The following is a 112,220-nucleotide window of genomic DNA, read 5'->3' as shown; positions in this document are numbered from 1 at the left end:
CAGGCGCTGCTGGACCTCTTCGGCGGGCAGCCCACGCAGTGGCAGCAGATGGGCTTCGACCCAATGGGCCAGCCCGCTCTCGCTACCTTGCTGGTTTTCAGGCAGCAACAAAGAGATGGTTTCCGCCAGGTCGCCCACGGCCTGATAGCTTTCTTCGAACAACCAGCCCGGCAGCCCGGCCAATGCCGTTGCCAGCTCGCGCAGCACCCGGGTGGGCACCAACTGCCGTGGCCGGCCACCGGACAGAAAATAGACAGCCCAGGCGGCGTCCTCGGCGGGGGCTGCGGCAAAGTAGTCGCGCAACGCTTGCAGTTTGGCATTGCTGGAGGTGGTGGCATCCAGGCGCAGGTAGAGCTGGGCAAAGGCCTTCATGCCTCAGCTTCCATTGCTGGAGCGTCGTCCTCGTCACCGTACTCGGTAACGAACGCTCGGGCATCGAGGCCACGTTCGCTGAGGTAGCGTACCAGCACGTTGACCGAGCCGTGGGTGACCATAACCCGCTCGGCGCCGGTCTGTTCGATGGCCCATAGCAGCCCAGGCCAGTCTGCGTGGTCGGAGAGTACGAAACCGCGGTCTACGCCGCGCCGGCGTCGCGTGCCGCGCAGCAGCATCCAGCCACTGGCGAAGGCATCGCTGTAATCACCGAAGCGACGCATCCAACTGCTGCCGGCGGCAGAGGGGGGCGCCAACACGATGGCCTGGCGCATGAGCGGGTCATTACGGGGAATATCACCGGCATAAAGGGTTTGTGGCAGGTGTACACCGCCCTCTCGGTATACCTGGTTCAGCGGCTCTACTGCGCCATGTACCAGGATCGGCCCGATGCTCGGATCCAGGCCATGGAGGATTCGTTGAGCCTTGCCGAACGCATAGCAGAACAGCACGCTGGCCTTGCCCTGCTCGCGATTGGCCCGCCACCATTCATTCACCCCCGCTAATACCTGTGCCTGGCTGGGCCAGCGGTAGATGGGCAGGCCGAAGGTCGACTCGGTGATGAATGTGTGACAGCGCACCGGCTCGAACGGAGCACAGGTGCCATCCGGCTCGACTTTGTAGTCCCCGGAGGCAACCCAGACTTCGCCGTCATGTTCCAGGCGCACCTGTGCCGAGCCCAGTACGTGCCCGGCCGGGTGCAGGCTCAGGGTGACGCCGTGGTGGCGGATACGCTCGCCGTAGGGCAGGGCCAGTAGGTCGATATCCTGGCCCAGGCGGCTGCGCAGTATGCCGGCCCCTGGGGCTGCGGTCAGGTAATGAGTGTTGCCACGACGGGCATGATCGCCATGGCCGTGGGTGATGATGGCGCGCTCCACGGGCCGCCAAGGGTCGATGTAAAAATCACCGGGCGGGCAGTAAAGGCCTTCGGGGCGGGCGATGACGAGGTCCATGGCGATGCCTGGCAAGAGGGCTTACAGGCTCAGAGCATCAGCGGGGCGTGGAAGTTCGCGTGGTGTTGGCAGCCAGCCCTGCACGTCAGGGCTGGCTGCGGGCTATTCAGCGCAGGGCCATTTTCCAGGCCGCGCCTTTGGTCTGCGCCACGCTGATTTTTTCGGCGTAGGCGATGTTCTTGATGAAGCCGCCATGCACCAGCCGTGGGGAGGTATGGAAGTAGTCCCAGGTGGTGGTGCCGTCATGGCTCTGCAGGTCTTGACTGTCGTAAGGGATTTCGAGGGTGACTGGCGACGCGGTTGCTGGCGTCGAGAAATCGCCGTCGATCATGCTGTAGCCTGCCTTGTCGTTACCGGCCCACAGCTGAATGTCAATGGTGCTGCCCTCCGGTACGGCCAGCGATGCAGGCCAGGACACTTCGATCGTGAGGGTTTCTTTGCTCATGCTGAACATCCTTTTTTGATGGGTTGACCGCACTCGCTGTCTGAACGAGCGCGGCAAGAAAGGATGCTAAGCACCGAGGCTTGAGGGATACAGATGGAAACGCTGGGCCTATCGGCCTGGCACCAGGGTCAGCCGCTGGTTGCCATAGGCCCGGGCAAAATGCTGCGGCTGTATTGGCAGGCTCATGAACCGGCCCTTGAACCAGGCATCGAGCCCATCGCTGAAATGGGCACTGGCCGGGTTACCGGATTGTCCGGTGCTGGTCAGTACCTGTAGTGGTTCTGCCTGGCCAAAGTCGACGATCATGCGTGCCGAGGCCGGCAGGCGGGTGTCGAAATCGCTGCCCCACGCATAAGGCGTCAGGGCCAGGGTGCTGAAGTCACCGCCAGCCGCCTGTGGCGATCGGCTGAGCGCATCGCCCAGGCCGTGGTAAGCAGGGGCAGGCCAGCGATATTGGTGCAATTTGCCCCATTGCCAGGCGCGGCGGTCGGCACCCAGCTGGGCTGTACCTGCATCCACGGCAGCGGCCAGGCTGCGGGCCAGGATGGCCGGTTTGTCTTCCTTCTGCGCCGTGGTGCGATCATCCCAGAACGGGCTGTCTTCGCGGCCAAGCAGGTGGTCGGCCTGGGCCGAGTAGGACAGGCGCGCATTGCTGACGAACGCCTGCCAGGCAGTGCCGGATTGCGGGCCGAGGTCGTCGAGGAAGGTCTGGAGCGCCACTTCCTGTAGGAACAGCTCATACAGCGCGGCATCCGCTGATACCGGGCTCAGGCGACCATCGAACGCCTTGAGGCGGGCCAGCGCGTCGCGGGCCTTGTCGCGCTGGGCGGCTGGCAGAGCGTCGATCGCTTGCTTGAGCGGTTGGGCCATGCCAGGGGCGTCGAACATCTGCTTGAGCTTGTCGGCCAGCAGCGTCTGCTGGTCGTTTTGCAGGGCCATCAGGCTGCGGCTGTCGTGACGGCCATTGCCGGCCAGCTGGCCCAGGCGCTCGGCGCGTTCGGGGTAATACCAGGTGTTGGACAGCTGCATGCCGTAGCCGCGTGGCAAGCTGCGCTGGTTGGCATGGGCGATCCAGCCGGCCGGCGGGTCCTGGTCGTAGGGGTGCAGCATCGGGTCGGCGTAACCGTCCCAGTCGTAGCGACCCTCCCAGCCCGGAGATGGCAGCAGGCCCTGGCCCTCACGGCGGTTCGGGTAGCGGCCGCTGACTTGCCAGCCAATGTGCTCAGGTTCGGCAAACACGAAGTTGAGTGCGGCAGCCGCCACCTCGCGGGTGCTGTCAAACGCGCGTTCCACGGTTTGCGCTCGGGTCAGGTCGAACAGCGCATCCAGGCTGCGATCACCCTTGGGCTGCGGCAAGTTAAGGGCCAGCCCAAGGCTGGGGCTGCCGGTCTGGGCGAGCAGGGTACCGTGGCGGGTGTCGTACATCACTTCGCGCAGCGGGCGTTGGCCACGGACGAAGAAGGTTTCGCTGCGTGCGCGAGCGGGCAACCACTTGCCGTCGGCCAGGTAGCTGACCTGGCTGCCCTGATGGCGCAGCCGTTCCAGGTACAGGTCCTGGTTGTCGGCCATCACCGCGCTGCTGCTCCAGGCCAGCTTGCCGTTGTAGCCGGCCAGGACGATGGGCAGGCCCGGCAACGACAGGCCTGCAACCTGGTACTTGCCGGTGTGGATCTGCACCGGGCTCAGGGCCCAGGCTGCGCGGCTGTCGCTTGCCAACAGGCTTTTTCCGCTGCGGCTGCGTTGCGGGCCCAGGGCCAGGTTGGCCGAGCCCGGGCTGCCGAGCAGGTTCAGGTCGGCGAGCTTCTGGCTGGCGGCTGCCAGCGCAGCCAGGCCCGGTAGTTGGCTGCTCAGGTTCAGACCCTTCAGCTTGTCTGCCTCAGCTTCAGCCAGGGGTTCGTCTGGCGCGCCAGGCAGCAGCCAAGGCAGCTTATCGCTGCCGACCTTTTGCGCCAGGGTCAGGGCGCTGAGTTCTTCCTGCAGGTTCACCGACTGGCTGAAGGCATACAGGCTGAAGATCAGCGCCGAATCCTCGGGCTTCCAGTATTCCGGGCGGTAGCCGCTGCTGGCGAGGTTGGCCGGCAGTTTGTCGCGGTAGCGGAACAGGTAGGCATTGACCCCGCGGGCGTAGACTTCGAAGAAGCGCTTGAGCCGGGGCGAAGCATCGGCGTACAGCTGGGTGGCGTTGTGCTTGAGGTTGGCAGCGCGCATCAGGCGGTCGATGTCCAGCGCCTCGCTTCCGGCCAGTTCCGCCAGGCGGCCTTGGGCCAGCAGGCGCATGGCGAGCATTTGCCCGATACGGTCGCCGGCGTGGACGTAGCCGAGGCTGAACAGTGCATCATGGAAGCTGCTGCTTTCGATCAGCGGTGCGCCCATGGCGTTGCGGCGCACCGAAACATTCTGCGCCAGGCCTTTGAGCGGCTGCACGCCGGTGGTCGGTGGCACACTGTCCTGATAGCCGCCCATCTGGCAACCGGCAAGCCCGAGCATGCCGAGCAGCGTGGCAGCGGTGGCGAACCGTGGGCGGAAGGGAGGAAGGACGGGGGCGGCCATGACAAGGGCTCCTGCAAGGCGTGGCGGGGTTCGAATGGCGCTAAGGTAGTGAGCGCGCAGGCGCCGTGCAAGGTGCGGTGAAGCTTTATTTACCAGCGGTCGGTAGCTTCAAGCTGCATGAGGTGCGGGCCTGCATTTTCCTGCAACTTGAAGCTTGCCGCTTTAAGGCTTGATCAGGCCCCGTGGCACTTCTTGAATTTCTTTTCGCTGCCGCACGGGCACGGGTCGTTGCGGCCGACGTCCTTCAATGCATTGCGAACCGGCTCCTGATGGCCGTGATTGCAATGCGGGCCGTGCACATGGCCGTGGTCGTGATCGTGGTGATGATCGTGTCCGTGGTTGCAGTCGGGGCCATGAACATGGGGTTGTTGGGTCATTGCAGGGTTACTCCGGTAAGAAATCACCGGGGATTATCTCACCACTGCGCGATAAGTGCAGGTCCCGGTGGATGATCAGCCCGGTCTCGAGTTCGCCTTGCAAGCGGTAGTGCAGCGGCTGCTCGCTCTTGAGCAGTTTGGCCAACGGCTTGAGCTGGCGCCACAGATTGGTCCGCGCAGTGATCTTCAAGGTGCGCCGGGCATGCCCGCCGACACTGCGCCAGACACTGGCCTGATCCTCTACCAGCATCAGGTCGTTGAGCCAGACCGAATAAGCCAGGTTACGAATGAACAGGCGGCTGTCATTGGGGTTGTCGACACGCAGGTGCAAGACGAACTCCTGCTCCAGCAAGCGCGCCTTGACTGTTTCGACCCTGACCAGGTGCACCTGCGGGTCGCGCCAGTCATCGTCACCCCATATCGCGCAACCCGCCGGCAACGTCAGCAGAGCGCTGAGCAGGAACAGGCGGGCCAGGGCGATCACGCTCAGTTACCGACGTAGCCGGCGCAGCATTTCTTGAATTTCTGCCCGCTGTTGCAGGGGCAGGGGTCATTGCGGCCAGCCTTGAGCTCAACGGTCGGGTCGATGAAGTACCAGCGCCCGTCATGCTGCACGAAGGCGGAGCGCTCGCGGTGCTGGTGATCACCCTCCAGATCGTGCCAGCGCGCCGTGAACGTGACAAAGGCATGCTCAGGCTGGCCTCCGAGCACCTCGGCGTTCTCCACCTCCAGGCCAAGCCAGGTGCTCTGGGCGCTCCAGGCCGCAATCGCGTTGCGATCCAGACCCGTCTGCTGGGCTGGCAAGGTGGTGCCTACCAGGTAATCGATCAGGCCGAGCACGTAGGCGCTGTAGCGCGAGCGCATCAGTGCCTGGGCATCCGGTGCCGGGGTGCCGGCGTGGTAGTGCCCGCAGCAGGCGTCCAGCAGGTTACCGCTGCCACAGGGGCAAACCGAGACACTCATTGATCACCACCAGTACTTGCCGAAGTTTTCAGGGTTGGCCCAGAACCTGGCGTTGAGCCAGTCGGGGACCTGCTTGTAGTCATGTAGATCATAGGTGAACAGGCTCAAGACCTGCTCGTCGCGTCGGAATTTCTCGCTGGCCGACAGGGCCAGGGCAAAAAAATCGGTCTCCTGCCAGCCACAGGCGTGCAGGTCGGCCAGCACGGCGACACGGCTGGCGTTGAGGTTGCGGATGCCACCCAGCAGTTCCAGGCCAGCGCGTTTGGGCAGGTGCTCCAGGCAGTCCACCAGCAATGCCAGGTCGAAGCGTTGTGCGGCAACATGCGCTGCAAGCGCGCCTGGCTGGCACGTTTCAATCGTCACCTGCGGATGTGCCTGGGCAAACGCCTCAAGGGCAGGAAAACGCGTGCCTACCAGCAGCAGACGTTGCGGGGTGAAGCGCTCCAGCAGGGCCGCCAGGGCCTGCTGGGGTGTACGTTGGGAAAAACCGTCGGTCATTGCCAATCCTCGTTCAGGTCTTCCAAGACTAACGGGCTGTCGGCCGTGGGCAAAGCGCCGTATGACCGTGTCGTGGCTTATTGCTGGCAGGGATGAGAAGCGCGGTCTTTACTCCCATGGATCGGCCTTATGCCGATTCCCCCTAGGAGAAGCTACGAAATGAGCATAGTACGCACAGCGATACCCCTGGTACTGCTCACCAGTGTGTTGACTGGTTGTGCAGGTTTGCAAAAAACCGACTGGCCGAAGTGCGCTGCCGTCGGGGGTGTGGGCGGCGCTGCCCTGGGCGCCATCGAAAGCTCCAGCTGGGCTGGCTGGGGTGCGTTGCTGGGTGGTGGCCTGGCAGCTGGCTATTGCTGGGCCAACGGTGATGGAGACGAGGATGGTGATGGCGTGCCGGACAGCCGTGACAAGTGCCCAGGTACACCACGTGGTGTGCAGGTCGACGCCAATGGCTGCCCGCCAGAGCCGGCGCCCGTGGTCGAGGAAGTCGTGGTACAGAAGGAGGAAGTCATCGTCATCCGTGACGTGCACTTCGAGTTCGACTCTGCGCGCCTGACCCCAGCCGACAAGGAACGCCTGAACACCATTTCCACACGCCTGAAGCAGGAAGCGCCGAGCGCTCGTCTGAGCGTCACCGGCCACACCGACAGCGTGGGCTCCGACAGTTACAACCAGAACCTGTCCGAGCGCCGTGCCCACTCGGTGACCGATTACCTGGTCGAGAGTGGTGTGCCACGCGCCAGCTTCGTGTCGGTGGTCGGTGCCGGCGAAACCCAGCCTGTAGCGGACAACGCCACAGCCGATGGGCGTTCGATGAACCGTCGCACCGAGATCAAGATCGAGCGCTGACGGCGTGCGCCCGCGCCTTGAGAAGTGGCGCGGGCGCGTCTTTACTCCTGTAGGCCGGTTGCGGCCAACGACACAGGAGCATTCATCATGAGTGTCATGTCAAAGGCGGCGCTGCCGTTGCTGGTGGTTTCCAGTCTGCTGGCAGGCTGCGCCACCCACAGTGACGGCAGTGCGCCCCTCAATCAACGGACCTGGCCCATCTGCAGCCTGCTCGGTGGGCTGGCCGGCGGTGGCCTGGGCGCTATCGAAAGCTCGAGCTGGGCTGCAGGCGCTGGCGCCCTGGGTGCGATCGCCGGCGGCCTGATCTGTTACGCCCAGGATGGGGACGAAGATGAGGATGGCGTCTTCGATCGCCGTGACCGTTGCCCTGACACGCCTGCCGGCACGGCGGTCGACCACATGGGCTGCCCGCTGCCGCAGTATCCGCCCAGCCAACCTGCACCTGAGCCCCAGCCAGAGGTGATCTCCCTCGACGATCAGGGCCAGGTGATGTTCGCATTCGACTCTGCCGACTTGACGGTGGGCAGCCAGCAACGGCTGCAAAGCCTGTTGCCCAGGCTCAGCGAGTTGGGTGTATCGCGGATCAAGGTGGTTGGCCATACCGACAATGTCGGGTCTGACAGTTACAACCAGGCACTCTCTGAGCGGCGCGGGGCCAGCGTCGCACAGTATTTGATCAGCCAGGGCCTGGCACCGCAGAAGGTAACGAGCGAAGGGCGCGGGGCTAGCGAGCCGGTGGCAGAAAACGACACCGAACAAGGCCGTGCGCAAAACCGGCGGGTGGACCTGCACCTGAACTGAGCAGCGATGGGAGCGGCAGATGAAATTCATTCTGGGCGTGGGTAAAACCCTGACCATCGCTTTCTGGGGCGTGGTGCTGTTCAACCAGATGCTGCCACAGCCGCTGCCGTTCAATCTGTTGATCAATGCCGCAGGCATCGCCTTGCTGGGGCTGCACGTTCTGGAAGTGCTGTTCTTCAACGGCAGCTTGCGTGGGCGCAGCCACCGCTGGTTCGATCGTTTGCAGATACTGCTGACGGGCATTTTCCACGTGATGTCCATACCGCGGCAGGCAGAGCTGACGCGCCGTGGCTGACCACGGCGCTGCCTCGCTATGTCGGTAGCCGCGAACTGGCCACCGCCACCACCGCCAGCCCCAGCAGGAGGTTGGCCCCGACCATGCGCCGGATCCGGCCCAGTGCCGCAGCACCTGCGGCCCAGTCTTCGGCCTGCACGGCAGCCTTCAGCTCAGGCAGCAACAGCGCCTGGATACGCATGAACAGCGCGAACATGGCGATCCCGCCCCCCATCATCACCTGTACATACCGGGGGGCTGTCTCGAAACCGTTGAAGCGCATGTGCAACATGCCGATACCACTTATCGCCAGAATGGCTACCGCCAGCCAGACCCATCTGAAGAAACGTCGGAAAACTTCCACCCAGAGCCGAAGCCGGGCTGGCCCCTCAAGGGCTGCAACCGTTGCCGGGCGCAGCACCAGCCAGGCGAAGAACATGCCGCCGACCCACACAAGGGCGGCCAGGACATGCAGTGTGTAGGGGAGGGCAAAGGCAAGCATCCGGATCTCCATGCGGCACAATGGGCAATAGCGGGGTATGATAGCCGCCCCATGCGAAACACTGAAAATATATCCAGCCCTTCGGGCGCCTGCAGACCATGATCAGCAACGAACTCAAAGCCACCATCCAGGGCGCCTACTCGCGTTTTCTCGAAGCCAAGAGCCTCAAGCCGCGTTATGGCCAGCGCCTGATGATCGCCGAAGTGGCCAAGGTACTCGGCGACATCGCCTGCGACGACGAAGGCCGCCGCGCGGGCGAGCCTGCCGTGGTCGCGGTCGAGGCGGGTACCGGTACCGGCAAGACGGTCGCCTATAGCCTGGCCGCAATCCCGGCCGCCAAGGCGGCTGGCAAGCGCCTGGTGATCGCCACCGCGACCGTGGCCCTGCAGGAGCAGATCGTCTTCAAGGACCTGCCCGACCTCATGCGCAGCAGCGGCCTGAACTTCAGCTTCGCCCTGGCCAAGGGCCGCGGCCGCTACCTGTGCCTGTCCAAGCTCGACGTCCTGCTGCAGGAGGGCCATGCGCAATCGGCCACTGCCCAGCTGTTCGAGGAAGAGGGCTTTCACATCGAGGTCGACGAGCGCAGCCAGAAGCTGTTCAACAGCATGATCGAGAAGCTCGCCGGCAATCGTTGGGACGGCGACCGTGACAGCTGGCCCGAGGCCCTGGAAGACCAGGACTGGGCGCGGCTGACTACCGACCACAGCCAATGTACCGGCCGCCACTGCCCGAACTTCCAGCAGTGCGTGTTCTACAAGGCCCGCGAAGGCATGGGCAAGGTCGATGTGATCGTCACCAACCACGACATGGTCCTGGCCGACCTGGCCCTGGGTGGCGGCGCGGTGCTGCCTGACCCGCGTGACACGATGTACGTGTTCGACGAAGGCCACCACCTGCCCGACAAGGCCATCGGCCACTTCGCTCACTTTTCCCGTTTGCGCTCCACTGCCGACTGGCTGGAGCAGACCGCCAAGAACCTGACCAAGCTGTTGGCCCAGCACCCGTTGCCGGGCGATCTGGGCAAGCTGATCGAGCAGGTGCCGGAGCTGGCGCGGGAAATCCGCACCCAGCAACAGTTCATGTTCACCTTGTGCGAGCAAGTCGCCGACTTCCGTCCCAGCGAGGACGTGGAGGGGCGTGAGCGCCCGCGCTATCGCTTCGAAGGCGGCGTGGTACCCGAGCAGATCCGCGACGTCGGCATCGAGCTGAAAAAGGGCTTCGCCCGCCTCAACGACCTGTTCACTCGCCTGGCCGACCTGCTCAAGGAAGGCATGGACGGCGAGGTCAACATCGGTATCGCCAGCCATCAGGCCGAAGAGTGGTACCCCTTGTTCGGCAGCCTGGTCACCCGCGCCCAAGGCAACTGGGAGCTGTGGACCGCCTTCACTGCCGAGGACCCGCAAGACAGCCCGCCCATGGCCCGCTGGTTGACCCTGGCCGAAAGCGGCGCGCTGTTCGACATCGAGGTCAACGCCAGCCCCATTCTGGCAGCCGAAATGCTGCGGCGCAGCCTGTGGAGCGTGGCCCATGGCGCGCTGGTAACCTCGGCGACGCTGACCGCGCTGGGCAAGTTCGACCGTTTCCGCATGCGCTCGGGCCTGCCGCGCGATGCGATGACCTGCGTGGTGCCCAGCCCGTTCGTGCATGGCGATGCCGGCCTGCTGCGGGTGCCCGACCTCAAGGCCGACCCGCGCGATGCTGCGGCGCATACCGCTGCGATCATCCGCGAGCTGCCGAACATCGTCGAGGACGCCCGCGGTGCGCTGGTACTGTTCTCCTCGCGCAAACAGATGCAGGAAGTCTTCGACGGCCTGGACCGCGACTGGCGCAAGCTGGTGCTGATTCAGGGCAACCTGTCCAAGCAGGAAACCCTGAACAAGCACAAGGCGCGGGTCGATGATGGCCAGCACAGTGTGCTGTTCGGTCTGGCCAGCTTCGCCGAGGGCGTCGACCTGCCCGGTGCCTACTGCGAGCATGTGGTGATCGCCAAGATCCCCTTCGCCGTGCCTGACGATCCGGTCGAGGCGGCACTGGCCGAGTGGATCGAGGCCCGCGGTGGCAACCCCTTCATGGAAATTGCCGTACCCGATGCATCGTTGAAGCTGATTCAGGCCTGCGGTCGCCTGCTGCGTACCGAGCAGGACCGGGGCGTCATTACCTTGCTTGACCGGCGTCTGGTCACCCAACGCTACGGCAAGGCTATTCTCAATGCGCTGCCGCCCTTCCGGCGGGAGATTTCCTGAAGGCCGGAGCATGATGTGCCGGCCCGTTGTCCACCACTCTGTCGCGGGCCCATGAGGGCCTGGAAGGAGAGCCTGAGCCCTATGATCCGCCGCACCTTGCCTGCTGTTCTCACCCTGTTGTTCAGCGCCTCTGCAATGGCCGGGCAGCAGACGCTGTTCAGCTTCGTGCGCCCGGCTTCGGTCGTCAATGTGGCCACTGAGGGGGCCGGGATGCCGCAGTACAACGCAGAACAGACCGCAGAAGGCGAGGTGTTGCGGCGGGTGGTGTTCAACCCGGTCGAACGGCCGACCCTGCGGCTGAGCCCTCACAGTGGCGCATGGGATTGGTCGGCCGGGCAGTTTCTGACCTTGCGCCTGCAAAGTGCCATGGACTGGGCACTGACCGTCGATGTCACGGTGCTGGGCAGCGATGGCCGTACCCTGACCAGCCGTATCGACCTGCCTGCAGGGCCTGCGCAGACGGTCATGGTGCCGCTCAAGGCCAGTTCCCCCCTGAGCCAGGGCATGCGCGCCGGCCCACCGATGCCCTGGACCCATGAAGGGCAACGGTTGCTGCTGACCAGCAGCGCCGGTGAGGTCGATCTCAAGCAGGTGGTATCTGTCAGCTTGAGCATCCCCGGCCCCAAGGTTGCGCAGAACCTGCTGATCGAGAAGGTCGGTATTCAGGACGACGACCTTGCCTACCAGGCGGCCTACCACGCACTGATCGATGCTTATGGCCAGTCCACGCGCGGCCGCTGGCCCGAAAAGGTGGTCAGCGATGAACAACTGAAAGCTGCTGACAACCGCGAGCAGCAACAGCTCAAGGCCTGGCTGGCCGAGCATCACAAGCAACAGCTGGACAGCTACGGCGGCCTGCTTGCCGGGCCGGCGTTCGACGCCAAGGGTTTCTTCCGTACGGAAAAGCGTGACGGCCGCTGGCACCTGGTAACCCCCGAGGGCCATCCGTTCTACTCGTTGGGCGTCAATGCCGTGGCTGCCGATGGCGGGCGTACCTATGTCGCGGGCCGCGAAGGGATGTTCGGCGTGCTGCCGGGCGAAGGTGACGCGCTTGCCGCCTTTTATGGCGAGGGCAACAACGATGATGGCAATGCATCGTCGCAGGGGCGCAACTTCAAGAAGGGGCGTTGGTTCGACTTCTATGCAGCCAACATCCAGCGCGCCCATGGCAAACCTTGCCCGGCAGGGAGGAGGGGCAACCTGCCCCGCCCTGCCCGCCCCTTGCGCTGGATAGCGCTCGTTGGCAGGCGCATACGCTCGACCGGTTGCAGGCCTGGGGCTTCAACACCCTGGGCAACTGGAGCGACCCTGAACTTGGCCAGGCCAAACGCATGCCCTATACCCTGCCGCTGTCGATCGTCGGTGACTATGCCAGCATCAGCACAGGCATGGACTGGTGGGGGCGCATGCCCGACCCGTTCGATCCGCGTTTCGCCATGGCCACCGAGCGTGCCGTGGCCATCGCCGCCCGTGACCACCGGGATGATCCCTGGCTGATTGGGTACTTTGCCGATAACGAGCTGGCCTGGGCTGCGCCTGGCAATGACCCCAAGGCCCGTTACGGCCTTGCCTATGGCACCCTGCGTCTGACAACCGATGTGCCGGCCAAGCGTGCCTTCCTCAAGCAACTGCGCGACAAGTACCGTAACCAGCAGGGGCTGTCCAAGGCCTGGGGCATCGACCTGCAAGCCTGGGAATTGATGGAAGACCCAGGCTTCGAGGCGCCGCTGCCCAACCCCGAGCACCCTGAGATCGAACGCGATTACCAGCACTTCCAGCAGGTGTTCGCCGAAACCTATTTCAAGACCATCGCCGATTCGCTGAACTGGCATGCGCCCAACCACCTTTTGCTGGGCGGGCGCTTTGCCGTCAGCACACCCGAAGCGGTCAAGGCCTGCGCCGAGTTCTGCGATGTGCTGAGCTTCAACTTCTATACCCTCAAACCCGATGACGGCTACGACTTCGCCCAGCTGGCGGAGCTGGACAAGCCGGTGCTGGTGTCCGAATTCCAGTTCGGTTCCCGTGACCGTGGGCCTTTCTGGCCGGGGCCGGTGGAAGTGGCGCGTGAAGAGGATCGGGGCCCGGCCTACGGCAACTTCCTCAAGGCGGCACTGGCGCAGCCGATGATCGTCGGCGCTCACTGGTTCCAGTACCTCGACCAGCCTGCCAGCGGGCGTTTGCTCGATGGTGAAAACGGGCACCTAGGGCTGGTGGCGATCACCGATATGCCATATCCGGGTTTTGTCGAGGCGGTGCGCAAGCGTAACCGGCAGGCCGTTGGTCAGTTGAGCAGCCTGTTGCACGAAGGGAGCTCTACCACGGGCGCGCCAACCGACGAGGCGCCCTGAAAAGGGTGCTTTTCTGCGTGATCATCCAGCCTTGCCCAGTAGGCAAAACCGCCAACTACTGAAACAATGCCTCCCTTTTTCAGCAAGGTCGAACGGAGAACAGGCGGGTGCAGATCCAGGGTCACTATGAGCTGAAGTTCGAGGCAGTGCGCGAAGCGTTTGCGGCATTGTTCGATGATCCCCAGGAGCGCGGCGCGGCGCTGTGCATCCAGGTCGGTGGCGAGACTGTAATCGACCTTTGGGCGGGCAGCGCCGACAAAGATGGCCAGCAGGCCTGGCACAGCGATACCATCGCCAATCTGTTCTCCTGCACCAAGACCTTCACTGCCGTCACCGCACTGCAACTGGTCGGTGAGGGCAAGCTGGCGCTGGATGCTCCGGTGGCGCGCTACTGGCCCGAGTTTGCCCAGGCAGGCAAAGAGAGCGTCACCCTGCGCCAGCTGCTCAGCCACAGGGCGGGTTTGCCCGCCATCCGCGAGCTGCTGCCAGCAGAGGCCCTGTATGACTGGCAAACCATGGTCGATGCGCTGGCCGCCGAAACACCTTGGTGGGCGCCGGGTACCGCGCACGGCTATGCCGCCATCACCTACGGCTGGCTGATCGGCGAGCTGATCCGCCGCGCCGATGGCCGTGGCCCAGGGGAGTCGATCGTGGCGCGTACCGCGCGGCCGCTGGGGCTGGACTTCCATGTAGGCCTGGCGGACGAAGAATTCGATCGCGTGGCCCATATCGCACGCGGCAAGGGCAACGCCGGCGATGCTGCCGCCCAGCGCTTGCTGCAGGTGACCATGCGTGAGCCCGAGGCGTTGTCTACCCGTGCGTTCACCAACCCGCCGGCCATCCTCACCAGCACCAACAAGCCTGAGTGGCGCCGCATGCAGCAACCGGCGGCCAACGGTCACGGCAATGCCCGTAGCCTGGCGGGTTTCTATGCCGGCCTGCTCGACGGCAGCTTGCTCGAGTCCGAATTGCTCGATGAACTGACGCGTGAACACAGCATCGGCGAGGATCGTACCCTGCTGACCCAGACCCGTTTCGGCCTTGGCTGCATGCTGGACCAACCCACAGTGGCCAACGCCACCTTCGGCCTGGGTGCGCGGGCCTTTGGGCATCCCGGCGCAGGTGGTTCGGTCGGTTTTGCCGACCCCGAGCACGACGTTGCCTTCGGTTTCGTGGTCAATACCCTTGGCCCTTACGTGCTCATGGACCCAAGAGCCCAGCAACTGGTGCGTGTCCTTGGCACTTGCCTTTGATCGGGTAACGCGGGTATTGCGCAACCCCTTTGACTATCCTCAATGCCAACGCCTCAAGTGTGTGGGCAAAATTTCTTTCTATTTCATGGTGTATCGCTGATGTCTTCACATAAAACCTTAGCTCTCGCCCTGTGCCTGACCGCTATGACCGGCTGCGCCAGCCATTCTCAGGATGCCTCGAAGGGCGGCCTCAGCAGCTGGTGGCCATTCGGTACGGACGAGGTCGCCGAGCAGGAAGTGAAGCAGGCCGTCACCGAAAAAGTCGCCAAGGCCGATGCCAAGTCCGAGAGCGCCAGCCGCTGGTGGTGGCCCTTTGGCGGTGACGACAAGCAGGCCAAGGGCCCGGTTGTACCAAAAATCGACGAAAAGGCCACCCAGGCCTGGCTCGATCAGTACGAGCCAAAACTGCGTGAAGCGATCAAGGACAGCAAACTGGAGCTGGAGCGCCGTGAGAATGTGTTGGTTGTGACCATCCCGGCTGACAGCTCCTACAACCCGGACCGTCCGAACATGCTGTTGCCTATGAGCCTGGGCCCGATTACCCGTGTGGCCAAAGCCGTCGAAGGCGACCCCAAGACTGCCGTGCTGGTGCTGGGCCACGCCGACACCAGCGGCGCTGCTGCTACCAACCAGAAGCTCAGCCTGGAGCGCGCCGCTTCCGTGTCGGCGATCTTCCGTTTGAGCGGCTTGAAGCGTGACCGTCTTTCGCTCAAGGGCATGGGCTCTGAAATGCCGCGCGCGGCCAACGACAGCGTCGAAGGCCGGTCCCTTAACCGCCGCGTGGAGATGCTGTTGACCCCGCAGAACACCATGCTTGCCCTGATGGCCAAATATCAGCGGCCAGCGCCGGCACCGGCCTCGATGGTCGCTGTCCAGGACGCTAAGGCACCCGCTACCAAGGCAGCTGTTACCAAACCAGCCGCCAAGGCAGCGGCCAAACCTGCTGCCAAAAAGCCTGCAGCCAAAGCCAAGGCACCTGCTAAAACCACCGCCAAAAAGAAAGCCGCGCCGGCCAAGCCCGCTGCCAAGAAAGCTACGGCCGAGAAAAAAGTAGCCGCCAACAGCCCTGCGAAGACCAACTGATCGTCAAGGAAACGCAGCCATGACCCAATCCCTGGCCGATATGCGCCGCGACTACACCCGTGATGGCCTGGCAGAAGCCCAGGCGCCGGGCGAGCCGTTCGCTCTGTTCCATCAGTGGTTCGCCGATGCGGTAAAGACCGAGCAGGCACCGGTGGAGGCCAATGCCATGACCCTCGCCACGGTCGACGGTGATGGCCGTCCCCATTGCCGCGTTTTGCTGCTCAAGGGGCTCGACGACCGAGGGTTCACCTTCTTCACCAACTACGACAGCGCCAAGGGCCAGCAACTCCAGGCCAACCCCTACGCTGCCATGACCTTCTTCTGGCCGGCGCTGGAGCGTCAGGTGCGCATTGAGGGGCGTGTGGAAAAGGTTACGCCCCAAGAGTCGGATGACTATTACCAGGTCCGCCCGCTGGGGAGCCGCCTTGGGGCCTGGGCGTCACCGCAAAGCCGGGTGATTGCCAGCCGCGAGGCGCTCGAAGGGCTGGTGAAGGCCACTGAGGCCCGGTTCTCCGACACCCAGCCCCACTGCCCCGAGCATTGGGGAGGCTACCGCCTGCTGCCCGAGCGCATCGAGTTCTGGCAAGGGCGGGCGAGCCGGCTGCACGACCGGCTGAACTATCGGTGGGTCGATGGCCAGTGGCAGCGCGAGCGCCTGGCTCCGTGACGTTCATGGGGCTGCGCGGTAGCCCCATGTATGCTGTCACCACTTCAATGCAGTAAACCCTGACTATCCTCTGTCTAGATTTCCAGGCCCGGCTCGGAGACTGTACCGTAGCTGAACGGAAATAATTTTATGGCTTTGCTACCGTGACAGCCGTCGAGGTGCAGCGTCTAATGGACACCTGACTTATGGAGACTTTACCCATGCGTAAATCCGCTTTGCTGGTGGCGACCTTTACCACCATGTCGTTGTTGTTGGGCGGCTGTGCTTCGAGCCTGACCGGCGACAGCTACTCCCGTGATGAGGCCCGTCGCGTGCAGACCGTGCGCATGGGTACTATCGAGTCCCTGCGTCCGGTCAAGATCGAAGGCACCAAAACCCCTATCGGCGGCGGTGCAGGCGCGATTGTCGGTGGTGTTGCCGGCAGTGCCATTGGTGGTGGCCGTGGCAGTATCGTTGCAGCGGTAATCGGTGCCGTGGCCGGTGGCCTGGCGGGTTCCGCTGCCGAGGAAGGCATCACCCGCACCCAAGGTGTCGAAATCACCGTGCGTGAGGACGATGGCAGCATGCGCGCCTACGTTCAGGCCGTGCAGGAGAACGAAATCTTCCGCGTCGGTGAGCGTGTGCGCATCATGACTGTCGACGGTACCAGCCGCGTTACGCACTGACCGCGCCAAAACAAAACCCCGAACTGGCCAGGCCCGTTCGGGGTTTTTTATTTGCCTGCCCTGGCCCTGTCGCCGGCTTACAGCCCAAGCATATCCCGCGCCACGGCTTCGGCAATGCGAATGCCATCAACACCCGCCGAAAGAATGCCCCCGGCGTACCCGGCACCTTCACCTGCAGGGAACAACCCCTTCACGTTCAGGCTCTGGTAATCCTCGCCGCGGGTGATGCGCAGCGGCGAGGAGGTGCGTGTCTCGATGCCAGTCAGCACTGCATCATGCAGGTTGTAGCCTTTGATCTGTCGATCGAAGGCTGGCAGCGCCTCGCGGATTGCCTCGATGGCGAAATCCGGCAAACTAGGCGCCAGGTCACCCAAGGTCACGCCCGGCTTGTAAGACGGCTCGACGCTACCCAGCGCGGTGGAGGGTTTGCCGGCGACGAAGTCACCCACCAACTGTGCCGGTGCCTGATAGTTGCTACCGCCCATTACATAAGCGTGCGCCTCCAGGCGCTCCTGCAGCTCGATACCCGCCAGCGGGCCGCCCGGGTAATCGCGCTCAGGGTCGATACCGACCACGATGCCGGAGTTGGCGTTGCGCTCGTTACGCGAATACTGGCTCATGCCATTGGTGACGACGCGGCCTGGTTCGCTGGTGGCAGCGACCACGGTACCGCCGGGGCACATGCAGAAGCTGTATACGGAGCGGCCGTTCTTGGCGTGGTACACCAGCTTGTAGTCAGCGGCACCCAGTTTCGGGTGACCGGCATATTTGCCAAGGCGCGCCTTGTCGATCAGCGTTTGCGGGTGCTCGATACGGAAGCCCACCGAGAAGGGCTTGGCTTCCATGAACACGCCTTTGCCGTGCAGCATGCGGAAGGTGTCACGGGCGCTGTGGCCCAAGGCAAGCACCACGTGGCGCGACTGCAGCTGCTCGCCGCTCTCCAGCACCACGCCGCTCAGTTGGCCATCGTCGATCAGCAGGTCGGTGACTTTTTCCTGGAAGCGCACTTCACCGCCCAGGGCGATGATGTCCTGGCGCATCTGCTCGACCATGCCGGTCAGGCGGAAGGTACCGATGTGCGGCTTGTTGATGTAGAGGATCTCGTCCGGCGCACCGGCCTTGACGAACTCTTCCAGTACCTTGCGGCCATGGTGAAGCGGGTCCTTGATCTGGCTGTACAGCTTGCCGTCGGAGAAGGTCCCGGCACCGCCTTCGCCGAACTGCACGTTGGACTCGGGGTTGAGCACGCTCTTGCGCCACAGGCCCCAGGTGTCCTTGGTGCGCTGGCGCACTTCCTTGCCACGCTCCAGGATGATCGGCTTGAAGCCCATCTGAGCGAGCAGCAGGCCGGCGAAGATGCCGCACGGGCCGAAGCCGACCACGACCGGACGCTCCTGCAGGTCGGCAGGGGCGTGGCCAACGTACTTGTAGGTGACATCCGGCGCGACGCTGATATTGCGATCGTCAGCGAACTTGGCTAGTAGCTCCGCTTCGTTGCTGGCTTCAAGGTCGATGGTGTAGATGAACAGCAATTCGCTGTTCTTCTTGCGCGCATCGTAGCTGCGCTTGAACAGGTTGAAGCTGAGCAGTTGCTCATCGCGGATGCCCAGGCGCTGGACAATGGCTTCGCGCAGCGCTTCGTCGGGATGGTCCAGGGGCAGCTTCAGTTCGGTGATTCGTAGCATGGCAGGGTCCAGTATCCCGGCCATGGGCGGCCGGCGGCTTTACACAAACCGCCAAGTATAAGCTGTTCGCCGCCCTGACTGGCAGGATAAAAGTGCCCGGCGATCAGTTGTCGCGTGCACCGCCGTAGTAGCCGCAGCCCTGCAGGGTCTGGCCATCGATGCTCAGTTCGGCGCGCAGGTGGTGCACGGCACCGGTGGCAGTATCGACGCAACGCTGCGGGGCGACCCACAGTTCCACCTGCTGGCCGTTGGCTTCGCTGCTCAAGGTCAGGCCGCCGCCGGGCACTTCCTCTTCCAGGAAGGGCAGCGGCAATGGCTCCTTGCCAATGCGGTTGAGCACCATGCCTTTGCCACTGGCCTTGATGTCCCACTCAGGCTCATGGCCGCTGGCGCGCAGGGTCAGCTGCTTGAAGTTGGGATCTTCGCAGGCGCGGGTGGACGGGTCCAGGCGGTACAGGCGGCGCACCTCGAGCTGGCCGTCGCTGTTGGCCTGCTTGCTGCCGGTGAGGCGCCCGCGCACATCGGCGAACAGTTTGTCACCGGCGTCGTCTGCCAGGTTGGCGGCTTCCTGCAAAATGCCGGTGCCGGCCACATCCTTGATCACGAAGCGACGGGGTTCATTGCAGGGCTTGAACAGCAACTGGCCGCCCCCGGCGCTCAATTCGCCCTGCATGCGCACAGTGCCGATGTTCGGATCGCTTGGTGGGGCGGCCAGCATCTGGCAGCCGGCGAACAGGGGCAGCAGGGCGGTGAGTAGCAGGGAAGGGGTGAGGCGCATGGGACGGGGCTCCGGGATGCTTGCATGAAGTGCAGGCCACGGTACCCATGCCAGGCGCTGATCACAAGAGAAAGCGATTTGGGGCCGCTTTGCGGCCCATCGCCGGCAAGCCGGCTGCTACAGGAACAGCGCTGACCCTGTAGGCGCTGGCTTGCCGGCGATGGGCTGCGTAGCAGCCCTGATAAAGCTAACTGACTGGCCTGAACCCGAAGCCCTTTGCCAGTCAACCGCCCAGGTAGGCGTCACGCACTTTCGGGTCGGTCAGCAGCGCCTCCCCCGTGCCTTGCATTACAACCCGGCCATTCTCCAGCACATAGGCCCGATCGGCGACCTTCAACGCCTGGTTGGCGTTCTGTTCCACCAGGAACACCGTCACGCCATCGCGGCGCAACTGTTCGATGATGTCGAAGATCTGCTGGATGATGATAGGCGCCAGGCCCAACGAGGGCTCGTCGAGCAGCAGCAGCTTGGGCTTGCTCATCAGCGCCCTGCCGATGGCCAGCATCTGCTGCTCGCCGCCGGACATGGTGCCGCCGCGCTGGAGATAACGCTCTTTCAGCCTCGGGAACAGTTGCAGGACTTTGTCCAGTTGCTCCTGATAGTCGCCTTTGTCGGTGAAGAAGCCGCCCATGGCGAGGTTTTCCTCGACGGTCAGGCGGGCGAACACACGGCGGCCCTCCGGGACCACGGCGATGCTCTTGCGCATGATGTGCGAAGAAGGCTGGCCGACCAGCTCTTCACCCAGGTACTTGATGCTGCCGCTGTGCGCCTGCGGCGAGCCGCACAGGGTCATCAGCAAGGTTGACTTGCCCGCACCGTTGGCACCAATCAGGGTGACGATCTCACCCTGATTGATCTCGACGTTGACGCTGTGCAACGCCTGGATCTTGCCGTAGAAGGTGGAGACGTTCTCGAACTTCAGCATTTACGCTTCCCCCAGGTAGGCTTTGATCACGTCAGGGTTGTCGCGAATTTCCTCCGGTGTGCCGTTTGCCAGGGGCGTGCCCTGGTTGATGACGACGATATGGTCGGAAATGCTCATCACCAGCTTCATGTCGTGTTCGATCAGCAGCACGGTGACGTTGTGCGACTCACGCAGATAGGCGATCAACGCCTTGAGGTCCTCGGTTTCCTTGGGGTTCAGGCCCGCTGCCGGCTCGTCCAGCATGATGATCCGCGGCTGGGTCATCATGCAGCGGGCGATTTCCAGGCGGCGTTGCTGGCCGTAGGCGAGGGTGCCGGCGGTGCGGTTGGCGAACTCGGTCAGGTTGACCTTCTCCAGCCAGTACTGCGCGCGCTCCAAGGCCTCTTTCTCGCTGCGGCGGAAGCTTGGGGTCTTGAACAGGCCGGCGAAGAAGTTGGTGTTGAGGTGGCGGTGCTGGGCGATCAGCAGGTTTTCCAGCGCGGTCATCTCTTTGAACAGGCGCACGTTCTGGAAGGTCCGCACCACGCCCTTGCGGGCGATCTGGTGGCCGGCCAGGCCCTGGATCGGCTGGCCGTCGAGCAGGATGGTGCCGCCGCTGGGCTTGTAGAAGCCGGTGAGGCAGTTGAACACGGTGGTCTTGCCGGCGCCGTTCGGGCCGATCAGCGCCACTACCTGTTTTTCCTTGACGGTCAGGGCCACGCCGTTGACCGCCAACAAGCCGCCGAAGCGCATGCTCAGGCCGCTGACTTGCAGAATTTCGCGGCTCATCGACGCAGCTCCATGTGTGGACGTTGCATAGGCAGCAAGCCTTGCGGACGCCAGATCATCATCAACACCATCAGCGCACCGAACATCAACATCCGGTATTCGCTGAACTCACGCATCAGCTCAGGTAGCAGGATCATCACGATGGCCGCGAGGATCACGCCCAGTTGTGAGCCCATGCCGCCAAGCACGACGATGGCGAGGATGATCGCCGACTCGATGAAGGTGAACGACTCGGGTGTCACCAACCCTTGACGGGCGGCGAAGAAGCTGCCGGCGAAACCGGCGAAGCAGGCGCCCAGGGTGAATGCCGAGAGCTTGATCACAGTCGGGTTCAGGCCTAGCGCGCGGCAGGCGATCTCATCTTCACGCAGCGCCTCCCAGGCGCGCCCGATGGGCATGCGCAGCAGGCGATTGATGACGAACAGCGCCAGCAGTGCCAGCAACAGTGCCACCAGGTAGAGGAAGATGACCTTGTTGATCGAGTTGTACGGCAACCCGAAGTACTCGTGGAAGGTCTGCATCCCCTCGGCAGCACGCCGCTCGAAGGTGAGGCCGAAGAGCTCCGGTTTGGGGATGTTGCTGATGCCGTTGGGGCCGCCGGTCCAGTCGGTCAGGTTTCGCAGGAACAGGCGGATGATCTCGCCGAAGCCCAGGGTCACGATCGCCAGGTAGTCACCGCGCAGGCGCAGCACCGGGAAGCCGAGCAGGAAGCCGAAGGTCGCGGCCATCAGGCCGGCGATCGGCAAGCATACCCAGAAGCTCCAGCCCAGGTAGTGCGACAGCATCGCATAGCTGTAGGCGCCGACAGCGTAGAAGCCGACGTAACCCAGGTCCAGCAGGCCCGCCAGGCCGACCACGATGTTCAGGCCCAGGCCCAGCAACACGTAGATCAGGATCAGCGTGGCGATGTCGACGGCGCCGCGCGAGCCGAAGAACGGCCAGACCAGCGCCACCGCGATCAGCCCGATGATGATCCAGCGCTGTGTCTTGGGCAGGGTCAGGTAATTGCTTACCGCGGGCGAGATCAGCTTGCGATCCGAGCGGCGGCCCATCACCGAGCTCCACTGCCTGTCGAACAGCACGCGCAGGAACATCAGCACCGAGCATGCGGCGATGATGCCGATGGTGAACGAGCCCTGGCTGTGCACCACCAGGCTGATGCCATCGATGCTCAGTTTCAGGCCCAGCACCGGGAAGGCCACGGCCCACACCAGCAAGGCGCTGAAGAACGCTTGTTTGAGATTTCTGTTCATACTTTTTCAACCTCCGGGCGGCCGAGGATGCCGGTCGGCCGGAACAGCAGGACAAGAACCAACAAGCCGAATGCCACCACGTCCTTGTACTGGTCGCCGAAGATGTCAGCGCCAAAGGCTTCGGCCACGCCCAGCACCAGGCCACCGAGCATCGCGCCCGGAATGCTGCCGATGCCACCCAGTACCGCCGCCGTGAAGGCCTTCAGGCCCACCAGGAAACCGGCGTTGGGGTTGATCACGCCGTACTGCATGCTCAGCAGCACAGCCGCCACCGCCGCCAGCGCGGCACCGATGACGAAGGTCAGGGCGATGATGTTGTTGGTGTTGATGCCCAGCAGGTTGGCCATCTTGATGTCCTCGGCGCAGGCGCGGCAGGCGCGCCCCAGGCGAGAGCGGGAGATGAACAGGGTCAGCAGGGTCATGGCCACCAGGGTGACCACGAACACCAGGATCTGCATGTAGCTGATCAGGACTTCTTCAGCACCGCCTGGCCCGAAGGAGAAGCTCCCGGGGATCAGGTTAGGGATGGATTTGTCCTTGGAATCCTGCGACAGCAGCACGGTGTTCTGCAGGAAAATCGACATGCCGATGGCGGAAATCAGCGGGATCAGACGGTTGCTGTTGCGCAGGGGGCGGTAGGCAACCCGTTCGATGCTGTAGCCATAGGCGCTGGTGACGAAGATCGTCGCGACGAAGGCAACGGTCATCAGGATCGGCAGCGAATGGATACCCATCATGGCCAGCCCTGCGAGGGCGATGAAGGCCACATAGGAACCGATCATGTACACCTCGCCATGGGCGAAGTTGATCATGCCAATGATGCCGTACACCATCGTGTAACCGATGGCGATCAAGGCATAGGTGCTGCCGATGGTCAATCCATTAACCAGTTGTTGGAAGAAATGGTAGATCTCAGGCATTACAGCGCTCCTAAAAACCTGATTTGCATTTCGCTGGCGGGGGTAGGCCAGGAAACCGCGAGTGACGGTTTTAAGATTTTCAGGTGAACCGGCCCCCGGATCGCGGGAATCAGGTCCATGAACCTCGTAAAACAAAGCCCACTGCTCGCACAGTGGGCTTTTACGGTCAGCTATTCAGTCACGCAGTTACTGAGGGGAGACTTCGGTCTTCGGCTTGCCGAAGTGCCATTCGTAGACCACGAACTTGAAGTCTTTGAGGTCGCCTTTTTCGTCGTACGACAGCGTGCCGGTCGGGGTCTTGAACGAGCCGGCGTGGATGGCGGCTGCCACCTTGTCGGTGTCTTCGGACTTGGCAGCCTCGATGCCTTTGGCGATCAGCTCCACGGCGGAGTAGGCCGGGAACACGAACGGACCGCTCGGGTCCTTGCCGTCAGCCTTGATGGCATCGACGATGGCCTTGTTCTCAGGGTCGGCGTCGAACGACTTCGGCAGGGTGACCAGCAGGCCTTCGGAGGCGTTCTGGGCGATCTGCGAGATCGAGTCGTTGCCTACGCCTTCTGGCCCCATGAACTTGGCTTTCAGGCCTTTTTCCTGAGCCTGGCGCAGGATCAGGCCCAGCTCTGGGTGGTAGCCGCCGTAGTAGACGAAGTCGACGTTGTTCTGCTTGAGCTTCTGGATGATCGAGGAGAAGTCCTTGTCACCGGCGTTCAGGCCTTCGAAGACGGCAACCTTGGCGCCTTTGCCTTCCAGGGTCTGCTTGACGGCGGTGGCGATGCCTTCACCGTACTGCTGCTTGTCGTGCAGCACTGCAACGACCTTCGGCTTGACGTGGTCGGCGATGTAGTTGCCGGCCGCAGGGCCTTGGGCGCTGTCCAGGCCGATGGTGCGGAAGATCAGCTTGTAACCACGGGCGGTGATTTCCGGGCTGGTGGCGGCCGGGGTGATCATGATCACGCCTTCGTCTTCGTAGATGTCGGACGCTGGCTGGGTGGAGCTGGAGCACAGGTGGCCGATGACGAACTTGACGCCGTCGTTGACCACTTTGTTGGCGACTGCCACGGCCTGTTTAGGGTCGCACGCGTCGTCGTATTCCTTGGCTTCAAGCATTTTGCCATCGACGCCGCCCTTGGCGTTGATGTCCTTGATGGCCTGTTTTGCGCCGATGAACTGCATGTCGCCGTACTGGGTCACAGGACCGGTTTTCGGACCGGCGATGCCGATCTTGATGGTATCGGCGGCAAACGAATGGCTGGCTACCCCGGCCAGTACCATTGCGGCGAACAGCTTGGAAATCTTGATCATAGTGCTCCACTCATTCTGTTGTAATTCTTATAGTCCTGGCGGCCAGGGCTACAGACCGGGCGGGATTTGCGGTATGGCCACGCCACACTGCATGCCCACCTTCCCCCGGAACATGTCCCGGAACTGTACCGGTACAGTGTAGAGCGCTGCCCGAGCGCTTGAAAAGCGGGCGAAAAGCGCCTGTTTCGCGGGTTGTCGCATGATCGACACAAAGATACAGAAAGGCGCCATTACATCGCCTGCATCTTCGGCCCTACCCCACAAGTTCTGGGCCAATCGACCAAATTACATATTTGAAACCGGGTTTTTCTGCAAAAATGCCGGCCTTTTTTATTGGCCGATATTTGCGGTAAAAACCCATGACTGATCAAACAAGCACCCTCTATGCCAAATTGCTCGGCGAGACGGCAACTATCGAGTGGAAGGCATTGGAGCGTTTTTGGGCAAAGGGTGACCTGATTTGGGTCGACCCCAGCCTGGACCTGATAGCGGTTGCCGAAGTGATGGCGCAGAATCGCAGCGAGATGTTCGCCAAGTGGCGTGATGATGGCACCGTGGGCCCTGTCACGGCCGAACAGGCGCTCGACCTGCAAACCCGCGATCCAGAGATATGGGCGGTCGTGGTTTCGCCGTTCATCGTGATTCAGGTGAAGAGCGCCAAATCCGCCGGATGATTTTGGTGCGCGAAAATGCGCAGCCGCCCCATTCTGGTGCTCGATGGCGTTCAGGTGGGGTGGAGGTAGGTAACAATTCGGCGTGGCGGTAACAGTTTACGGGATGCGTAATGGGGCCGTGGTACGGCCCGGATAACTATCGGATTTGCCAGGAGTCGTTATGAGCACTGAACTGCCTTCGCTTGGATTCGCCGGGATTGGTCTGATGGGGCTGCCGATGTGTCGGCGCCTGCTGGCCGCAGGTTACCCGCTGACCGTCTGGAACCGCAGCCCGGAAAAGTGTGCCGAGCTGGTCGCGGCTGGCGCGCAGCTGGCTGCCGACCCTGCCGGGTTGTGCCGGGGCAGCGACATGGTGCTGCTGTGCCTGGCCGATACGGAGGTGGTACGCGAGGTGGTTTTCGGCGAGCAGGGTATCGCCCAGCGTGGGCGTAGCGGGCAACTGCTGGTCGACTTGTCCAGCCTTGAGCCGACCGCTACCCGCGAGATGGCTGCCGAACTGGCCGCCCTGTGTGGCATGGCGTGGCTGGATGCGCCCGTCTCCGGTGGCACGCCGGGCGCCGAGGCCGGCAGCCTGGCGATCATGGTCGGCGGCGAGGCTGCCGACCTGGAACGAGCGCGCCCGGTATTGCTTACCCTTGGCCAGCGGGTCACGCACATGGGCGGGGTGGGGGCGGGGCAGGTGACCAAGGCCTGCAATCAGATGATCGTGGCCTGCAATGCCTTGGTGGTTGCTGAAGTCGTGGCGTTGGCCGAGCAGTCAGGTGTGGACGCAACGCTCATCGCCCAAGCCCTGGCCGGTGGTTTTGCCGACTCCAGGCCGCTGCAGATCCTGGCACCGCAGATGGCCGAAAGCCGTTTCGAACCGGTGAAATGGCATGTGCGCACGCTGCTCAAGGACCTCGACGGTGCGGTCAAGTTCTCCCGCGAACAGGGCACGGCGACCCCCCTCAGTGGCCTCGCCGCGCAATTGATGCGCCTGCACGGTAGCCAGGGTTATCTGCAAAAAGATCCGGCGACCCTGGTAGAGCTGTATCGCAACAAGCGCTGAAGGCTTCTTCCTGGCGGTCGAGCCGCTCCAGGATCGGCCGCAGGTCCGCCAGCGGTACCGGCCGGCTGAGCAGGTAGCCCTGCAGGTAGTCGCAGCCGTTGGCGGCCAGAAACTCATGCTGCTCGACAGTTTCTACACCCTCGCTGACCACCTGAAGATGCAGGGTATGGGCCATTGCGATGATCGCCTGGACGATTTCACGGTCCTTCAGGCTGGCAGGCACGTCCTGAAGAAAGCTACGGTCGATCTTGAGGACGTCCAGAGGCAGGCGCTTGAGGTAAGCCAGTGACGAGTACCCTGTGCCGAAGTCATCGATCGAAAGGCTGACACCTTGGCCACGAATTCGCTTGAGCAGGCTGAGCGTGCGCTGGATGTCACCCATCAGGGCATTCTCGGTGACCTCAAGTTCCAGGTGTCGAGGTGCCAGGCCCGCTTGGAACAGTGCCATTTCCACTTCTTTGGGCAACCCGTCATGGCCCAGCGTCACCGCTGAGCAGTTGACCGTGAGCTTGAGGTCGGCGAAGCCATGGCGATGCAACTGCGCCAGGTCATCACAGGCGTGGCGCAACACCCACAGGTCCAGGTCGACGATCAGGCCGTTGGCTTCGGCAATGCCGATGAACCGGTCCGGGCTCAGCAGCCCATGCTGCGGATGCTGCCAGCGTACCAGGGCTTCAAGCTTGGCTACCTGGCCGCTACCCAAGTCATAGATGGGCTGGTAATGCACGCGCAGCCCACGTTCTTCAAGCAAGGCGATGCGCAGCTCTTCTTCCAGTTGCAGTTCAAGGGTGGCGCGGTTTTTCAGGCTGCTGTTGAAAAAATGCAGGCTGTTGCGCCCGCTGCCCTTGGATTGATAAAGGGCAAGGTCGGCGTGCTTGAGCAGCTCTTCAGCGGTGAGGCCGTCGTCGGGGTAAATACTGACGCCGATGCTGGTGGTCATGACCATGCGCCGCCCGCCCAGGTCGATGGGGTCCTTCATGCGCTGCATGATGCGCTGCGCCAGATGGCGAGCTTCGTCAGGCCCATTGAGGCTGGTAACCACGCAGAACTCGTCGCCGCCGAAGCGTGCCACCAGGTCGTGGCTGCGTGTGGCCGCTTTGATATGGCTGGCGATCACCTTGAGCAGTTGGTCACCGGCGTCATGGCCGAGGCTGTCGTTGATCCGTTTGAAATGGTCGATGTCGAGAAACATCACCGCCAGGCGGTGCACTTCGGGGTTCTGTTCGGCCAGGCGTTCGGCGAACACCTGGTTGAAGCCCCGACGGTTGACCAGGCTGGTCAGTGCATCGTAGTGCGCGGCTTGCTGCAAAGAAGCGCGGGCCTGGTCCAGTTGGCTGAGCAGCATGTTCACCCTGCGCAGGTCGTGTTCCTTGCTCTGCAGCTTTTTGTCGGCCAGGGCAGCGCTGATGCTGCTTGCGCTGATCAGCAGGGTGATGAAGGCAACGGTCAGGCCCAGTTGCAGGCTGTTGTCGGCGGACGGCAAGCGCAGGGCGGTGTCGGCAGGAATGACCAGCGTCATCGCGGCCATTGCGGTGAAATGGGTGGCAACGATGCCGCCGGCCATGAGCAGGCTCGCGCCATATTTCAGGGCTTGATGCACAGTGCCGCTGCCGTTGCGGAAGTAGCGGGCCATCAGCAGTGCGGCCAGGCTGGTCAGCAGGGCGATGGCCGTGCTGGCCAGCAACAGTTCGGTCTGGTAGTACTGCTTGGCCCCGGTCTGCAACGCCGCCATGCCGACAAAATGCATGAGGATGATACCCAGGCCGATCAGCATGGCGCTTTGCAGGTAATGCTGCGGCCCCATGCGCTCGCGATCGAGGCTGGTCATCGCCATCCAGGCCACACCCAGTGCAATCAGCAGCGAAAGGCCGCTCAGCGAGGCGTCGTAGTGCATTTCCAGCGGTGCCCTGAACGCCAGCATGCTGATGAAATGCATCGCCCAGATCCCTCCGGCCAGGCAGCAAGCACCCAGCATGCGCCATTGCCTCTGGGCAGACGGTTGTTCGCTGTGGGATTGGCGCTCGGCCATGTCCAGGGTGGCAAAGCAGGCAGCGCTGGCCACAGCGAAGGCGATCAGGATCAGTAGTGGTTCATGACGGCAGTCGATGACGATGCTACCGCTAGCCGGCACATCGGAGAACAGTTGCAGTCCCAGCCATTCCATTGCTTGCCCCATGGTCGAGTTCGCACTGGTCTCCAATCACCCCCAAGGAGACTATCCAGAAAGGAGTATAGGAACGGGTGTTTAAACCTTCCGGGGTAATGGCTCTTTGATTGCAACGATTTGGTTATTGGGGTGATAACGCGCGGGTATAAAGGAGAGGGGAGGTGCATGGGCACCTCCCCAATGGCTGCAATCCAGTCTTAGCCAGCCACCAGCACGCGGATCGCCTCCAGGCGCAGTGCGGCCTTTTCGAGCATTGCCAGGCCATCTTCGCGCTGCTTGCGCAGGGCGTCGATTTCGCTGTCGCGTACGCTTGGGTTGACGGCTTTCAGAGCGGTCAGGCGCGCCAGTTCTTCGTCGGCTTCGGCGGCCAAGCGGCGTTGCGCCTCTGCCACACGCTCGACGTGGGTCGGCATGATCTTGGCTTCACCGCCACTGATGCGCTTGGCCAGCACGTCACGCTGGGCCTGTACGAACTTGTTGGCGCTGGCCCGAGGCACGCTTTCGAGCTGCTCGTTGAGCGTTTCGAAGGCCACGCGCGAGGCCAGGTCGTTGCCGTTGGCATCGAGCAGGCAGCGCAGCGCCGCAGGCGGCAGGTAGCGGCCCAGTTGCAGGCTGCGCGGCGCCACCACCTCGCTGACGAACAGCAGTTCAAGCAGCACGGTGCCAGGCTTGAGCGCCTTGTTCTTGATCAGCGCGACGGCGGTGTTGCCCATCGAACCGGACAGTACCAGGTCCATGCCGCCCTGCACCATCGGGTGTTCCCAGGTGAGGAACTGCATGTCTTCGCGCGACAGCGCCTGGCCACGGTCGTAGGTGATGGTGACGCCTTCGTCATCGCCCAGCGGGAAGCTGGCGTCGAGCATCTTCTCGCTCGGCTTGAGGATGAGGGCGTTTTCCGAGTGGTCTTCGCTGTCGATGCCAAAGGCGTCGAACAGGGTTTCCATGTAGATCGGCAGAGCGAACTGGTCGTCCTGCTCAAGGATGTCCTCGACCAGCGCCTGGCCTTCGCCGGCACCGCCGGAGTTGAGCTCCAGCAGGCGGTCGCGGCCGCTGTGCAGTTCTGCTTCCAGGCGTTCACGCTCACCTTTGGCTTCGGCTACCAGGGCATCCCAGGCCTTGCTGTCCCCGCCTTCGAGCATCGGCAGCAGGCGCGGGCCGAACTGGTGCTGCAGGGCGTTGCCGGTCGGGCAGGTGTTGAGGAAGGCGCTGAGTGCTTCGTGGTACCACTGGAACAGGCGCTCTTGCGGGCCTTCCTGCAGGTAGGGGATGTGCAACTGAATGACGTGCTTCTGACCGATCCGGTCAAGGCGGCCGATGCGCTGCTCGAGCAGGTCCGGGTGGGCCGGCAGGTCGAACATCACCAGGTGGTGGGCGAACTGGAAGTTGCGCCCTTCGCTGCCGATCTCGGAGCAGATCAGCACCTGGGCGCCGAACTCTTCGTCGGCGAAATAGGCTGCGGCGCGGTCGCGCTCAAGGATGCTCATGCCTTCATGGAACACCGAGGCCGGAATGCCGGAGCGCACGCGCAGCGCGTCTTCCAGGTCCATGGCGGTTTCGGCGTGGGCGCAGATCACCAGAACCTTGGTGCGCTTGAGCATCTTCAGGGTGTCGATCAGCCAGTCGACGCGAGGGTCGAAACGCCACCAGCGCTCTTCGTCGCTGACTTCACCTTGTGCCTGGAACGCGACTTCCGGGTACAGCTCGGCGTGCTCGCCGGCTGGCAGGTCGCGGTACTGTTCCGGCATTGGCAGCGGGTAAGGGTGCAGTTCGCGCTCCGGGAAACCCTGGATGGCCGCACGGGTGTTGCGGAACAGGACGCGGCCAGTGCCATGGCGGTCGAGCAGCTCGCGGATCAGGCGGGCGCTGGCCTGGCTGTCGCCATCGCTGACTGCAGCCAGCAGGGCTTCGCCCTCGGCACCCAGGAAACCCTGGATGGTGGCGTGGGCCTTGGGTGACAGGCGGCCTTCGTCGAGCAGTTCCTGTACGGCTTCAGCCACCGGGCGATAGTGCTCGCTTTCGGCACGGAAGGCTGCCAGGTCATGGAAGCGATTGGGGTCGAGCAGGCGCAGGCGGGCGAAGTGACTGTCCTGACCAAGCTGCTCGGGGGTGGCGGTGAGCAACAGTACGCCCGGGATGACCTGGGCCAGTTGCTCGACCAGGCTGTATTCGGTGCTGGCCTTGTCTTCGTGCCATACCAGGTGGTGGGCTTCATCGACCACCATCAGGTCCCAGCCTGCGGCGAACAGCGCGTCCTGAGCCTTTTCGTCCTCGACCAGCCACTCCAGGGCGACCAATGCCAACTGGGCGTCCTCGAACGGGTTGCTGGCGTCGCTTTCAATGAAACGTTCGGCGTCGAACAGTGCCACCTGCAGGTTGAAGCGCCGACGCATTTCCACCAGCCATTGGTGCTGGAGGTTTTCCGGTACCAGGATCAGCACGCGGTTGGCACGCCCGGTCAGCAACTGGCGGTGGATCACCAGGCCGGCTTCGATGGTTTTGCCCAGGCCCACTTCGTCGGCCAGCAGTACGCGAGGTGCGCTGCGGTCCGCCACTTCGCGGGCGATGTGCAACTGGTGGGCGATCGGCTGCGCGCGGCAGCCTCCCAGGCCCCACAGCGACGACTGGACCTGCTTGCTGGTGTGCTGCAGCGTGTTGTAGCGCAGGCTGAACCAGGACAGCGGGTCGATCTGACCGGCGAACAGACGGTCGCTGGCCAGGCGGAACTGGATGAAATTCGACAGCTGGGTTTCCGGCAGGGTGCGCGGCTGGTTCTGGCCGTCGAGGCCGTGGTAGACCATCAGCCCGTCGATGTCCTCGACTTCGCGTACCGTCAGCTTCCAGCCTTCGAAGTGGGTGATCTGGTCACCTGGCGAGAAGCGCACGCGGGTCAGCGGCGCATTGCGCAGGGAATACTGGCGGGTGTCGCCAGTGGCCGGGTAGAGCACGGTCAGCAAGCGGCCATCCTGGGCCAGGATGGTCCCCAGGCCGAGCTCCGCTTCGCTGTCACTGATCCAGCGTTGCCCCGGTTGATACTGCTGCGCCATACTGCCTGAACTCCCGCGATGAAAAGCCGGCTATGTTAACGGATAGGCCCGGCGGACCATAGAGTTGAAGTCCAAGAGTCTAGCTGTTTCATCGCAGAACACCGTCTTGCCGATGAGGGCTACGCACGCCATGCCGCTCAAGCACCGCTGGTTGAACGCCTCTCTGGCCGTGGGCAGCCTCGCGCTGCTGGCCGCTTGCGAGCAGAAAAACTTCGAAAGCCTGCCGGCGATCCCGGTGGAGCAACTCGAGGTGCTGGGTGTGCAGACACCGATCAAGAGCGTGCATTTCCGTGACCGTGACGGTGAAGGCCTGCTGGTGCTCAGCCGCAGCGATGGCCAGGCGGTCGATGCCGAGTCCGAGCAGGAAGTGGACAAGGTAGAGCTCAAGGCCACGCTGTACGGGCGAGCCACCGAGGGCGACGGGTTCAAGCCGCGCTGGCAGATCGAGCAGGAAACCACCTGCCCTGGCCTGGACCTCGATGTCGACTTCTACAACGATGTCAGCGATGTGGGTGACCTGAACAAGGACGGCATCGCCGAGGTGACGGTGGCCAGCCATTCGTTCTGTGGCGGCGGCATCGACCCGCATGACATTGCCATCGAGATGCGTGAGGGCCAGGCCAGTTACACCATCACTGGGCAGTCGCTGATCACCCCGGCAGGCGAAGACCCGATCGGCGGTGAGCGCGAGGACAGTGCCTCGCTGAAGAACGCGGCGCCAGTGCTGCGCGAGCACATGAACGCCGTCTGGCAGCAGGTCTTCAAGCGCCCTTGGAGCGAGGCCAGCCCGCCAAGTGATGACGACCCTGACAACGAAGCTCCATAGCCGCTGTCTATACTGGCATGACGTGGCCGGTTTCGGCCGCATTACCCTATTCGCCGGCCCTCAAGGCGGCTGACAACCGGCCGATACACTGGGCACAGGAGAATTCTCATGCTGCCGCCGATCATTCCGCTCAGTGCCGCCCCAGTGACCTCGCAACAGGACCCGGTCAAGCCGACCCCGGACATCAAGCCCGTGGTCCCCACGCAGCCTGCCTCAGGGGAGAGCGCCATTGACCTCAAGCAGCAACGCGACCCGCAGGAGCAGGTCTTGCTGCTGCGTGAGGAGCAGCGCCGGCAGCAGCGGCGTAATAAACAGGGTGGCGACGAGCGCTACAGTGCCTTGCCGGGTGAAGAAGTCAACGGCGACAACACCGTACCGGTGGCCCCGCTCATGGGCGAGCAGCCGCGCCAGGGCCTGCTGGTCGATATCGAAGTCTAGGCGCCCTGTGCCGCAGGGCTGGTCATGGCCAACGCCTGGCGGCATCATGCAAGTCTCTGTTGATCCTCGAGCCCGCCCATGAGCCAAGACAACCTCATCGACTTCGATGCCGAACGTGCCAAGCGCGTGCACGACCTCAAGGAAAAGCGCCTGAACGAAGTGCGTCAGGCGTTCGAGCAAGCCATGCCGCTGGGCAAGGCGAAGAAAAAGAAGCCCAAGAACAAGCCCAAGAAGCGCTGAAACTTGACGCAGGTCAACCCTGCACCCGCCTCGCGTGCCCGGCTCCGGGCACCATTGACCTCGATCAATTTCCCCGCCCCCCGTATTCGTTACCTTGCATCCATCGGACAACGGCAAACGAATCGGGAGGCCAACATGTTCTTCGACAATGTGGTTATCGCTGGTGTGGTAACGGTCGGGTTGATGTTCGCGTTCTTTGCCGGTCTTGGCATTTTCATCTGGAAGGACTCGAACAAGCGCAAGCCGCGCTGACCTTCCAGGTTCACGGGCACGCAAGGCATTTAGGGCGACTTCGGTCGCCCATTTTTTTTGCCTTGATCGGTTGATATGACAGCGCCTAAAGATGATTAGCTAGCTAATTATTTGTTTCAGCATTATCCTTCCCTTCATTGTCTATCGTTTACCAGATCATCCCCCGCAAGGTCCGTTTCGTGCCCATCACCTTCCAGGCCCTGTTCGCACCCAGCAGCCTCGCCATCAAATTCGCCATCAAAACCCTGCTTGGCGGCGGCCTTGCCCTGTGGCTGGCCATGCGCTGGGGGCTGGAGCAGCCGGCCTGGGCGCTGATGACCGCGTTCATCGTGGCCCAACCCCTGTCTGGCATGGTGATACAGAAGGGCCTTGCTCGCTTGGCCGGGACCTTGGTCGGCACCTTCATGTCAGTGCTGTTCATCGGCCTGTTCGCGCAGACGCCATGGCTTTTTCTCATCACACTGGCGTTGTGGCTGGCCCTGTGTACCGCGGCTTCGACCCAACTGCGAAGCGCCTGGGCTTATGCCTTTGTGCTGGCCGGCTACACCGCAGCGATCATTGCCTTGCCCGCGATCGACAAGCCCCTGCAAGTGTTCGATCAGGCGGTGGCGCGCTGTACCGAGATCTGCCTGGGGATCTTCTGTGCAACGGCCACCAGCGCGTTGCTTTGGCCGATGCGCGTGGAGCAGCAACTTGCCGGGCAGGCGCGCCAGGCCTGGCACAGCGGTTTCCAGACGGCCAGTGCCATGCTTGGCGGTGAAGACCAAGCGCGCGAAGGCCTGCTGGAGATCCTGGGGCGTATCGTTGCCATCGATACCCAGCGCGAACATGCCTGGTTCGAGGGCCCGCGTGGGCGCCAGCGGGCAAGGGCCATTCGTGGCCTGAGCCAGAAACTGATGGTGCTGCTGCGGATCTCACGCTCGGTGCGTCGCCAGTGGCGGCAACTGGATGAACAGCAAACCCTGCGTCTTGGCCCATGGCTGGAAGAAGTGCGCGCCCTGTTGGCCAAGCCCGATCAGCCGAGCCTGTTGTTGTTGCGTCAGCGCATCTGGGACGCCGCGCATGATGAGCAGATCAGCTCTGCCGAGCATTTTTGCCTGGCGCGCATGACCCTGCTACTGGACTACGCCATGGCTGCCACCCAGGCACTCGATGATGTCGAAGTGGGCAGGGCGCCGAAGGATGTGGCGCAGGGGCTGGCTGCCCACCGCGACTGGTCGCTGGCCTTGCTGTTCGGTTCACGCAGTGCGCTGGCATTTTTGGTGATGAGTGGTTTCTGGCTCGCCACTGCCTGGCCCTCTGCGCCCGGTGGCCTGGTGTTGACGTGTGTGGTCTGCAGCCTGTTCGCCAGCCGTGAAAACGGTGCGCAGATCGGGCTCAGCTTCTTGCGTGGCATCCTGCTGGCGATCCCGACGGCATTGCTGGTGGGGCAGATCATCCTGCCGCAGTGGAGCAGTTTTGCCATGCTTTGCCTGGGCATGGGAGTACCTCTGTTCTTTGGTGCTCTGGGTATGGCCCACCCGCGCACCGGGGCAACGGCGACTTCTTATTGCCTGCACTTCATCGTACTGGTGTCGCCGCTCAATGCCATGCAGTTCGGCGTGGCGAGCATGCTCAACAGTGCCCTGGCCATGCTGGTGGGTGTAGCTGCGGCGGTCATGGCGTTTCGCTTGCTGGTGTTCCGCCATCCGGCCTGGCTTGGACGGCGCCTGCGCGCGGCGACCCAAAGCGACCTGGTGCGCCTGACCCGGCGTGACCTGCGGGGTGCCGACAGCTGGTTTGGCGGGCGCATGGCCGACCGTCTTATGCAACTGGCACGGCACGCCGGCGAGCTGCGCGAGGCTGAACGCAAGCGTTGGGACGACGGCCTGCATGGCCTGGACATCGGCGACGAACTGGTGCATTTGCGCATGTGCCTGGCAGTCGCCCAGGCGCCGCTGGGTGATGCCGAACGTGAATATCTGCAGCAACTGGAAACAGTCCTGGCCAGCGGGCCTGCAGCCGGACGAGGGCAGCGCCTGGATGCCGCCAGCGAGCGATTTATCGCGGCGCTGCAACGCCTGCCGTCCAGTGATCCGTTACGCCTGGCCGAAGGGGCAGTGTTGCAGCTGCAGAAAAGCTGGAGCAAATGGTGCCGCTGGCAGGAGGAAGCCCATGGGGTTGCGTGAGTGGGCATTGGGCGGCGTGCTGCTCAGCCCTTTTCTGATCTACGTGTTGATGGCTCTGGTGCTTACCGGTTTGTTGCGCTTTGTCGTGCAAGCAACGCCATTGGGGCGCTGGATCTGGCATGAAGCGCTGTTCGACACAGCGCTGTTCGTTTGTGTGCTCTACCTGGTAGTCCGCCTGCTGGGGCCTTTGTAAGGAGTGATTCGATGCGTGCTGTCGTCCGTACCCTGGTGACCCTCTGCGTGGTCGCCATCGCCGTTCTGGCCGGCTATAAGCTCTGGCAGTACTACATGCTCACCCCATGGACGCGTGATGCACGGGTGCGGGCCGACGTAGTGGTCATCGCGCCCGACGTGTCCGGCTGGGTGCGTGAGCTCAAGGTGCAGGACAACCAGCGGGTCAAGGCTGGCGACCTGTTGATGAGCATAGATCGTGAGCGCTTTCAGGCTGCATTCGATCAGGCCAGCGCGGTGGCAGAAACGCGTACCCAGCAGTTGCACCTGCGCGAGCGCGAAGCTGCGCGGCGCACGGCTCTGGGGCCCGGGGCGATCAGCGCCGAGCTGCGCGAAAACGCGCAAATCAATGCCGCCATTGCCCGTGGTGAGTTGCATGAAGCGCAAGCTCAGTTGCAGGTGGCGAAAATCAACCTTGCGCGCAGCGAGGTGCGAGCCCCCCGCAGTGGGCACATCACAAATTTGCGCCTTGCTCAGGGCAACTATGTGAATGCCGGCCAGTCGGTAATGGCCCTGGTGGATGACTCGACCTTTTTTATCCAGGCCTATTTCGAGGAAACCAAATTGCCGCGCATACGTGTGGGCGATTCGGTGAAGGTCTGGCTGATGGGGGCAGGAGAGGCCATGCAGGGGCATGTGGAAAGCATCAGCCGGGGTATCACCGACAGTAACAGTAACCCGGACAGCCAGTTGTTGCCGGAGGTTGAGCCAACCTTCAACTGGGTAAGGCTGGCCCAGCGGATACCTGTGCGCATCAGGCTGGACGACATTCCCGAAGGCATGAACCTCAGTGCGGGGATGACGGCCAGTGTGCAGGTTCACGAGGATTCGCCCGAGTGATCATGGGCAATGCATGACAGGCTGATTGTCGACGGCCCCGGCATCTGCCTCAGGCATTGGCCGGCAAGTGAAAGCTGAATAGCGTGCCGCGTTGCTCATCGGAGATGACCTCCATGCGTCCGCCATGGGCCAGGGCAATCTGATTGGCTATATAAAGGCCAAGGCCAAGCCCCTGTCTTGGCGCCGCAGACAGAGGCCTGGTGAAGGGCTGGAACAATTGGTTCAGGGTTTGTGGGGCGATGGGGTGCCCGTTGTTGTGCACGCTAAGCACGAACTCCTCATCGGCAATCGCCGCCCTGACCGTCACCGGCCCGTCAGGCGCACCATGGGTCAGCGCGTTGGCGATAAGGTTGGAGAGTAGCTGGGTCACCCGTTCGCGGTCACAGTACAGGCCGCCGATATCACCGACCTGCAGGACGATCTGCCGCTGTGGGTGTACGTGCTGCAGTTCTGCAGCGACATGCATGAGGCCTTCGGACAGGTCCGGGCAGGGCTGCAGGTTCAATGGGATGCCGCTGCCGAGCCGGCCTCGGGCGAAATCCAGCACGTCGCGCACAAGCTGTGAAGCCCGCTGCCCGCAAGTGTGAATGTGGCGGGCGATCGCGCGGTTCTTGTCCTCGTCCAGGCGCTGAGTTAGCAGTTCGGCGCCTGCGGTGATGGCAAACAGCGGATTGCGCAGATCATGGCCTAGCACCGCGATGAACTGTTCGCGCACTTCGGCCATCGCCCGTTCCTCGCGCAGGGCGCTCTCGGTGTGCTGGGCACTCTCCTCACTCTCGATCTGGATGGCCAGCAAGCGTGCGAACGACTCCATCATGGGCTGGATTGATTGGCCTTTGAGCGAGGCCGGATTCGGGTCCAGGGCGCAAATGGTGCCGAAGAAGCGGCCATCTGTGCGGAACACCGGCACGGATATGTAGCTTTCGAAGCGATAGCGCTGCGGCGTTTGGTGCCGGCAGTAGCGTTCATCCTCGCTGGCCTTGTCGATCACGATGGTCTGGTGAGAGCTGCGAATCTCGTGGCACAACGTGGTTGCCACCTCGAGCTCGCCGCCCACCTCAAGGCCAAAGCCCAGGTTGTCGAGTACGGCGCAGGCAGTCCAGTTGCATTCGGTAACCCGTGCCACGGCGGCGAAACGCATGCCGCTGGATTCGCAGATGACCTGAAGGATGGCGGGCACGGCACTGATGCGTCCGATGGTGGCGATATCGGCGCTGATGGCGTTGGTCATGAACGGTCCCAAAATTGGCGACGGAATAGGGTAGCGCATCAGTCTAGCGGGGCGGTTGGGCCAGTGGCGAAAAACCTTGGCAAAACGGCCTGCGATTGAGCTAGGCTGGCCTGGCGCGTCGCCCTGTAGAGGCGACCGTTGCCCGCCTGGCGTGTGTCACTTCCAATCATTTGCGAGGTTTCGACATGGCCATCACATCCCAGGACATCTGCAGTGCTGCCGACCAGCTCAAAGGCTTTGTCGGCTTTCATGGCAAACGCGGCGTCCATATCGTGCGTTTCTCCGAAGACGCGTTCGGTATGGACGTGGCTGACGAGAGCATCATCCCGTGCAGTGAATTCGTCTGGCGGCCGGAACAGGACGCGCGCATGGCGCTGTGTCGGCAGCGCCTGGCGCTGCTGCTGGAGCAGCATGTGGACGATCGGCTGAATATTGGCGAACCGTTGCGCCAGTATCTGCGGCGCACTGACCTGCCGGAAATTCTGGCGCAGCGCTCGTTGCGCTGCTGACAGCGCAACGGCGGTCAGCGAGGATATTCTGCCTGGGATACCGGCTGAAGCGCCGTGGTCTCGTCATGTTCGAAATTGACCTGATCGCGACCGCGTCGCTTGGCGCAATAGAGTGCCTTGTCGGCCTTTTCCAGCCAGTGTTCGGGGGATTGGAGGTCTGCCCGGAAGGCTGACATGCCGATACTCAGGCTGATTTTCAAATGCGGCAGTTGTGGGTCACGGTAGCAAACGATGCGCTCGCGCAGACGCTCCATGGCCTGCCTGGCCTCACTCTCACTGGTATCGGGCAGAATCACGCAAAATTCGTCGCCACCATAGCGCCCCGCCAGGTCGCCCGCCCGCAGGTTGCGTCTGAGCTCATCGCTCATCTTTCGCAGCACGCAATCGCCGACCACGTGGCCGAACGTGTCATTGATGGTCTTGAAATGGTCGATATCGATCAGGGCAATCACTGATGGCATCTGCAAGTTCTGGCAAGCCTGGAAGCGCAGCAGGAGCAGGTCCTTCCAGGCACCGTGATTGAGCAGCCCGGTCAGACTGTCGGTCAGGCTCAGGTCGCGAAGGCGGCGCTTGTGCTCGGCGAGCTTGATCGCCAGGCGGTAACACACCCAGCCCAGGGCCAGTGGATAGAGTGTCAGCATTGGCAGGCAGGCAAAGATCTGCAGTGGTGTGGCGTTGAGCTGCAGCCCTGTGCCCAGCAGTGCGCTGGCCAGCAGCATGCCGACCAGTTGCGCCACTAGCCCTCGCATGACCAAGCGCTTGCCGCCAGCGGCCACATTGTTCATGGTCATCATCGAGAGCACAGTGACGCAGGGCAGGGGGTTGAAATGCATGGCTGCGGTCCAGAAACCACCCATCAGTGAATCCAGCAGCAGGTTGCGCTGTTCCGCCTGGTACGGTGCAATCGACCGCCGTGCCCACTGGTAGGCCACATGGGGCCAGAGCAAGCCGTTGAAGAGCAGCAGCAACCATGCCCAGGTGGGGGGCGAAAGTGGCGCGACCGCTGCAGCGACGCTGAACAGGCCAATGCCCAGGCCGATCATGCGCGGCAGGTAGATACGCCTGACGAAAGAAAGTCCCTTGCCGCTGCGGTTGTCCATGATGGTGGTCGTTCTTCTGCTGAGTCGCCGTTTATCGCACAACTCACGTCAATAGTGTTCAACAGTCTGCCATTGACGAAAAATGACCTTGCAAGCCATTTCACGGTTGATGCGGCCCCTATGGGGGGCTGCGTGTTTTTTTGTGCCTGGGGGCTTGCCACTCATGATGCTCATGGCGGATTCCATTGGCGGGCCTGAACCTGCTGCGGCGGTGCGCTGAAGGTCATTGCTTGTTGTCCTGCTTGCCGAATGAAGACTTTTTTTCATCCTTTAATAGCTGCGAAGGTGGCTTGCCGCTGTCGCTGCGCACCTGCGCGTGGCTGATCAGCGCGAAAATGAAGCTGCCACCAATGATGTTCCCGGCCAGGGTCGGCAGGGCAAACTCAAGCCAGAAGCTGCGCCAGGATTCGTCTCCGGCCCAGACCAGATAGGACACCTCGACCGAGCCTACGACGATGTGAGTGAAGTCGCCCAGGGCCATCAGGTAGGTGATCATCAGGATGATCCAGATCTTGGCGTGCTCCATGGACGGGATCATCCACACCATGGTCGCTATCATCCAGCCCGATACAATGCCCTTGGCGAACATCTGGCTGATATCGTTCTCCATCACCTTGCGGCCGATCTCGAGGAAGGCGACATCCGTCTTGCTGTCGAAAATGGGTAGTTCGAGCATGACCCAGGCGACCAGCAAGGTGCCTGCCAGGTTGCCGACCAGCACTACGCCCCACAGCCGCAAAAGGCGCCCGAGGTTGGCGAAGGTCGGCGTTGTCATGATCGGCAGCACCGCTGTGATGGTGTTTTCAGTAAACAGTTGCTGACGCGCCAGGATCACCGCAAGAAAGCCTGCGCTGTAGCCAATGCTGGCGACAACCTGGGCACTCTCACCCTCCGGCAGGCGAGCGTAGAACAGCCCCATGGCCATGAATGAAAGGCCCATGGTCAGGCCTGCTGCCAGGGCCGACCACCACAGCGCCGCGAGGGTGCGCTCCAGTTCCTGGTCGCCCTGGTAGCGAATGATCTCGTGCAGAACCGCCGCCCTCGGGGGTTGGTTATGGCTGACTTCCTTCTCTTCATCAGCCGACAGGCCAGGGGTCTTCTCGCTCTGCGCATCGCTCATGCCATTGCCCTCCACGGAGTGTTTATCTACAGAGCGATGGTTCATGCATTTAGTTGCCGGGCGGCTGCAAAATGCATCTTGAAGTTTTTTAGATCAAGGTGTTGACTCAAATTTCAAACCGCGTATTATTCGCCTCCTCGCAGCGTTGAACGCAACGAGGCAGGCGGTAAGTTGTTGAAGTTCAAGGCTTTTGAAAGAAAGCAGATTCAAAAAAACTTCAAAACAAACGCTTGACAGCAAATGAGGAAAGCGTAGAATGCGCGCCTCGGTTGAGACGAAAAGCTCTTAACCAAACGCTCTTTAACAAATCGAATCAAGCAATTCGTGTGGGTGCTTGTGAGTACGGACTGATAGTCAGAAAGATTATCAGCATCACAAGTGACCATGCGAGAAATCACATAGTCATTTGAGATTGCTGAGCCAAGTTTAGGGTTTCTTAAAAACCCAAGCAGTATTGAACTGAAGAGTTTGATCATGGCTCAGATTGAACGCTGGCGGCAGGCCTAACACATGCAAGTCGAGCGGATGACGGGAGCTTGCTCCTTGATTCAGCGGCGGACGGGTGAGTAATGCCTAGGAATCTGCCTGGTAGTGGGGGACAACGTTTCGAAAGGAACGCTAATACCGCATACGTCCTACGGGAGAAAGCAGGGGACCTTCGGGCCTTGCGCTATCAGATGAGCCTAGGTCGGATTAGCTAGTTGGTGGGGTAATGGCTCACCAAGGCGACGATCCGTAACTGGTCTGAGAGGATGATCAGTCACACTGGAACTGAGACACGGTCCAGACTCCTACGGGAGGCAGCAGTGGGGAATATTGGACAATGGGCGAAAGCCTGATCCAGCCATGCCGCGTGTGTGAAGAAGGTCTTCGGATTGTAAAGCACTTTAAGTTGGGAGGAAGGGCATTAACCTAATACGTTAGTGTTTTGACGTTACCGACAGAATAAGCACCGGCTAACTCTGTGCCAGCAGCCGCGGTAATACAGAGGGTGCAAGCGTTAATCGGAATTACTGGGCGTAAAGCGCGCGTAGGTGGTTTGTTAAGTTGGATGTGAAAGCCCCGGGCTCAACCTGGGAACTGCATCCAAAACTGGCAAGCTAGAGTACGGTAGAGGGTGGTGGAATTTCCTGTGTAGCGGTGAAATGCGTAGATATAGGAAGGAACACCAGTGGCGAAGGCGACCACCTGGACTGATACTGACACTGAGGTGCGAAAGCGTGGGGAGCAAACAGGATTAGATACCCTGGTAGTCCACGCCGTAAACGATGTCAACTAGCCGTTGGAATCCTTGAGATTTTAGTGGCGCAGCTAACGCATTAAGTTGACCGCCTGGGGAGTACGGCCGCAAGGTTAAAACTCAAATGAATTGACGGGGGCCCGCACAAGCGGTGGAGCATGTGGTTTAATTCGAAGCAACGCGAAGAACCTTACCAGGCCTTGACATGCAGAGAACTTTCCAGAGATGGATTGGTGCCTTCGGGAACTCTGACACAGGTGCTGCATGGCTGTCGTCAGCTCGTGTCGTGAGATGTTGGGTTAAGTCCCGTAACGAGCGCAACCCTTGTCCTTAGTTACCAGCACGTTATGGTGGGCACTCTAAGGAGACTGCCGGTGACAAACCGGAGGAAGGTGGGGATGACGTCAAGTCATCATGGCCCTTACGGCCTGGGCTACACACGTGCTACAATGGTCGGTACAGAGGGTTGCCAAGCCGCGAGGTGGAGCTAATCTCACAAAACCGATCGTAGTCCGGATCGCAGTCTGCAACTCGACTGCGTGAAGTCGGAATCGCTAGTAATCGCGAATCAGAATGTCGCGGTGAATACGTTCCCGGGCCTTGTACACACCGCCCGTCACACCATGGGAGTGGGTTGCACCAGAAGTAGCTAGTCTAACCTTCGGGAGGACGGTTACCACGGTGTGATTCATGACTGGGGTGAAGTCGTAACAAGGTAGCCGTAGGGGAACCTGCGGCTGGATCACCTCCTTAATCGACGACATCAGCCTGCTGATGAGCTCCCACACGAATTGCTTGATTCATTGTCGAAGGCGATCAGGACCTAAATATGGGTCTAGCGCTGTTCCTGATCAGAACTCAGAAATGAACATTCGGCTTGAATGTTGATTTCTGACTTTTGTCAGATCGTTCTTTAAAAATTCGGATATGTGATAGAAATAGACTGAACACCAGTTTCACTGCTGGTGGATCAGGCTAAGGTAAAATTTGTGAGTTCTGCTCGAAAGAGCAACATGCGAATTTTCGGCGAATGTCGTCTTCACAGTATAACCAGATTGCTTGGGGTTATATGGTCAAGTGAAGAAGCGCATACGGTGGATGCCTTGGCAGTCAGAGGCGATGAAAGACGTGGTAGCCTGCGATAAGCTTTGGGGAGTCGGCAAACAGACTGTGATCCAGAGATCTCTGAATGGGGGAACCCACTCAGCATAAGCTGAGTATCTTGTACTGAATACATAGGTGCAAGAGGCGAACCAGGGGAACTGAAACATCTAAGTACCCTGAGGAAAAGAAATCAACCGAGATTCCCTTAGTAGTGGCGAGCGAACGGGGACCAGCCCTTAAGTTGGTTTGAGATTAGTGGAACGCTCTGGAAAGTGCGGCCATAGTGGGTGATAGCCCCGTACACGAAAATCTCTTATCAATGAAATCGAGTAGGACGGAGCACGAGAAACTTTGTCTGAACATGGGGGGACCATCCTCCAAGGCTAAATACTACTGACTGACCGATAGTGAACCAGTACCGTGAGGGAAAGGCGAAAAGAACCCCGGAGAGGGGAGTGAAATAGATCCTGAAACCGTATGCGTACAAGCAGTGGGAGCCTACTTTGTTAGGTGACTGCGTACCTTTTGTATAATGGGTCAGCGACTTATATTCAGTGGCGAGCTTAACCGAATAGGGGAGGCGTAGCGAAAGCGAGTCTTAATAGGGCGTTTAGTCGCTGGGTATAGACCCGAAACCGGGCGATCTATCCATGGGCAGGTTGAAGGTTAGGTAACACTGACTGGAGGACCGAACCGACTACCGTTGAAAAGTTAGCGGATGACCTGTGGATCGGAGTGAAAGGCTAATCAAGCTCGGAGATAGCTGGTTCTCCTCGAAAGCTATTTAGGTAGCGCCTCATGTATCACTGTAGGGGGTAGAGCACTGTTTCGGCTAGGGGGTCATCCCGACTTACCAAACCGATGCAAACTCCGAATACCTACAAGTGCCGAGCATGGGAGACACACGGCGGGTGCTAACGTCCGTCGTGAAAAGGGAAACAACCCAGACCGTCAGCTAAGGTCCCAAAGTCATGGTTAAGTGGGAAACGATGTGGGAAGGCTTAGACAGCTAGGAGGTTGGCTTAGAAGCAGCCACCCTTTAAAGAAAGCGTAATAGCTCACTAGTCGAGTCGGCCTGCGCGGAAGATGTAACGGGGCTCAAACCATGCACCGAAGCTACGGGTATCACCTTTGGTGATGCGGTAGAGGAGCGTTCTGTAAGCCTGTGAAGGTGAGTTGAGAAGCTTGCTGGAGGTATCAGAAGTGCGAATGCTGACATGAGTAACGACAATGCGAGTGAAAAACTCGCACGCCGAAAGACCAAGGTTTCCTGCGCAACGTTAATCGACGCAGGGTTAGTCGGTCCCTAAGGCGAGGCTGAAAAGCGTAGTCGATGGAAAACAGGTTAATATTCCTGTACTTCCAGTTATTGCGATGGAGGGACGGAGAAGGCTAGGCCAGCTTGGCGTTGGTTGTCCAAGTTTAAGGTGGTAGGCTGAGATCTTAGGCAAATCCGGGATCTCAAAGCCGAGAGCTGATGACGAGTTGCCTTTAGGCGACGAAGTGGTTGATGCCATGCTTCCAAGAAAAGCTCCTAAGCTTCAGATAACTGGGAACCGTACCCCAAACCGACACAGGTGGTTAGGTAGAGAATACCAAGGCGCTTGAGAGAACTCGGGTGAAGGAACTAGGCAAAATGGCACCGTAACTTCGGGAGAAGGTGCGCCGGTGAGGGTGAAGGACTTGCTCCGTAAGCTCATGCCGGTCGAAGATACCAGGCCGCTGCGACTGTTTATTAAAAACACAGCACTCTGCAAACACGAAAGTGGACGTATAGGGTGTGACGCCTGCCCGGTGCCGGAAGGTTAATTGATGGGGTTAGCGCAAGCGAAGCTCTTGATCGAAGCCCCGGTAAACGGCGGCCGTAACTATAACGGTCCTAAGGTAGCGAAATTCCTTGTCGGGTAAGTTCCGACCTGCACGAATGGCGTAACGATGGCGGCGCTGTCTCCACCCGAGACTCAGTGAAATTGAAATCGCTGTGAAGATGCAGTGTATCCGCGGCTAGACGGAAAGACCCCGTGAACCTTTACTATAGCTTTGCACTGGACTTTGAATTTGCTTGTGTAGGATAGGTGGGAGGCTTTGAAGTGGGGACGCCAGTTCTCATGGAGCCATCCTTGAAATACCACCCTGGCAACTTTGAGGTTCTAACTCAGGTCCGTTATCCGGATCGAGGACAGTGTATGGTGGGTAGTTTGACTGGGGCGGTCTCCTCCCAAAGAGTAACGGAGGAGTACGAAGGTGCGCTCAGACCGGTCGGAAATCGGTCGTAGAGTATAAAGGCAAAAGCGCGCTTGACTGCGAGACAAACACGTCGAGCAGGTACGAAAGTAGGTCTTAGTGATCCGGTGGTTCTGTATGGAAGGGCCATCGCTCAACGGATAAAAGGTACTCCGGGGATAACAGGCTGATACCGCCCAAGAGTTCATATCGACGGCGGTGTTTGGCACCTCGATGTCGGCTCATCACATCCTGGGGCTGAAGCCGGTCCCAAGGGTATGGCTGTTCGCCATTTAAAGTGGTACGCGAGCTGGGTTTAGAACGTCGTGAGACAGTTCGGTCCCTATCTGCCGTGGACGTTTGAGATTTGAGAGGGGCTGCTCCTAGTACGAGAGGACCGGAGTGGACGAACCTCTGGTGTTCCGGTTGTCACGCCAGTGGCATTGCCGGGTAGCTATGTTCGGAAGAGATAACCGCTGAAAGCATCTAAGCGGGAAACTTGCCTCAAGATGAGATCTCACTGGGATCTTGAATCCCCTAAAGGGCCGTCGAAGACTACGACGTTGATAGGTTGGGTGTGTAAGCGCTGTGAGGCGTTGAGCTAACCAATACTAATTGCCCGTGAGGCTTGACCATATAACACCCAAGCAATTTGCTTCTGCAGATTGTGGTGGTGAAGACGAAAGAACCGAAAGTTCGCAACATCACAACTATCGCATATCCGAATTCGCTGGGCTGTCCATCTGGACATTCTGGCTACAGAATTTCTTGACGACCATAGAGCATTGGAACCACCTGATCCCATCCCGAACTCAGTAGTGAAACGATGCATCGCCGATGGTAGTGTGGGGTTTCCCCATGTGAGAGTAGGTCATCGTCAAGATTCATTTCGCAAAACCCCTATCTGCGCAAGCAGGTAGGGGTTTTGTCTTTCCGATATTCGCACACCTTTCTCCAGGCAAAGATGTTTTGTCCCTCTCGCACCTGCGCAAACGCGCCGAAGGGTGCGACAATTATTCCTGTTCGTTTACGTGACTTTGCCCTGCCCAAGCTGCGTCAAGGCTTAGGTTCGGGGCATCCTCGCGCCCGAACATAGCGATGCCAGCGTGCCGTGCTGCGCATTTCTGGACCTTCACCGTCCTATACAACTGAGGTTACAAGCAAGATGGCCAAGGCCGCCGATGTCGTTGTGCAATGCCTGGAAAACGAAGGTGTCGAGTATGTGTTCGGCATTCCTGGTGAGGAAAACCTCGACCTGCTGGAATCCCTGCGCAAGTCGAAGATCAAGCTGGTACTGACCCGCCACGAGCAGTCTGCGGGCTTCATGGCAGCCACCTATGGCCGCCTGACCGGCAAGACCGGCGTCAGCCTGTCGACCCTGGGCCCTGGGGCGACCAACCTGGTAACCGCCAGTGCGTACGCCTACCTGGGCGGCATGCCGATGATGATGATTACCGGCCAGAAGCCGATCAAGAAGTCCAAGCAGGGCCGCTTCCAGATCATCGATGTGTGCGGCATGATGGACCCCATCACCAAGTACACCCACCAGTTCGCCTCGGCCGACAACATCCCTTCGCGCATGCGTGAAGCGTTCCGCCTGGCCGAAGAAGAAAAACCGGGCGCCGTGCACCTGGAGCTGCCGGAAGACATCGCCGCCGAGCAGACCGATGCCATGCCGATCCCGCGCAGCCTGCACCGCCGTCCGCTGGCCGAGCACGTGGCCATCGAGGCTGCCATCGAGAAACTGCGCACCGCACGCAGCCCTATCCTGGTGATCGGTGCCGGCGCCAACCGCAAGATGACCGCCAAGGTCCTCAAGCAGCTGGTCGATAAGACCGGTATCCCGTTCGTCACCACCCAGCTGGGCAAGGGTGTGGTTGACGAGCGCAGCCCGCGCTTCCTGGGTAACGCTGCGTTGTCGTCCGGTGATTTCGTGCACCGTGCGATCGAAGCGGCTGACCTGATCGTTAACATCGGCCACGATGTGATCGAGAAGCCGCCGTTCTTCATGGTCCGTGGCGGCACCGAAGTCATCCATATCAACTTCCGTTCCGCCGAAGTCGACGCCGTGTACTTCCCGCAGGTAGAAGTGATCGGCGACATCGCCAACGCCGTCTGGCAGATCGCTGAAGGCCTGGGCGACACCTCGCACTGGGACTTCACCCGTCTCATGGCGATTCGTGAAGCCAACGAAGCCCAGATCGCCGAAGGCGGCGACGATGACCGCTTCCCGGTCTATCCTCAGCGCCTGGTTGCCGACATCCGTCGTGTACTGCCGTCCGAAGGTATCGTCGCCCTGGACAACGGCATCTACAAGATCTGGTTCGCGCGCAACTACAAGGCCCACAAGCCCAACACCGTACTGCTCGATAACGCCCTGGCGACCATGGGCGCCGGCCTGCCGTCGGCCATGGCAGCGCACCTGGTGTACCCGGACCGCCCGGTGATCTCGGTGTGTGGCGATGGTGGTTTCATGATGAACAGCCAGGAGCTGGAAACCGCAGTCCGTCTGGGCATGCACGTTACCGTGGTGATCCTGCGTGACGATGGCTACGGCATGATCCGCTGGAAGCAGGCCAACATGGGCTTCACCGATTTCGGCCTGGACTACGGCAACCCGGACTTCGTCAAGTACGCCGAAGCCTACGGTGCCAATGGCCACCGCGTGGAAAGCGCCGAAGGTTTGCTGCCGCTGCTCGAGCACTGCATCAAGACCCCGGGCGTGCACGTGATCGACTGCCCGGTCGACTACAGCGAGAACGACCGCATCCTCAACAGCGAGCTGCGTGAGCGCGCGCTGGCGGTGTAAGCCTTAAGGCCCGATCGCCGGCAAGCCGGCTCCCACGGGAATATCACTGGTCTCTTTGGCCAGTGATTGGCAAGTGGGGCGGTTTGCCGGCGATCAGGCTCTACAGAGCAGGGCCTGCGCTCGTTGGCGCGCATATATTCACCACCGCTCAGATCTCACGATTCACCACTCTGGTTCTCAAGCCCCATGGAGAACACGAGAACATGACGATTGGATCGTCATACAACCACCCCGCCAACCTGGCCATTGAGCCTCCTTCAACCTCGCAACCTTGGGCTGCGCTTCCCGAAACCACCAGACCTTTTGTTTGGATGATCGATTTCACCTTTGATCACTACCCGCATTATCAGATTCTGTAGGTAATGGAATTCGTGGCTATCAGGTAGATAAGTCTTACCGGAGGTCTTCGCTTTTCCCACAGGTCTGTGGGAGTGCGCTGACTGTCGCTCCCCAGCCTGACCCCGTTTTACTGGCGCTCTTCCACAACAACCAAAAAAGGAAGCCGCCATGTCCGAACTATGCCTCCCCATAAGCCCGGTAAAAATCGCCGTCATTCAGTACGACCCTCAGGTTGGGCTAGACAATCGCGATGGCAACCTGAAACACGGGTTGGCCCTGGCCCGGCGAGCTGCTCGCGAAGGTGCCAACCTGATTGTGCTGCCTGAACTGGCAAACACCGGTTATACCTTTCAGTCGCGTGCCGAAGCCTATGCTCATGCCCAGACGTTACAGGACGGGCCCAGCCTCCAGGCGTGGGCGGACTTTGCGCAGGAACAACAGGTTTATCTGGCCGCAGGCTTCGCGGAACGCGATGGTCTGAAACTCTATGACAGTGCAGTGCTGTTCGGGCCTGAGGGGATGCTTGGGCATTACCGCAAGGCCCACCTGTGGAATCAGGAAAAGCTGTGGTTCACCCCCGGCGACCTGGGCTTCCCAGTCTTCGAAACGCCCATCGGGCGTATAGGTTTGTTGATCTGTTGGGATATCTGGTTTCCCGAGGTCCCACGCCTGATGGCGGCGCAAGGTGCCGACATCCTCTGCAGCCTGAACAACTGGGTATGGACGCCACCACCGCTGTTCGATGCTGCCGGACGTTGCATGGCTTCATACCTCACCATGACGGCAGCACACGTCAACAATGTCTATATCGCCGCCGCCAACCGAATCGGTAGCGAGCGGGGAGGCCGTTTTCTGGGTTGTTCGCTGATCGCCGGGACCAACGGATGGCCCATCGGTGAAACGGCCAGTGCAGATCACGAAACCATCCTCTATGCCGATGTCGATCTCAGCGCAGCCCGTTCGGCGCCAATCTGGAACAGCCTCAACGACTTGCCGCGAGACCGGCGTACAGATCTTTACGACGCCACGCTCGGCTATCGCATGCATGCACCGATGCCACGCTGAGGAGACGGAAATGAAGGTTAAACTCATTTCGCCTCAGCAATTGATCCCAGCATTGATGCTGGCCAGCCTGACAGTATTGCTGGCTGCCAGCCTGGTGCTTGGTCAATGGCCGGATTATGCACAGTTGACCGCGACACTTGATCAGCCACTGAGCCGCCTGCGCTGGATAGTCGCAGACATCAGCGAAGTCACTTTTTACAAGCATGAACTACCCGCCCTCGGCTTGCTGCTCGGCGCTTGCCTGGCGCATTGGGCCTATATCCGTGGCTACCGTTGCCAGGGCTTCGCCATCTGTTATGGCAGTGGCTTGTGGCCCTGGGTTTTCATCAGCTCGCTGCTTGGCTTGCTGCTCAGTCATGCCTTGTGGGGCTGGACCTTGGCCAGTGGCGCCTGGCAACCCACATTCGTCGCCTTCGTCTCGCTGCCTGCTGCCATGGTTCTGCTGTTTGGTGGCGGCTGGCAGGTGACGATCACCGGTGCGGTGTTGGGCGCACTGCTGGTAGCACCAGCCAGCCTGTTGCTGGTCAATTACCTGTGCTACCCCCTGCAGTTGCCTGCCGTGATCGGCAATGTCAGCGGGATGGCTGTAGCAAGCGTGATGGCTTTCATGCTGTGCAGGCGCTTTCCATCGCTGGTCGAGCGCGGCCGCAGGCCCGAGACGTTGCAGGCTGTTGCGCCAAACCCGGACTATGGCGTGGTCTGGTCACTCAGGCGAGTTTTGGCCGATTTCAGCGAAGGGCCATTTTTCGGAAATGAACTGGCCAGTCTGGGGCTCTTGCTGGGTGTGCTGGCCGCCTACATGCTAGCGCCCGCTGCACCCGCCTATGGCTCGCAACTGGTTGTTCAGCTGGTGGCCGGGCAGGGGTTGTCTTCACTGGTTGGTGTAGTGATCTGGCGTCGCCAGTGGCAAGCACGTGGCTGGTATCCCACCTACATTCCCATTGTGTCGGTTGTTCCTGCCGCAGTGCTGACCCATGGCGGTAGCTGGCAGGTGGTCATGCTCAGCGCAGTATTGGGCGCGCTGATCGCACCGCCGTTGGCTGTGGCCATCAGCCAACGGTTACCGAGCCATATGCATGGCTATATCGGTAACGTTCTATCCATGGCCATCAGTACATTAGGTATCGTGCCGCTGGTCGGGCTTGTTACGGGAGTTGGCGTATGACGGAAGTTGAAAATTTGCCTCGCTTGTCGATTGCCAGCCTGGGAGGAACAGCCAGCATGCAGGCTGATGCATCAGGGCGGGGGGTGACGCCAAGTCTCGACTGTGAGAGGCAATTGGCCTCGTTACCCCACTTGCGCGAGATGGCGCACCTTGAAGTGGCCACGCTGTGCCTGGTCCCTAGTGCCTCACTGAGTTTCGTGATGCTTCTGGATGTGCTGGCCTGGGCTCGCGCTGAAATTGAAGGTGGCTCGCAGGCAGTGATACTCACTCAGGGGACTGATACGCTGGAGGAGACGGCGTACTTCTTCAACCTGCTCTGGCCTTTCGACGCACCGCTGGTGCTTACCGGTGCAATGCGCCCGCCCAGCCAGCCGGGGAGCGATGGGCCGGCCAATCTGCTGGCGGCGACGCAGGTAGCTCTGGCTCACGCTAGCAGGGGAAGAGGTGCGCTGGTAGTGATCAACGACCAGATCCACTGCGCAACACGGGTACGCAAGACTGCCAGCCTGTCGATGGCCGCGTTCGAGTCGCCTGGCAGTGGCCCCGTTGGTGAACTCGTAGAAGGCTTGGCGGTTTATCGTCAACCGCCTTGCCCGCGCAGGGTGCTACCGCTCCCCGAACGCGTCGGGCATCGGGTTGCGCTGCTGGAAGCTTGCCTGGATGCAGATACAACCTTGCTGCAGGCTGTTGCGGCCTTTGGCTTCGAGGGGCTGGTCATATCCGGGTTTGGTGCCGGGCACGTTTCCAGCGTCTGGTCCGATGTGTTGGCTGAGCTGGCGGCGAACCTGCCGGTGATTGTCGCTACCCGCACCGGAAGTGGTACCACCGCTCGGGCCACCTATGGTTTTGCGGGGGCCGAGATCGACTTGCAGTCCAAAGGCGTACACATGGCCGGACAACTCTGCCCGCGCAAGTGTCGAATATTGTTGTGGCTGCTACTCGGCACGGGGCAACAGTCGTCGCTGTGCACCTGGCTACCCCAATAGGGTAACTGCCCGCAGCTCTGTGGCTGTGGGCAGCCCTTGACCCGTCGCTGTGATAGGGTGCACACACTTTTGCTTTTCAGGATGTGCAACCATGCTCCCCCCCCTCAGCGAAAAAGAACTCCACCGCCTCGAAGACCTGCTGATCACCTACGGCAACGACTATTCGGTACTCAACCTTGCCGAGCTCAACGGCTTTTTCACCGGCCTGGCCAGCTCACCGTCGCGGGTCAACCCTGAGCAGTGGTTGCCTGCGGTCGCCGGTGGCAAGGTGCCGAAGTTCAAGAAGCCTGCCCATGAAGAAGCCTATACGGCACTGATGCTGCGCTATGCCCACCAGGTGGCGGAACAGCTTGCGCAGAACGTCGACGGCTTCGAGCCGGTGTTCGAAGAAAGTGAAAGCGAGGAAGGGCCGGCGATCATCATGGAAGAGTGGTGCTTTGGCTACATGCGCGCTACCCAGATTGCACAATGGGGCGACCTTCCGCCCGAGCAGGATCAATTGCTCAAGGCAATTTCGCTGCACGGGCTGGAGGATAACTTCGAGCTGCTCGATACCATGAGTTTCGATGAGCTGCAGGCCTGCGTGCCACATGTGGTCGCAGCGGCGAAGGGCTTGTATCGGTATCAGAAGCAGCAGCGCCACTGACCCGATGGGGCGGGGCCCTTTTGGGTCTGCCCCGCCCACGGGCCTTGGGTACCCAGCGATTATTTCGCATCGCGAAATTATGATCTTCCCCCAGCACTGATTCTGCAACTCAGCGATTCAGCGCAGCATGTGCTCCACCAGCACCACGCCGGTGCCGACCCTGGAGCCCAGACCATGATCAAACTCTACAACTTCCCCAAGTCCGGCCATGCCCATCGTATCGAGCTGATGTTGTCGCTGCTGGACCTGCCCACCGAACTGGTGTTCGTGGACCTGGCCAAGGGCGCGCACAAGCAGCCGGAATTCCTCGCCCTCAACCCCCTCGGCCAGGTGCCGGTGATCGATGACAACGGTACTGTCATTGCCGACTCCAACGCCATCCTCGTCTACCTGGCCAGCACGTACGACAAAGCCGGCCATTGGCTGCCCCATGACCCGGTCACCGCCGCCCGTGTGCAACGCTGGTTGTCCACCGCCGCAGGGCCGCTCGCCTTCGGCCCGGCCGCTGCCCGTCTGGTTACCGTGTTTGGCGCCTCATTCAACACCGACGAAGTCATCGGTCGCGCCCACGCCTTGCTCAAGGTGATGGACCGCGAACTGGCCGAGTCGCCATTCCTGGTGGGCGACCAGCCGACCATCGCTGATGTGGCCAACTACTCCTACATCGCCCATGCCCCCGAGGGCAACGTCTCGCTGGAGCCGTACCCCAACGTACGCGCCTGGCTGGCACGCATCGAAGCGCTGCCAGGCTTCGTCGCCATGCCACGTACCGCCGTAGGCCTGCAAGCCAACGCCTGAGCCGCAATCCAACCGAGGAACGCCGCCATGCAACAAACCCCTGACCCTCGACCCTCGCCCTGGCACGTTGGCGAAAAACGGCTGCAGGAGCAGGCCGGTGTGGCGCAGCGCATGGAGGTGTTCGGGCAGAAGGTCATCCGTGACTACATGCCCGACCAGCACCGCGAGTTCTACCGGCAACTGCCGTTCCTGGTCGCAGGCGCCGTGGACGCCCAGGGCAAACCGTGGGCGACGCTGCTTGAAGGCCCCGAAGGCTTCGTCAGCTCGCCCGACCCACGGCAATTGCTGATCGACACCCACCTCGCCAGCGACGACCCGGCAACGCCAGGCCTGGGCGCAGGCGGTGCTGTAGGCCTGCTCGGCATCGAGTTGCACAGCCGCCGGCGCAACCGCATCAACGGGCTTATCCAGCAAGGGAGCGGTGGCCCGCTGGCGGTGATGGTGGAGCATGCCTTCGGCAATTGTCCCCAGTACATTCAGCTGCGCGCATACACGCGTGTCGATGAGCCGCCGCAGGGCAGGCTGGACTCCAGCGTACTGGATACCCACGCAGTGACGATGATCGAGCAGGCAGACACCTTCTTTGTCGCCAGCTACATTGACCACCAAGACGGCCATCGCGCTGTGGATGTCTCGCACCGCGGCGGCCGGGCCGGGTTCGTCAAGGTCGACGGCAACCGCCTGACCATCCCCGACTATGCCGGCAACTTGCACTTCAATACCCTCGGCAACCTGTTGGAAAATCCGCAGGCAGGGTTGTTGTTCGTCGATTTCAGCAACGGCAACGTGCTGCAAGTGACGGGGCGTACCGAGATTTTTCTCGACAGCCCGCTGATCAAAGACTTCGCCGGCGCCGAGCGGCTATGGACGCTTCAGGTCGAACACATCGTGCTGCGCCGGGCTGGCGTGTCGCTACGCTGGGCCTTTGAGGAATACGCACCGACCAGCCTGATGACCGGGACCTGGGCCGAGGTCGAGCAGCGCCGGCAGCAGCGCGAGCGGCAGCGCCAATGGCTGGCCTGGCGTGTTGAGCGGGTGGTGCAGGAGAGCCAGGACATCCGCTCGTTCTACCTGGCGGCCGATGTGCCGGTAACCTTTGCTCCAGGCCAGCACATTCCTGTGCGGCTCCCGCTGGGTGGCGACACGCCGTTGATTCGCACCTACAGCCTGTCCTGCGCGCCATCGGACGGCCACCTGCGCATCAGCGTCAAGGCCCAGGGTGCGGCTTCGCGGTATTTGCACGAACAGGTCGGCGTGGGCGACCTGCTCGACGTGCGGCTGCCCATGGGCAGTTTTACCCTGGACGGCGACAGTACAAGGCCCATCGTGCTGATTGGTGCAGGCGTAGGTATTACCCCGCTGATCGCCATGTTGCGCGAGCAGTTGGCCCGGCAGCAGACGCGGCGAATTCACCTGTTCCACGGCGCCCGCCGCCTCGCTGACTTGCCATTTCAGCAGGAACTGGCCGCGTTGTCCGAGCAGGCAGGTGGCCTATTGAGTGTGCATCGCTCCCTAAGCCAGCCGGAGGACGACGCAGTACCAGGACGCGACTATGAACATGCCGGGCGCCTGGCGATCGAGCAGGTGAAAGCGAAGCTGGCGCTGGATGACTATGACTTCTACCTGTGTGGGCCCGCCAGCTTTACCCAGGACCTGTATGAAGGGTTACGCGCCATACACGTGCCGGACAAGCGCATTCATGCAGAAGCCTTCGGCCCGTCGACGCTCAGGCGTCATACCGATGACAACCAGCCGACGCTGCAGCAGCCACCGGCTGCCAGCGAGCCAGTGCCGGTGTACTTTGCCAGCTCGGCCAAGGAGGCGCGCTGGGCACCGGGCGGTGGTACCTTGCTCGAACTTGCCGAAGCCCGTGGGTTGTCGCCGGACTTCAGCTGCCGGGGCGGTTCGTGCGGCACCTGCAAGACCAAGGTGGTGAGCGGGCAGGTGCATTACCCGAACCCGCCTGCCCAGATGCCGGAAGCGGGGACAGTGCTGATCTGCTGCGCGGTGCCGGGCAAAGCGCAGGAGGGCGGGCAGGCGCTGGTACTGGATATTTGATGCTGCCTGCAGATAGCAGATAATCTCTACCCACGATACTCAGGAGCCGGCATGGACCAGATCCACCTGATGAAGGTGTTCGTCGCGGTAGGCGAGCTGGAAAGCTTCGCTGCTGCCGCCCGCCGTCTGGACATCTCGCCCGCTGCAGTAACCCGCGCGGTCAGCGCGCTTGAGGACATGCTCGGCGTCAAACTGCTGCTACGTACCACGCGCAGCGTGCGCCTGACCCAGGCGGGTGGCCGCTATCTGGAGGACACCCGCCACATCCTCGCCAGCATCTCTGAGGCCAACGAGGCCGCCGCCGGCATCAACGCCACGCCCAAAGGCGAACTGGCCGTCACCGCGCCCATCCTGTTCGGCAAGAAATTCGTCATGCCGAGCATCGTGCGTTATCTGCAGCGGTACCCCGAGGTGGACGTATCCGCCTACTTCCTCGACCGCATCGTCAACATGGTCGAGGAGGGCATGGACGTTGCGGTGCGTATCGGTCCGCTGCCCGACTCCGGCCTCAAGGCCCTGCGCGTAGGCAGGGTCAGGCGCATGCTCTGCGCCTCGCCTGAATACCTGGCGCGCCATGGTGTGCCGCAGCACCCCTCGGACTTGCCGGCGCATGCGGTGATCGCCACCACCAACCTCTCGCCGCGTTCGGGTTGGCGCTTCGGCGTGACGGACGAACCGACCCTGGTGCGCATCAAGCCCAGGCTCACCGTGACCAGCAACGACGGTGCGATCGCAGCGGCGGTGGGCGGGCTGGGGATTGCTCGGTTGCTGTCCTATCAGGTGGTGGACGAGATCGCCAGCGGGCAGTTACAGGTGCTACTGGCCGACTATGAGGAAGCCCCATGGCCGATCCATGTGCTGCACCGCGAAAGCAAGCATGGTTCGGCCAAGGTGCGCATGTTCGTCGACCTGCTGGCGCATGAGCTGCGGGCCCAAGGGCTGGACTGAAGTCATCCTGCCTTCGGTTCGCCCGGTTGCGGTCGCTCGCTGACAACCGTCTGGATCGCCTGGTACTCCAGGCTGAACCCCAGGCTCATTTCTTCACCCTGGCGCAACAAGCGCAAACCCGGTTGCCCCGGCAGGTGATGGGCATTGATTGGATGGCTGACCGGTTCAAAGCAGAAGAACGGCTTGTCCTGGGGGCAGAACAGCAAGAAATGCTCGGCACCGCTGGCGCTGCATACCAGTCGATAACCGGCCCCGGGTTGCTCGATCACGCAGTCCCCGGCCCACCCGCCGAACGCGTGGTCGACCACGGTGTCCGGCAGGCAGGCCGGTGCATCGAAGCACCAGTCTTGAGGCACCGCTGCCGTGTACGACGGCAACCGCCCCTCTTCGGCCAGCCACACGTGCTGCGCTGCTGCCTGCAGGCGGGTGTCAGGGTAGCGCGGGAAGTAAGGATGCAACCCCAGTCCATACCAGGTAGCGGGCTCATCCAGATGCGTTACCTGCAGGTCAAGCCTCAGGCGGCCTTCATGCAAATGCACATCCAGTACCGCCCGGTAGGCGAACGGCACGCTGCTCTGGAGCGTCAGCCTTGCATTTCGCTCACTGTGATGAGCCACCTGCCAGGCCTGCTGCCAGGCGGTGCCATGGATCGGATACGGGTCGTGTGTGGTGTTGGGCGCCAAGGCCAGCCAACCCTCGGGCCTTGCAAAACCACCCTCGGCAATACGGTTGGACCAGGGCGCCAACGGGTAGCACCCCAGTTGGCGCGGTGTACCGCTGGCCAGCGCTGCCTGATCGGTATGGCGCAACAGCGCCTGCCCGGTCGCCTTCACCTCCCAGTTGATCAGGCTGGCGCCCAGCTCGGGCGCCAGGGTCAGGCGGGTCAGGCGGTCTTGCAGCTGCAGTTCGGTGACAGCCATCAGCGGCTCCTTTCACAAAGCGGGTCAGCTGGCCCGACGGTAGGTCAGCAGCACGATGCCGCACACCACCACGGCGGCGCCGACCAATTGCCAGGTGCCCAGGCGCTGATCCAGCAACGCCCAGCCCAGCAGCAACGTGGCGATGGGCTCGATATTCATCACTGGCGCGTTCTGCGCCATGTTCAGCCGTGGCACACAGACGAACAGCAAGGTGAAGGCCACGCCATACAGCACCACCAGGCTGGCCAAGGCCGTCCAGCCGCTGGCGCTGGCCGGCAGCGACAACCCCGAGGGCATCACCCCGCTGGCCCCCGCCACCAGCATGCTGGCGAACACGATCAGCAGGGTCAGCAAGCTGCGCACCGGGCCGCGAACGGCAGCCAGTTTGTGGTCGGTGATCCACAACGCGCAGGCGAACACGCAGGCGGCGCAGAACGAAAGGCCCACGCCCAGTAGCCAGTGCGGGTTGGCCTCACCGTTATCGGCCAGGCGCCCAGGTACATCCAGCGCCAGCACCAGGCCACACAGGATCAGCCCCATGAACAGCACGGTGCGGCCGGTCGGGCGAGCGCCGCCCAGCGCCCAGGTGAGCAGCGCCAGCAGCATCGGAAAGGTGTTGCCTACCAGCAGCGCCAAGGCAACCGGAATGCGCGCCACGGCCGAGTACAGGCACAGGCTCTGGGTAGCGATCAACAGGCCCAACAGCAGTTGCCAGTGCCGCGTGCCAGCCGGCAGGCTCAGCGGTTGGCGCTGCCACAGCACCAGGCTGGCCAGCACCAGGAAGGTGATGCCGGAACGACAGAGGATGGCCAACAGCACGCCGGTGTCGTCATCGAAGGCGATGCGCGCGGCAATGTGGTTGCCGGCGAACGAGCAGGCCAGCAGCGCCAGTAGCGCGACCGCCAGCTTGCGCGGGAAAAGGGAGACAGAAGCAGCGACAGCCATGTGCATGATCCATTTGCAGGTGTGTTCAGGAGGCTGTTGCGCAGCCCATCGCTGGCAAGCCAGCTCCCCCGGGTTTTGCATTGGCCTTCAGATCGGCGTTGTCCCAGTGGGAGCCGGCTTGCCGGCGATGGGCCGCCCAGCGGCCCCGGATGAGCGCCGTTACAGCACGACGCTCGGCAGCCACAGCGAGATGGCCGGGATATAGGTGACCGCGATGAGCACCAGGAACAGCGCAATGTAGAACGGCAGCAGCGCCTTCACCGTCGATTCGATGCTCACCTTGCCGATGGCCGAACCGACGAACAGCACCGCACCCACCGGTGGTGTGATCAACCCGATGCCCAGGTTCACCAGCATGATCATGCCGAAGTGCACCGGGTCCACACCGATGCCGGTGATCACGGGCAGCAGGATCGGCGTCAGGATCAGGATCAGCGGCGCCATGTCCATCACCGTGCCCAGCAGCAACAGCATGAAGTTGATGCACATCAGGATCACGTAGCGGTTGTCCGACAGGGTCAGGAACACTGTGGTGATCTTCGACGGGATCTGCATCAGCGTCATCACGTAGCCGAAGCTTGCGGCAAAGCCGATCAGGATCATCACGATCGAGATGGTCCGCACCGTACGGTGCATCAGCTTGGGCAGGTCGCGCCACTTGTAGTCGCGGTAGATGAACATGGTCACGAAGAACGACCAGACCACTGCCACGGCCGCTGATTCGGTGGCGGTGAACACGCCCGAGAGAATACCGCCGAGGATGATGACCATCGCCATCAGGCCCCACAGTGCTTCGCCGGCGATTTTCAGTGCCTGGCGCAGCGGGATCACTTCACCTTTGGGGTAGTTGCGCTTCTTGGCGAAGATCAGGCACAGGCCCATCATCACCGCGCTCAGCAGCAAGCCGGGCATGATCCCCGCGATGAACAGCGAGCCGATCGACACTGTGCCGCCCGCCGCCAGCGAGTACAGCACCGAGTTGTGGCTGGGCGGGGTGAGCAGTGCCTGCACCGAGCCGCTGACGGTCACTGCCGTGGAGAACTCGCGCGGGTAGCCCTTGCGCTCCATCTCGGGGATCAGTACCGAGCCTACAGACGCGGTGTCAGCCACCGACGAGCCGGAAATGGCGCCGAAGAAGGTCGAGGCCATGATATTGACCAGCGACAAACCGCCCCGTACGAAGCCCACCAGCACTCCGGCGAAGGCCACCAACCGCCGTGACATGCCACCTTCGGCCATGATTGCGCCAGCCAGCACGAAGAACGGAATGGCCAGCAGTGAAAACTTGTTAACCCCACTGGCGATCTGAATCATCATCGCCTGCAGCGGGATGTCGATCCACCAGGCGCCGATCAGCGCCGACAGGCCCAGGGCGAAGGCCACCGGCATGCCGATCAGGATGAGCACGATGAAACTGCCCAACAGAATGAACGCATCCATTTACGCAGCTCCTTCGTTTTCTTCCGCCAGATCGTAACGAACCACCTTGCGGTTGCTCTGATCGCCCAGCAGGAGTTTTTCCAGTACAAAAATCAAGGTCAGCAGACCACCGACCGGGATCGGCGCGTAGGTCATGCCCACCCGTACCCCAGGCAAAGAGGCCAGCCACTGGTTCCACGTGGTGATGCACAGCTTGATGCCGTAGTAGGTCATGAACACGCACACCAGGATCATCAGCACCTGCACCAGCAGTGCAACCAGCTGGCGCTGCAGCGGTGGCAGGCGGTCGGTGATCATCCCTACCGCCATGTGCGCGCCGGCCCGGTAGCTGGCGGCGGCACCGACGAAGGTGAACACCACCATCAGCAGGATCGACACTGGCTCAGGCCAGCTGGAGCCGGTACCCAGCACGTAGCGTGCAAAGATGCCCCAGGGAATGATCAGCGACATGGCCAGGATCGACAGGCCGGCGACCCAGATGCAGCTGCGGTAGAGCGTGTCGTTCACGCTCAGGAAAAGCGATTTCATAGGCATCACCAAAGCGGCAGGGCGGCGGGCGCCGCACTGCCGCGGTCAAACTTGGAAGGGGGCCGGTATTACTGGACGGCGTCGATACGCTTCATCAGGTCTGCGTACGGCGCACCGTACTTCTCGCGTACTGAAGCGGTAGCCTCGAAGAACGGTTTCTTGTCGACGCTGATGAACTCCACGCCCGCGGCCTTGAGTTTCTCTTCGCTGGCGGCAGTCTTGGCATCCCACAGCGCGCGCTCTTCCATCTGTGCTTCGCGCGCGACCTTCTTCACCAGCGCCTGCTGCTCAGGCGTGAGCTTGTTCCAGGTGGTCTTGGACATCACCACCGGCTCCGGCAGGATCAGATGGCCAGTGAGGGTGAAGTACTTGGCGCTCTGGTAGTGGTTGTGCTCGAGCAGGGTTGGCGGGTTGTTTTCGGCGCCATCGATCACGCCGGTCTGCAGGGCGCTGAAGATCTCGCCGGTGTCCATGGCGATGCCGTTGCCGCCCATGGCGTTCATCATGTCGATGAACAGCGGGTTGCCCTGCACGCGGATCTTCATGCCCTTGAGGTCTTCCAGGCTGCGCACCGGCTTCTTGGTATAGATGCTGCGCGAGCCGCCGTCCATCCACGCCAGGGCCACCAGGTTGAATTCGGAATTGGTGATCTTGTCGAGGATCTCCTGGCCGATATCGCCGTCGATGATCTTGCGCATGTGGTCATGGTCGCGGAACACGAACGGCATGTTGAACACGTTCACGTCCGGCACCACCGGGCCGACGATCCCCAGGCTGACGCGGGTCATCTGCACGGCACCGATCTGCGCCTGCTCGATGACTTCCTTTTCCGAGCCCAGGACGCCGCCGGGGAACATCTTGAAGGTGATCTCGCCATTGCTGGCGGCTTCGATCTTCTTGCCCATGTTCTGCTCGGCGACCACGGTCGGGTAGCCGGCCGGGTGGATCTCGGCGAACTTGATGTCCAGCGCGTGGGCTGGCAGGGAGAGGCTGAAGGCGAACGGGAGTGCAGCAAGAAGCAGCTTGCGTTTGAAAGTCATGATGAAACTCCGTGGTTTTTATTATCCGGTTTCGGGCGTACGAGTGTGGTTGGCAGTACGGGTGTTCAGCCCCGGCAGGCAGGTTCCTCCACGCCTTTGACGCCGAGTTCGAAGGCAAATACCCCACCAGCCAGCGGCTGGTCGCTGAGGTCGATGCCTGCGGGGCGGATCGAGGTGACGAACAGGGTGTCCAGGTTGGCGCCGCCGAAGGCGCACATCGCCGGCTTTTTCACCGGCACGTTGAGTGAGCGGTCAAGGCGGCCATCCGGCGTGAACCGGTGGATCTGACCGGCATCGTTGCCGCAGATCCAGTAGCAGCCGTCCTGGTCGATGGCAGCGCCGTCCGGGCGACCGGGGAAGGCGCGCATGTCGACGAACAGCCGCTTGTTGTGGGGTATGCCACTGTCGATGTCGTAGTCGAACACCCAGATCTTCTGCACGTCGGGGTGCGAGTCCGACAGGTACATGCGTGTGCCGTCGGGGCTGAAGGCCAGGCCATTGGGCACGATCATGCCGTCCTGCTGCAGGTGTAACTGGCCCTCGCCGTCATGCCGGTACAGCGCGCCGACCGTGGCGCCTTGCTGCATGTCCATCAACATGGTGCCGGCCCAGAAGCGGCCCTGGCGATCACAGCGCCCATCGTTGAAACGCATGCCGCTCTGTGCATGGTCGACGGCGCTGAGCAAGTGGCTGGCAAGGCTGCCATCGGCCCTGGTTTCAAGCTGGAAGATGCCGCTTTCCATGCCGGCGATCCAGCCCCGCTCAGTGCGCGCGATGCAGGCGAGCATCTCGTCGCCTTGCCAGGTCTGATGGGCACCATCGGGCTGCCAGCGATGCAGCTGGCGTGCGGGAATGTCGACCCAGTACAGGGCGTGTTCGGTGGGGTGCCACACGGGGCTTTCGCCGGTGCCGTTGCGGGCGTCGACGATCAGTTCGCAGTTCATGGCCGGGCCTCCTGGAGCACTGGGTGTCAGTTGAACGGTCCGGCTACGGCGAAGGCGCCGCCCTGATAGACCATGCTCGGGTCATCGGCGGCAGGTGCCGGCTGGGCCTCTACCACTTCGCGAAACACCTCGGAGGTGTCTTTAGGCTCGTAGCCCAGGTGCGCGGCATAGCGGTTGTCCCACCATACGGTGCGGTTGTCGGAGGCACCGTAGACAATGGTGTGGCCCACGTTGGGGGTGTTCAGCCCACGTTCGATGAGCTGGACCAGGTCGTCGTAGCTCAGCCAGGTGCACAACATGCGTGGGTTCTGTGGCTGGGGGAAGGACGAGCCAATGCGGATGCTGACGGTCTCGATGCCATAGCGGTCGAAGTAAAAGCTGGCCATATCCTCGCCGTAGCATTTGGACAACCCGTAGTAGCTGTCGGGCCGGCGTGGAGCGTGAGCGTCGATGCGCTCGTCCTGGCGGTAGAAACCGATGGTGTGGTTGGAGCTGGCGAAGATGATGCGCTTGACCCCATGCTTGCGCGCCGCCTCGTAAACGTGGAACACACCGCAGATGTTGGGGCCGAGGATGTCCTCGAAGGAGTGCTCGGTGGATACGCCGCCGAAATGGAGGATGGCGTCTACGCCTTCTACCAGTGCGTGGACGGCGGCCTTGTCGGCCAGGTCGCAGGTCACGACCTCTTCATGCGCACCCGCGGCAGGTGCCATCGGGCTGATATCGGAAAGGCGCAGGACCTCGGCGTAGCCTTGCAGGCGTTCGCGAAGGACCTTGCCCAGGCCGCCTGCGGCTCCGGTGAGCAGCAGGCGATTGAGGGGGGTAGTGGTCATGGCCGGCTCTATTTGTTAATTGTTGTAGGTTGTCGTATGACTGTGTTGATTATTGGCAGTGGGGTTGGCAGTTGTCAATGAGGCGTGTGCGGCTTTCGCCTGGTTGGTGGTCAACTGTAGGAGCGGCCTTGTGTCGCGAAAGGGGCGCGCAGCGGCCCCAAAAACTTCGCAGGCGGCCCCATTGCCGGGGCCGCTGCGCAGCCCTTTCGCGACACAAGGCCGCTCCTACACAAGGCAATTGCCACACAAGGCCGTTGCCACAGGAAACGCGTTAGCCCGGGTTACAACAGCGACAGCGGGTAATTGAAGATCAACCGGTTCTCATCGAATTCGTTGTTGCTGTAGTCGCGCCGAATCGACGAGTTGCGCCATTTGACGCTCAAATCCTTGAACGCCCCGCTCTGGATCACATAGGCCAGCTCTGTTTCCCGCACCCACTCCTTGCCGTCGGTCACCGCCCCGGTATGCACGTCCTGCCCGCTGATGTAGCGGTTCATCAGCGTCAGCCCCGGCACCCCAACGGTGACGAAGTTGAAGTCATGACGCACCTGCCAGGAGCGCTCGTTGGCATTGTCGAAACTGGAGTTGTAGCTGTCGTTGGCCAAGGTGCCGCCGCTCGTGCCGTTGACCCGCATCCAGGTATCGCCATCGACCTTCTGCAGGCCCACCCAGAACGTGTTGCCGCCATACTTGGCCGAGAACATCCCCGAATACGTCTTGTTGTCCAGTTGCCCGGCCTTTTCGGAGCCGTCTTCGCCACCGTGGAAGTAACCGAGGTTGGCGCCGAAGGTCCAGCTGCCGACCGGCTGGCTGTGGCTCAGTTGCAGGTACTGCTGCTCATAGACGTCCTTGAGCACTGCGTTCCACAGCCCGACCAGCGTGCGGTCCTGGTTGAACTTGTATTCGCCACCGACGAAGTTGAAACGGTCCGAAAGGGCGCCGCCGTAGCTCATGTCGTCCATGCTGGCGTCGTTGCGCGGGCTGTTGCCGCGGAACTGCCCGCCGTACAGCGTCAGCCCGGCGATTTCGTTAGAGGTGACCTGCCCACCGCGGAAGGTCTGAGGTAGCGAGCGGCCATCGTCGGAACGCAGGATCGGCAGCACCGGCATCCACTCGCCGACCTTCAGTTCAGTCTTGGAAATCCGCGCCTTGCCCGCCACCGCCAGGCGCCCGAAGTCATCCGCCGGCTGCCCATCGTCATGGCGCGGCAGCAGGGCGGTGCCATAGGTGCCGCCACCGCCATCGAGCTTCACCGACCACATTCCCAACACATCCACGCCGAAACCGATCGGCCCCTCGGTGAAGCCTGAGCGTGCATCGAGGATGAAGCTCTGCGTCCACTCCTCAGCCTTGCTCTGCGGGTTGCTGGGGTTGGTGAAGTTGCGGTTGATATAGAAGTTGCGCAGGCCAAGCGTGGCTTTTGAATCCTCGATGAAGCCTGCGGCCACGCTGGTGCCCGGCAAGCTCCCGATCATGCCGGCGCCCAGCAGGGCAAAAGGAAGGGTCTGGCAGATTTTCATTATTGTTGTGCTCCGCAAAAGGGTGTGGCAGCCCGTCCACCGGGCACGCGCAAGCGGCCTGCGGCAGGGGCGGGTGGGTACGGGCCGGTGAAGGCCGGGTAGGGTGAAACAGGGTTACGGCACTAGGTGGCCGTGCATGCTGGAATGAGGGGCGGCGAGAGGCTGGGGTGTAGCGCGATGGGGGTCGACATGGGAGAGTGTCCACTGATTGTTGTTTTTGTTATGTGTTGTCGTACAACTGTGGCGATTTTTTAGCAAGCGCAGGCGGTAATGTCAACGCCTACTAAGGCGAATAACGCCTGGTTTAGCACCTTTCTGAGAGGCACCTTTCATCAACAGAAGCTCTAGCCCGGGCATCTCCCTGCCTTGAAAGAGATACTACGACTAAAGTCGGTGTGAAGGGCGTTGATTGGCTGGTAACCCTGGAATTTTGTGTATTAGGACCGGATCAGGGGGTTTAAGACGCGTTATGTTGGATTTAAGACCCGGCAAGATTGTTGAGCGCCTCTGCAAGCGTGCGTACCGAGCGGACCCCACTTCCCCGTGAACCATTGCTAACAGGACATGTCTTACTGCCATCATCGACATGATGTCATTTCACACGCAAGGAGGCTCCATCATGCAATCAACCCCACCTATAGCCACCGGTAACCTGCTGGGCACCTATGGCTACGGCAAGGCGCTGATCATCAGCATGCTCATCTTGGGCAGCATCTTCTTCGGCTTGGCCGCTTTCGTCGGCTACCTGAGTGTCGCCAGCGACCTGCAATTCAACGGACCCAAGCAAATCTTCTACTTCACCGTCGCCTTGCTGGCTGTGCTCGGGCTGAGCATGTTTGCCCTGGCCCTGTGGCAGACAAAGCTGCGCAAAGCGCGTTACGAGGTCTACGAAAAAGGCATCTGCCAGATCATCGGCAGCGAACGTGACTACGTGCCTTTCAGCGAGATGAATGACTTGTACCTGTTCGCCTCTGGCCAGACAGCCTTCGCAGGCCTCACCAACAACCTGGCTTATCGGCGCAACGCAAGCGAGCCTTTCCGCCGGGTCAATCCGCACCTCAAGGGCCTGTTCGCCTTTATCGAACAGGTGCGCGACCAGCATCTGAACGAACGGCTGCCAGTGGTATACGCCACGCTTCAAAATGGTGGCGGGGTGCAGTTCAACTATCTCGACACCAAACAGGTATGGGGCAAGCGGATCAGTGGCGACTTCTTTAACGTCACCACCAAGGCCCTGACCCTCACCCGCGACGCGCTCGACATCGATGGCCGCAAGGTCTCGTTGAACAGCCTGGGCAATGTCGATCTCAATCAGTGGACCGAGTTGGTCGTTATCAAGGACGAGAGCGGTCAAACACTGCTGTCGACCGTCGGTAACGGGATCATGAGCTTTGATCTGTTCCTCAATACCTTGCACAACCTGCTAGACGCACCGCAAGCGCAGGCGGACAACGCCGTCACTGCCTGACGCTAGGTATCGGAGCCGCTTGGCGGCTCCTGATTAAGCTAAGCCTGAATTGAAGCGCTTCGAGAGGGTTTGGCGTCTCCGCCAACCGGCCCTATACTTATCTACGGCCTCGCCCTCGACCACGTGACTGGCTTGTTCCATGTCGGGCACACTTCTGCCCCTTGTCGGCGTGGGCGAGGCCTCTCCCTTATCCAGTTTCCCCCCCCGGTCCACAATCGAATACTGTGCCTGCAGGTCATTCAAGCAGGTTGCCTGCACCCATGGCCATTATGGCAAGGTCCCGCTCCGGCACTTCGAGGCTGCTACGATAATGCTCCTCGAGATCCGGTGCCCAGCTTGCCACTTCATCAATTACCTCAATGGCCTGCGCCTGGGAGAGCCCATAGTGTTCAACTTGGCTCAACAGGTTTCGTCGTGAAATTTCATGCCCATAACTCCCGATAGCCATTGCCAGCCGTGAAGGCGGGGCTCCCTCGGTAGTCGGCACTACGTCATACATCGGCGACAGTCGCCAGCAGCCGTTCGTAAACAGCACGGCGACATTCTTTGGATGGTCATCATCGTTACCGACAAGAATGTTGAAACAGATCCGCTTGTACAGCTCCTGGCGGTCCGCTTCCGGCACGCCACGGCGGTTCATTTCGTCTACCAGCACCCCGTAATGCCATTTCTTCCAATCCCCCTGCCCGAGCCAGTTGCTGTCAAGCAAGGTCAAGCCGCTTAGCATCGGAACGCGTGCGTATTGGCCGTTAGCTGCCGGCGCTCTGTCAAAACGGTCGACCAGCAATGTGTTGACCCGCCCTTTGTGCAAGCGAACGTTGGCAACATTCAAGCCTTTGCTGGCGGCGAATACCATGCACGCATACTCAAGCGAAGGGATGTCGTAGTTGTCGTGGCGATCTCGAGGTTTGGCCAGGATAAGTCTGTCTGCCTCGACCAAGGTACATTTGGGGCGCGCACCACCGAGCGAGGAGCGTTGCTGCAACGTAGCCTTGGTCGCTCTATCCGTGCCAGGTGGGAAGCCGCCCTGGACTCCGTCTGCAAACTGGATGAACGCATCCAGTTGAGTGAGTGTGCCCAGACCTGCCTGGCCGATACCTTCAGGTGGCACTTTGCTGCTACCCACCATCAGGCTGCCGGCGCGATCATGGTTGGGCGACTTCTGCAGGTAACTGATTGCGTCCAGCTCGCCGCCGTGCTCGCGGATGACCAGCCGCTCGCCCCAACCATCCGGTGCTGCATCCCTGATGAAGCCAGGAAGACCGCCGTTCTTGGTGATGTTGGTGTAGGGCTCCGCGCGCAGAGGGTAGTGCAGTGGATCAGGCACCCAGCCCCCTGCCTTGTAATAGAGAGGGCTGTAGACGAATTCACCCACACCCTTCTCCACGGTAAGGCGCCCGAGCGTGGTGACCTCAAGCGATCCGGGTTGCTGGATATAGATGTACAGTAAAGGCATTAGAAATCATCCTCTGAGATACGCTTGAGCCGCACTCGATGCTCGGTGGTGTAGGGCGCGGGGGAGGTCTCTGGGATTTCTTTGAAGACATCCTCAAGCAGGCCGAGATGCCACAGTGCGGTCATATAGCTGCGCATTTCCACGGTAGGCGTACCTGCTTCGATTTTGCTCAGCGTGGTGATGGATAGGCCGGATTGAGCTGCAAGATCCTTCTGACGGACTCGGCGTTCTAGCCGTCTGGTTTTGATCAGAAGCCCGATTTTTGTCAGGCGGTCGGCACACATCAAGGGGAAAACCAGCATTTTAAGATCTTCTATAAGCGTTCTTATCATCGATAAGTGTCACTATAGCACTGCTTATATTTGCTGAAAAAACCGAGTGACTGGATACCTACCCGATGTATGGGCAGACGAATCATGGATGCTACGTCTTGCGCTGGGTTCTGCAGAGCATTCGAGGTAGGCAGCGAGCCCATAAGACTTCAGCATTTAACGTCTCTATAAGCATGGCGGCGGCAAAAACTGAGTGCAACACCTGACCAATCCGGTACGGTGTCCCTATGTCTTACCAAGAACTCAGTATTGAAGAACGCATCACGATCCAGTTCGGCCAGCTTCAGGGCCTGAGCCAAAGAGCGATCGCCCGGATGCTTGATCGCAGCCCCTCGACCGTTAGTCGTGAGCTTCGCCGTAACGCCGCCAGTACCTCGCCCTATTCTGACAGCCAGGCTCAGCAACAGATGCGCCTGCGCCGCCAAGGCGTGCCGACCTGCGCGCAAGCTTGAACCAGGTGGCGAACTGTTCGATCTGGTGGCCTACCTGCTGCGACAGCGCTTTTCTCCTCAGCAAATTGCCGGCAAACTCCGACGCATGGAATTCCCAAAGCTTGAAGACGCTTACGTCTGCCGCGAAACGATCTACAACGCCATCTATGCATTGCCGGTGGGTGAGCTTCGCAAGGAGCTGATCATTTGCTTGCGGCAAGGTAAAACCAGTCGTCGCCCCCGCACTGGCGGGGTAGACCGCCGTGGCCAAATCCCTGATCTCGTCAGCATCCATGTTCGTCCGCCTGAGGCAGAAGATCGTCTGACGCCCGGCCACTGGGAGGGCGATTTGATCAAGGGCAAAGCCAATGCTTCTGCGGTCGGTACGTTGGTAGAGCGCAGTACGGGTTACCTGATGCTGATCAAGATGCATGACGCCACAGCGACTTCGGCGGTCGAAGGTTTCAGTGCCGCCTTGAACCGCATGCCTCTGGCAGCGCGTAAAAAGTTGACCTATGACCAGGGCCGGGAAATGGTGCGTCACGCCGAGATCACCCAGCGTACCGGAGTGGCTGTTTACTTCTGCGACCCGCATAGCCCCTGGCAGCGCGGCAGCAACGAAAACATCAACGGCCTGATTAGGCAGTACCTGACCAAGGGCACCGACTTGTCTGGGCATAGCCAGGAGCAGCTGGATGCCATTGCGTATGAACTGAATATTCGGCCGCGCCAGCGTTTTGATTACCAATGCCCAATCGAGATGATGACGCAGATGATGGCTCGGCATCATGAGGGCTCATCCTTAATTCAATGAAGCCCGGTGTTGCACTCAGCCTTTGAAACCGGGCCTTCCAATTTAAAGTTGTTGACTCTAGCTTTTTGTCTGGGCGTTTTCTCGGGCACTCGAAAAAGTCGAGTGAAGTTCGGCAGGATGTTTGGGGGTGGAAGCGTTAAATTTCTGTTGGCAGGAAAGTACTGGCGTAAAGGAAAGGCTGCCAATCGGCAGCCTCCTTGATGATCAGCCCGGACAATCAGTCCCAGCTCAACGCCCCACCCGTCTGATACTCGATCACGCGGGTCTCAAAGAAGTTCTTCTCTTTCTTCAAGTCCATGATCTCGCTCATCCATGGGAACGGGTTGGTCGTCCCTGGGTACTCTTCCTTCAAACCAATCTGGGTCAAACGACGGTTGGCGATGAACTTGAGGTAGTCCTCCATCATTGCCGCGTTCATGCCCAGTACGCCGCGTGGCATGGTGTCACGGGCGTATTCGATCTCCAGCTGGGTCCCTTGCAGGATCATCTGGGTCGCTTCTTCCTTCATCGCCGCGTCCCACAGGTGCGGGTTCTCGATCTTGATCTGGTTGATCACGTCGATACCGAAGTTCAGGTGCATCGACTCGTCACGCAGGATGTACTGGAACTGCTCGGCAACGCCGGTCATCTTGTTGCGGCGGCCCATGGACAGGATCTGGGTGAAGCCGCAGTAGAAGAAGATGCCTTCCAGCACGCAGTAGTAGGCGATCAGGTTGCGCAGCAGCTCTTTGTCGGTTTCGACGGTGCCGGTGTTGAACTCCGGGTCGGAGATGGCGCGGGTGTACTTCAGGCCCCAGGCGGCTTTCTTCGCGACCGACGGGATCTCGTGGTACATGTTGAAGATCTCGCCTTCATCCATGCCCAGCGACTCGATGCAGTACTGGTAGGCGTGGGTGTGGATCGCCTCTTCGAAAGCCTGGCGCAGGATGTACTGGCGGCACTCCGGGTTGGTGATCAGACGGTACACGGCCAGGGCCAGGTTGTTGGCAACCAGCGAGTCGGCGGTGGAGAAGAAGCCGAGGTTGCGCATCACGATGCGGCGCTCGTCTTCGGTCAGGCCGTCCTGGCTCTTCCACAGGGCGATGTCGGCGGTCATGTTGACCTCTTGCGGCATCCAGTGGTTGGCGCAGCCGTCGAGGTACTTCTGCCAGGCCCAGTCGTACTTGAACGGTACCAGCTGGTTCAGGTCGGCGCGGCAGTTGATCATGCGCTTTTCGTCAACGGCGACGCGGGCCGAGGAGCCTTCCAGCTCGGCCAGGCCTTCGGCGATGTCCAGGGCGTCCAGCGCGGCCTTGGCGCGCTTAACAGCGTCGGAGTCGGCAGCGGTGGCAGCACGGGCTTCCAGGGCGGCAGCACCGCCGGCGCTGTCGAGCTTGTCGAGGGTGGCGGCGGCGTTGGCCTGCGCAGGGGTGTTGCCTTTGGCGGCTACTTCGCCGTCTTCTTTGTCGAATTCGTCCCAGCTCAGCATGGTTTGGCTCCTGCTTGAGGATTGCCCTGAGGCAACCGGTTGGATTTTAAGAATGTGATGCCTGACGCAAGGCCGTTACGGCGAATGGACAGCTCGAGAGGCTGACTCTCGTTACATCTGGATTCGTGCCTGGCCAGGCCTCGGGGAGGGGCCAGGGACTTGAATAGGTGCCCTTTTCAGAGGGGGCGGAGTATACCGGAATTCGCTTTCGATCGGGGTGCGCGTCTTGCGGGCGAGGGTAATTTTTCGACCGGTTTTAAGCGCGTCCGTTCACGGTATCTCGTGTCGTCTTTTACGGGAAGGGAGTTTAGCGGCAAATAGCGCGAGGCACTACATGTTGTGGTTTTTTATTTTATCGATACATCATGTTGGGTTGGCGCGTTTTTTGTAGGAGCGGCCTTGTGTCGCGAAAGGGCCGCAAGGCGGCCCCTGGAATCCACTATTTTCACAAGGATTCCGGGACTGCTTTGCAGCCCCTTCGCGACACAAGGCCGCTCCTGCAAAAGCTGCGCTTGCGCAGATAAGAAAATGCCCGCCAGGAGCACCCGTTGGGGCACCCCTTGCGGCATCAGCAGGCCTTACTGGCAGGCTTCGCAGTCCGGCTCGTCGATCGCGCAAGCCTTCGGCACTGGCGCCGGGCCTGCGGCCTGGGCCGGGGCGCTGTCGCCGCCGCTGGACACGGCGTTGAGCTTGCCGGTGTTGATGGTCGACTTCTCGGTGCTGGTCGCGGCCAGGGCACGGAGGTAGTAGGTGGTTTTCAGGCCACGGTACCAGGCCATGCGGTAGGTCACGTCCAGCTTCTTGCCCGAAGCGCCGGCGATGTACAGGTTCAGCGACTGCGCCTGGTCGATCCACTTCTGACGACGGGAGGCGGCATCGACGATCCACTTGGTCTCGACTTCGAACGCGGTGGCGTACAGGTCTTTGAGCTCCTGCGGAATTCGCTCGATCTGCTGCACCGAACCGTCGTAGTACTTCAGGTCGTTGATCATGACCGAGTCCCACAGGCCGCGGGCTTTCAGGTCGCGCACCAGGTACGGGTTGATCACGGTGAACTCGCCCGACAGGTTCGATTTCACGTACAGGTTCTGGTAGGTCGGCTCGATGGACTGCGACACGCCGGTAATGTTGGCGATGGTCGCGGTCGGCGCGATGGCCATGATGTTCGAGTTACGGATGCCTTTCTGTACGCGGGCACGTACCGGCGCCCAGTCCAGGGTTTCTTCCAGGTTGACGTCGATGTACTTCTGGCCACGGGCCTCGATCAGGATCTGTTGCGAATCCAGCGGCAGGATGCCTTTGGACCACAGCGAACCCTGGAAGGTCTCGTACGCGCCGCGCTCATCGGCCAGGTCGCAGGACGCCTGGATCGCGAAGTAGCTGACCGCTTCCATCGACTTGTCGGCGAACTCCACAGCAGCGTCGGAGCCGTACGGGATGTGCTGCAGGTACAGCGCGTCCTGGAAGCCCATGATGCCCAGGCCGACCGGGCGGTGCTTGAAGTTCGAGTTACGCGCTTGCGGCACCGAGTAGTAGTTGATGTCGATCACGTTGTCGAGCATGCGCACGGCGGTGTTCACGGTGCGTTGCAGCTTGGCGGTGTCCAGCTTGCCGTCGACAATGTGGTTCGGCAGGTTGATCGAGCCCAGGTTGCAGACCGCGATCTCATCCTTGTTGGTGTTCAGGGTGATCTCGGTGCACAGGTTCGAGCTGTGGACCACGCCCACGTGCTGCTGCGGCGAGCGCAGGTTGCACGGGTCTTTGAAGGTCAGCCATGGGTGGCCGGTTTCGAACAGCATCGACAGCATCTTGCGCCACAGGTCTTTGGCCTGGATGGTCTTGAACACCTTGATCTTGTTGTACTCGGTCAGGGCTTCGTAGTACTCGTAGCGCTCTTCGAAGGCCTTGCCGGTCAGGTCGTGCAGGTCTGGCACTTCCGAGGGCGAGAACAGGGTCCACTTGCCGTCATCGAAGACGCGCTTCATGAACAGGTCAGGGATCCAGTTGGCGGTGTTCATGTCGTGGGTACGACGACGGTCATCACCGGTGTTCTTGCGCAGCTCGATGAATTCTTCGATGTCCAGGTGCCAGGTTTCCAGGTAGGCGCACACAGCGCCTTTGCGCTTGCCACCCTGGTTCACGGCGACGGCGGTGTCGTTGACCACTTTCAGGAAGGGTACGACGCCCTGGGATTTGCCGTTGGTGCCTTTGATGTAGGAGCCCAGTGCGCGCACAGGAGTCCAGTCGTTGCCCAGGCCACCGGCGAATTTCGACAGCATGGCGTTGTCGTGGATCGCGTGGTAGATGCCCGACAGGTCGTCCGGCACGGTGGTCAGGTAGCAGCTCGACAGCTGCGGGCGCAGGGTACCGGCGTTGAACAGGGTCGGGGTCGAGGCCATGTAGTCGAAGGACGACAACAGGTTGTAGAACTCGATCGCACGGGCTTCCTTGTCTTTCTCTTCCAGCGCCAGGCCCATGGCCACACGCATGAAGAACACCTGCGGCAGCTCGAAGCGTACGCCATCCTTGTGGATGAAGTAGCGGTCGTACAGGGTCTGCAGGCCCAGGTAGGTGAACTGCTGGTCGCGCTCGTGGTTGATCGCCTTGCCCAGTTTTTCCAGGTCGAAGGCGGCCAGGGCCGGGTTCAGCAGCTCGAACTCGACACCCTTGGCGATGTAGGCCGGCAGTGCCTTGGCGTACAGGTCGGCCATCTCGTGGTGGGTGGCGCTGTCGGCAACGTTCAGGAAGCCCAGGCCTTCGGCACGCAGGGTGTCCATCAGCAGGCGGGCGGTGACGAACGAGTAGTTCGGCTCGCGCTCTACCAGGGTACGTGCGGTCATCACCAGGGCGGTGTTGACGTCCTTGATGGCCACGCCGTCGTACAGGTTCTTCAGGGTTTCGCGCTGGATCAGGTCGCCATCGACTTCGGCCAGGCCTTCGCAGGCTTCGCTGATGATGGTGTTCAGGCGCGCCATGTCCAGCGGCGCCAGGCTGCCGTCGGCCAGGGTGATGCGGATGCTTGGGTGCGGCTCGACCGCGGCGTCGGTGTTGGCGCGGGTAGCGCGCTCTTTGGCACGCTGGTCGCGGTAGATCACGTAGTCACGGGCGACTTTCTGCTCGCCGGCACGCATCAGGGCCAGTTCGACCTGGTCCTGGATTTCTTCGATGTGGATGGTGCCACCCGATGGCATGCGACGCTTGAACGTGGCGGTGACCTGCTCGGTCAGGCGCGCGACGGTGTCGTGGATGCGCGACGAGGCAGCGGCGGTGCCGCCTTCAACTGCGAGGAACGCCTTGGTGATGGCCACGGTGATCTTGTCGTCGGTGTAAGGGACGACAGTGCCGTTGCGCTTGATCACGCGCAGCTGGCCCGGAGCGGTCGCGGCCAGATCCTGGTTGGAATCGGCGGCCTGCGGCGCCAAAGCCTGCGGGTTCTCGCGAGTTGTGTCGGTTTGCATGGGTGGGTGTCTCCACAGTTTCTATATGTTCAGGCGCCTTTTGGGCGCCCACCGTTCTGTCCACTTGTTCGACGGCCCTGGCGGGGATGCGTCATGCGCGCGCATCCGCCCGCTCGGGCGTACCGACTTCGGGACAGACTCAGGAATAAGGGGCAAAGAACATGCCGCTCCCTGGCCGAAGTCAAAGGCTATGGGGCTAGCCCAAAAGCTGTTGCTCTCCATCTCCGCTGGAGCGATTTGGTTGTTGAAACCACAATAAGTTCAGGCAGAAAAATCGCTTGAATTTGTCTGCTGACTCATGCTTGGCGTTGGTGTGTGAAACCCAACATCTAGTGGTTCGCTGCGCTGGGGATACAAGATAATGCGGTATCGGGGGCTTTGCAAGGCGAGCGCCTGTGGATAAGTTGTGCGTACTTTGTGAGTGAATAGTGGGTATTCGCTGTAGGCCTTGTACCAAGTGGTTTGCAGTATTTTTCTGCGGCTCGTTGCCCCGGTGCAGATTTTTCAGGGCGCGAACCCTAGCACAAAAAACGGTTCAGTCCAGGGGTGTTTCCGCTGAGGTTGGCAGTGCCGGGTGCGGGACGTAGTATCGGCAGGGGATGTTGCCTTTTGGTTAAGGTGGCAATGCCGGCGATGGGGCCGGAACAGGCAACGCAAAAACAACAATCAAGGCAAACGCCATGGACCAACCCGTACCCCGCATCCTGATCGTCGAAGACGACCAGCGCCTCGCCGAGCTCACGGCTGAATACCTGCAGGCCAACGGTTTCGAGGTGGCAGTGGAGGGCGATGGTGCGCGCGCCGCCCGGCGTATCGTCGACAGCCAGCCAGACATGGTCATCCTCGACCTGATGCTGCCCGGTGAAGACGGCCTGAGCATCTGCCGCCGCGTACGTGGCCAGTACGCAGGGCCCATCCTCATGCTCACCGCCCGCAGCGACGAGCTCGACCAGGTCCAGGGCCTGGACCTTGGTGCTGACGATTACGTGTGCAAGCCGGTGCGCCCACGCCTGCTGTTGGCACGCATCCAGGCCCTGCTGCGGCGCAGCGAGCCGGCACAAGGCAAAACCCAGGAGCTGGCCTTTGGTGACCTGCGCATCGACAACCGCCTGCGCGAAGCCCGGCTCGGCGAACAGCTGATCGAGCTTACCGGAGCCGAGTTCGACCTGCTCTGGCTGCTGGCCAGCAATGCCGGGCGGGTACTGTCGCGTGAGCAGATCTTCACCGCCTTGCGCGGTGTCGGTTACGACGGCCAGGACCGCTCCATCGACGTGCGCATTTCCAAGATCCGCCCCAAGATCGGCGACGACCCGATCCACCCCCGTCTTATCAAGACCCTGCGCAGCAAGGGCTACCTGTTCGTCGGCGATGCACCATGAACAACTCGATCTTCCTGCGTATTTATGGCGGCATGCTCGCGGTGCTGGTGCTGGTGGCCCTGCTTGGTGTGCTCAGCCTGCACCTGGTCAACGAGGTGCGCGCCGCCCAGCACCGCGAGCGCCTGGCCCAGGGCACCTTCAGCCTGATGGCTGACAACCTGGCCCAGCAGAATGAAACCGAACGCAAACGCTCGTTGTTGATGTGGGAGCGCTTGCTGGGCGTGCCGCTGGACTTGCAACCCCTGTCGGCGCGCACCCTTGATGGCGGCCAGCGCGCGCGGCTCAATCGCGCCCTGGTGGTGGTGCAGAAAACCGGCCCGCACGCCGCCCAGGTGCTGCGCAAGGTGGGCCAGGAAGACCTGCTGCTGGTGGCCGAGGTCAAGCAGGTCAGCGAGCAGCTGGCGCGGGCCACGCTCTATCTGCTCGCCGATGAACTGGTGCGCTTCCCGGTCACCGAACAGCAACAGCGCCTGGCGCAGATCAGGCAGAGCAAGGGGTTCGGTTTTGGTATCGCCCTGCAGCGCCTGGAGCGGGTCGGCCTGGACGATGACCAGCGGCGCCGGGTAGAGGAGGGCGACACGGTCATGGCGCTGGGCAAGGATGGCGATTCGATCCGCGTGTTCGCAGGCTTGCCGGGTTCGCCCTGGGTGCTGGAGATTGGCCCGCTGTATCAGCTCAACCCCTATCCGCCGCAATTGCTGGTGTTGATCGCGTTCCTCGGCCTGTGCCTGATTGGCCTGGTGGTCTATCTGCTGGTGCGCCAGCTGGAACGGCGGGTGTCGGGCCTGGAAATGGCCGCCACGCGCATCGCCCAGGGCAGCCTGGAAACCCGTGTGCCCGCCGGCGATGCCGATTCGGTGGGGCGCCTGGCGGCGGCGTTCAACGGCATGGCCGAACACCTGCAGCGTTCGTTGAACATGCAGCGCGAGCTGGTGCGGGCGGTGTCCCATGAGTTGCGCACGCCGGTGGCGCGTTTGCGCTTTGGCCTGGAAATGATTGAAAGCGCGCCGACCGAACAGGCCCGGGCCAAGCACCTGGCGGGCATGGACGGCGATATCCAGGACCTGGACAAGCTGGTCGACGAGATGCTGACCTACGCCCGCCTGGAGCAGGGCGCGCCGGCCCTGAAGTTCCAGCGCGTCGACCTGGATGCCTTGCTTGACCGGGTGATCGACGAGCTGGCCCCGCTCAATGCCGGCGTCAGGCTGGTGCGTGGTGCCTGTCAGCTTCAGGATGGCGAAGACGCCTGGGTCGAGGCCGAGCCGCGCTATCTGCATCGGGCGCTGCAGAACCTGGTCAGCAATGCCCTGCGCCATGCCCGAGCTGAAGTACGGTTGAGCTATCAGTTGGGCCAGCAGCGCTGCCGCATCGAAGTGGAAGATGACGGGCCGGGCATCCCCGAAGGTTACTGGGACCGTATCTTCACGCCCTTCACCCGGCTCGACGACAGCCGTACCCGGGCTTCGGGAGGGCATGGCCTGGGCCTGTCGATCGTGCGGCGGATCATCTACTGGCACGCCGGCCGGGCCACGGTAGGGCGCAGTGAAGCGCTGGGCGGTGCCTGCTTCAGCCTCAACTGGCCACGCGAGCAGGCGCCGCTGTAAGGCTTAGACGCTGACCAGGCTGAGCAGATGGCCGTCCTGCAGGCAGAACTGGCCTTCCAGCTCGACGCCATGGCGCCATTCTGGCGACAGGTCGATGAGCAGGCGCAGGCGTGCCAGGCCTTCAGGTGACCACTGCAGCACCTCGGCGTGCTCGAAGTAGAAGCGCTGGCGGGTCAGTGGGTAGAGGGTCTTGAACAGGCTTTCCTTGAGCGAAAAAGTCAGGGTAACCGCCAGCCCCAGCTGGCTGCGGTCCAGGCGCTCGAGCTCTGCCTGGGTGAGGATTTCGCCCATCAGCCGTTCGGCACGCTCGTCGTCCAGCAATGCTTCCTGGTCCAGCCCCAGGCCGCGGCAGCTGTCTTGCGCGGCAACCACGGCCGCAGCCCAGCCTTTGCCGTGGGTGATCGAACCGTGAATGCCAGCGGGCCAGATCGGTGAGCGGTCCTCATGGGTGCCGGGCACATGGTCGCGGCCATCCAGGCGTTGCAGCGCGGCGCGCGCGCACACCCGGCCGGCCAGATACTCGGCCTGGCGCTTGGCCACCGAGCGTTGCAGGCTGGGGCTGGGTTCGATACCGGCACGCTGGAAGTCATCGGCGGCCAGGCGGCCGGGGTCGAAGGCGCAACTGACCAGCACCGCGCCAGGCAACGGGCGGGGCAGGGGCCAGTGGTGCTGGAGCGGGGCGCAGCAGGAAGGCAATCTGTTCATGGCGGTATTGTGCCAGCCGATGTGGCTGTGTGGGAGATGGGCCGCGAAGCGGCCCCGGCAATCTTCATTCGAACGCTTTCTTGAAGAACGCCTGCATGTCCGCCCACGAACGCTCGTCCGCGGCCTTGTTGTAGCCAATATCCGGCCCGCCATGGGCGCCGTGGCTCAAACGGTCGGCATCCGGGTTGGTGAAGCCATGCTTGGCGCCGGCAATGCTGACGAACTGATAATTGACCTTGGCCGCATCCATTTCGGCCTTGAACGCGGCGACCTGCTCATCAGTGACCATGCTGTCCGCCGCACCGTGCTCCACCAGGATATCGGCCCTTACCACACCAGGCTTGGCCGGCGTCTGGGTGGCCAGCGCGCCATGGAAGCTCACCACACCGTCCAGCTTCTCGCCGCGCCGTGCCGCGTCCAGTACCACCTTGCCGCCGAAGCAGTAACCTACGGCGCCCAGTTTGTGCTTGTTGACGTTCGGCTGCTTTTTCAGCAGTTCAAGGCCCGCGTCGAAGCGCGCGGCCGCCGCTGCCGGGTCCTTCAGCGCTTGGGCCATGAATGCCTGGGCATTCTGGGGGTGCTCGGTGTGCTTGCCGTCGCCGTACATGTCGATGGCCAGCGTTTTGTAGCCCAGTGCCGCCAGGTCACGGGCACGGCGCTTGGCGTAGTCGTTCAGCCCCCACCATTCATGCACCACGACGATGCCCGGGCGTTTGCCCTCCAGCGCATCGTCATAGGCGTAGTAGCCGACCAGGCGGTTGCCATCGTCGTCCTGGTAGGGGATCTCGCGGGTCACTACTGCCGCCTGGGCAAGAGCGGCGCTGCACATCAGGGTCAAAGCCAGCAGGGCACGCATGTTCACTACTCCTTGTTTTGCAAACGTATCGTTCAGCCCAGGTTCAGCCAGGGTTCAGCCGCGGTTCAGGGCGTTCTGCTTACTCTAGCTTCCAGACCGAAACAGCGCATTCAACTGGAGTACAACGCCATGAAAACCTTCAATACCCTGCTGGCCGCCATGGCCGTCTGTGCCGCCGGCATCACCACCGCCCAGGCCGCCGACGACAACTTCGCCAGCCTCACCTATGGCCAGACCAGCGACAAGGTCCGCAAGTCCGGGCTGCTGCAACGCAACACCGACCACCTGAACGCCGACGGCATCATCGGCAAGGATGACACCTGGGGCGTGCGCCTGGGCAAGATCAACGACCAAGGTCGCTACTACATGACCTACGACAATGTCTCGGGCGACCACAGCGGCCTGAAGCTGCGCCAGGAGAACCTGCTGGGCAGCTACGACCTGTTCCTGCCGGTAGGCGATACCACCAAACTGTTCGGTGGTGGCAGCCTGGGCATGACCAAGCTGACCCAGGACTCGCCAGGGGCCAGCCGTGATACCGACTATGGCTACGCGGTCGGCCTGCAGGCCGGCGTCATCCAGGAGATCACCGACCGGGCTTCGGTTGAGCTGGGTTACCGTTATCTGCGCACCAACGCAGCGACCGAGGTGGGAGCGAGCGGCGGGCCGAAAGAGGGTACCCTGCGCCTGACCAGCAGTGCTCAGACTTACCTGTCGGCGAACTACAAGTTCTGATCCGCGAGTCGAGTTATCCTTTACTGGCCTCGTCGCCGGCAAGCCGGCTCCCCCGGGTTCTCCACTGCTTTCAGGCGTGTGGAGCTTCCTGTAGGAGCCGGCTTGCCGGCGATGAGGCCGGCCCAGGCAATAATTGAAAGGAGCGTCACATGAAACTGCTGGTGGTAGAGGACGAAGCCCTGTTAAGGCACCACCTCTATACACGCCTGGGCGAAAGCGGCCATGTGGTCCAGGCTGTGGCTGACGCCGAAGAAGCGTTGTACCAGGCCGAACAATTCCACTTCGACCTGGCCGTGATCGACCTCGGCCTGCCCGGCATGAGCGGCCTGGAGCTGATCGGCCGCCTGCGTACCCAGGCCAAGACCTTTCCCATCCTGATTCTCACCGCCCGCGGCAACTGGCAGGACAAGGTCGAAGGCCTGGCCGCCGGTGCCGACGATTACCTGGTCAAGCCCTTCCAGTTCGAAGAGCTTGAGGCACGCCTCAATGCCCTGCTGCGCCGCTCCAGCGGCTTCACCCAGTCGACCATCGCCGCAGGCCCTTTGGTGCTGGACCTCAACCGCAAGCAGGCGACCCTCGATGAGCAGCCGCTGGCGCTGACCGCCTACGAGTACCGCATCCTTGAGTATCTGATGCGTCATCACCAGCAGGTGGTGGCCAAGGAGCGCCTGATGGAACAGTTGTATCCGGGCGATGAGGAGCGTGACCCCAACGTCATCGAGGTGCTGGTCGGCCGTCTGCGTCGCAAGCTCGAAGGTGAGCGCGGGTTCAAGCCGATCGACACTGTGCGTGGGCTCGGCTACCTGTTCACCGAGCGCTGCCGATGATTCGTTCGCTGCGGGTGCGCTTGATGCTCGCGGCAGCGGTGCTGGCAGTGCTGTTCATGCTGGCGCTGCTGCCCGCCCTGCAGAAGGCCTTCAGCCTGGCCTTGCAGGAATCGATCGAACAGCGCCTGGCTTCGGACGTGACCTCGCTGATTTCTTCGGCGCGCATCGAGCATGGCCAGTTGCAGATGCCCGCACTGCTGCCGGACGAGCGTTACAACCTGCCTTATACCGGTTTGCTCGGTTACATCTTCGACCGCGAAGGTAAGCTGGTCTGGCGCTCCCGCGCCACCGCCGACCAGCACATCAACTACCAGCCGCGCTACGATGGGCGCGGCAATGAATTCGCCCGCATGCACCAGGATGACGGCGAGGAATTCTTCGTTTATGACGTCGAAATCAAGCTGTTGGGTGGCCAGAGCGCCGCCTACAGCATCGTTGCCCTGCAGCCGGTGCGCGAGTACCAGCAAACCCTCGATGGCCTGCGTGAAAAGCTCTACTTAGGTTTTGGTGCGGCCCTGCTGGCGTTGCTGGCATTGCTCTGGGCCGGCCTGACCTGGGGCCTGCGTTCGTTGCGCCGGCTGAGCCGCGAGCTGGACGAGGTGGAGGCCGGCGCGCGCGATGGGCTAAGTGCCGAGCACCCGCGTGAGCTGTTACGCCTGACTGGCTCGCTCAACCGCCTGCTGCGCAGCGAGCGGGAACAGCGCCAGCGTTACCGTGACTCGCTGGGTGACCTGGCACACAGCCTCAAGACGCCGTTGGCGGTGCTGCAAGGCGTGGGGGAGAGCATGCAGCAGCGCGTCACCGAGCGCGAGCAGGCGCGGGTACTGCAGAGCCAGATCGAGCGCATGAGCCAGCAGATCGACTACCAGTTGCAGCGCGCCAGCCTGCGCAAGAGCGGCCTGGTGCGCCACAGCGTACAGTTGCTTGCGGTGCTGGACAGCCTGTGCAGCACCCTGGCCAAGGTGTACCGCGACAAGCGCGTCGAAGTGCTGCTTGAGGTGCCGGCGCAGGCACAAGTGCCGATGGAGCAGAGCGCGCTGCTCGAGTTGCTGGGCAACCTCCTGGAAAACGCCTTCCGGCTGAGCCTGGGGCTGGTGCGGGTGAGCTTGCAGGAAGCGCCCGGGCGGCAGACGTTGTGCATCGAAGATGACGGGCCGGGTGTGCCGGCGGATCAGCGTGAGCGGATTCTCGAACGGGGCGAGCGCCTGGACCGCCAGCATCCGGGGCAGGGGATTGGCCTTGCGGTGGTCAAAGATATCGTCGACAGCTATGACGCTGAACTGAGCCTGGGTGATTCGCCGCTGGGCGGGGCGGCATTCCGGATCACCTTTTACCTTGATTGATGTTCAGGCAGCCGCTGCCTCATCGCTCGCAACAAGCAGGGCGGATTCCCGCCAAGGTGCCTGTACAAATCCCGCCATCGGGCGGAAATCCGCCATCCTTTCTCAGGCAATTCGCCCTGTCGTTGGGCATTTTCCTCCAGCAAATACGGCCTTTGCACCCTTCATGGGCGTTTTGGCATCGCCCTTGCTATCTGACTTGGCAGAGGCCTGCCCAGGCAGCTCGAACACAACGACAAATCCCTCCGGGTGCAGGAGGGTTAGCGATTCAGGTGCCCCGACATCCTGGGAAGGGTGAAGCCGGCACACTTGAGGAAAAATTAGCCATGACGACACGTCAGCCGCTGTACAAGTCCCTGTATGTCCAGGTGATCGTTGCCATCACCATCGGCATCCTGCTCGGCCACTTCTATCCAGAAACCGGCGTCGCCCTCAAACCCTTGGGTGATGGTTTCGTCAAACTGATCAAGATGGTCATCGCGCCCATCATCTTCTGTACCGTGGTCAGCGGCATTGCCGGCATGCAGAGCATGAAGTCGGTCGGCAAGACCGGCGGCTACGCGCTTCTGTACTTCGAAATCGTTTCCACCATCGCCCTGATCATCGGCCTTGTCGTCGTCAACGTGGTCAAGCCGGGCGCTGGCATGCACATCGACGTCAGCACCCTGAACGCCAGCAGCGTGGCCGCTTACGCCGCCGCAGGTGCGCAGCAGACCACCATCGGCTTCCTGCTCAACATCATCCCCAATACTGTGGTAGGTGCCTTCGCCAATGGCGACATCCTGCAGGTACTGATGTTCTCGGTGGTCTTCGGCTTCGCCCTGCATCGCCTGGGCAGCTACGGCAAGCCATTGCTGGACCTGATCGATCGCTTTGCCCATGTCATGTTCAACATCATCAACATGATCATGAAGCTGGCCCCCGTCGGTGCCTTCGGTGCGATGGCCTTCACCATCGGCCAGTACGGCGTTGGCTCGCTGGTACAGCTGGGCTACCTGATGGCCTGCTTCTATATCACCTGCCTGCTGTTCGTGCTGGTGGTGCTGGGCGGTATCTGCCGCGCCCACGGCTTCAGCGTGCTCAAGCTGATCCGCTACATCCGTGAAGAGCTGCTGATCGTACTGGGTACCTCGTCCTCGGAATCTGCGCTGCCACGCATGCTGGCCAAGATGGAGCGCCTGGGTGCCAAGAAGTCGGTGGTTGGCCTGGTGATCCCGACCGGTTACTCGTTCAACCTGGACGGTACCTCGATCTACCTGACCATGGCCGCGGTGTTCATCGCCCAGGCCACCGACACCACCATGGACATCACCCACCAGATCACCCTGCTGCTGGTGTTGCTGGTGGCTTCCAAAGGTGCTGCCGGCGTTACCGGTTCGGGCTTCATCGTCCTCGCCGCCACCCTGTCGGCTGTCGGCCACCTGCCGGTTGCCGGCCTGGCGCTGATCCTGGGTATCGACCGCTTCATGTCCGAAGCCCGCGCCCTGACCAACCTGGTGGGCAACGCCGTTGCTACCGTGGTGGTGGCCAAGTGGGTCAAGGAGATGGACAACGACAAGCTGGCGTCGGAGCTGGCCTCCGGTGGTGCGCCGCTGGCTGACACCCGCCCGACCGACGACCTGGGCGTGGCTGAAGGCGTGGCTCGTTGAGCCTGCTGCAGTAAAGCGAAAGGCGACCTTCGGGTCGCCTTTTTTGTGCCTGGTCTATCAGTGCGCTGGCTGTCATTCGACCCGAGTCTCACCGCTGTACACCAGCGTCTCCCTGCACCGCTTGCACAGATACCGGCGCCCCTGCCTCACCAGCTTGTGCCGCTGCGCGGTAAACGCAAACTCACCCTGTGGGCATGGGCAGCGATAGATGTACCGGGTCGCGACCCGCCGCTGCACTTCATAGTTGTGGCAGCGATTGGGCGGCAGTTCATACACCCCGCGCATGATCAACTGCCACTCTTCGCCATGGGCCTGGATGCGGTCCCCGAACAGTTGGTGAGCCACCAGGTGCGCCACTTCATGGGCCACGGTCTGGCGCAGGAAGTCTTCCTGGTTTTCGCGGTACAGCTGCAGGTTGAAGCGCAGCAGGTTCTCGTGCAGGTGGGCGACGCCCGCCTTCTGCCCGCGCAGCTTGAAGCTGACTTCCGGGCGCGGGAAGGGGCGCTTGAAAAAGGTTTCGGCTTGCTGGTAACAGGTTTCGACGCGTTGTTTGAGCAGCTCGGGCATGGCGGGGTAATTCTCCTGACCGGGCATTATGCCGCAAGCACCGGCAGGCTGCCGAGCCCACCGGTCAGCACACAGCCAAAAGCCGCCTTGCGGCGGCCTCCGGTTTGATGCCCCAGTGTTGGATCTAGGTGTTTTCCAAGCTAGTTGGTATAGACGGGCCCCACGCCCAGTCCCCAGATGATCACGGTCGCAGCCATGATCGCTACCAGTACCACCAGGCCCACTGCCAGCACCGAGCTGGAGAACAGGAAGCCTTCATCGGTCGGTATGTTCATGAATGTCGGCAAACCGACGTACAGCAGGTAAACGGTGTAGCAAATGGCCGCAGTCCCCACCAGCATGCCCAGCCACAGGTGCGGGTAAAGCGCTGCCAGGCCGCCGAGGAACAGCGGGGTGGCGGTGTAGGTGGCAAAGGCGATGCATTGCGCCATGGACGGGTTGGCGTCGTAGGTGCGTGCCATCCAGTGAATGAAAGCGCCCATTACCGCGACCCCGGCGAGCATCGCCAGGTAGGACATGATGCTCATCCATAGTGCGCTTTCCATCGTCAACATTACCGCTGGCCGGTCGCCGATCACCCAGCCGACCTGGGTAGTGCCAATGAACGCCGAAACGGCGGGTATCGCCGCCAGGATCAACGTGTGCGTCAGGTACATGTGGCTGATGCTTTCGTCTTCCCCGCGTATCTCCCGCCATTCCTGGTCAGGGTGGGTAAACAGCCCCACAACGTGATGAATCATGCCGGTCACTCCTCTCGTTGTTGCCAATCGCCCCCCAGATGGAGCGCAAGCGGCCCGAGGCCAGGGCACCGATGCAAGCGGTAATGTGGCCTTATGTCGCAGTATAGGAAGCCGTTACCTGCACAAACTGTGCTTTTTAGAGCAAATTGCGCTGTAAGGCGGGCTGCTGATTCCCTTGAAGTCTTTATCGGAATCCCTACAGGTGCGCGTGGTTTGTGCGTAAAATAGTCGGCTTTTGTCACACCTCGCGGATCCAAGCGCTATGGGCACCCTCTCGGTCAACCAGAACAAACTGCAAAAACGCCTGCGTCGTCTCGCCGGCGAAGCCATCACCGACTACAACATGATCGAGGATGGCGACAAGGTCATGGTCTGCCTGTCCGGCGGCAAGGACAGCTACACCATGCTCGACGTTCTGTTGCACCTGCAGAAGGTGGCACCGATCAAGTTCCAGATCGTCGCGGTGAACATGGACCAGAAGCAGCCGGGCTTCCCCGAGCATGTGCTGCCGGCCTACCTGAAAGAGCTGGGCGTCGAGTACCACATCGTCGAGAAGGACACCTACTCGGTGGTCAAGGAGCTGGTGCCCGAGGGCAAGACCACCTGCTCGCTGTGCTCGCGCCTGCGCCGTGGCACCCTGTACACCTTCGCTGACGAAATCGGCGCGACCAAGATGGCCCTTGGGCACCATCGCGACGATATCGTCGAGACCTTCTTCCTCAACATGTTCTTCAACGGCTCGCTCAAGGGCATGCCGCCCAAGCTGCGCGCCGACGACGGCCGTAACGTGGTGATCCGCCCGCTGGCGTACTGCAACGAGAAGGACATCCAGGCCTACTCGGACATGAAGGAATTCCCGATCATCCCGTGCAACTTGTGCGGTTCGCAGGAGAACCTGCAGCGCCAGGTGGTCAAGGACATGCTGGTGGAGTGGGAGCGCAAGCACCCAGGCCGTACCGAGAGCATCTTCCGCGCCCTGCAGAACGTTGCCCCGTCGCAGTTGGCCGACCGCAACCTGTTCGACTTCACCAGCCTCAAGATCGACGAAAGCGCCACCCCGCGTTTTCTCGATGTACTGAACATCTGAGCCCATGCGCGATTACCAGTGGTTGCATGAGTACTGCCTGAACCGCTTCGGCTCGGCCCAGGCCCTGGAGGCCTTCCTGCCGCAGCCGCGCACGCCGGCGCAGCTGCGCGACATCCGCAACGACCGCTACCTGTCGACCCTGGCCTTGCGCGTGTTCCGCGCCGGGCTCAAGCACAGCCTGGTAGATGCCAAATGGCCGGCGTTCGAGCAGGTGTTCTTCGGCTTCGACCCGGAAAAGGTCGTACTGATGGGCGCAGAGCACCTGGAGCGGTTGATGCAGGACGAGCGCATCATCCGCCACCTGGGCAAGCTCAAGAGCGTGCCGCGCAATGCGCAGATGATCCTGGATGTGGCGAAGGAGAAGGGCAGCTTTGGTGCGTTCATCGCCGATTGGCCGGTGACCGATATCGTCGGGTTGTGGAAATACCTGGCCAAGCATGGCAACCAGCTGGGCGGGCTATCTGCACCACGTTTTTTGCGCATGGTTGGCAAGGACACGTTCATCCCCACCGATGACATGGCCGCTGCACTGATTGCCCAGAAGGTGATCGACAAGCAGCCGACCAGCCAGCGCGACCTGGCGCTGGTACAGCAGGCGTTCAACCAGTGGCATGCCGAGAGCGGGCGGCCGCTGTGCCAGTTGTCGGTGATGCTGGCGCATACCGTCAACCATTGAAAAGCCCGGGGCTGCGATAGCAGCCCCCGGAATCAAAGCCCTTCGCCCGCCATGCGCCGTTCATGCTGGAATTTCCAGCGCACGAACAGCAGCCCGCTGACGAACAGCCCAAGGCTCAGCAGCACCTCAACCCAGCCGAACACTGCCCGCGCCGGGTCGAACGCTGCCAGCACCCCTTTGATGAAATAGATATTCACCACAAAGCAGGTCCAGGCATGCGCCCGGGCGCTGCCCAGCAACATGCCTGGCAGCAGCAAAAGCAGTGGCACAAGCTCGATCGCCAGGATCACTTCGACCCGCGCCCCGTGCAGGTTGGCGAACCACAGGTTGTTCACCACCAGCAATGCGATCAGGCCAAAAAAGAACGCCAGGCTCAGGGCGCGTGTGAGGCGCAGGCGCGGTGCCAGCCACTCCAGTTGTGGCAACACCTTCGGCTTTTTAGCCACGCGAGGCCTCCAGGGCCTTGGCCGTGGTTGCCAGGCGTTGGCCCAGGGCGCGGCACAGGGTGATCTCGTGTTGATCCAGCTCGCGCTTGCCGTCTGCGCCGGCATGGTGGCTGGCGCCGTAAGGCGTGCCGCCGCCGCAGGTTTCGAGCAGCGCCGATTCGCTGTAGGGCAGGCCCATCACCAGCATGCCGTGGTGCATCAGCGGCAGCATCATCGACAGCAGGGTGGTTTCCTGGCCACCGTGCAGGCTGGCGGTGGAGGTGAACACGCCAGCCGGCTTGCCGACCAGTTCACCACCCAGCCACAAACTGCTGGTGCCATCGAGGAAGTACTTGAGCGGTGCGGCCATGTTGCCGAAGCGGGTCGGGCTGCCCAGCACCAGGCCTGCGCAGTGGCGCAAGTCGTCCAGGGTGGCGTACAGCGCGCCGCTGGCCGGAATGTCCGGCGCCACGGCTTCGCACTCGGTGGAAATCGCCGGCACCGTGCGCAGGCGCGCTTCCATGCCGGCCAGCTCGATGCCGCGGGCGATATGCCGGGCCATTTCGCTGGTCGAGCCATGGCGGCTGTAATACAGCACCAGGATATAGGGCGCGCTCACGGCAGGATCTCCAGCACTTTCTCAGGTGGCCGGCCAATCACCGCCTTGTCACCGGCAACCAGGATCGGGCGCTCGATGAGCTTAGGGTGCTGCGCCATGGCGTCGATCAGTTGCGCATCGCTCAAGGCCGGGTTGGCCAGCGCGAGTGCCTTGTACTCGTCTTCACCGGTGCGCAGCAGTTGGCGCGGGCCGATGCCCAGCTTGCCGAGCAGAGCCTTGAGGGTGGCAGCGTCGGGCGGGGTTTCGAGGTAGCGCACGATGGTCGGTGCCAGGCCGCGCTGTTCGAGCAGTTCCAGTGCGCCGCGGGATTTCGAGCAGCGCGGGTTATGATAGAGCGTCAAGTCAGTCATGTCGGGTCGCATCCAGCTGGGTGTGGCGGCTATTCTAACCGCAGGAACTGACCCATTCGCTTGAAACTTCGAGAAGGATTGACCCATGGCAAGGCGTTTGGCAGCAGCATTGGCCATTACCGCAGGCCTTTTGCTAGGTGGCTGCGGTGCCGACTACGGCGTGGACCAGCACGGCAACACGGTGAAGGCCGAGCAGATCGACGGGCACTGGCTGGTGCTCAACTATTGGGCTGAATGGTGCGGCCCTTGCCGTACCGAGGTGCCTGAACTGAACACTGCGGCCAAGCAGTGGGCGGCCGATGGCATCAAGGTGGTGGGGGTGAACTTCGATGGCCTGCAGGGGCAGGAGCTGAAGCAGGCGGCCGATACCTTGGGCATCGGCTTTACCGTGCTGGCGCAAGATCCGGCCGAGCGCTATGACCTGCCACGCAGCGAAGCGTTGCCGGTGACCTACATCATCGATGACAAGGGCAAGGTGCGCGAGCAGCTGCTGGGTGAGCAGACCCTGGAAGGGCTGCAAGCCAAGATCAAGGCGCTCAAGGGGGCTTGAAGGCTGCAAGCTGCAAGCCACAAGAAAAAGCTGGCCGTGCACCGTTCCGCCTTTTCTTGCAGCTTGCGGCTTGAAGCTAGCCCTCCTCAGGCCAGAACCGCAGCGGCTTGCCCTCGGCCGGCCAGAAGCGCATCTGCTCGATGGGCGATACATCCCAGCGCTGCACCGTCTCCAGCGCCTGCAGGAAGCGCTTTTCCTGCTCCATCAACGCCGGCGCGCACAGCTTGCGGGTTTTGCCGACCTTGCCGAAGCTCAGGTGCTCACCGTCCAGCGTGTACGGTGCAAACCAATGGTTGCAGCCCGCATTGCCATAGGCCCGGCCATCGCTGGCCAGCGTCAGTGTCAGGTGGCTGTAGTCGATCAGCGGCCGCTCGCCGATCCACTCCAGCACATAGCTGCGTTCCAGTTGCAGCTTCGAGGGTTCGGCAGCGCAACCGAGCAGGCCGGTGGCAATCAGGGCGCCGGTCAGCAGATTCTTCACTCGGCGCTCTCCTGGCAACGCGGGCACACGTGCTTGTCGCCACGGCTGGCCCAGCCCAGCTCGGCGATGCGCGCAGTAGCAGCCGGCTGGCGGGCTTTCTTGCCAAGCTTTGCGTCCACGGCGAACTCGAAGTCCAGCACGGCATCGCAGCTGTCGCATTCAGCCTGCCAGTTAAGGATTTCCAGCTCGTTGAACAGCGGGCCGCTGGCCACGGCCACCCACTGGCCACGCGGGTTGATCAGGTGGCGCACGCTCTCGACGGTCAGGCGCATGGACAAATCCTTGCTGCCCTTGAGGGTGACCAGCAGGGTGTCGCCCTTGTGCATCGAGCCACCGTTGCCGGTCACCTGGTAGCGGCCCGGTACCAGGGCGCGGCACTCGATCAAGGTGTGTTGCGGGTTGAAAAGGGTGTAGCGGAAATCGTGCTCGACCATGGGTCCTCCAGAAATGCCGCGTATCCTAGCATCAACCTGTGACCAGATTCTGCGCATTACCCGCCGCCCAGCGGTTGATGTTGTCCAGCGTGGTCGCGGCAATGGCGTCCAGCGCTTCGCGGGTCAGGAACGCCTGGTGCGCAGTGACGATCACGTTGGGGAACGTCAGCAGCCGCGCCAGCACATCATCCTGCAACGGCAGGTCGGAACGGTCCTCGAAGAACAGTTGGGCTTCTTCTTCATAAACGTCCAGGCCCAGGTACCCGAGCTGGCCGCTTTTCAAGGCGTCGATCAGTGCCGGAGTGTCGACCAGCGCACCACGACCGGTGTTGATCAGCATGGCGCCGGGCTGCAACTGGGCCAGGCTTTGCGGGTTGATCAAGTGCCGGGTGTGCTCGGTGAGCGGGCAATGCAGGCTGATGATCCGCGCCTCACGCAGCAGTTCGGGCAGCTCCACATAACGCGCACCCAGCGCCAGCAGCTCAGGGTTGGGGTAGGGGTCGTAAGCCAGCAACTGGCAACCGAAGCCAGCCATGATCCGGGCGAAGGCGGCGCCGATCTGGCCGGTACCGACCACGCCGACGGTCTTGCCGTGCAGGTCGAAGCCGGTCAGGCCATGCAGGGTGAAGTCACCTTCGCGGGTACGGTTGTAGGCCCGGTGCAGGCGCCGGTTGAGCGCCAGGATCAGCGCCACGGCATGTTCGGCCACGGCATGCGGTGAATACGCGGGCACGCGCACCACTGCCAGGCCCAGGGCTTGGGCGGCGGCCAGGTCCACATGGTTGTAGCCGGCCGAACGCAGGGCGATCAGGCGCGTCCCGCCAGCGGCCAGGCGTTGCAGTACCTGCGCGTCGAGCTCATCGTTGATGAACGCGCAGACCACCTCGAAACCTTGAGCCAGGGCTGCGGTGTCGAGGGTCAGGCGGGCGGGCTGGAAATGCAGCTCCAGAGCGCTATCGCAAGTGGCCCGCGTGAAGCTTTCCTGGTCATAGTGCTGGCTGCTGAACAACAGGGCGCGCATGGTCGGGCTTCCTTTATCGTGGTTGGGGGATTGTAGCCACCCGGGCGTGCAGGGAAGTTGATCTGCACCGGCCTCATCGAGGCTTGCCGGCTCCCAATTCGCAGCGCTGCTGAACCCTGTGGGAGCCGGCTTGCCGGCGATGAGGCCCTGAAGGTCAGGCGTTCTGGCGTGCCTGCTCCGCCAGCCGGACAATTGCGCCATCCAGCTCGTCGAGCGCCTGCTGGGCTTGCGGATGCTCCTGTTTAAGCAAGGTCTCGCTGCGCTGGCAGGCTGCACGCAACTGCGGCACGCCGCAATAGCGCGAGGCACCGTTGAGCCGATGCACCTGCTCGATCAGTGCGCCGTGATCGTCGCCCTCCCGTGCAGCACGAATGGCTTCACGGTCCGATGCCAGCGATGCCAGCAGCATGGTCAGCATGTCTGCCGCCAGATCCGGCTTGCCTGCCGCCAGGCGCAAGCCTTCCTCAGGGTCGAGCACCGGTAGATCCTGGCCCTCGGCCTGCTGTTCGTCCAGGCGCTCCAGTGGCCCGACACCCAGGCTCAGGCCGGTCCATTTCATCACCACCTGGGCCAGCTGGCGCTCGCTGATCGGTTTGGTCAGGTAGTCGTCCATGCCGCTGTGCAGCAGTGCACGTTTCTCGTTGGCCATGGCGTGAGCGGTAAGGGCGACGATCGGCAGCGGGCTGCCGCTCTGGGTGTTTTCCCACAAGCGGATCTGCTCGGTGCAGGCACGGCCATCCATGCCTGGCATCTGCACGTCCATCAGCACCAGGTCGAAGTGTTCGCTCTGCACCGCCTGCACCGCAGCATGGCCGTTGTCGAGCGCCAGCACATCGGCGCCGAGATCTTCCAGCAGGGTCTGTACCAGCAGCAGGTTGGCCGCATTGTCGTCGACGCAGAGGATTTTCGGCTGGCGCTGGCCGCGCGTTGGCGGGGCCGGTTCGCCCCGCGTGCGGCGCGGTTGCAGCAGCTCCAGCAGCAGGCGGCGCAGCTTGCGCGTGCAGGTCGGTTTGGACAGCAGTTGGCCGTGGCCGTTAGGCAGGTGAGGGTGGTACAGCGCTTGCTCGGTAGTCGGGCAAAGTACCACGCAATGGCAGTGGTAGCGCTCCAGTTGCTGGTGGTACTGGCCCAGCTGTTCGGGCGTGAGATTGCCCAGGTTGGCACCCAGCACCGCGAAATCGAAGGGCATCCCAGCCTGCAAGCCAGCCTGTACACCCTGCAGCAATTGCTCATAGGACGCGAACAGGCTGACGCTCAGGCCGCAATCCTGCAACTGGTGCTCCAGGGCCTGGCGTGCCAGGTCATGCCCGTCGACGATCGCCGCGCGCCGCCCCAGCAGCGGCTGCGACGACTGCGCCTCGCTGTCGTCGTGGGCCTTGGGCAGGCTCAGGCTGATCCAGAACTGCGAACCCTCGCCCGGTGTGCTGTCGACCCCGATCTCGCCGCCCATCTGCTCGATCAGGCGCTTGGAGATCACCAGCCCCAGGCCGGTGCCGCCCGGCTGGCGGGCCAGCGAATTGTCGGCCTGGCTGAACGCCTGGAACAACGTGCGCACATCCTGAGGCGACAGGCCAATACCGGTGTCCTGCACGCTGATGCGCAGCTGCGCGCTGTCTTGCTGCTCGTCCTCGAGCATCGCCCGCACGACGATGGTGCCCTCGCGGGTGAACTTGATGGCATTGCTCACCAGGTTGGTGAGGATCTGCTTAAGCCGCAGCGGGTCGCCAACCAGCGATGACGGGGTGTCGCGGTAGATCAGGCTGAGCAGTTCCAGCTGCTTGGCGTGGGCGGCGGGCGCCAGGATGGTGAGGGTGTCCTGGACCAGGTCGCGCAGGTTGAACGGAATGCTGTCGAGCACCAGCTTGCCGGCCTCGATCTTGGAAAAGTCGAGGATCTCGTTGATGATCCCCAACAGGTTGTCGGCCGATTTTTCGATGGTGCCCAGGTAGTCCAGCTGGCGCGGGGTCAGCTCGCTTTTCTGCAGCAGGTGGGTGAAGCCGAGGATACCGTTGAGCGGGGTGCGGATCTCGTGGCTCATGTTGGCCAGGAATTCAGACTTGATGCGGCTCGCCTCCAGGGCCTCCTTGCGCGCCATGTCCAGCTCGATGTTCTGGATCTCGATGGTTTCCAGGTTCTGGCGGACATCCTCGGTGGCCTGATCGATACTGTGCTGCAGCTCTTCATGGGCACTGTGCAGGGTTTCTGCCATGCGGTTGATGCCCCGGGCCAGTTCGTCCAGCTCGTGGCTGCCCATGGCCGGCAGACGTTCTTCGAGGTGGCCGTCCTTGAGCTGGTTGACTGCATGCTTGATGCGCGCGATCGGGTCATTGATGGTGCGGCTCATGCGCATCGCCAACAGGCCGCTGAGCACCAGGCAAGCGAGTATCAGCAGCATGCTGGTGAACAGGTTGCGGTAGCCGCGCAGCAACATGCCGTCGTGCGACAGCTCGATCTCGACCCAACCCAGCAGGCGCTCGGCTTCGGCCGGGACGGCCTCGGTGGCCAGGTCGCGGTGGTGGCCGAACACCGGCATCAGGTAGCGTGTGGCATCGTTGCCGCTGCGCTCCAACAGTTGAGTGCCCGTGCCGCCGCTGGGTGGCCGGTTGATCATGGTGGGGCCGGCGTGGGCCAGGCGGGAGCGGTCCGGGGCGAGGAAGGCCACTGCACGGACGTCGGCTTGCTCAAGGGTTTGCGCGGCAATCCGCTCCAGCTGCGCAGGCGTCTGCCGGGCCATGGCGGGCGCGGCCAGGGGGGCCAGTTGTTCGGCAATCATCTTGCCGCGTTGCAGCAGTTGAGTGCGCAACTGGTCTTGCTGCAGCCACGTGAAATAGCTGCCCAGCACCAGAGCCATCAAGCTGGCAGGCAGCACGGCCAGCAGCAGTACCCGGCTTCTGATTCCCAAACGATCGAGCACACTCGCCTCCTGTGATGTGCCTGGACGCCGTTACCGGGGTAACGGACCAAAGCGGAAAGTTACTCCGCCTGCCTGCCTAATGCACCCTTTATATGGCTGTTTTCACCCAGCCGGCGGGCGTTGATCGCAGGACGGTTGCCTATGGCGTACGCATGCTCAATAATCGCGCAATTGAGAATATGTGGCAGTTGCCAATGAATCCCGTAACTATTAATGCTTCCAGCATCCTCGCCATCGAGGATGATCCGGTGTTGGGTGCCTATCTGCACGAAGAACTGCAGCGAGGCGGCTTTGAGGTGACCTGGTGCCGCAACGGCCTGGAAGGTTTGGAAACCGCTGGTCGCCAAGCCTTCGACGTGGTCCTGATGGATATCCTGCTGCCTGGGCTCAACGGCCTGGATGCCCTGGCCCAGTTGCGTCGACGCAGCGCCACGCCGGTTATCCTGATGTCGGCGTTGGGTGCTGAGGCCGACCGTATCAATGGCTTCCAGCGCGGTGCCGACGACTACCTGCCCAAGCCTTTCAGCATGGTCGAGCTGCAGGTGCGCATCGAGGCCATCCTGCGCCGCGTTGCCCTCGAGCGTCGTCACCAGCCGCCATCGGGTGTTGCCTGTGGCGAGCTGTGGTTCGACGAGACCCTTTGCGATGTCAGCTTCGGCGGCCGCCAGGCAGGCCTTACCCCTAGCGAGTATCGCCTGTTCGAAATCCTCAACCGCAACGTCGACGAGGTGCTGAGCAAGCCTTTTCTCTACCAGCAGGTGCTGCAACGGGGTTATTCGCGGCATGACCGCAGCCTGGACATGCATGTCAGCCAGATCCGCCGCAAGCTCAAGGGCATCGGCTACCAGGACCGGCAGATCCGCACCGTGTGGGGCAAGGGCTACGTGCTCAGTGCCGGCGAAGCGGAGTAGGCCATGCTGGACCGCCACTCGCTGTTCTGGAAGCTGGCCATCCTGCTGGTGGGCTTCTGCCTGCTGATGATCGGCCTGAGTTACACCTGGGGCCGCCATATGGAAACCCAGAATGCCTTTCTCGATGAGCCTGCCCGGCAAGTGCTGCGCAGCTATGCCGGCGAGGCCGAGCAGGCGTGGCGCAGCGGTGGCCGCAGCGGGCTGGACCAATGGGTTGCGGCCATGCACCAGCGTGAACGTGGCTGGATAGGCGTGCTCGACATCAATCTGCAACCGCTCGCCAGCGCCACGCTCGGCCCCGATGTCATGCACCGGCTCACGCGCCTGCGCGGTGTCGACTGGCCCATGAGCCGGCGCAGTACCGACCAGCCCTGGCTGCGCATACCGTTCCCGGGGGCGCCGGAGCATGGCATGCTGGTGATGGAGCTGCCCGAGCGTTTCAACCCTGGCCAGTACCGGGTGCTGTGGCGGGTGTTGACCAACGGTGTCATTCCAGGGTTGTTCACCTTGCTGCTGTGCGTCGGCCTGTACCGCATGCTGATCGTGCCGCTCAACCAGTTGCGCGAGCAGGCCAATGCCTGGCGTGCCGACCAGCTCTCGGCACGGCTGGATTCGCGCACCATCGCCCGGCATGACGAACTGGGCGAGCTGGCCCGTGCCTTCGACCAGATGGCCGAACGGCTGCAGGGCACGGTGGCGATGCAACAGCAGTTGCTGCGTGATCTGTCCCATGAAATGCGCACACCGTTGAGCCGGTTGCGCGTGGCCTGCGACGGTGAAACCGACCTGCAGCGCCTGCGCGAGCGGCTGGGGCGCGAGGTGGATTGCATGCAGCAGTTGGTCGAGGACACCTTGCAGCTTGCCTGGCAGGATGCCGAGCGTGCGCCGATGAACCTTGAGCCGATCCAGGTGCAGGCCCTGTGGGACCTGCTGGCAGAGGATGCCAGTTACGAAAGCGGCTGGTCGCCCGAGCGTTTGCGCTGCGAGCTGCCAGTCGACTGCTGGGTGCAGGGCAATCTGAATTATCTGGCCCAGGCCCTGGAAAACATGCTGCGCAACGCCATCCGCCACTCCCCGGAAAACGGCCTGGTGTACTTGGCCGGGCAGCGTGAAGGTGGCTATTGGCACCTGTGGCTGGAAGATCAAGGCGGTGGAGTGGCTAACGAGGATCTGGAGCGAATCTTTGCCCCCTTCACCCGGCTCGATGGCTCGCGCCCTGGTGACGGCGGTTTCGGCCTGGGCCTGAGCATCGCCCGCAGTGCGATTCAGCGCCAGGGCGGAACCCTGTGGGCAGAGAACAGCAAACGCGGCTTGAAGCTCTGCATGCGCTTGCCGCTACACCTGCCCGCCCCCTCGCGGGAACCCCCGCAGCCACAGGCGCTACCTACAGCTTGAAGCTTGAAGTTTGCCGCTTATAGCTTGTAGCTATACCCACCACAGATTGCGTGATATGGCCGCGAACGGTTTGCCGGTATGATAGGCGCCCCTGCCGTCCGGATTGTGAAATACACCATGACCTTGCAGTACCCAACCATCGCCGATTGCGTCGGCAATACGCCCCTGGTTCGCCTGCAGCGCATCGCTGGAGAAACCAGCAATACCCTCCTGCTCAAGCTCGAAGGTAACAATCCGGCAGGCTCCGTGAAGGACCGCCCGGCCCTGTCGATGATCGCCCGCGCCGAACTGCGCGGCCAGATCAAGCCCGGCGACACCCTGATCGAAGCCACCTCCGGCAATACCGGTATTGCCCTGGCCATGGCGGCAGCGATCAAGGGCTACAAGATGATCCTGATCATGCCCGACAACTCCACCGCAGAGCGCAAGGCAGCGATGACCGCCTACGGTGCCGAGTTGATCCTTGTGACCAAGGAAGAGGGGATGGAAGGCGCCCGCGACCTGGCCGAGAAGCTGCAGGCCGAAGGCCGCGGCCTGGTTCTGGACCAGTTCGCCAACGGCGACAACCCGATTGCCCACTACAACAGCACCGGCCCGGAAATCTGGCAGCAGACCCAGGGCACCATCACCCATTTCGTCAGTTCCATGGGCACCACCGGCACCATCATGGGCTGCTCGCAGTACCTCAAGGAGCAGAACCCGGCGGTGCAGATCGTTGGCCTGCAACCGATGGAAGGCTCGGCCATTCCCGGCATCCGCCGCTGGCCCGAGCAGTACCTGCCGAAGATCTTCGATGCCACCCGCGTTGACCGCGTCATGGACATGTCCCAGCACGAAGCTGAGGACACCATGCGCCGCCTTGCCCGTGAAGAGGGCATTTTCTGCGGCGTGTCTTCCGGTGGTGCGGTCGCAGCCATGCTGCGCCTGTCCTGTGAAGTGGAAAACGCGGTAATGGTCGCGATCATTTGCGACCGTGGCGACCGTTACCTGTCCACCGGCCTGTTCGACCCGAGCTAAATGTCCAGAAAGAAAACCAACAGCGGCCTGCGCTTCCAGCCGGCCGGCGGTAACCGCACGCCCCAGGTCCCCGTGGGCAAAAAGCAGCGCCTGGAGATCGAGCGCCTGGCCGGTGACGGCCGTGGCATCGCTTTTTACGACGGGCGCACCTGGTTCGTCAGCGGCGCCCTGGCCGGTGAAGCGGTCGAGGCACGCGTGCTCAATGCCCGTGGCAAGGTAGTCGAGGCGCGCCTGGAGCGTGTGCTGCAGGCCAGCCCCGAGCGCCGCCAGGCGCCGTGCCGCCATTACGAGCGGTGTGGCGGCTGCAACTTGCAGCACCTGCCGCATGAGGCGCAGCTGGCGCTCAAGCAGCGTACCTTGGCCGAGCAGCTGCAACGGGTTGCCGGTGTGCAACCGCAAGAATGGGCGGCGCCATTGAGCGGGCCGGAATTCGGCTATCGGCGGCGGGCGCGCGTGGCGGTGCGCTGGGATGTCAAAGCGCGTCAGCTGGAGGTAGGGTTCCGTGCCGAGGCCAGCCAGGACATCGTCGCCATCGACGACTGCGCTGTGCTGGTACAGCCTTTGCAGTCGATTCTGCGGCATCTGCCGACCGTGCTGCGTTCGTTGGGCAAGCCCCAGGCCATCGGCCACGTCGAGCTGTTCAGCGGCACGGCCGAAGCGCTGCTGGTACGCCACGTGGCGCCGCTGCCGGCCGATGACCTGGCGCGTCTGCAGGCATTCTGCAGCGAGGCCAAGGCGCAGCTGTGGCTGCAGGGTGAAGGTGAACCGGTGCCGGTGGATGCTGGCGCGAAGCTGGGCTTCACCTTGCAACCTTGGCAGTTGGAGCTGGCCTGGCGCCCGGGTGATTTCGTTCAGGTCAACGCGCAGGTCAATACCGCAATGATCGAGCAGGCTCTGGCCTGGCTCGCTCCGCAGGCCGACGAGCGAGTGCTCGACCTGTTCTGTGGCCTGGGCAATTTCGCCCTGCCGCTGGCCCGCCAGGCGCGGGAAGTGGTGGCGGTCGAAGGTGTGCAGGCCATGGTCGATCGGGCTGCGGCCAATGCCCGAGACAACAATGTGCATAACGCACGGTTTTTTCAGGCCGATTTATCCCAGCCTTTGGCAGGCGCCGGATGGGCCGCCGAGGGCTTTTCTGCGGTACTCTTGGATCCACCGCGCGATGGAGCTTTCGAGGTGGTGCAAGGCATCGCACGCCTCAAGGCCAAGCGGCTGGTTTATGTATCATGCAACCCGGCCACGCTGGCGCGAGACGCCCAGGTGCTGGTCGGCCAAGGGTACCGGTTAAAAAGGGCCGGGATTCTCGACATGTTTCCTCAGACGGCGCATGTCGAGGCCATGGCGTTATTCGAAGCGGGCTAGCAGGCTGGCCCCTTGGTGCGGTTCCCATGGACTGGGAGCCGTACGGTGATAGCCAGCGCTCCGAGTGGTGCGCTGTATGGAAAGGTAAAACAAAGATGGTACAGGTGAGAGTGCACCAGCCGGTCAATACGGACGGCAGTATCAATCTCGAAGCATGGCTGGATCATGTGGTGAGCGTCGATTCGGCACTGGATCGCGCGGCACTCGAAGAGGCCTGCGAGTTCACCCAGGAAATCGAGAAAAAGGGCAACCCGGCCAAGCATTCCTGGGCCGATGGTACCTCCAGTTTCCAGGCCGGCCTGGAAATTGCCGAAATCCTCGCCGACCTCAAGCTCGACCAGGATTCGCTGGTGGCGGCGGTGATCTACCGCTCCGTGCGCGAGGGCAAGGTGACCCTGGCCGAGGTCGGGCAGCGTTTTGGCCCGGTAGTGTCCAAGCTGATCGACGGCGTGCTGCGCATGGCTGCCATCAGTGCCAGCCTCAGCCCGCGCCAGTCACTGGTGCTGGGCTCGCAGGCGCAGGTCGAGAACCTGCGCAAGATGCTGGTGGCGATGGTCGACGATGTGCGCGTGGCGCTGATCAAGCTCGCCGAGCGTACCTGCGCGATCCGTGCGGTGAAGTCCGCCGATGACGAGAAGCGTCTGCGTGTGGCGCGTGAGGTGTTCGACATCTATGCGCCGCTGGCCCATCGTCTGGGCATCGGCCACATCAAGTGGGAGCTGGAAGACCTGTCCTTCCGCTACCTGGAACCCGATCAGTACAAGCAGATCGCCAAGCTTTTGCACGAGCGCCGGCTGGACCGTGAGCGCTTCATCAGTGATGTGATGAACCAGTTGCAAAACGAACTGCTGGCCACCGGGGTCAACGCCGACATCAGTGGGCGGGCGAAACACATCTATTCGATCTGGCGCAAGATGCAGCGCAAAGGCCTGGAGTTCAGCCAGATCTACGACGTACGTGCGGTGCGCGTACTGGTACCGGAAGTGCGCGACTGCTATACCGCGCTGGGTATCGTCCACACCTTGTGGCGGCACATTCCCAAAGAGTTCGACGACTACATCGCCAACCCCAAGGAGAACGGCTACCGCTCGCTTCACACCGCCGTGATCGGCCCCGAGGGCAAGGTACTGGAAGTGCAGATCCGTACCCACGGCATGCACGAAGAGGCCGAACTTGGCGTCTGCGCCCACTGGCGCTACAAGGGCACCGACGTCAAGCCCAGCTCCAACCACTACGAAGAAAAGATCTCCTGGCTGCGTCAGGTGCTCGAATGGCATGAGGAACTGGGCGACATCGGTGGCCTGGCCGAGCAGTTGCGGGTCGATATCGAGCCGGACCGGGTCTATGTATTCACCCCCGACGGCCATGCCATCGACCTGCCCAAGGGCGCCACGCCGCTGGACTTCGCCTACCGCGTGCACACCGAGATCGGCCACAACTGCCGTGGCGCCAAGATCAACGGGCGCATCGTGCCGCTCAACTACAGCCTGCAGACCGGCGAGCAGGTGGAGATCATCACCAGCAAGCACGGCAACCCGAGCCGTGACTGGCTGAACTCCAACCTGGGGTACGTCACCACTTCGCGGGCCCGGGCCAAGATCGTCCACTGGTTCAAGCTGCAGGCCCGCGATCAGAACGTCGCCGCCGGCAAGACGTTGCTCGAGCGCGAGCTCAGCCGCCTGGGCCTGCCGCAGGTAGACTTCGAACGCCTGGCCGAGAAGACCAACGTCAAGACCGCCGAGGACATGTTCGCCTCGCTCGGTGCCGGTGACCTGCGCCTGGCGCATTTGGTCAACGCTGCCCAGCAGTTGCTCGAACCCGAGCGTATCGAGCAGATCGAGCTGGTACCGCGCAAGCCTACCGGCCCGCGCACTGGCAAGCGTGGCGACATTCAGATCCAAGGCGTCGGCAACCTGCTCACGCAGATGGCCGGCTGCTGCCAGCCGCTGCCGGGCGATGCCATCGTCGGCTACATCACCCAGGGCCGCGGCGTGAGCATTCACCGCCAGGACTGTGCCTCGGTGCTGCAGTTGGCAGGGCGTGAGCCGGAGCGCATGATCCAGGTCAGTTGGGGGCCGATACCGGTGCAGACCTACCCGGTCGATATTGTTATCCGTGCCTACGACCGCCCAGGTTTGCTGCGTGACGTGTCGCAGGTGCTGCTCAACGAGAAGATCAACGTGCTGGCGGTCAACACCCGCTCGAACAAGGAAGACAACACCGCGCTGATGTCGCTGACCATCGAGATCCCGGGCCTGGATGCGCTGGGGCGTCTGCTGGGCAGGATTTCGCAGTTGCCGAACATCATCGAGACGCGGCGTAATCGTACCCCTTGAAACTGCGGTGGCTTCTTTGTGGGCTCGCCCGCGACGAAGTCACCGCCGAAGGACCTGCTTACATGACCTATTCCCTCGAAGACCTGCTGCACCTCATGGCCCGGCTGCGCGACCCGCAGTACGGTTGCCCGTGGGACCTCAAGCAGAACTACGCCAGCATCGTGGCGCACACCATCGAAGAGGCCTATGAGGTTGCCGACACCATCGAGCGCGGGGATTTCGAGCACCTGCAGGGCGAACTCGGTGATCTGCTGTTCCAGGTGGTCTACTACAGCCAGCTGGCCCGGGAGGAGGGGCGTTTCGAGTTCGACGGTGTGGTCGATGCCATTACCCGCAAGCTGATCCGCCGTCACCCCCATGTATTTCCCACCGGTGAGTTGTACGCACCGCTGGACACGCCCAGCCTGAGCGAGGCCCAGGTCAAGTCACGCTGGGAAGAAATCAAGGCCCAGGAGCGCGCCGAGAAAAGCGAGCCCGAACAGCTGTCGCTGCTCGATGATGTGCCGGCTGCACTGCCTGCCCTGTCGCGGGCGGCCAAACTGCAAAAACGTGCCGCCACCGTCGGTTTCGACTGGCCAGACGCCTTGCCGGTGCTGGACAAGGTCCGCGAGGAGCTCGACGAAGTGCTGCAGGCCATGGCCGACGGTGATGCCGAGGCCCTCGAGGATGAAGTCGGCGACCTGCTGTTCGCCGCCGTCAACCTGGCCCGCCATCTCAAGCAAGACCCGGAAAACGCACTGCGTCGCGCCAACCGCAAGTTCGAACGGCGTTTTCGCTTTATCGAACAGGCATTGCGCGACAGCGGTCGCCCCATCGAATCGTGTAACCTTGACGAACTGGACGCCCTTTGGGGGGAAGCCAAACGTCAGGAAAAGAACCTGCCCAGCTGCGGCTGAGTGGCTGAATAAGTGAGTGAACATCCATGAGTCTTTCCCTTCGCGATCAATTGCTCAAGGCCGGTCTGGTCAACCAGAAGCAGGTCTCTCAGGCCAACAAGGCCCAAAAGAAACAGAAACGCCTGGAGCACAAGGGCCAGGTCGAAGTCGACGATACCCAGCAGCGCCTGGCCAAGGAAGCCATGGCCGAGAAGGCCAAGCGTGACCAGGAACTGAACCGTCAGCAGCAGGAAAAGGCCGAACAGAAGGCCCGTGCCGCGCAGATCAAGCAGTTGATCGAGGCGACTCGCCTGCCCAAGCTCACCACCGAGGACTACTACAACTTCGTCGACGACAAGAAGGTCAAACGCATTGCGGTGAACGCCCTGATGCGCAGCAAGCTGAGCAATGGCGCGCTGGCGATCGTGTCGTTTGGTGGGGGGTACGAAGTCATCCCTCGCGAGGCAGCGGTGAAGATCCAGGAGCGCGACCCCCATCGCATCCTGCTGCTCAACACCCATGTCGAGGAAGCGGATGAGGACGATCCGTACGCTGCGTACAAGATCCCTGATGACTTGATGTGGTAAGCATGAAAACCCCCGCCTAAGCGGTAACGCCTATTGGGGCTGCTTCGCAGCCCCATCGCCGGCAAGCCAGCTCCACAGGAATTTCGCAGTACTTGAGGCCTGCGCGGTACCTGTAGGAGCTGGCTTGCCGGCGATGGGCCGCAAAGCGGCCCCAAATCAAAAGACTGTGTGGGTCATTGCGTAGCGCGCTGGTTTTCCAGCACTTCAAGCTCTGCCCGGTATTGGTGGGCTTCGTGTTCGTTATGGAACATCCCGACCAATTCACCTTGCTGGTGCACATCCCAGATCCGCACACCTGCGGCCAGGCCTTCGTGGGACATTTTCGATTCGTCGCGTTCGGTTACTTGGACTGTCATCGTTAAACTCCACTGCTCAGTTGGTTGCGACATAATGTCGCGCACTTCTTTTATAGAGTTTGTTAGCTGCCTAAGTAAATAAAATGACCATGAAACAAGTTTCATGTGGCCCAGGCAAAAAGAAGCCCCGCACAGGGCGGGGCTACGGATCTTGCGGGCTGCGGCTTAGTTGCCTTTGACCGACTTGCCGTCGACCGTACCATCCTGCAGCACGATCACATACTCCTTGCCATCGGTCTCGACCTGGCGCAGTTGTACCAGCAGGTAGTCCCAGTCCTTGGCGAACCACAGCTCGGTGATGCGCTTGCTCTGGCTCGGGTCGCGCACGCGCTCGACCTTGACCGCCTCGACCTGGCCAGTCTTGGTGGTGACCTTTTCGGTACCCAGCACGCGGAAATCGTAGGTGTCGATCTCGTCACCATCGACCACCTGGTAGGTCATGCTTTTCTTGCCGGCGGCCACATCATGCTGCAGCGCCAGCTGATAGGAGGACTTGTCCAGCACGCCGCGGTTGAGCGGCAGGCTGACGGCATCGCCCCGATCGCTGCCGGTGACTTTCTTGCCGTTCCAGTCGAAGGTGAGGTCGACTTTCTTGGCTTTGCCCAGGCCGCCACGCTCGAAGTGATACTTCTGCGGCAGCAGGGTGTCGTTGTCCATGCGCAGGGTGCTTTGCTCGGTCAGGCTGGCGATCATCATGGAAGCCTTGAAATTAAGGTCCCAGGTACCGTTGGCATTCTTGACCAGGCTGCGCTCGGCAGTGCCGCTCATGGGGAGTTGCTTCCAGTCGGCGGTGTAGCTGGCCGAGAAGGGTTTCAAGTCGGCTGCCTGGAGGGGCAGGGCGAGCACGGCGAGAGCCAAGAGCAGGGCGCGACGCATAAATTCTCCTAGGGTCGGATCAAATGGCCACTGGCCGGCAGTGGCTGGCCGTCCAGTAATGCACCCTGTTCGCCCAGGCGCAAGCGCCCCTCGGCAAACCAGTGCACTGCCAGCGGGTAGATCTGGTGTTCCTGTTGGTGTACCCGCTGGGCCAGGCTTTCGGCGCTATCGCCTGACACTACCGGTACCACAGCCTGTACGACCAGAGGGCCGCCATCGAGTTCCTCGGTGACGAAGTGTACGCTGCAGCCGTGCTCGGCGTCGCCTGCCTCCAGGGCCCGTCGGTGAGTATGCAGGCCCTTGTATTTGGGCAGCAGCGACGGGTGGATGTTGAGCAGGCGGCCCTGGTAGTGGCGCACGAAGCCGCCACTGAGGATACGCATGAAGCCGGCCAGCACCACCAGGTCGGGCGCGAAGCCGTCGATGCGCGCCATCAGTGCCGCATCGAAGGCTTCACGGCCGTCGAAGCCGGTGTGGTCCAGTACGGCGGTGGCGATACCCGCCGCCGCCGCGCGTTGCAGGCCGTAGGCGTCGGCGCGGTTGGAAATCACCGCAGCGATGCGTACCGGGCTGTGTTCACCACGGCTGCTGTCGATCAAGGCTTGCAGGTTGCTGCCCGAACCCGACAGCAGTACCACAACATTACAGGGCTTGCTCGGCATCAGTGTGCCTTGAGGTTCTGCAGCTCGACCTGGGCAGCGCCTTCAGCGGCTTGTTCGATGCGGCCGATGACCCAAGGCTGCTCGCCTTCTGCGCGCAGAACATTCAGTGCTGCTTCGACCTGGTCCTGCGCCACGCAGATGACCATGCCCACGCCGCAGTTCAGTACGCGGTGCATCTCGTGCTCATCGACGTTGCCTTTTTCCTGCAGGAAGTCGAATACCGCAGGGCGCTGCCAGCTGGCCACGTCAACCACGGCCTGGGCGTTTTTCGGCAGAACGCGCGGGATGTTGTCCAGCAGGCCGCCACCGGTGATGTGGGCCATGGCCTTGACGGCGCCGGTCTGCTTGATCAGTTGCAGCAGTGGCTTGACGTAGATGCGGGTCGGCGCCATCAGCAGGTCGGTCAGCGGCTTGCCGTCGAGCTGGGTGTTCTCGATGTCGGTTGCCGACACTTCGAGGATCTTGCGGATCAGCGAGTAGCCGTTGGAGTGCGGGCCCGAAGACGGCAGGGCGATCAGCGCGTCGCCGGTAGCGACCTTGGAGCCGTCGATGATCTCGGCCTTTTCCACCACGCCGACGCAGAAACCGGCCAGGTCGTAGTCTTCGCCTTCGTACATGCCCGGCATTTCGGCAGTTTCGCCGCCAACCAGGGAGCAGCCGGCCAGTTCACAGCCGGCGCCGATGCCGGTGACCACGGTCGCAGCGACGTCGACGTTGAGCTTGCCGGTGGCGTAATAGTCGAGGAAGAACAGCGGCTCGGCGCCGCAGACCACCAGGTCGTTGACGCACATGGCGACCAGGTCCTGGCCGATGCTGTCGTGCTTGTTCAGGTTCAGCGCCAGGCGCAGCTTGGTGCCGACGCCGTCGGTGCCGGAGACCAGCACCGGCTGCTTGTAGCCGGCCGGGATCTCGCAGAGGGCGCCGAAGCCACCCAGGCCACCCATGACTTCAGGGCGTGCGGTGCGTTTTGCCACGCCCTTGATGCGTTCGACCAGTGCTTCGCCGGCGTCGATGTCTACACCGGCGTCCTTGTAGCTCAGGGAGGGTTGCTTGCTCATTGATCCAGGCCTTTAAGAGGGAGGGATTCGTAAAAACGACCGTGACGGCCAAGGCCGGCTGGGGAGCGGCGGCTGCCTGAAACGTCAGAGGTCTGTGAAGGCGCGCGATTTTATCAGGGTTGCCGTGCAGCGGCCATCCTCAGGCCGACGGGCAGGGCAGTAAATTGCTGAAAAAGGCTCGCGGGTGGTTGATGCAGTTCCTTCTGTATAAGCTGCAAGCAGTGAGCCCCAAGCCGCAAGCGAAAGCGTTGGGGTTCTGACTGCTTTTTCTTACAGCTTGAAGCTTGCAGCTTGAAGCTCGACTGGACAGGAATCCTCAATGCGTCTTCTCAATTATCTGTCTGCTGGCTGCCTTGCCTTGGTCAGTATTGCCGCCCAGGCCGAAAACGTTGCCGGGCTCTATCAGGTGCGCGAACCGCTCGAAGGGCAGGGCGCTGAAGCCCGCGCCGCAGCCACCACCAAGGCGCTCGATACATTGGTGCTGCGCCTGACCGGCGACCCCAAGGCGCCGCAAAACCCGGCGCTGGCCGAACTGCGCAAGGACCCGCAACAGGTCATCAACCAGGTCGGTACCGAGGCCGGCCCGCCTGAGTCGGTGATGGTCGAGTTCGACCCGGGCAGCACCGAACGGGCCTTGCGCAAGGCCGGGCTGGCGCTGTGGGGCAGCAACCGGCCGTCGATCCTCGGCTGGTGGCTCAACGACAGTGTCGAGGGCAGCAGCCTGGTTGGCGATGGCCAGGCCAGCGCCCAGTCCCTGCGCCGTGCCGCCCAGCACCGCGGCCTGCCATTGCGCCTGCCGCTGGCCGACCTGCAGGAACAACTGGTGGCCAACGCCAAGCAGCTCGAAGGCAGCGATCCGGCGCCACTGCGCGAAGCTTCCGAGCGTTATGGCGCCGACGCCCTGTTGGCAGTGCACGCGCTTGAAACCGATGGCAAGTGGCAGGGCAAATGGCAGTTGTGGCTGGGCGACAAGCGCGAGCAAGGTAGCGCCGAAGGCGCTGACCAGGCCGCATTGGCCGATGCCGTGATGCTCGCCGTCAGCAACCGCCTGGCGCCACGTTACGTGACCCGGCCAGGTGCCAGCAGCCAGTTGCAAGTGCAGGTGCAAGGCGCGAACCTGCAGCGTTACGCTGAGCTGAACCGCGTTCTCGAACCTTACGGCCCGCGCCTGCAAATGGCCGACGGCAAGACGTTGACCTACGGCGTCACTGCCAACGCTGAGCAGTTGCGCGCGCAGCTGGGCCTGGCCAAGTTGCAGGAAGTCCCGGCTGAGCAGGCGCCTCCCGTCCCGTCCCCGGCAACGCCTGCACCCGCAACCGAGGCTGCGGCAGGGCAACCTGCAACGGCTGCCGTAGCCCCCAAACCGTTCGACGGCCTGCGTTTTCGCTGGTAAGGAAGAGCGACCATGACTGATATGCGCCGTTGGATCTGGCTGGGCGCAGCCCTGCTGATTGCCCTGCTTCTTTATGGCCTGCACAACATCCTCTCACCCTTTTTGGTGGGTATCTTGCTGGCTTATCTGGCCGACCCGCTGGTCGATCGCCTGGAACGCATGGGGCTGTCGCGGACCTGGGGCGTGGTGGTGGTATTCAGCCTGTTTACCTTGATCCTGCTGGTTCTGCTGCTCATCCTGATCCCGATGCTGGCCAAACAGCTGGTGCGCCTGTACGAACTGACGCCGCAGATGCTCGACTGGTTGCAACATGTGGCGCTGCCCTGGGTACAGAGCCGCCTGGGCCTGGCCGACGGGTTCTGGAAGTTCGACAAGATCAAGGCCGCCGTCAGTGAACACATGGGCCAGACCACCGACATCGTCGGCATGCTGCTGTCCCAGGCCACTGCGTCGAGCCTGGCGCTGCTGGCCTGGCTGGCCAACTTCGTGCTGATCCCGGTGGTGGGCTTCTATCTGTTGCGCGACTGGGACCTGATGATGGCCAAGTTGCGCAGCCTGCTGCCGCGCCAGCGCGAGGCGCAGGTGGTCGGGCTGGCCGCAGAATGCCATGAGGTGCTGGGGGCGTTCGTGCGTGGCCAGTTGATGGTCATGCTGGCGCTCGGCGTGATCTATTCCGCCGGGCTGATGCTGGTGGGGCTGGAGCTGGGGCTGCTGATCGGCATGCTGGCCGGCCTGGCGGCCATCGTGCCCTACATGGGCTTCATCATTGGCATCGGTGCGGCGCTGGTGGCCGGGCTGTTCCAGTTTGGCGGTGATCTGTACCCGATGCTGGGTATCGTTGCAGTGTTCATGGTCGGCCAGGCGCTGGAAGGCATGGTGCTGACACCGTTGCTGGTGGGTGACCGTATCGGCCTGCATCCGGTGGCGGTGATCTTCGCCATCCTGGCCGGGGGCGAACTGTTCGGCTTTACCGGCGTGCTGCTGGCCTTGCCGGTGGCGGCAGTGGTCATGGTGCTGCTGCGCCATGTGCATGACCTGTACAAGGAATCGGACATGTACGCGGGGGAGGTCGACCCCGATCTATAAGCCAGACTGCCTTGCAACTCTTTGATTTTGCTTGTGCTACGTGCCTTCGCGATTGTGCCTCCCGCATTGCGGGTATAGACTTTGCACACCGATCACCCTAGGCCCCCTGTGGTCCCCCGACCGCCCGCGAGCATGAAACCACCGATCCAGTTGCCCCTGGGTGTGCGCCTGCGCGATGACGCCACCTTCATCAACTACTATCCGGGCGCCAATGCAGCGGCATTGGGCTACGTCGAGCGGCTGTGCGAAGCCGACGCCGGCTGGACCGAGAGCCTCATCTACCTGTGGGGCAAGCAGGGTGTCGGCCGTAGCCATCTGTTGCAGGCTGCCACACACCGCTTCCAGCAGCGTGGCGAGGCCGCTGTGTACCTGCCGCTGGCGCAGTTGCTCGACCGGGGCATCGGGTTGCTCGATTACCTGGCGCAGTACGAGCTGGTGTGCATCGATGACTTGCATGTGATTGCCGGCAAGGCGGAGTGGGAAGAGGCGATGTTCCATCTGTTCAACCGCCTGCGCGACAGCGGCCGGCGCCTGCTGCTGGCGGCCTCGGCCTCGCCGCGCGAACTGCCGATCAAGCTGCCCGACCTCAAGTCCCGCCTGACCCTTGCGCTGGTATTCCAGATGCGCGGCCTGTCTGATGAAGACAAGCTGCGCGCCCTGCAATTGCGCGCCTCGCGCCGTGGCCTGCACCTGACCGACGAAGTCGGCCATTTCATCCTTACCCGTGGTACGCGCAGCATGAGTGCGCTGTTCGACCTGCTCGAGCGGCTCGATCAGGCTTCTTTGCAGGCGCAGCGCAAGCTGACCATCCCGTTCCTGAAAGAAACGCTCGGCTGGTAAGCCCTTAAATACGGGGCTTTGAGCGGCAAAACGAAAAAGTCACATCTTTTTCGATAAAATTTGCAAATGGTCCTGATAGAAGGCATAGTTTCCCCCTTCTAAAGGACTACAGACACGGTCGTGCCCATGCTCAAGCGCTTCGCACCCCTCGTGCCCCTCGCACTCGTGACCCTGCTGATTGGCTGCGCGGCCCAAGGCCCTGTTTCCCAGCCCCAGGATCACACCCCGGTCGCCTCCCAGTCGGCGCCCGAGGCCAAGGCTTCGGTATCGTCCGTATTCGGCGAGCAGCAAGAGCTGGCCACTGAAGATGACCTTCAGGCGTTCTCCAGCAACAGCAAGCCTTATCAGTTGCCAGTATTGGCCGACAGCATCCTGGAGCGCGGCATGTCCCTGATCGGTACCCGTTACCGCTTCGGTGGTACCTCGCAGGCGTCCGGTTTCGATTGCAGCGGTTTCATCGGCTATCTGTTCCGCGAAGAGGCCGGCATGAACCTGCCGCGCTCGACCCGCGAAATGATCAAGGTCGATGCGCCCAAAGTTGCCCGCAACAAGCTCAAGCCAGGTGATCTGCTGTTCTTCAGCACCAATGGCCGTGGCCGTGTCAGCCATGCCGGCATCTACTTGGGCGACAACCAGTTCATCCATTCCAGCAGCCGCCGCAGCGGTGGTGTGCGCATCGACAACCTCGGTGATCGCTACTGGAGCAAGACCTTCATCGAAGCCAAGCGCGCCTTGGCCATGGCGCCAGCGAGCAATATCGCACGCAACTGATATCAAAATGATGTACCCTGCCGCGGCGACGAAGCTTGAAAAGCTCGTCGCCGTGCGCATTTACAGAATGCGTCTAATCTAAATTCTCAACACTTTTCGGTTGCAGCCCAGCGATCTCAGACAGGATGTTCTGGCCATGGTGATGATGGCGCGCTTCGCACTCCTTTCCCTGGTGGCATTGCTTGCCGCCTGCTCCGGCCGTGCCCCGGCACCGGCGCCTGTGGTACAGCCACAGGTCCCGTACAGCCAACCCATAGCGTCCCCGGTTGCCAACGACGTGCTGATACGCGCAATCGGCCTGGTGGGTACGCCGTATCGTTGGGGCGGCAACACTCCCGACTCCGGTTTCGATTGCAGTGGCTTGATCAACTACGTCTACCGGGACGCGGCGGGCATCAGCCTGCCTCGCTCCACGCGAGAAATGATCGTCATGCGTGCGCCGACCGTAGACGTTCACTCACTGCAATCGGGCGACCTGGTGTTCTTCGCTACCAGCGGTGGCTCGCAGGTGAGCCACGCCGGCATCTACGTGGGCGAAGGGCGGTTCGTGCATGCTCCGTCCACCGGTGGCACCGTGCGCCTGGACTACCTGTCCAACAGCTACTGGTCCAAAGCCTACCTGCAGGCAAAACGGGTGATTACCCAGGGGCACCTGGCACAGAACCCCTGATGGCGAAACCGGCCACTCGCAAGGTGGCCGATGCGCGCCGCGCGGGCCGCGCTCCCTATCAAGAGCGCCTGAACCCTCAAGCGAAATCCCCGCCCTTCGATTGACGCTCCCGGTGCAACACTCTAACCTTCGCGCGTGTTTCAGGTGCCCTGCCAGCCCGTCTGGGCAGGGTGAAACTGGGAAGCCGGTGTGCGCCTGCAAGGTGCGAGTCCGGCGCTGCCCCCGCAACGGTAGGTGAGTCAAAAGCCGCGCACGGCCACTGGATACCAGTATCCGGGAAGGCGCGCAGGCCCGGGCCAACGCCCGCTCACGAGCCCGGAGACCGGCCTGTCACTGCCAACGGCATCACGGAGGGTGATGCGCGGTGCACCGTGGCATCTGGCCACGGCTCCTGCGCGTTCTCCGTCTGCCCGCCTATCGACCTGTCACCGTATTTTGCGGGGCGACAGCCTGCGGAGACCCCCATGAGCGAAACCACCGAACGCGACGAACGTCACCTGGCGCGTATGCAGCGCAAGAAGGCGATCATCGACGAGCGCATCGCCAATTCCCCTAACGAGTGCGGCTTGCTGCTGGTGCTGACCGGCAATGGCAAGGGCAAGAGCAGCTCGGCGTTCGGCATGCTCGCACGCGCCCTGGGCCACGGCATGCAGTGTGGTGTGGTGCAGTTCATCAAGGGCCGCAACAGCACCGGCGAGGAGCTGTTCTTCCGGCGCTTCCCCGAGCAGGTGCGCTACCACGTGATGGGCGAAGGCTTTACCTGGGAAACCCAGGACCGCCAGCGCGACATTGCCGCCGCTGAGGCAGCCTGGGCGGTTTCGCGCCAGCTGCTGCAGGACCCGAGCGTCCAGTTCGTGGTGCTCGACGAGCTGAACATCGCCCTCAAGCACGGCTACCTTGACCTCGATCAGGTGCTTGGCGATATCCAGGCGCGCCCCCCCATGCAGCATGTGATCGTCACCGGCCGCGCGGCCAAGCCCGAAATGGTCGAGCTGGCCGACACCGTCACCGAGATGGGTATGCTCAAGCATGCCTTCCAGGCCGGTATCCGCGCGCAGAAGGGCGTCGAACTGTGAGTCAGACGCGCCACTGCCCAGCCGTTCTGATTGCAGCACCGGCATCTGGCCAGGGCAAGACCACCGTGACTGCGGCCCTGGCCCGCCTGCACCGCAACCTGGGGCGCAAGGTCCGTGTGTTCAAATGCGGGCCTGATTTTCTCGACCCGATGATCCTTGAGCGTGCCAGTGGGGCGCCGGTGTACCAGCTCGACCTGTGGATGATCGGTGCGCAGGAAAGCCGGCGCCTGCTGTGGGAAGCGGCGGGTGAGGCCGACCTCATCCTGATCGAGGGCGTCATGGGCCTGTTCGACGGCACCCCATCCAGTGCCGACCTGGCGCGCCACTTCGGCGTGCCGGTTCTTGCCGTGATCGATGGTACGGCCATGGCCCAGACCTTTGGCGCACTGGCCCTGGGGCTGGCGCGCTACCAGGCCGACCTGCCGTTCGCTGGCGTGCTCGCCAACCGTGTCGGCAGCCTGCGCCACGCGCAGTTGCTCGAAGGTAGCCTGACCGAAGGCCTGCGCTGGTACGGCGGGCTGTCGCGCGAGCGCGGTATCGAGCTGCCCAGCCGCCACCTGGGGTTGGTTCAGGCCAGCGAGCTGAATGACCTGGATGCGCGCCTGGACGCTGCCGCCCAAGCACTGGGCAGCAGCTGCGATGCCGCATTGCCGCCGCCGGTGGCATTCGCCGCACCGGACGTACCGACGTGCAGCGCCACGCTGGCGGGTGTGCGCATTGGCATTGCCCGGGACGAAGCGTTTGCCTTCACCTACGGCGCCAACCTCGACCTGCTGCGCAACCTGGGCGCACAGCTGGCGTTCTTCTCGCCGCTGCACGACCGCGAGCTGCCCGCCGTGGACAGCCTGTACCTGCCGGGCGGCTACCCTGAGCTGCATCACCATGCGCTGGCCGCCAACGCACCGATGTGCGCCGCGATCCGTGCGCACCACGGCGCAGGCAAGCCGTTGCTGGCCGAGTGCGGTGGCATGCTTTACCTGCTCGATGCCCTGACCGATGTGGCCGGCGAGCGTGCCGCACTGCTTGGCCTGCTGCCCGGCGAGGCGACCATGCAGAAACGCCTGGCGGCGCTGGCCCTGCAGGCTGTGGAACTGCCCGAAGGCACCCTGCGCGGCCACACCTACCACCACTCGCTGACCAGCACCGAACTGCAGCCCATCGCCCGCGGCCAGAGCCCCAACGGCGGGCGCGGCAACGAGGCGGTCTATCGCCTTGGGCGGCTCACGGCATCCTATGTGCACTTCTATTTCCCCTCCAACCCTGAGGCGGCGGCGGCGCTGTTGCGGCCATGAGCGAGCACGCCTTCAGTGATGCCGAACGCGCGGCCGTCTACCGGGCAATCGGCGAGCGCCGCGACATGCGCCACTTCGCCGGCGGCAGCGTTGCGCCTGAAGTGCTCGGCCGCCTGCTCGCTGCCGCGCACCAGGCCCCCAGCGTTGGCCTGATGCAGCCTTGGCGTTTCATTCGCATCACCCAGGGTGAGCTGCGCGGGCGTATCCAGGCGCTGGTGGAGCAGGAGCGGGTGCACACGGCCCACGCCTTGGGCGAGCGCACCGACGCATTCATGAAGCTCAAGGTAGAAGGCATCAGCGACTGCGCCGAAGTGTGGGTGGCGGCGTTGATGGACAACCGCGAGCCACACATTTTCGGCCGGCGGACTTTGCCGGAAATGGACCTCGCCTCGCTCGCCTGCGCCATTCAGAACCTGTGGCTGGCGGCCCGCGCCGAAGGGCTGGGGCTGGGCTGGGTCTCGCTGTTCGACCCACAGGCACTGGCCGCGCTGCTGGGGATGCCAGCCGGCGCCAAACCGGTGGCGGTGCTGTGCCTGGGGCCTGTCACCGAATTCTATCCGGCACCCATGCTGGTGATGGAAAACTGGGCCGAAGAACGGCCCTTGAGCGACATGCTGTATGAAAACCAATGGGGGGAGCGCCCATGAGCGTCGCCTTGCTGACCGTGGCCGGCGTGGCCCTGGATGCGTTGTTCGGCGAGCCGCAGCGGCGCCATCCGCTGGTGGCCTTCGGTAACCTGGCATCGAGCCTGGAGCAGCGCCTGAATGCCGGCGGGCGCGGTTGGCGCAGCCACGGCGTGAGTGCCTGGTTTCTGGCAGTGGTGCCCTTGACCCTGGTGGCGCTGATCCTCTCCTGGCTGCCCGGCATTGGCTGGCTGGTTGACGTGCTGGCGCTGTATTGCGCGCTGGGCCTGCGCAGCCTTGGCGAGCATGTGCTGCCGGTGGCCAGTGCCTTGCGCCAGGGTGATCTGGAGGAGGCCAGGCGCCGCGTCGGTTACCTGGTCAGCCGCGAGACCCGCGAACTCGATGAGCCGGCCGTGGCCAGGGCCGCAACCGAATCGGTGCTGGAGAACGGCAGCGATGCAGTGTTCGCCGCGCTGTTCTGGTTCATCGTGGCCGGTGCGCCGGGCGTGGTCCTGTACCGCTTGAGCAATACGCTGGATGCCATGTGGGGCTACCGCAATGAACGTTTTGAACGCTTCGGGTGGTGCGCGGCGCGCATCGACGATGTACTCAACTATATTCCCGCAAGGCTGGTGGCATTGACCTACGCCTTGCTCGGCAAGACCCGCCTGGCCC

General features: G+C 62.2%; 100 protein-coding genes, 3 rRNA genes, 2 pseudogenes and 1 riboswitch (2 of these 106 only partly in view). Of the genes and pseudogenes, 57 read left to right on the top strand and 48 right to left on the bottom strand.

The features are described 5' to 3' along the window. The 8 genes from NGJ21_RS06775 to NGJ21_RS06740 all read right to left on the bottom strand — a co-directional run. Positions 1–372, bottom strand: partial view of an ATP-dependent DNA ligase gene (locus NGJ21_RS06775; protein WP_174142048.1) — the 5' portion only. 1,290 nt of this gene lie to the left of the window's left edge; the window shows 372 of its 1,662 coding nt (coding positions 1–372); the start codon lies at positions 370–372; its stop codon lies beyond the left edge, outside the window. Beyond that, the gene (locus tag NGJ21_RS06770; RefSeq protein WP_115273727.1) at positions 369–1,385 is read right to left on the bottom strand and encodes a ligase-associated DNA damage response exonuclease; all 1,017 of its coding nucleotides are present in this window, start codon (positions 1,383–1,385) and stop codon (positions 369–371) included. The genes NGJ21_RS06775 and NGJ21_RS06770 overlap by 4 nt, the downstream gene beginning before the upstream one ends. A gap of 106 nt (positions 1,386–1,491) precedes the next feature. Beyond that, positions 1,492–1,830, bottom strand: coding sequence for a hypothetical protein (locus tag NGJ21_RS06765; RefSeq protein WP_115273728.1), 339 nt, complete (start codon positions 1,828–1,830; stop codon positions 1,492–1,494). 108 nt (positions 1,831–1,938) lie between these two features. After that, entirely contained in the window at positions 1,939–4,380 is a 2,442-nt protein-coding gene (locus NGJ21_RS06760) for a penicillin acylase family protein (RefSeq protein ID WP_115273729.1), read from the bottom strand. A gap of 173 nt (positions 4,381–4,553) precedes the next feature. Next, complete coding sequence (locus tag NGJ21_RS06755; RefSeq protein ID WP_012313055.1) at positions 4,554–4,757, bottom strand: SEC-C metal-binding domain-containing protein; 204 nt, start codon at positions 4,755–4,757, stop codon at positions 4,554–4,556. A 7-nt stretch (positions 4,758–4,764) separates the two neighbouring features. Next, positions 4,765–5,241: an LEA/WHy family protein gene (locus tag NGJ21_RS06750; protein ID WP_251961967.1), complete on the bottom strand. Its 477-nt coding sequence runs from the start codon at positions 5,239–5,241 to the stop codon at positions 4,765–4,767. A gap of 2 nt (positions 5,242–5,243) precedes the next feature. Beyond that, complete coding sequence (locus NGJ21_RS06745) at positions 5,244–5,720, bottom strand: YchJ family protein (protein WP_046787738.1); 477 nt, start codon at positions 5,718–5,720, stop codon at positions 5,244–5,246. A gap of 3 nt (positions 5,721–5,723) precedes the next feature. Then, positions 5,724–6,218 carry a DUF6231 family protein gene (locus tag NGJ21_RS06740; RefSeq protein WP_046787737.1) on the bottom strand — a complete coding sequence of 165 codons (495 nt, stop codon included), beginning with the start codon at positions 6,216–6,218 and terminating at the stop codon, positions 5,724–5,726. Positions 6,219–6,377: 159 nt separating this feature from the next. Between NGJ21_RS06740 and NGJ21_RS06735 the strand changes: the two genes are divergently transcribed. The 3 genes from NGJ21_RS06735 to NGJ21_RS06725 all read left to right on the top strand — a co-directional run bounded on the left by NGJ21_RS06735 (position 6,378) and on the right by NGJ21_RS06725 (position 8,166). Further along, positions 6,378–7,070 carry a PA1041 family peptidoglycan-binding anchor lipoprotein gene (locus NGJ21_RS06735; RefSeq protein WP_012313059.1) on the top strand — a complete coding sequence of 231 codons (693 nt, stop codon included), beginning with the start codon at positions 6,378–6,380 and terminating at the stop codon, positions 7,068–7,070. Between the two features lie 87 nt (positions 7,071–7,157). Further along, positions 7,158–7,871, top strand: a complete 714-nt coding sequence (locus NGJ21_RS06730; RefSeq protein ID WP_119688370.1) for a PA1041 family peptidoglycan-binding anchor lipoprotein — start codon at positions 7,158–7,160, stop codon at positions 7,869–7,871. Positions 7,872–7,890: 19 nt separating this feature from the next. Beyond that, positions 7,891–8,166 (top strand): DUF1145 domain-containing protein, encoded by a 276-nt coding sequence (locus NGJ21_RS06725; protein ID WP_012313061.1) that lies wholly within the window; start codon positions 7,891–7,893, stop codon positions 8,164–8,166. A 16-nt stretch (positions 8,167–8,182) separates the two neighbouring features. On the opposite strand, the gene NGJ21_RS06720 is transcribed toward NGJ21_RS06725, so the two are convergent. Next, positions 8,183–8,647, bottom strand: coding sequence for a CopD family protein (locus NGJ21_RS06720; protein ID WP_046787735.1), 465 nt, complete (start codon positions 8,645–8,647; stop codon positions 8,183–8,185). Positions 8,648–8,745: 98 nt separating this feature from the next. Here NGJ21_RS06720 and dinG point away from each other — a divergent pair, with 98 nt between their 5' ends. The 6 genes and pseudogenes from dinG to NGJ21_RS06690 all read left to right on the top strand — a co-directional run bounded on the left by dinG (position 8,746) and on the right by NGJ21_RS06690 (position 16,906). After that, positions 8,746–10,890, top strand: a complete 2,145-nt coding sequence (gene dinG, locus NGJ21_RS06715; RefSeq protein WP_046787734.1) for an ATP-dependent DNA helicase DinG — start codon at positions 8,746–8,748, stop codon at positions 10,888–10,890. Between the two features lie 81 nt (positions 10,891–10,971). After that, a pseudogene (locus NGJ21_RS06710) lies at positions 10,972–13,238 on the top strand (beta-galactosidase). Positions 13,239–13,345: 107 nt separating this feature from the next. Next, entirely contained in the window at positions 13,346–14,491 is a 1,146-nt protein-coding gene (locus NGJ21_RS06705) for a serine hydrolase domain-containing protein (protein ID WP_046787732.1), read from the top strand. Between the two features lie 99 nt (positions 14,492–14,590). Beyond that, complete coding sequence (locus tag NGJ21_RS06700; RefSeq protein WP_115273734.1) at positions 14,591–15,574, top strand: OmpA family protein; 984 nt, start codon at positions 14,591–14,593, stop codon at positions 15,572–15,574. A 19-nt stretch (positions 15,575–15,593) separates the two neighbouring features. After that, complete coding sequence (gene pdxH / locus NGJ21_RS06695) at positions 15,594–16,241, top strand: pyridoxamine 5'-phosphate oxidase (RefSeq protein WP_046787730.1); 648 nt, start codon at positions 15,594–15,596, stop codon at positions 16,239–16,241. A 200-nt stretch (positions 16,242–16,441) separates the two neighbouring features. Further along, positions 16,442–16,906, top strand: a complete 465-nt coding sequence (locus NGJ21_RS06690) for an outer membrane lipoprotein (RefSeq protein ID WP_012313068.1) — start codon at positions 16,442–16,444, stop codon at positions 16,904–16,906. Between the two features lie 77 nt (positions 16,907–16,983). Here NGJ21_RS06690 and NGJ21_RS06685 read toward each other — a convergent pair whose 3' ends face one another. The 7 genes from NGJ21_RS06685 to NGJ21_RS06655 form a co-directional block, all read right to left on the bottom strand. Continuing rightward, positions 16,984–18,591 carry an NAD(P)/FAD-dependent oxidoreductase gene (locus tag NGJ21_RS06685; protein ID WP_115273735.1) on the bottom strand — a complete coding sequence of 536 codons (1,608 nt, stop codon included), beginning with the start codon at positions 18,589–18,591 and terminating at the stop codon, positions 16,984–16,986. A gap of 103 nt (positions 18,592–18,694) precedes the next feature. Then, a complete protein-coding gene (locus tag NGJ21_RS06680; protein WP_115273736.1) occupies positions 18,695–19,369 on the bottom strand; it encodes a COG3650 family protein in 675 nt (224 codons plus the stop codon). Positions 19,370–19,592: 223 nt separating this feature from the next. Then, positions 19,593–20,294, bottom strand: coding sequence for an ABC transporter ATP-binding protein (locus NGJ21_RS06675; protein ID WP_046787727.1), 702 nt, complete (start codon positions 20,292–20,294; stop codon positions 19,593–19,595). Then, a complete protein-coding gene (livG, locus tag NGJ21_RS06670) occupies positions 20,295–21,062 on the bottom strand; it encodes a high-affinity branched-chain amino acid ABC transporter ATP-binding protein LivG (RefSeq protein ID WP_039604710.1) in 768 nt (255 codons plus the stop codon). It abuts the gene before it with no gap. Beyond that, complete coding sequence (locus tag NGJ21_RS06665; protein WP_125924211.1) at positions 21,059–22,315, bottom strand: high-affinity branched-chain amino acid ABC transporter permease LivM; 1,257 nt, start codon at positions 22,313–22,315, stop codon at positions 21,059–21,061. Before NGJ21_RS06665 ends, livG begins: the two co-directional genes overlap by 4 nt. Next, entirely contained in the window at positions 22,312–23,235 is a 924-nt protein-coding gene (gene livH, locus NGJ21_RS06660; RefSeq protein WP_008097482.1) for a high-affinity branched-chain amino acid ABC transporter permease LivH, read from the bottom strand. The genes NGJ21_RS06665 and livH overlap by 4 nt, the downstream gene beginning before the upstream one ends. Positions 23,236–23,421: 186 nt before the next feature. Beyond that, complete coding sequence (locus NGJ21_RS06655; RefSeq protein ID WP_251961966.1) at positions 23,422–24,537, bottom strand: branched-chain amino acid ABC transporter substrate-binding protein; 1,116 nt, start codon at positions 24,535–24,537, stop codon at positions 23,422–23,424. A gap of 359 nt (positions 24,538–24,896) precedes the next feature. Here NGJ21_RS06655 and NGJ21_RS06650 point away from each other — a divergent pair, with 359 nt between their 5' ends. Then, entirely contained in the window at positions 24,897–25,211 is a 315-nt protein-coding gene (locus tag NGJ21_RS06650; RefSeq protein WP_046787726.1) for a DUF2288 domain-containing protein, read from the top strand. A gap of 160 nt (positions 25,212–25,371) precedes the next feature. After that, on the top strand, positions 25,372–26,259 hold the full coding sequence (locus NGJ21_RS06645) for an NAD(P)-dependent oxidoreductase (protein ID WP_174142044.1): 888 nt from the start codon (positions 25,372–25,374) through the stop codon (positions 26,257–26,259). Here the strand turns inward: NGJ21_RS06645 and NGJ21_RS06640 are convergent. Then, positions 26,159–28,423: a putative bifunctional diguanylate cyclase/phosphodiesterase gene (locus NGJ21_RS06640; protein WP_251961965.1), complete on the bottom strand. Its 2,265-nt coding sequence runs from the start codon at positions 28,421–28,423 to the stop codon at positions 26,159–26,161. The two genes, NGJ21_RS06645 and NGJ21_RS06640, sit on opposite strands and share 101 nt — an antisense overlap. A gap of 200 nt (positions 28,424–28,623) precedes the next feature. Beyond that, entirely contained in the window at positions 28,624–31,470 is a 2,847-nt protein-coding gene (gene rapA / locus NGJ21_RS06635; RefSeq protein ID WP_251961964.1) for an RNA polymerase-associated protein RapA, read from the bottom strand. A gap of 130 nt (positions 31,471–31,600) precedes the next feature. Between rapA and NGJ21_RS06630 the strand changes: the two genes are divergently transcribed. The 7 genes from NGJ21_RS06630 to NGJ21_RS06605 all read left to right on the top strand — a co-directional run bounded on the left by NGJ21_RS06630 (position 31,601) and on the right by NGJ21_RS06605 (position 36,465). Then, positions 31,601–32,296 (top strand): M949_RS01915 family surface polysaccharide biosynthesis protein, encoded by a 696-nt coding sequence (locus tag NGJ21_RS06630; RefSeq protein ID WP_174142079.1) that lies wholly within the window; start codon positions 31,601–31,603, stop codon positions 32,294–32,296. Between the two features lie 108 nt (positions 32,297–32,404). Then, on the top strand, positions 32,405–32,734 hold the full coding sequence (locus tag NGJ21_RS06625) for a hypothetical protein (RefSeq protein WP_046787722.1): 330 nt from the start codon (positions 32,405–32,407) through the stop codon (positions 32,732–32,734). A 78-nt stretch (positions 32,735–32,812) separates the two neighbouring features. Continuing rightward, positions 32,813–32,974, top strand: a complete 162-nt coding sequence (locus NGJ21_RS06620) for a hypothetical protein (RefSeq protein WP_174142042.1) — start codon at positions 32,813–32,815, stop codon at positions 32,972–32,974. 135 nt (positions 32,975–33,109) lie between these two features. Continuing rightward, positions 33,110–33,226: a cytochrome c oxidase subunit CcoM gene (ccoM, locus tag NGJ21_RS25875; protein ID WP_008097462.1), complete on the top strand. Its 117-nt coding sequence runs from the start codon at positions 33,110–33,112 to the stop codon at positions 33,224–33,226. A gap of 179 nt (positions 33,227–33,405) precedes the next feature. Beyond that, positions 33,406–35,394, top strand: a complete 1,989-nt coding sequence (locus NGJ21_RS06615) for an FUSC family protein (protein ID WP_251961963.1) — start codon at positions 33,406–33,408, stop codon at positions 35,392–35,394. Further along, the gene (locus tag NGJ21_RS06610) at positions 35,381–35,587 is read left to right on the top strand and encodes a DUF1656 domain-containing protein (RefSeq protein WP_012313083.1); all 207 of its coding nucleotides are present in this window, start codon (positions 35,381–35,383) and stop codon (positions 35,585–35,587) included. Before NGJ21_RS06615 ends, NGJ21_RS06610 begins: the two co-directional genes overlap by 14 nt. A gap of 11 nt (positions 35,588–35,598) precedes the next feature. Beyond that, entirely contained in the window at positions 35,599–36,465 is an 867-nt protein-coding gene (locus NGJ21_RS06605) for an efflux RND transporter periplasmic adaptor subunit (protein ID WP_115273742.1), read from the top strand. Positions 36,466–36,514: 49 nt separating this feature from the next. Here the strand turns inward: NGJ21_RS06605 and NGJ21_RS06600 are convergent, their stop codons facing one another. Beyond that, positions 36,515–37,696 carry a GAF domain-containing sensor histidine kinase gene (locus NGJ21_RS06600; RefSeq protein ID WP_115273743.1) on the bottom strand — a complete coding sequence of 394 codons (1,182 nt, stop codon included), beginning with the start codon at positions 37,694–37,696 and terminating at the stop codon, positions 36,515–36,517. A 185-nt stretch (positions 37,697–37,881) separates the two neighbouring features. Between NGJ21_RS06600 and NGJ21_RS06595 the strand changes: the two genes are divergently transcribed. After that, the gene (locus NGJ21_RS06595; RefSeq protein ID WP_115273744.1) at positions 37,882–38,205 is read left to right on the top strand and encodes a DUF2025 family protein; all 324 of its coding nucleotides are present in this window, start codon (positions 37,882–37,884) and stop codon (positions 38,203–38,205) included. Positions 38,206–38,219: 14 nt separating this feature from the next. Here NGJ21_RS06595 and NGJ21_RS06590 read toward each other — a convergent pair whose 3' ends face one another. Both NGJ21_RS06590 and NGJ21_RS06585 read right to left on the bottom strand, forming a co-directional pair. Beyond that, the gene (locus NGJ21_RS06590) at positions 38,220–39,305 is read right to left on the bottom strand and encodes a diguanylate cyclase (RefSeq protein WP_115273745.1); all 1,086 of its coding nucleotides are present in this window, start codon (positions 39,303–39,305) and stop codon (positions 38,220–38,222) included. A gap of 223 nt (positions 39,306–39,528) precedes the next feature. Further along, positions 39,529–40,425, bottom strand: coding sequence for a formate/nitrite transporter family protein (locus NGJ21_RS06585; protein WP_174142039.1), 897 nt, complete (start codon positions 40,423–40,425; stop codon positions 39,529–39,531). Positions 40,426–40,881: 456 nt separating this feature from the next. Between NGJ21_RS06585 and NGJ21_RS06580 the strand changes: the two genes are divergently transcribed. The 11 genes from NGJ21_RS06580 (at position 40,882) to NGJ21_RS06530 (ending at position 55,806) form a co-directional block, all read left to right on the top strand. Further along, a 16S ribosomal RNA gene (locus NGJ21_RS06580) occupies positions 40,882–42,418 on the top strand. A gap of 318 nt (positions 42,419–42,736) precedes the next feature. Further along, positions 42,737–45,628: ribosomal RNA gene (locus NGJ21_RS06575) — 23S ribosomal RNA — on the top strand. A 131-nt stretch (positions 45,629–45,759) separates the two neighbouring features. Continuing rightward, positions 45,760–45,875: ribosomal RNA gene (gene rrf / locus NGJ21_RS06570) — 5S ribosomal RNA — on the top strand. The 16S, 23S and 5S rRNA genes sit together here, the layout of an rRNA operon. Before the next feature lie 282 nt (positions 45,876–46,157). Then, positions 46,158–47,801: an acetolactate synthase large subunit gene (locus NGJ21_RS06565; protein WP_039604766.1), complete on the top strand. Its 1,644-nt coding sequence runs from the start codon at positions 46,158–46,160 to the stop codon at positions 47,799–47,801. Positions 47,802–48,308: 507 nt separating this feature from the next. Next, on the top strand, positions 48,309–49,205 hold the full coding sequence (locus tag NGJ21_RS06560) for a nitrilase family protein (RefSeq protein ID WP_251961962.1): 897 nt from the start codon (positions 48,309–48,311) through the stop codon (positions 49,203–49,205). A 10-nt stretch (positions 49,206–49,215) separates the two neighbouring features. Further along, positions 49,216–50,370: a hypothetical protein gene (locus NGJ21_RS06555; RefSeq protein WP_174142614.1), complete on the top strand. Its 1,155-nt coding sequence runs from the start codon at positions 49,216–49,218 to the stop codon at positions 50,368–50,370. Then, positions 50,367–51,356, top strand: coding sequence for an asparaginase (locus tag NGJ21_RS06550; protein WP_174142613.1), 990 nt, complete (start codon positions 50,367–50,369; stop codon positions 51,354–51,356). The genes NGJ21_RS06555 and NGJ21_RS06550 overlap by 4 nt, the downstream gene beginning before the upstream one ends. A gap of 91 nt (positions 51,357–51,447) precedes the next feature. After that, the gene (locus NGJ21_RS06545) at positions 51,448–52,002 is read left to right on the top strand and encodes a UPF0149 family protein (protein ID WP_119688380.1); all 555 of its coding nucleotides are present in this window, start codon (positions 51,448–51,450) and stop codon (positions 52,000–52,002) included. Positions 52,003–52,176: 174 nt separating this feature from the next. Then, positions 52,177–52,800, top strand: coding sequence for a glutathione S-transferase family protein (locus NGJ21_RS06540; RefSeq protein ID WP_161872278.1), 624 nt, complete (start codon positions 52,177–52,179; stop codon positions 52,798–52,800). Positions 52,801–52,827: 27 nt separating this feature from the next. Beyond that, positions 52,828–54,858, top strand: coding sequence for a pyridoxamine 5'-phosphate oxidase family protein (locus NGJ21_RS06535; RefSeq protein ID WP_251961961.1), 2,031 nt, complete (start codon positions 52,828–52,830; stop codon positions 54,856–54,858). A gap of 51 nt (positions 54,859–54,909) precedes the next feature. Continuing rightward, a complete protein-coding gene (locus NGJ21_RS06530; RefSeq protein WP_251961960.1) occupies positions 54,910–55,806 on the top strand; it encodes a LysR family transcriptional regulator in 897 nt (298 codons plus the stop codon). A gap of 2 nt (positions 55,807–55,808) precedes the next feature. Here NGJ21_RS06530 and NGJ21_RS06525 read toward each other — a convergent pair whose 3' ends face one another. From NGJ21_RS06525 to NGJ21_RS06490, 8 genes are all read right to left on the bottom strand, one after another. Beyond that, the gene (locus NGJ21_RS06525; RefSeq protein WP_119688383.1) at positions 55,809–56,726 is read right to left on the bottom strand and encodes an aldose 1-epimerase; all 918 of its coding nucleotides are present in this window, start codon (positions 56,724–56,726) and stop codon (positions 55,809–55,811) included. Positions 56,727–56,750: 24 nt separating this feature from the next. Beyond that, positions 56,751–57,671, bottom strand: coding sequence for an EamA family transporter (locus NGJ21_RS06520; protein WP_115273008.1), 921 nt, complete (start codon positions 57,669–57,671; stop codon positions 56,751–56,753). Between the two features lie 159 nt (positions 57,672–57,830). Next, entirely contained in the window at positions 57,831–59,111 is a 1,281-nt protein-coding gene (locus tag NGJ21_RS06515; RefSeq protein WP_046787478.1) for a TRAP transporter large permease, read from the bottom strand. After that, the gene (locus tag NGJ21_RS06510; protein WP_251961959.1) at positions 59,112–59,639 is read right to left on the bottom strand and encodes a TRAP transporter small permease; all 528 of its coding nucleotides are present in this window, start codon (positions 59,637–59,639) and stop codon (positions 59,112–59,114) included. It abuts the gene before it with no gap. Between the two features lie 68 nt (positions 59,640–59,707). Continuing rightward, positions 59,708–60,679 (bottom strand): TRAP transporter substrate-binding protein, encoded by a 972-nt coding sequence (locus NGJ21_RS06505; RefSeq protein WP_012313102.1) that lies wholly within the window; start codon positions 60,677–60,679, stop codon positions 59,708–59,710. Positions 60,680–60,744: 65 nt separating this feature from the next. Further along, entirely contained in the window at positions 60,745–61,623 is an 879-nt protein-coding gene (locus tag NGJ21_RS06500; RefSeq protein ID WP_204919933.1) for a glucurono-1,5-lactonase, read from the bottom strand. A gap of 26 nt (positions 61,624–61,649) precedes the next feature. Beyond that, the gene (locus NGJ21_RS06495) at positions 61,650–62,456 is read right to left on the bottom strand and encodes an NAD-dependent epimerase/dehydratase family protein (protein WP_125925141.1); all 807 of its coding nucleotides are present in this window, start codon (positions 62,454–62,456) and stop codon (positions 61,650–61,652) included. A gap of 281 nt (positions 62,457–62,737) precedes the next feature. Beyond that, a complete protein-coding gene (locus NGJ21_RS06490; RefSeq protein WP_174142608.1) occupies positions 62,738–63,976 on the bottom strand; it encodes an OprD family porin in 1,239 nt (412 codons plus the stop codon). Positions 63,977–64,595: 619 nt separating this feature from the next. Between NGJ21_RS06490 and NGJ21_RS06485 the strand changes: the two genes are divergently transcribed. After that, entirely contained in the window at positions 64,596–65,444 is an 849-nt protein-coding gene (locus NGJ21_RS06485; RefSeq protein ID WP_119688386.1) for a cation diffusion facilitator family transporter, read from the top strand. Positions 65,445–65,679: 235 nt separating this feature from the next. Here the strand turns inward: NGJ21_RS06485 and NGJ21_RS06480 are convergent, their stop codons facing one another. Together NGJ21_RS06480 and NGJ21_RS06475 are read right to left on the bottom strand one after the other, a co-directional pair. Then, positions 65,680–66,900 (bottom strand): type II toxin-antitoxin system HipA family toxin, encoded by a 1,221-nt coding sequence (locus NGJ21_RS06480; RefSeq protein WP_119688387.1) that lies wholly within the window; start codon positions 66,898–66,900, stop codon positions 65,680–65,682. Next, positions 66,900–67,202, bottom strand: a complete 303-nt coding sequence (locus NGJ21_RS06475; protein ID WP_119688388.1) for a helix-turn-helix domain-containing protein — start codon at positions 67,200–67,202, stop codon at positions 66,900–66,902. The genes NGJ21_RS06480 and NGJ21_RS06475 overlap by 1 nt, the downstream gene beginning before the upstream one ends. Before the next feature lie 257 nt (positions 67,203–67,459). Here NGJ21_RS06475 and NGJ21_RS06470 point away from each other — a divergent pair. Further along, a pseudogene (locus tag NGJ21_RS06470) lies at positions 67,460–68,477 on the top strand (IS30 family transposase). Between the two features lie 217 nt (positions 68,478–68,694). On the opposite strand, the gene NGJ21_RS06465 reads toward NGJ21_RS06470, so the two are convergent. Both NGJ21_RS06465 and NGJ21_RS06460 read right to left on the bottom strand, forming a co-directional pair. Beyond that, entirely contained in the window at positions 68,695–69,945 is a 1,251-nt protein-coding gene (locus NGJ21_RS06465) for a ribonucleotide-diphosphate reductase subunit beta (RefSeq protein WP_012313106.1), read from the bottom strand. A 578-nt stretch (positions 69,946–70,523) separates the two neighbouring features. Then, entirely contained in the window at positions 70,524–73,403 is a 2,880-nt protein-coding gene (locus tag NGJ21_RS06460; protein WP_046787472.1) for a ribonucleoside-diphosphate reductase subunit alpha, read from the bottom strand. 680 nt (positions 73,404–74,083) lie between these two features. Here NGJ21_RS06460 and NGJ21_RS06455 point away from each other — a divergent pair. Together NGJ21_RS06455 and NGJ21_RS06450 are read left to right on the top strand one after the other, a co-directional pair. Beyond that, entirely contained in the window at positions 74,084–74,782 is a 699-nt protein-coding gene (locus NGJ21_RS06455) for a response regulator (RefSeq protein ID WP_039604244.1), read from the top strand. Next, the gene (locus NGJ21_RS06450; RefSeq protein WP_119688393.1) at positions 74,779–76,386 is read left to right on the top strand and encodes an ATP-binding protein; all 1,608 of its coding nucleotides are present in this window, start codon (positions 74,779–74,781) and stop codon (positions 76,384–76,386) included. The genes NGJ21_RS06455 and NGJ21_RS06450 overlap by 4 nt, the downstream gene beginning before the upstream one ends. Before the next feature lie 3 nt (positions 76,387–76,389). Here the strand turns inward: NGJ21_RS06450 and NGJ21_RS06445 are convergent, their stop codons facing one another. Both NGJ21_RS06445 and NGJ21_RS06440 read right to left on the bottom strand, forming a co-directional pair. Next, the gene (locus tag NGJ21_RS06445; RefSeq protein ID WP_119688394.1) at positions 76,390–77,091 is read right to left on the bottom strand and encodes a 4'-phosphopantetheinyl transferase family protein; all 702 of its coding nucleotides are present in this window, start codon (positions 77,089–77,091) and stop codon (positions 76,390–76,392) included. 64 nt (positions 77,092–77,155) lie between these two features. Beyond that, positions 77,156–77,947 carry a dienelactone hydrolase family protein gene (locus NGJ21_RS06440; RefSeq protein WP_251961958.1) on the bottom strand — a complete coding sequence of 264 codons (792 nt, stop codon included), beginning with the start codon at positions 77,945–77,947 and terminating at the stop codon, positions 77,156–77,158. A 129-nt stretch (positions 77,948–78,076) separates the two neighbouring features. On the opposite strand from NGJ21_RS06440, the gene NGJ21_RS06435 reads away from it, so the two are divergent. The 4 genes from NGJ21_RS06435 (at position 78,077) to NGJ21_RS06420 (ending at position 82,498) form a co-directional block, all read left to right on the top strand. Next, the gene (locus NGJ21_RS06435; RefSeq protein ID WP_012313112.1) at positions 78,077–78,682 is read left to right on the top strand and encodes an outer membrane beta-barrel protein; all 606 of its coding nucleotides are present in this window, start codon (positions 78,077–78,079) and stop codon (positions 78,680–78,682) included. A gap of 149 nt (positions 78,683–78,831) precedes the next feature. Then, positions 78,832–79,509 carry a response regulator gene (locus NGJ21_RS06430; RefSeq protein ID WP_046787467.1) on the top strand — a complete coding sequence of 226 codons (678 nt, stop codon included), beginning with the start codon at positions 78,832–78,834 and terminating at the stop codon, positions 79,507–79,509. Further along, the gene (locus tag NGJ21_RS06425) at positions 79,506–80,852 is read left to right on the top strand and encodes an ATP-binding protein (protein ID WP_115272989.1); all 1,347 of its coding nucleotides are present in this window, start codon (positions 79,506–79,508) and stop codon (positions 80,850–80,852) included. Before NGJ21_RS06430 ends, NGJ21_RS06425 begins: the two co-directional genes overlap by 4 nt. A gap of 323 nt (positions 80,853–81,175) precedes the next feature. Continuing rightward, the gene (locus NGJ21_RS06420) at positions 81,176–82,498 is read left to right on the top strand and encodes a dicarboxylate/amino acid:cation symporter (RefSeq protein ID WP_046787465.1); all 1,323 of its coding nucleotides are present in this window, start codon (positions 81,176–81,178) and stop codon (positions 82,496–82,498) included. Positions 82,499–82,570: 72 nt separating this feature from the next. Here NGJ21_RS06420 and NGJ21_RS06415 read toward each other — a convergent pair whose 3' ends face one another. Then, complete coding sequence (locus tag NGJ21_RS06415; protein ID WP_012313116.1) at positions 82,571–83,065, bottom strand: SprT family zinc-dependent metalloprotease; 495 nt, start codon at positions 83,063–83,065, stop codon at positions 82,571–82,573. Between the two features lie 140 nt (positions 83,066–83,205). Then, positions 83,206–83,805: a Yip1 family protein gene (locus tag NGJ21_RS06410; RefSeq protein WP_012313117.1), complete on the bottom strand. Its 600-nt coding sequence runs from the start codon at positions 83,803–83,805 to the stop codon at positions 83,206–83,208. 262 nt (positions 83,806–84,067) lie between these two features. Here NGJ21_RS06410 and ttcA point away from each other — a divergent pair, with 262 nt between their 5' ends. Together ttcA and NGJ21_RS06400 are read left to right on the top strand one after the other, a co-directional pair. Next, positions 84,068–84,892, top strand: coding sequence for a tRNA 2-thiocytidine(32) synthetase TtcA (gene ttcA, locus NGJ21_RS06405; RefSeq protein ID WP_119688396.1), 825 nt, complete (start codon positions 84,068–84,070; stop codon positions 84,890–84,892). Positions 84,893–84,896: 4 nt separating this feature from the next. After that, positions 84,897–85,568 carry a DNA-3-methyladenine glycosylase I gene (locus tag NGJ21_RS06400; RefSeq protein ID WP_125924970.1) on the top strand — a complete coding sequence of 224 codons (672 nt, stop codon included), beginning with the start codon at positions 84,897–84,899 and terminating at the stop codon, positions 85,566–85,568. Between the two features lie 32 nt (positions 85,569–85,600). Here NGJ21_RS06400 and NGJ21_RS06395 read toward each other — a convergent pair whose 3' ends face one another. From NGJ21_RS06395 to arsC, 3 genes are read right to left on the bottom strand one after another with little or no spacing between them, the layout of a single operon-like run. After that, the gene (locus NGJ21_RS06395; protein ID WP_046787461.1) at positions 85,601–86,014 is read right to left on the bottom strand and encodes a DUF2069 domain-containing protein; all 414 of its coding nucleotides are present in this window, start codon (positions 86,012–86,014) and stop codon (positions 85,601–85,603) included. Continuing rightward, positions 86,007–86,612, bottom strand: coding sequence for an NAD(P)H:quinone oxidoreductase (gene wrbA, locus NGJ21_RS06390; protein ID WP_115272987.1), 606 nt, complete (start codon positions 86,610–86,612; stop codon positions 86,007–86,009). The genes NGJ21_RS06395 and wrbA overlap by 8 nt, the downstream gene beginning before the upstream one ends. Next, positions 86,609–86,962 carry an arsenate reductase (glutaredoxin) gene (gene arsC / locus NGJ21_RS06385; RefSeq protein ID WP_251961957.1) on the bottom strand — a complete coding sequence of 118 codons (354 nt, stop codon included), beginning with the start codon at positions 86,960–86,962 and terminating at the stop codon, positions 86,609–86,611. The genes wrbA and arsC overlap by 4 nt, the downstream gene beginning before the upstream one ends. 85 nt (positions 86,963–87,047) lie before the next feature. Between arsC and NGJ21_RS06380 the strand changes: the two genes are divergently transcribed. Then, positions 87,048–87,512, top strand: a complete 465-nt coding sequence (locus tag NGJ21_RS06380; RefSeq protein WP_046787458.1) for a TlpA disulfide reductase family protein — start codon at positions 87,048–87,050, stop codon at positions 87,510–87,512. A 76-nt stretch (positions 87,513–87,588) separates the two neighbouring features. Here the strand turns inward: NGJ21_RS06380 and NGJ21_RS06375 are convergent, their stop codons facing one another. From NGJ21_RS06375 to NGJ21_RS06360, 4 genes are all read right to left on the bottom strand, one after another. Then, on the bottom strand, positions 87,589–87,993 hold the full coding sequence (locus tag NGJ21_RS06375) for an META domain-containing protein (RefSeq protein WP_046787457.1): 405 nt from the start codon (positions 87,991–87,993) through the stop codon (positions 87,589–87,591). Next, positions 87,990–88,427: a hypothetical protein gene (locus NGJ21_RS06370; protein WP_039602107.1), complete on the bottom strand. Its 438-nt coding sequence runs from the start codon at positions 88,425–88,427 to the stop codon at positions 87,990–87,992. The genes NGJ21_RS06375 and NGJ21_RS06370 overlap by 4 nt, the downstream gene beginning before the upstream one ends. Before the next feature lie 31 nt (positions 88,428–88,458). Then, the gene (locus tag NGJ21_RS06365) at positions 88,459–89,448 is read right to left on the bottom strand and encodes a 2-hydroxyacid dehydrogenase (RefSeq protein WP_046787456.1); all 990 of its coding nucleotides are present in this window, start codon (positions 89,446–89,448) and stop codon (positions 88,459–88,461) included. Between the two features lie 154 nt (positions 89,449–89,602). Next, entirely contained in the window at positions 89,603–92,362 is a 2,760-nt protein-coding gene (locus tag NGJ21_RS06360; protein ID WP_115272983.1) for a response regulator, read from the bottom strand. A gap of 194 nt (positions 92,363–92,556) precedes the next feature. On the opposite strand from NGJ21_RS06360, the gene NGJ21_RS06355 reads away from it, so the two are divergent. From NGJ21_RS06355 to NGJ21_RS06325, 7 genes are all read left to right on the top strand, one after another. Beyond that, on the top strand, positions 92,557–93,273 hold the full coding sequence (locus tag NGJ21_RS06355) for a response regulator transcription factor (protein ID WP_115275445.1): 717 nt from the start codon (positions 92,557–92,559) through the stop codon (positions 93,271–93,273). A gap of 3 nt (positions 93,274–93,276) precedes the next feature. Next, positions 93,277–94,668 (top strand): sensor histidine kinase, encoded by a 1,392-nt coding sequence (locus NGJ21_RS06350; protein ID WP_204919970.1) that lies wholly within the window; start codon positions 93,277–93,279, stop codon positions 94,666–94,668. Positions 94,669–94,785: 117 nt separating this feature from the next. Then, a complete protein-coding gene (gene cysM / locus NGJ21_RS06345; RefSeq protein WP_115272981.1) occupies positions 94,786–95,685 on the top strand; it encodes a cysteine synthase CysM in 900 nt (299 codons plus the stop codon). Next, the gene (gene rlmD / locus NGJ21_RS06340; protein ID WP_046787453.1) at positions 95,686–97,044 is read left to right on the top strand and encodes a 23S rRNA (uracil(1939)-C(5))-methyltransferase RlmD; all 1,359 of its coding nucleotides are present in this window, start codon (positions 95,686–95,688) and stop codon (positions 97,042–97,044) included. 95 nt (positions 97,045–97,139) lie between these two features. Next, positions 97,140–99,380: a GTP diphosphokinase gene (gene relA / locus NGJ21_RS06335; RefSeq protein ID WP_046787452.1), complete on the top strand. Its 2,241-nt coding sequence runs from the start codon at positions 97,140–97,142 to the stop codon at positions 99,378–99,380. Between the two features lie 62 nt (positions 99,381–99,442). Then, on the top strand, positions 99,443–100,276 hold the full coding sequence (gene mazG / locus NGJ21_RS06330; RefSeq protein ID WP_012313133.1) for a nucleoside triphosphate pyrophosphohydrolase: 834 nt from the start codon (positions 99,443–99,445) through the stop codon (positions 100,274–100,276). A gap of 26 nt (positions 100,277–100,302) precedes the next feature. Beyond that, complete coding sequence (locus NGJ21_RS06325; protein WP_012313134.1) at positions 100,303–100,842, top strand: DUF2058 domain-containing protein; 540 nt, start codon at positions 100,303–100,305, stop codon at positions 100,840–100,842. Positions 100,843–101,015: 173 nt separating this feature from the next. On the opposite strand, the gene NGJ21_RS06320 is transcribed toward NGJ21_RS06325, so the two are convergent. From NGJ21_RS06320 to purM, 4 genes are all read right to left on the bottom strand, one after another. Further along, positions 101,016–101,198 (bottom strand): hypothetical protein, encoded by a 183-nt coding sequence (locus tag NGJ21_RS06320; RefSeq protein ID WP_119688400.1) that lies wholly within the window; start codon positions 101,196–101,198, stop codon positions 101,016–101,018. Positions 101,199–101,363: 165 nt separating this feature from the next. Continuing rightward, a complete protein-coding gene (locus NGJ21_RS06315; RefSeq protein ID WP_012313136.1) occupies positions 101,364–102,074 on the bottom strand; it encodes a DUF3108 domain-containing protein in 711 nt (236 codons plus the stop codon). A gap of 8 nt (positions 102,075–102,082) precedes the next feature. Then, positions 102,083–102,736: a phosphoribosylglycinamide formyltransferase gene (gene purN, locus NGJ21_RS06310; protein WP_046787450.1), complete on the bottom strand. Its 654-nt coding sequence runs from the start codon at positions 102,734–102,736 to the stop codon at positions 102,083–102,085. Beyond that, positions 102,736–103,794 (bottom strand): phosphoribosylformylglycinamidine cyclo-ligase, encoded by a 1,059-nt coding sequence (gene purM / locus NGJ21_RS06305; protein WP_012313138.1) that lies wholly within the window; start codon positions 103,792–103,794, stop codon positions 102,736–102,738. The genes purN and purM overlap by 1 nt, the downstream gene beginning before the upstream one ends. Positions 103,795–104,113: 319 nt before the next feature. Between purM and NGJ21_RS06300 the strand changes: the two genes are divergently transcribed. The 9 genes from NGJ21_RS06300 to cbiB all read left to right on the top strand — a co-directional run. Further along, positions 104,114–105,187: a DUF2066 domain-containing protein gene (locus NGJ21_RS06300; RefSeq protein WP_251961956.1), complete on the top strand. Its 1,074-nt coding sequence runs from the start codon at positions 104,114–104,116 to the stop codon at positions 105,185–105,187. Positions 105,188–105,199: 12 nt separating this feature from the next. Continuing rightward, a complete protein-coding gene (locus NGJ21_RS06295; protein WP_046787448.1) occupies positions 105,200–106,273 on the top strand; it encodes an AI-2E family transporter in 1,074 nt (357 codons plus the stop codon). A 132-nt stretch (positions 106,274–106,405) separates the two neighbouring features. After that, the gene (gene hda / locus NGJ21_RS06290; protein ID WP_039601502.1) at positions 106,406–107,113 is read left to right on the top strand and encodes a DnaA regulatory inactivator Hda; all 708 of its coding nucleotides are present in this window, start codon (positions 106,406–106,408) and stop codon (positions 107,111–107,113) included. Between the two features lie 126 nt (positions 107,114–107,239). Continuing rightward, entirely contained in the window at positions 107,240–107,884 is a 645-nt protein-coding gene (locus NGJ21_RS06285; protein ID WP_046787447.1) for a C40 family peptidase, read from the top strand. A gap of 136 nt (positions 107,885–108,020) precedes the next feature. Next, entirely contained in the window at positions 108,021–108,554 is a 534-nt protein-coding gene (locus NGJ21_RS06280) for a C40 family peptidase (protein ID WP_046787446.1), read from the top strand. Positions 108,555–108,679: 125 nt separating this feature from the next. Continuing rightward, positions 108,680–108,899: riboswitch (cobalamin riboswitch) on the top strand. Between the two features lie 119 nt (positions 108,900–109,018). Next, entirely contained in the window at positions 109,019–109,630 is a 612-nt protein-coding gene (gene cobO / locus NGJ21_RS06275; RefSeq protein WP_012313146.1) for a cob(I)yrinic acid a,c-diamide adenosyltransferase, read from the top strand. Next, positions 109,627–110,922 carry a cobyrinic acid a,c-diamide synthase CobB gene (locus tag NGJ21_RS06270; RefSeq protein WP_115272977.1) on the top strand — a complete coding sequence of 432 codons (1,296 nt, stop codon included), beginning with the start codon at positions 109,627–109,629 and terminating at the stop codon, positions 110,920–110,922. Before cobO ends, NGJ21_RS06270 begins: the two co-directional genes overlap by 4 nt. Further along, on the top strand, positions 110,919–111,569 hold the full coding sequence (gene bluB / locus NGJ21_RS06265) for a 5,6-dimethylbenzimidazole synthase (RefSeq protein WP_251961955.1): 651 nt from the start codon (positions 110,919–110,921) through the stop codon (positions 111,567–111,569). Before NGJ21_RS06270 ends, bluB begins: the two co-directional genes overlap by 4 nt. Next, on the top strand, positions 111,566–112,220 hold the 5' portion of the coding sequence (gene cbiB, locus NGJ21_RS06260; RefSeq protein WP_115272975.1) for an adenosylcobinamide-phosphate synthase CbiB. It continues 254 nt past the right edge of the window; 655 of the gene's 909 nt are visible here — the first part of the coding sequence; it begins with the start codon at positions 111,566–111,568; its stop codon lies off the right edge, out of view. The genes bluB and cbiB overlap by 4 nt, the downstream gene beginning before the upstream one ends.

The sequence above is a fragment of the Pseudomonas sp. Marseille-Q5299 genome (assembly GCF_943737035.1).
Taxonomy (GTDB): Bacteria; Pseudomonadota; Gammaproteobacteria; order Pseudomonadales; family Pseudomonadaceae; genus Aquipseudomonas; species Aquipseudomonas putida_E.
This window is presented reverse-complemented; position numbering and strand designations above follow the sequence as displayed.

What these genes read in the sequence shown, in the direction of transcription:
- NGJ21_RS06535 (WP_251961961.1), top strand. Translation starts at nt 52,828, where the DNA reads ATGCAACAAACCCCTGACCCTCGACCCTCGCCCTGGCACGTTGGCGAA.
- NGJ21_RS06450 (WP_119688393.1), top strand. Translation starts at nt 74,779, where the DNA reads ATGAACAACTCGATCTTCCTGCGTATTTATGGCGGCATGCTCGCGGTG.
- NGJ21_RS06300 (WP_251961956.1), top strand. Translation starts at nt 104,114, where the DNA reads ATGCGTCTTCTCAATTATCTGTCTGCTGGCTGCCTTGCCTTGGTCAGT.
- NGJ21_RS06625 (WP_046787722.1), top strand. Translation starts at nt 32,405, where the DNA reads ATGCTGCCGCCGATCATTCCGCTCAGTGCCGCCCCAGTGACCTCGCAA.
- NGJ21_RS06665 (WP_125924211.1), bottom strand. Translation starts at nt 22,315, where the DNA reads ATGAACAGAAATCTCAAACAAGCGTTCTTCAGCGCCTTGCTGGTGTGG.
- NGJ21_RS06685 (WP_115273735.1), bottom strand. Translation starts at nt 18,591, where the DNA reads ATGCTACGAATCACCGAACTGAAGCTGCCCCTGGACCATCCCGACGAA.
- livH (WP_008097482.1), bottom strand. Translation starts at nt 23,235, where the DNA reads ATGCCTGAGATCTACCATTTCTTCCAACAACTGGTTAATGGATTGACC.
- pdxH (WP_046787730.1), top strand. Translation starts at nt 15,594, where the DNA reads ATGACCCAATCCCTGGCCGATATGCGCCGCGACTACACCCGTGATGGC.
- NGJ21_RS06630 (WP_174142079.1), top strand. Translation starts at nt 31,601, where the DNA reads ATGCCGCTCAAGCACCGCTGGTTGAACGCCTCTCTGGCCGTGGGCAGC.
- NGJ21_RS06520 (WP_115273008.1), bottom strand. Translation starts at nt 57,671, where the DNA reads ATGGCTGTCGCTGCTTCTGTCTCCCTTTTCCCGCGCAAGCTGGCGGTC.
- NGJ21_RS06465 (WP_012313106.1), bottom strand. Translation starts at nt 69,945, where the DNA reads ATGCTGAGCTGGGACGAATTCGACAAAGAAGACGGCGAAGTAGCCGCC.
- NGJ21_RS06505 (WP_012313102.1), bottom strand. Translation starts at nt 60,679, where the DNA reads ATGACTTTCAAACGCAAGCTGCTTCTTGCTGCACTCCCGTTCGCCTTC.
- ttcA (WP_119688396.1), top strand. Translation starts at nt 84,068, where the DNA reads ATGGGCACCCTCTCGGTCAACCAGAACAAACTGCAAAAACGCCTGCGT.
- NGJ21_RS06645 (WP_174142044.1), top strand. Translation starts at nt 25,372, where the DNA reads ATGAGCACTGAACTGCCTTCGCTTGGATTCGCCGGGATTGGTCTGATG.
- NGJ21_RS06730 (WP_119688370.1), top strand. Translation starts at nt 7,158, where the DNA reads ATGAGTGTCATGTCAAAGGCGGCGCTGCCGTTGCTGGTGGTTTCCAGT.
- NGJ21_RS06475 (WP_119688388.1), bottom strand. Translation starts at nt 67,202, where the DNA reads ATGCTGGTTTTCCCCTTGATGTGTGCCGACCGCCTGACAAAAATCGGG.
- NGJ21_RS06365 (WP_046787456.1), bottom strand. Translation starts at nt 89,448, where the DNA reads ATGCGCGCCCTGTTGTTCAGCAGCCAGCACTATGACCAGGAAAGCTTC.
- NGJ21_RS06525 (WP_119688383.1), bottom strand. Translation starts at nt 56,726, where the DNA reads ATGGCTGTCACCGAACTGCAGCTGCAAGACCGCCTGACCCGCCTGACC.
- NGJ21_RS06675 (WP_046787727.1), bottom strand. Translation starts at nt 20,294, where the DNA reads ATGCTGAAGTTCGAGAACGTCTCCACCTTCTACGGCAAGATCCAGGCG.
- NGJ21_RS06595 (WP_115273744.1), top strand. Translation starts at nt 37,882, where the DNA reads ATGGCCATCACATCCCAGGACATCTGCAGTGCTGCCGACCAGCTCAAA.
- NGJ21_RS06495 (WP_125925141.1), bottom strand. Translation starts at nt 62,456, where the DNA reads ATGACCACTACCCCCCTCAATCGCCTGCTGCTCACCGGAGCCGCAGGC.
- dinG (WP_046787734.1), top strand. Translation starts at nt 8,746, where the DNA reads ATGATCAGCAACGAACTCAAAGCCACCATCCAGGGCGCCTACTCGCGT.
- NGJ21_RS06605 (WP_115273742.1), top strand. Translation starts at nt 35,599, where the DNA reads ATGCGTGCTGTCGTCCGTACCCTGGTGACCCTCTGCGTGGTCGCCATC.
- NGJ21_RS06355 (WP_115275445.1), top strand. Translation starts at nt 92,557, where the DNA reads ATGAATCCCGTAACTATTAATGCTTCCAGCATCCTCGCCATCGAGGAT.
- NGJ21_RS06725 (WP_012313061.1), top strand. Translation starts at nt 7,891, where the DNA reads ATGAAATTCATTCTGGGCGTGGGTAAAACCCTGACCATCGCTTTCTGG.
- NGJ21_RS06280 (WP_046787446.1), top strand. Translation starts at nt 108,021, where the DNA reads ATGGTGATGATGGCGCGCTTCGCACTCCTTTCCCTGGTGGCATTGCTT.
- NGJ21_RS06755 (WP_012313055.1), bottom strand. Translation starts at nt 4,757, where the DNA reads ATGACCCAACAACCCCATGTTCATGGCCCCGACTGCAACCACGGACAC.
- NGJ21_RS06420 (WP_046787465.1), top strand. Translation starts at nt 81,176, where the DNA reads ATGACGACACGTCAGCCGCTGTACAAGTCCCTGTATGTCCAGGTGATC.
- NGJ21_RS06380 (WP_046787458.1), top strand. Translation starts at nt 87,048, where the DNA reads ATGGCAAGGCGTTTGGCAGCAGCATTGGCCATTACCGCAGGCCTTTTG.
- NGJ21_RS06425 (WP_115272989.1), top strand. Translation starts at nt 79,506, where the DNA reads ATGATTCGTTCGCTGCGGGTGCGCTTGATGCTCGCGGCAGCGGTGCTG.
- NGJ21_RS06295 (WP_046787448.1), top strand. Translation starts at nt 105,200, where the DNA reads ATGACTGATATGCGCCGTTGGATCTGGCTGGGCGCAGCCCTGCTGATT.
- NGJ21_RS06315 (WP_012313136.1), bottom strand. Translation starts at nt 102,074, where the DNA reads ATGCGTCGCGCCCTGCTCTTGGCTCTCGCCGTGCTCGCCCTGCCCCTC.
- bluB (WP_251961955.1), top strand. Translation starts at nt 110,919, where the DNA reads ATGAGCGAGCACGCCTTCAGTGATGCCGAACGCGCGGCCGTCTACCGG.
- mazG (WP_012313133.1), top strand. Translation starts at nt 99,443, where the DNA reads ATGACCTATTCCCTCGAAGACCTGCTGCACCTCATGGCCCGGCTGCGC.
- NGJ21_RS06650 (WP_046787726.1), top strand. Translation starts at nt 24,897, where the DNA reads ATGACTGATCAAACAAGCACCCTCTATGCCAAATTGCTCGGCGAGACG.
- NGJ21_RS06600 (WP_115273743.1), bottom strand. Translation starts at nt 37,696, where the DNA reads ATGACCAACGCCATCAGCGCCGATATCGCCACCATCGGACGCATCAGT.
- NGJ21_RS06490 (WP_174142608.1), bottom strand. Translation starts at nt 63,976, where the DNA reads ATGAAAATCTGCCAGACCCTTCCTTTTGCCCTGCTGGGCGCCGGCATG.
- NGJ21_RS06435 (WP_012313112.1), top strand. Translation starts at nt 78,077, where the DNA reads ATGAAAACCTTCAATACCCTGCTGGCCGCCATGGCCGTCTGTGCCGCC.
- NGJ21_RS06370 (WP_039602107.1), bottom strand. Translation starts at nt 88,427, where the DNA reads ATGGTCGAGCACGATTTCCGCTACACCCTTTTCAACCCGCAACACACC.
- NGJ21_RS06640 (WP_251961965.1), bottom strand. Translation starts at nt 28,423, where the DNA reads ATGGAATGGCTGGGACTGCAACTGTTCTCCGATGTGCCGGCTAGCGGT.
- NGJ21_RS06680 (WP_115273736.1), bottom strand. Translation starts at nt 19,369, where the DNA reads ATGCGCCTCACCCCTTCCCTGCTACTCACCGCCCTGCTGCCCCTGTTC.
- livG (WP_039604710.1), bottom strand. Translation starts at nt 21,062, where the DNA reads ATGAGCCGCGAAATTCTGCAAGTCAGCGGCCTGAGCATGCGCTTCGGC.
- NGJ21_RS06460 (WP_046787472.1), bottom strand. Translation starts at nt 73,403, where the DNA reads ATGCAAACCGACACAACTCGCGAGAACCCGCAGGCTTTGGCGCCGCAG.
- ccoM (WP_008097462.1), top strand. Translation starts at nt 33,110, where the DNA reads ATGTTCTTCGACAATGTGGTTATCGCTGGTGTGGTAACGGTCGGGTTG.
- NGJ21_RS06565 (WP_039604766.1), top strand. Translation starts at nt 46,158, where the DNA reads ATGGCCAAGGCCGCCGATGTCGTTGTGCAATGCCTGGAAAACGAAGGT.
- NGJ21_RS06735 (WP_012313059.1), top strand. Translation starts at nt 6,378, where the DNA reads ATGAGCATAGTACGCACAGCGATACCCCTGGTACTGCTCACCAGTGTG.
- rlmD (WP_046787453.1), top strand. Translation starts at nt 95,686, where the DNA reads ATGTCCAGAAAGAAAACCAACAGCGGCCTGCGCTTCCAGCCGGCCGGC.
- NGJ21_RS06325 (WP_012313134.1), top strand. Translation starts at nt 100,303, where the DNA reads ATGAGTCTTTCCCTTCGCGATCAATTGCTCAAGGCCGGTCTGGTCAAC.
- NGJ21_RS06430 (WP_046787467.1), top strand. Translation starts at nt 78,832, where the DNA reads ATGAAACTGCTGGTGGTAGAGGACGAAGCCCTGTTAAGGCACCACCTC.
- NGJ21_RS06765 (WP_115273728.1), bottom strand. Translation starts at nt 1,830, where the DNA reads ATGAGCAAAGAAACCCTCACGATCGAAGTGTCCTGGCCTGCATCGCTG.
- NGJ21_RS06610 (WP_012313083.1), top strand. Translation starts at nt 35,381, where the DNA reads ATGGGGTTGCGTGAGTGGGCATTGGGCGGCGTGCTGCTCAGCCCTTTT.
- NGJ21_RS06550 (WP_174142613.1), top strand. Translation starts at nt 50,367, where the DNA reads ATGACGGAAGTTGAAAATTTGCCTCGCTTGTCGATTGCCAGCCTGGGA.
- cobO (WP_012313146.1), top strand. Translation starts at nt 109,019, where the DNA reads ATGAGCGAAACCACCGAACGCGACGAACGTCACCTGGCGCGTATGCAG.
- NGJ21_RS06400 (WP_125924970.1), top strand. Translation starts at nt 84,897, where the DNA reads ATGCGCGATTACCAGTGGTTGCATGAGTACTGCCTGAACCGCTTCGGC.
- rapA (WP_251961964.1), bottom strand. Translation starts at nt 31,470, where the DNA reads ATGGCGCAGCAGTATCAACCGGGGCAACGCTGGATCAGTGACAGCGAA.
- NGJ21_RS06590 (WP_115273745.1), bottom strand. Translation starts at nt 39,305, where the DNA reads ATGGACAACCGCAGCGGCAAGGGACTTTCTTTCGTCAGGCGTATCTAC.
- NGJ21_RS06455 (WP_039604244.1), top strand. Translation starts at nt 74,084, where the DNA reads ATGGACCAACCCGTACCCCGCATCCTGATCGTCGAAGACGACCAGCGC.
- NGJ21_RS06770 (WP_115273727.1), bottom strand. Translation starts at nt 1,385, where the DNA reads ATGGACCTCGTCATCGCCCGCCCCGAAGGCCTTTACTGCCCGCCCGGT.
- NGJ21_RS06545 (WP_119688380.1), top strand. Translation starts at nt 51,448, where the DNA reads ATGCTCCCCCCCCTCAGCGAAAAAGAACTCCACCGCCTCGAAGACCTG.
- NGJ21_RS06740 (WP_046787737.1), bottom strand. Translation starts at nt 6,218, where the DNA reads ATGACCGACGGTTTTTCCCAACGTACACCCCAGCAGGCCCTGGCGGCC.
- NGJ21_RS06500 (WP_204919933.1), bottom strand. Translation starts at nt 61,623, where the DNA reads ATGAACTGCGAACTGATCGTCGACGCCCGCAACGGCACCGGCGAAAGC.
- NGJ21_RS06510 (WP_251961959.1), bottom strand. Translation starts at nt 59,639, where the DNA reads ATGAAATCGCTTTTCCTGAGCGTGAACGACACGCTCTACCGCAGCTGC.
- hda (WP_039601502.1), top strand. Translation starts at nt 106,406, where the DNA reads ATGAAACCACCGATCCAGTTGCCCCTGGGTGTGCGCCTGCGCGATGAC.
- NGJ21_RS06530 (WP_251961960.1), top strand. Translation starts at nt 54,910, where the DNA reads ATGGACCAGATCCACCTGATGAAGGTGTTCGTCGCGGTAGGCGAGCTG.
- NGJ21_RS06445 (WP_119688394.1), bottom strand. Translation starts at nt 77,091, where the DNA reads ATGAACAGATTGCCTTCCTGCTGCGCCCCGCTCCAGCACCACTGGCCC.
- relA (WP_046787452.1), top strand. Translation starts at nt 97,140, where the DNA reads ATGGTACAGGTGAGAGTGCACCAGCCGGTCAATACGGACGGCAGTATC.
- purN (WP_046787450.1), bottom strand. Translation starts at nt 102,736, where the DNA reads ATGCCGAGCAAGCCCTGTAATGTTGTGGTACTGCTGTCGGGTTCGGGC.
- NGJ21_RS06655 (WP_251961966.1), bottom strand. Translation starts at nt 24,537, where the DNA reads ATGATCAAGATTTCCAAGCTGTTCGCCGCAATGGTACTGGCCGGGGTA.
- NGJ21_RS06560 (WP_251961962.1), top strand. Translation starts at nt 48,309, where the DNA reads ATGTCCGAACTATGCCTCCCCATAAGCCCGGTAAAAATCGCCGTCATT.
- NGJ21_RS06720 (WP_046787735.1), bottom strand. Translation starts at nt 8,647, where the DNA reads ATGCTTGCCTTTGCCCTCCCCTACACACTGCATGTCCTGGCCGCCCTT.
- NGJ21_RS06515 (WP_046787478.1), bottom strand. Translation starts at nt 59,111, where the DNA reads ATGGATGCGTTCATTCTGTTGGGCAGTTTCATCGTGCTCATCCTGATC.
- NGJ21_RS06410 (WP_012313117.1), bottom strand. Translation starts at nt 83,805, where the DNA reads ATGATTCATCACGTTGTGGGGCTGTTTACCCACCCTGACCAGGAATGG.
- cysM (WP_115272981.1), top strand. Translation starts at nt 94,786, where the DNA reads ATGACCTTGCAGTACCCAACCATCGCCGATTGCGTCGGCAATACGCCC.
- NGJ21_RS06540 (WP_161872278.1), top strand. Translation starts at nt 52,177, where the DNA reads ATGATCAAACTCTACAACTTCCCCAAGTCCGGCCATGCCCATCGTATC.
- purM (WP_012313138.1), bottom strand. Translation starts at nt 103,794, where the DNA reads ATGAGCAAGCAACCCTCCCTGAGCTACAAGGACGCCGGTGTAGACATC.
- NGJ21_RS06620 (WP_174142042.1), top strand. Translation starts at nt 32,813, where the DNA reads ATGAGCCAAGACAACCTCATCGACTTCGATGCCGAACGTGCCAAGCGC.
- NGJ21_RS06585 (WP_174142039.1), bottom strand. Translation starts at nt 40,425, where the DNA reads ATGAGCGATGCGCAGAGCGAGAAGACCCCTGGCCTGTCGGCTGATGAA.
- arsC (WP_251961957.1), bottom strand. Translation starts at nt 86,962, where the DNA reads ATGACTGACTTGACGCTCTATCATAACCCGCGCTGCTCGAAATCCCGC.
- NGJ21_RS06480 (WP_119688387.1), bottom strand. Translation starts at nt 66,900, where the DNA reads ATGCCTTTACTGTACATCTATATCCAGCAACCCGGATCGCTTGAGGTC.
- NGJ21_RS06440 (WP_251961958.1), bottom strand. Translation starts at nt 77,947, where the DNA reads ATGCGTGCCCTGCTGGCTTTGACCCTGATGTGCAGCGCCGCTCTTGCC.
- NGJ21_RS06415 (WP_012313116.1), bottom strand. Translation starts at nt 83,065, where the DNA reads ATGCCCGAGCTGCTCAAACAACGCGTCGAAACCTGTTACCAGCAAGCC.
- NGJ21_RS06760 (WP_115273729.1), bottom strand. Translation starts at nt 4,380, where the DNA reads ATGGCCGCCCCCGTCCTTCCTCCCTTCCGCCCACGGTTCGCCACCGCT.
- NGJ21_RS06690 (WP_012313068.1), top strand. Translation starts at nt 16,442, where the DNA reads ATGCGTAAATCCGCTTTGCTGGTGGCGACCTTTACCACCATGTCGTTG.
- NGJ21_RS06350 (WP_204919970.1), top strand. Translation starts at nt 93,277, where the DNA reads ATGCTGGACCGCCACTCGCTGTTCTGGAAGCTGGCCATCCTGCTGGTG.
- NGJ21_RS06555 (WP_174142614.1), top strand. Translation starts at nt 49,216, where the DNA reads ATGAAGGTTAAACTCATTTCGCCTCAGCAATTGATCCCAGCATTGATG.
- NGJ21_RS06700 (WP_115273734.1), top strand. Translation starts at nt 14,591, where the DNA reads ATGTCTTCACATAAAACCTTAGCTCTCGCCCTGTGCCTGACCGCTATG.
- NGJ21_RS06320 (WP_119688400.1), bottom strand. Translation starts at nt 101,198, where the DNA reads ATGACAGTCCAAGTAACCGAACGCGACGAATCGAAAATGTCCCACGAA.
- NGJ21_RS06485 (WP_119688386.1), top strand. Translation starts at nt 64,596, where the DNA reads ATGCAATCAACCCCACCTATAGCCACCGGTAACCTGCTGGGCACCTAT.
- NGJ21_RS06285 (WP_046787447.1), top strand. Translation starts at nt 107,240, where the DNA reads ATGCTCAAGCGCTTCGCACCCCTCGTGCCCCTCGCACTCGTGACCCTG.
- NGJ21_RS06745 (WP_046787738.1), bottom strand. Translation starts at nt 5,720, where the DNA reads ATGAGTGTCTCGGTTTGCCCCTGTGGCAGCGGTAACCTGCTGGACGCC.